Source organism: Telmatobacter bradus, from assembly GCF_048629425.1.
GTDB classification, from domain to species: domain Bacteria; phylum Acidobacteriota; class Terriglobia; order Terriglobales; family Acidobacteriaceae; genus Telmatobacter; species Telmatobacter bradus.
Window position 1 is genome coordinate 4489330 of the sequence record NZ_CP184532.1, and the last position, 115343, is coordinate 4604672.

The 115343-nt window shown below is 58.8% G+C and carries 103 protein-coding genes and 2 tRNA genes (2 of these 105 only partly in view); 46 read left to right on the forward strand and 59 right to left on the reverse strand.

The window, feature by feature from the left end:
* The 10 genes from ACOBR2_RS18620 to rsmD form a co-directional block, all read right to left on the reverse strand.
* Nucleotides 1-283, reverse strand: partial view of a 50S ribosomal protein L23 gene (locus ACOBR2_RS18620; RefSeq protein WP_420237588.1) — the 5' portion only. 11 nt of this gene lie to the left of the window's left edge; only the first 283 of its 294 coding nucleotides appear in the window; the start codon lies at nt 281-283; the stop codon falls past the left edge of the window.
* Nucleotides 283-957 (reverse strand): 50S ribosomal protein L4, encoded by a 675-nt coding sequence (gene rplD, locus ACOBR2_RS18625; protein ID WP_420237589.1) that lies wholly within the window; start codon nt 955-957, stop codon nt 283-285. The genes ACOBR2_RS18620 and rplD overlap by 1 nt, the downstream gene beginning before the upstream one ends.
* 130 nt (nt 958-1087) lie before the next feature.
* A complete protein-coding gene (gene rplC / locus ACOBR2_RS18630; RefSeq protein ID WP_420237590.1) occupies nt 1088-1810 on the reverse strand; it encodes a 50S ribosomal protein L3 in 723 nt (240 codons plus the stop codon).
* Between the two features lie 182 nt (nt 1811-1992).
* Nucleotides 1993-2310, reverse strand: a complete 318-nt coding sequence (gene rpsJ, locus ACOBR2_RS18635; RefSeq protein WP_420237591.1) for a 30S ribosomal protein S10 — start codon at nt 2308-2310, stop codon at nt 1993-1995.
* 201 nt (nt 2311-2511) lie between these two features.
* Nucleotides 2512-3699: an elongation factor Tu gene (gene tuf / locus ACOBR2_RS18640; protein WP_420237592.1), complete on the reverse strand. Its 1188-nt coding sequence runs from the start codon at nt 3697-3699 to the stop codon at nt 2512-2514.
* Nucleotides 3700-3894: 195 nt separating this feature from the next.
* Nucleotides 3895-5976, reverse strand: a complete 2082-nt coding sequence (gene fusA, locus ACOBR2_RS18645) for an elongation factor G (RefSeq protein WP_420237593.1) — start codon at nt 5974-5976, stop codon at nt 3895-3897.
* A gap of 112 nt (nt 5977-6088) precedes the next feature.
* Nucleotides 6089-6562: a 30S ribosomal protein S7 gene (gene rpsG / locus ACOBR2_RS18650; protein ID WP_420237594.1), complete on the reverse strand. Its 474-nt coding sequence runs from the start codon at nt 6560-6562 to the stop codon at nt 6089-6091.
* Nucleotides 6563-6724: 162 nt separating this feature from the next.
* Nucleotides 6725-7126, reverse strand: coding sequence for a 30S ribosomal protein S12 (gene rpsL / locus ACOBR2_RS18655; protein ID WP_420237595.1), 402 nt, complete (start codon nt 7124-7126; stop codon nt 6725-6727).
* A 611-nt stretch (nt 7127-7737) separates the two neighbouring features.
* Nucleotides 7738-8337 carry a hypothetical protein gene (locus tag ACOBR2_RS18660; RefSeq protein WP_420237596.1) on the reverse strand — a complete coding sequence of 200 codons (600 nt, stop codon included), beginning with the start codon at nt 8335-8337 and terminating at the stop codon, nt 7738-7740.
* Between the two features lie 128 nt (nt 8338-8465).
* Nucleotides 8466-9023: a 16S rRNA (guanine(966)-N(2))-methyltransferase RsmD gene (gene rsmD / locus ACOBR2_RS18665; protein ID WP_420237597.1), complete on the reverse strand. Its 558-nt coding sequence runs from the start codon at nt 9021-9023 to the stop codon at nt 8466-8468.
* Between the two features lie 52 nt (nt 9024-9075).
* Between rsmD and ACOBR2_RS18670 the strand changes: the two genes are divergently transcribed.
* The 3 genes from ACOBR2_RS18670 (at nt 9076) to ACOBR2_RS18680 (ending at nt 12191) form a co-directional block, all read left to right on the forward strand.
* Nucleotides 9076-10185, forward strand: a complete 1110-nt coding sequence (locus ACOBR2_RS18670; RefSeq protein ID WP_420237598.1) for a CBS domain-containing protein — start codon at nt 9076-9078, stop codon at nt 10183-10185.
* A gap of 3 nt (nt 10186-10188) precedes the next feature.
* The gene (rsmI, locus tag ACOBR2_RS18675; protein WP_420237599.1) at nt 10189-11070 is read left to right on the forward strand and encodes a 16S rRNA (cytidine(1402)-2'-O)-methyltransferase; all 882 of its coding nucleotides are present in this window, start codon (nt 10189-10191) and stop codon (nt 11068-11070) included.
* A 188-nt stretch (nt 11071-11258) separates the two neighbouring features.
* Nucleotides 11259-12191: an alpha/beta hydrolase gene (locus ACOBR2_RS18680; protein ID WP_420237600.1), complete on the forward strand. Its 933-nt coding sequence runs from the start codon at nt 11259-11261 to the stop codon at nt 12189-12191.
* A 93-nt stretch (nt 12192-12284) separates the two neighbouring features.
* Here ACOBR2_RS18680 and ACOBR2_RS18685 read toward each other — a convergent pair whose 3' ends face one another.
* Both ACOBR2_RS18685 and ACOBR2_RS18690 read right to left on the reverse strand, forming a co-directional pair.
* A complete protein-coding gene (locus ACOBR2_RS18685) occupies nt 12285-13670 on the reverse strand; it encodes a sensor histidine kinase (protein WP_420237601.1) in 1386 nt (461 codons plus the stop codon).
* Between the two features lie 20 nt (nt 13671-13690).
* Complete coding sequence (locus ACOBR2_RS18690; RefSeq protein WP_420237602.1) at nt 13691-14404, reverse strand: response regulator transcription factor; 714 nt, start codon at nt 14402-14404, stop codon at nt 13691-13693.
* Between the two features lie 205 nt (nt 14405-14609).
* Between ACOBR2_RS18690 and ACOBR2_RS18695 the strand changes: the two genes are divergently transcribed.
* Nucleotides 14610-17471, forward strand: a complete 2862-nt coding sequence (locus tag ACOBR2_RS18695; protein WP_420237603.1) for a carboxypeptidase regulatory-like domain-containing protein — start codon at nt 14610-14612, stop codon at nt 17469-17471.
* Between the two features lie 205 nt (nt 17472-17676).
* Nucleotides 17677-18492, forward strand: a complete 816-nt coding sequence (locus ACOBR2_RS18700) for an ATP-binding cassette domain-containing protein (protein ID WP_420237604.1) — start codon at nt 17677-17679, stop codon at nt 18490-18492.
* A 66-nt stretch (nt 18493-18558) separates the two neighbouring features.
* Here ACOBR2_RS18700 and rplI read toward each other — a convergent pair whose 3' ends face one another.
* The 8 genes from rplI to ACOBR2_RS18740 form a co-directional block, all read right to left on the reverse strand.
* Nucleotides 18559-19059 (reverse strand): 50S ribosomal protein L9, encoded by a 501-nt coding sequence (rplI, locus tag ACOBR2_RS18705; RefSeq protein ID WP_420237605.1) that lies wholly within the window; start codon nt 19057-19059, stop codon nt 18559-18561.
* A 155-nt stretch (nt 19060-19214) separates the two neighbouring features.
* Nucleotides 19215-19595 (reverse strand): 30S ribosomal protein S18, encoded by a 381-nt coding sequence (rpsR, locus tag ACOBR2_RS18710; protein WP_420237606.1) that lies wholly within the window; start codon nt 19593-19595, stop codon nt 19215-19217.
* Between the two features lie 112 nt (nt 19596-19707).
* Entirely contained in the window at nt 19708-20202 is a 495-nt protein-coding gene (rpsF, locus tag ACOBR2_RS18715; protein WP_420237607.1) for a 30S ribosomal protein S6, read from the reverse strand.
* A gap of 165 nt (nt 20203-20367) precedes the next feature.
* On the reverse strand, nt 20368-20991 hold the full coding sequence (gene pth, locus ACOBR2_RS18720; RefSeq protein WP_420237608.1) for an aminoacyl-tRNA hydrolase: 624 nt from the start codon (nt 20989-20991) through the stop codon (nt 20368-20370).
* A 6-nt stretch (nt 20992-20997) separates the two neighbouring features.
* Complete coding sequence (locus tag ACOBR2_RS18725) at nt 20998-21660, reverse strand: 50S ribosomal protein L25 (RefSeq protein WP_420237609.1); 663 nt, start codon at nt 21658-21660, stop codon at nt 20998-21000.
* Between the two features lie 286 nt (nt 21661-21946).
* Nucleotides 21947-23050: a ribose-phosphate diphosphokinase gene (locus ACOBR2_RS18730; RefSeq protein WP_420237610.1), complete on the reverse strand. Its 1104-nt coding sequence runs from the start codon at nt 23048-23050 to the stop codon at nt 21947-21949.
* Nucleotides 23051-23129: 79 nt separating this feature from the next.
* Nucleotides 23130-23203 (reverse strand) — tRNA-Gln (locus tag ACOBR2_RS18735).
* A gap of 38 nt (nt 23204-23241) precedes the next feature.
* The gene (locus ACOBR2_RS18740) at nt 23242-24351 is read right to left on the reverse strand and encodes a 4-(cytidine 5'-diphospho)-2-C-methyl-D-erythritol kinase (RefSeq protein WP_420237611.1); all 1110 of its coding nucleotides are present in this window, start codon (nt 24349-24351) and stop codon (nt 23242-23244) included.
* Between the two features lie 166 nt (nt 24352-24517).
* On the opposite strand from ACOBR2_RS18740, the gene panB reads away from it, so the two are divergent.
* From panB to msrB, 4 genes are all read left to right on the forward strand, one after another.
* A complete protein-coding gene (panB, locus tag ACOBR2_RS18745; RefSeq protein ID WP_420237612.1) occupies nt 24518-25426 on the forward strand; it encodes a 3-methyl-2-oxobutanoate hydroxymethyltransferase in 909 nt (302 codons plus the stop codon).
* Entirely contained in the window at nt 25426-26268 is an 843-nt protein-coding gene (gene panC, locus ACOBR2_RS18750) for a pantoate--beta-alanine ligase (protein ID WP_420237613.1), read from the forward strand. The genes panB and panC overlap by 1 nt, the downstream gene beginning before the upstream one ends.
* A 75-nt stretch (nt 26269-26343) precedes the next feature.
* Complete coding sequence (locus ACOBR2_RS18755) at nt 26344-26730, forward strand: RidA family protein (protein WP_420237614.1); 387 nt, start codon at nt 26344-26346, stop codon at nt 26728-26730.
* Between the two features lie 120 nt (nt 26731-26850).
* Entirely contained in the window at nt 26851-27267 is a 417-nt protein-coding gene (gene msrB, locus ACOBR2_RS18760; protein ID WP_420237615.1) for a peptide-methionine (R)-S-oxide reductase MsrB, read from the forward strand.
* A 99-nt stretch (nt 27268-27366) separates the two neighbouring features.
* Here msrB and rpmB read toward each other — a convergent pair whose 3' ends face one another.
* The gene (gene rpmB / locus ACOBR2_RS18765) at nt 27367-27555 is read right to left on the reverse strand and encodes a 50S ribosomal protein L28 (RefSeq protein ID WP_420237616.1); all 189 of its coding nucleotides are present in this window, start codon (nt 27553-27555) and stop codon (nt 27367-27369) included.
* Nucleotides 27556-27861: 306 nt separating this feature from the next.
* On the opposite strand from rpmB, the gene ACOBR2_RS18770 reads away from it, so the two are divergent.
* Both ACOBR2_RS18770 and ACOBR2_RS18775 read left to right on the forward strand, forming a co-directional pair.
* A complete protein-coding gene (locus ACOBR2_RS18770; protein ID WP_420237617.1) occupies nt 27862-28284 on the forward strand; it encodes an Rrf2 family transcriptional regulator in 423 nt (140 codons plus the stop codon).
* Between the two features lie 93 nt (nt 28285-28377).
* Nucleotides 28378-29229: an SDR family oxidoreductase gene (locus ACOBR2_RS18775; protein WP_420237618.1), complete on the forward strand. Its 852-nt coding sequence runs from the start codon at nt 28378-28380 to the stop codon at nt 29227-29229.
* 57 nt (nt 29230-29286) lie between these two features.
* Here the strand turns inward: ACOBR2_RS18775 and ACOBR2_RS18780 are convergent, their stop codons facing one another.
* The 4 genes from ACOBR2_RS18780 to ACOBR2_RS18795 form a co-directional block, all read right to left on the reverse strand.
* Entirely contained in the window at nt 29287-30603 is a 1317-nt protein-coding gene (locus tag ACOBR2_RS18780) for an Hsp70 family protein (RefSeq protein WP_420237619.1), read from the reverse strand.
* A 338-nt stretch (nt 30604-30941) separates the two neighbouring features.
* Entirely contained in the window at nt 30942-34553 is a 3612-nt protein-coding gene (locus ACOBR2_RS18785; RefSeq protein ID WP_420237620.1) for an Ig-like domain repeat protein, read from the reverse strand.
* A gap of 94 nt (nt 34554-34647) precedes the next feature.
* Complete coding sequence (locus ACOBR2_RS18790; RefSeq protein WP_420237621.1) at nt 34648-38451, reverse strand: carboxypeptidase regulatory-like domain-containing protein; 3804 nt, start codon at nt 38449-38451, stop codon at nt 34648-34650.
* Nucleotides 38452-38861: 410 nt separating this feature from the next.
* Nucleotides 38862-40493 (reverse strand): hypothetical protein, encoded by a 1632-nt coding sequence (locus ACOBR2_RS18795; protein WP_420237622.1) that lies wholly within the window; start codon nt 40491-40493, stop codon nt 38862-38864.
* 78 nt (nt 40494-40571) lie between these two features.
* Here ACOBR2_RS18795 and ACOBR2_RS18800 point away from each other — a divergent pair, with 78 nt between their 5' ends.
* Nucleotides 40572-42017, forward strand: a complete 1446-nt coding sequence (locus tag ACOBR2_RS18800) for a hypothetical protein (protein WP_420237623.1) — start codon at nt 40572-40574, stop codon at nt 42015-42017.
* Nucleotides 42018-42085: 68 nt separating this feature from the next.
* On the opposite strand, the gene ACOBR2_RS18805 is transcribed toward ACOBR2_RS18800, so the two are convergent.
* Nucleotides 42086-44833: a TIM-barrel domain-containing protein gene (locus ACOBR2_RS18805; RefSeq protein ID WP_420237624.1), complete on the reverse strand. Its 2748-nt coding sequence runs from the start codon at nt 44831-44833 to the stop codon at nt 42086-42088.
* 354 nt (nt 44834-45187) lie between these two features.
* On the opposite strand from ACOBR2_RS18805, the gene ACOBR2_RS18810 reads away from it, so the two are divergent.
* Complete coding sequence (locus tag ACOBR2_RS18810) at nt 45188-46729, forward strand: malectin domain-containing carbohydrate-binding protein (protein WP_420237625.1); 1542 nt, start codon at nt 45188-45190, stop codon at nt 46727-46729.
* Between the two features lie 269 nt (nt 46730-46998).
* Complete coding sequence (locus ACOBR2_RS18815) at nt 46999-49323, forward strand: Orn/Lys/Arg decarboxylase N-terminal domain-containing protein (protein ID WP_420237626.1); 2325 nt, start codon at nt 46999-47001, stop codon at nt 49321-49323.
* Between the two features lie 76 nt (nt 49324-49399).
* On the opposite strand, the gene ACOBR2_RS18820 is transcribed toward ACOBR2_RS18815, so the two are convergent.
* The 4 genes from ACOBR2_RS18820 to purM all read right to left on the reverse strand — a co-directional run bounded on the left by ACOBR2_RS18820 (nt 49400) and on the right by purM (nt 53037).
* The gene (locus tag ACOBR2_RS18820) at nt 49400-49744 is read right to left on the reverse strand and encodes a gamma-glutamylcyclotransferase (protein ID WP_420237627.1); all 345 of its coding nucleotides are present in this window, start codon (nt 49742-49744) and stop codon (nt 49400-49402) included.
* 252 nt (nt 49745-49996) lie between these two features.
* Nucleotides 49997-50740: a hypothetical protein gene (locus ACOBR2_RS18825; protein WP_420237628.1), complete on the reverse strand. Its 744-nt coding sequence runs from the start codon at nt 50738-50740 to the stop codon at nt 49997-49999.
* Nucleotides 50741-51242: 502 nt separating this feature from the next.
* On the reverse strand, nt 51243-51872 hold the full coding sequence (purN, locus tag ACOBR2_RS18830; protein WP_420237629.1) for a phosphoribosylglycinamide formyltransferase: 630 nt from the start codon (nt 51870-51872) through the stop codon (nt 51243-51245).
* A 118-nt stretch (nt 51873-51990) separates the two neighbouring features.
* Complete coding sequence (gene purM, locus ACOBR2_RS18835) at nt 51991-53037, reverse strand: phosphoribosylformylglycinamidine cyclo-ligase (RefSeq protein WP_420237630.1); 1047 nt, start codon at nt 53035-53037, stop codon at nt 51991-51993.
* Nucleotides 53038-53416: 379 nt separating this feature from the next.
* Here purM and ACOBR2_RS18840 point away from each other — a divergent pair, with 379 nt between their 5' ends.
* The 5 genes from ACOBR2_RS18840 to hemL all read left to right on the forward strand — a co-directional run bounded on the left by ACOBR2_RS18840 (nt 53417) and on the right by hemL (nt 55872).
* Nucleotides 53417-53629, forward strand: a complete 213-nt coding sequence (locus ACOBR2_RS18840) for a helix-turn-helix transcriptional regulator (RefSeq protein ID WP_420237631.1) — start codon at nt 53417-53419, stop codon at nt 53627-53629.
* Nucleotides 53626-53862, forward strand: coding sequence for a hypothetical protein (locus ACOBR2_RS18845; RefSeq protein ID WP_420237632.1), 237 nt, complete (start codon nt 53626-53628; stop codon nt 53860-53862). The genes ACOBR2_RS18840 and ACOBR2_RS18845 overlap by 4 nt, the downstream gene beginning before the upstream one ends.
* 13 nt (nt 53863-53875) lie before the next feature.
* A complete protein-coding gene (locus ACOBR2_RS18850; protein WP_420237633.1) occupies nt 53876-54100 on the forward strand; it encodes a hypothetical protein in 225 nt (74 codons plus the stop codon).
* Between the two features lie 11 nt (nt 54101-54111).
* Nucleotides 54112-54372, forward strand: a complete 261-nt coding sequence (locus tag ACOBR2_RS18855) for a hypothetical protein (protein WP_420237634.1) — start codon at nt 54112-54114, stop codon at nt 54370-54372.
* Nucleotides 54373-54558: 186 nt separating this feature from the next.
* Complete coding sequence (gene hemL / locus ACOBR2_RS18860; RefSeq protein WP_420237635.1) at nt 54559-55872, forward strand: glutamate-1-semialdehyde 2,1-aminomutase; 1314 nt, start codon at nt 54559-54561, stop codon at nt 55870-55872.
* 113 nt (nt 55873-55985) lie between these two features.
* Here the strand turns inward: hemL and ACOBR2_RS18865 are convergent, their stop codons facing one another.
* The 3 genes from ACOBR2_RS18865 to ACOBR2_RS18875 form a co-directional block, all read right to left on the reverse strand.
* On the reverse strand, nt 55986-56726 hold the full coding sequence (locus ACOBR2_RS18865) for a polysaccharide deacetylase family protein (RefSeq protein WP_420237636.1): 741 nt from the start codon (nt 56724-56726) through the stop codon (nt 55986-55988).
* A 108-nt stretch (nt 56727-56834) separates the two neighbouring features.
* Entirely contained in the window at nt 56835-57983 is a 1149-nt protein-coding gene (locus ACOBR2_RS18870; RefSeq protein ID WP_420237637.1) for a glycosyltransferase, read from the reverse strand.
* Between the two features lie 384 nt (nt 57984-58367).
* Nucleotides 58368-59708: an MGH1-like glycoside hydrolase domain-containing protein gene (locus ACOBR2_RS18875; RefSeq protein ID WP_420237638.1), complete on the reverse strand. Its 1341-nt coding sequence runs from the start codon at nt 59706-59708 to the stop codon at nt 58368-58370.
* Between the two features lie 244 nt (nt 59709-59952).
* Between ACOBR2_RS18875 and ACOBR2_RS18880 the strand changes: the two genes are divergently transcribed.
* The 4 genes from ACOBR2_RS18880 to mnmA all read left to right on the forward strand — a co-directional run bounded on the left by ACOBR2_RS18880 (nt 59953) and on the right by mnmA (nt 65195).
* Nucleotides 59953-60846, forward strand: coding sequence for a LysR family transcriptional regulator (locus ACOBR2_RS18880; protein ID WP_420237639.1), 894 nt, complete (start codon nt 59953-59955; stop codon nt 60844-60846).
* Between the two features lie 185 nt (nt 60847-61031).
* The gene (locus ACOBR2_RS18885; protein ID WP_420237640.1) at nt 61032-62630 is read left to right on the forward strand and encodes a subtype B tannase; all 1599 of its coding nucleotides are present in this window, start codon (nt 61032-61034) and stop codon (nt 62628-62630) included.
* 131 nt (nt 62631-62761) lie between these two features.
* Nucleotides 62762-63925 carry a cysteine desulfurase family protein gene (locus ACOBR2_RS18890; RefSeq protein ID WP_420237641.1) on the forward strand — a complete coding sequence of 388 codons (1164 nt, stop codon included), beginning with the start codon at nt 62762-62764 and terminating at the stop codon, nt 63923-63925.
* Nucleotides 63926-64079: 154 nt separating this feature from the next.
* Nucleotides 64080-65195, forward strand: coding sequence for a tRNA 2-thiouridine(34) synthase MnmA (mnmA, locus tag ACOBR2_RS18895; RefSeq protein WP_420237642.1), 1116 nt, complete (start codon nt 64080-64082; stop codon nt 65193-65195).
* 81 nt (nt 65196-65276) lie between these two features.
* On the opposite strand, the gene ACOBR2_RS18900 is transcribed toward mnmA, so the two are convergent.
* From ACOBR2_RS18900 to ACOBR2_RS18910, 3 genes are all read right to left on the reverse strand, one after another.
* Nucleotides 65277-65804, reverse strand: coding sequence for a DUF948 domain-containing protein (locus ACOBR2_RS18900; protein WP_420237643.1), 528 nt, complete (start codon nt 65802-65804; stop codon nt 65277-65279).
* Between the two features lie 140 nt (nt 65805-65944).
* Nucleotides 65945-66340 (reverse strand): YtxH domain-containing protein, encoded by a 396-nt coding sequence (locus tag ACOBR2_RS18905; protein WP_420237644.1) that lies wholly within the window; start codon nt 66338-66340, stop codon nt 65945-65947.
* 198 nt (nt 66341-66538) lie between these two features.
* The gene (locus ACOBR2_RS18910) at nt 66539-67039 is read right to left on the reverse strand and encodes a hypothetical protein (RefSeq protein ID WP_420237645.1); all 501 of its coding nucleotides are present in this window, start codon (nt 67037-67039) and stop codon (nt 66539-66541) included.
* A 120-nt stretch (nt 67040-67159) separates the two neighbouring features.
* Here ACOBR2_RS18910 and ACOBR2_RS18915 point away from each other — a divergent pair, with 120 nt between their 5' ends.
* On the forward strand, nt 67160-67759 hold the full coding sequence (locus tag ACOBR2_RS18915) for a flavodoxin family protein (RefSeq protein ID WP_420237646.1): 600 nt from the start codon (nt 67160-67162) through the stop codon (nt 67757-67759).
* Nucleotides 67760-68009: 250 nt separating this feature from the next.
* Here the strand turns inward: ACOBR2_RS18915 and ribF are convergent, their stop codons facing one another.
* The 7 genes from ribF to ACOBR2_RS18950 all read right to left on the reverse strand — a co-directional run bounded on the left by ribF (nt 68010) and on the right by ACOBR2_RS18950 (nt 74891).
* Entirely contained in the window at nt 68010-68963 is a 954-nt protein-coding gene (gene ribF, locus ACOBR2_RS18920) for a riboflavin biosynthesis protein RibF (RefSeq protein WP_420237647.1), read from the reverse strand.
* A 5-nt stretch (nt 68964-68968) separates the two neighbouring features.
* Nucleotides 68969-69766 carry an MBL fold metallo-hydrolase gene (locus ACOBR2_RS18925; protein ID WP_420237648.1) on the reverse strand — a complete coding sequence of 266 codons (798 nt, stop codon included), beginning with the start codon at nt 69764-69766 and terminating at the stop codon, nt 68969-68971.
* Between the two features lie 81 nt (nt 69767-69847).
* Complete coding sequence (gene lpxB, locus ACOBR2_RS18930; protein WP_420237649.1) at nt 69848-71098, reverse strand: lipid-A-disaccharide synthase; 1251 nt, start codon at nt 71096-71098, stop codon at nt 69848-69850.
* Nucleotides 71099-71243: 145 nt separating this feature from the next.
* Nucleotides 71244-72320, reverse strand: a complete 1077-nt coding sequence (locus tag ACOBR2_RS18935; protein WP_420237650.1) for a 3-deoxy-7-phosphoheptulonate synthase — start codon at nt 72318-72320, stop codon at nt 71244-71246.
* A gap of 288 nt (nt 72321-72608) precedes the next feature.
* Complete coding sequence (locus tag ACOBR2_RS18940; protein ID WP_420237651.1) at nt 72609-73199, reverse strand: DUF1844 domain-containing protein; 591 nt, start codon at nt 73197-73199, stop codon at nt 72609-72611.
* A gap of 83 nt (nt 73200-73282) precedes the next feature.
* On the reverse strand, nt 73283-74500 hold the full coding sequence (locus ACOBR2_RS18945; protein ID WP_420237652.1) for a YgfZ/GcvT domain-containing protein: 1218 nt from the start codon (nt 74498-74500) through the stop codon (nt 73283-73285).
* A 61-nt stretch (nt 74501-74561) separates the two neighbouring features.
* On the reverse strand, nt 74562-74891 hold the full coding sequence (locus ACOBR2_RS18950; RefSeq protein ID WP_420237653.1) for a hypothetical protein: 330 nt from the start codon (nt 74889-74891) through the stop codon (nt 74562-74564).
* A gap of 60 nt (nt 74892-74951) precedes the next feature.
* Here ACOBR2_RS18950 and ACOBR2_RS18955 point away from each other — a divergent pair, with 60 nt between their 5' ends.
* Complete coding sequence (locus ACOBR2_RS18955; protein WP_420237654.1) at nt 74952-76469, forward strand: hypothetical protein; 1518 nt, start codon at nt 74952-74954, stop codon at nt 76467-76469.
* A gap of 105 nt (nt 76470-76574) precedes the next feature.
* Here the strand turns inward: ACOBR2_RS18955 and ACOBR2_RS18960 are convergent, their stop codons facing one another.
* Nucleotides 76575-78197 carry an inorganic phosphate transporter gene (locus tag ACOBR2_RS18960; RefSeq protein WP_420237655.1) on the reverse strand — a complete coding sequence of 541 codons (1623 nt, stop codon included), beginning with the start codon at nt 78195-78197 and terminating at the stop codon, nt 76575-76577.
* A 204-nt stretch (nt 78198-78401) separates the two neighbouring features.
* Nucleotides 78402-80171 carry an inorganic phosphate transporter gene (locus ACOBR2_RS18965; RefSeq protein ID WP_420237656.1) on the reverse strand — a complete coding sequence of 590 codons (1770 nt, stop codon included), beginning with the start codon at nt 80169-80171 and terminating at the stop codon, nt 78402-78404.
* Between the two features lie 966 nt (nt 80172-81137).
* Between ACOBR2_RS18965 and ACOBR2_RS18970 the strand changes: the two genes are divergently transcribed.
* The 3 genes from ACOBR2_RS18970 to ACOBR2_RS18980 are packed head-to-tail and all read left to right on the forward strand — an operon-like array spanning nt 81138 to nt 83115.
* The gene (locus ACOBR2_RS18970) at nt 81138-81548 is read left to right on the forward strand and encodes a hypothetical protein (RefSeq protein ID WP_420237657.1); all 411 of its coding nucleotides are present in this window, start codon (nt 81138-81140) and stop codon (nt 81546-81548) included.
* Nucleotides 81545-82270: a hypothetical protein gene (locus tag ACOBR2_RS18975; protein ID WP_420237658.1), complete on the forward strand. Its 726-nt coding sequence runs from the start codon at nt 81545-81547 to the stop codon at nt 82268-82270. Before ACOBR2_RS18970 ends, ACOBR2_RS18975 begins: the two co-directional genes overlap by 4 nt.
* Complete coding sequence (locus ACOBR2_RS18980) at nt 82267-83115, forward strand: hypothetical protein (protein ID WP_420237659.1); 849 nt, start codon at nt 82267-82269, stop codon at nt 83113-83115. The genes ACOBR2_RS18975 and ACOBR2_RS18980 overlap by 4 nt, the downstream gene beginning before the upstream one ends.
* Before the next feature lie 201 nt (nt 83116-83316).
* On the opposite strand, the gene ACOBR2_RS18985 is transcribed toward ACOBR2_RS18980, so the two are convergent.
* The 4 genes from ACOBR2_RS18985 to ACOBR2_RS19000 form a co-directional block, all read right to left on the reverse strand.
* Complete coding sequence (locus ACOBR2_RS18985) at nt 83317-83916, reverse strand: hypothetical protein (protein WP_420236364.1); 600 nt, start codon at nt 83914-83916, stop codon at nt 83317-83319.
* An 18-nt stretch (nt 83917-83934) separates the two neighbouring features.
* On the reverse strand, nt 83935-87291 hold the full coding sequence (locus ACOBR2_RS18990) for a putative Ig domain-containing protein (RefSeq protein ID WP_420237660.1): 3357 nt from the start codon (nt 87289-87291) through the stop codon (nt 83935-83937).
* Nucleotides 87292-87743: 452 nt separating this feature from the next.
* A complete protein-coding gene (locus ACOBR2_RS18995; protein ID WP_420236362.1) occupies nt 87744-88412 on the reverse strand; it encodes a response regulator transcription factor in 669 nt (222 codons plus the stop codon).
* A 17-nt stretch (nt 88413-88429) separates the two neighbouring features.
* Entirely contained in the window at nt 88430-90142 is a 1713-nt protein-coding gene (locus ACOBR2_RS19000) for an ATP-binding protein (protein ID WP_420236361.1), read from the reverse strand.
* 441 nt (nt 90143-90583) lie between these two features.
* Between ACOBR2_RS19000 and mobF the strand changes: the two genes are divergently transcribed.
* Nucleotides 90584-93316, forward strand: a complete 2733-nt coding sequence (gene mobF / locus ACOBR2_RS19005) for a MobF family relaxase (protein ID WP_420237661.1) — start codon at nt 90584-90586, stop codon at nt 93314-93316.
* 10 nt (nt 93317-93326) lie between these two features.
* Here mobF and ACOBR2_RS19010 read toward each other — a convergent pair whose 3' ends face one another.
* Nucleotides 93327-93641, reverse strand: a complete 315-nt coding sequence (locus ACOBR2_RS19010) for a hypothetical protein (RefSeq protein ID WP_420237662.1) — start codon at nt 93639-93641, stop codon at nt 93327-93329.
* 4 nt (nt 93642-93645) lie between these two features.
* On the reverse strand, nt 93646-94074 hold the full coding sequence (locus ACOBR2_RS19015; RefSeq protein ID WP_420237663.1) for a putative toxin-antitoxin system toxin component, PIN family: 429 nt from the start codon (nt 94072-94074) through the stop codon (nt 93646-93648).
* 206 nt (nt 94075-94280) lie between these two features.
* Between ACOBR2_RS19015 and ACOBR2_RS19020 the strand changes: the two genes are divergently transcribed.
* Both ACOBR2_RS19020 and ACOBR2_RS19025 read left to right on the forward strand, forming a co-directional pair.
* Nucleotides 94281-94559, forward strand: a complete 279-nt coding sequence (locus tag ACOBR2_RS19020) for a helix-turn-helix domain-containing protein (RefSeq protein WP_420237664.1) — start codon at nt 94281-94283, stop codon at nt 94557-94559.
* Nucleotides 94560-94562: 3 nt separating this feature from the next.
* On the forward strand, nt 94563-95747 hold the full coding sequence (locus tag ACOBR2_RS19025) for a tyrosine-type recombinase/integrase (protein ID WP_420237665.1): 1185 nt from the start codon (nt 94563-94565) through the stop codon (nt 95745-95747).
* Nucleotides 95748-96310: 563 nt separating this feature from the next.
* Here ACOBR2_RS19025 and ACOBR2_RS19030 read toward each other — a convergent pair.
* From ACOBR2_RS19030 to ACOBR2_RS19050, 5 genes are all read right to left on the reverse strand, one after another.
* Nucleotides 96311-97234 (reverse strand): IS630 family transposase, encoded by a 924-nt coding sequence (locus ACOBR2_RS19030; protein ID WP_420237666.1) that lies wholly within the window; start codon nt 97232-97234, stop codon nt 96311-96313.
* Nucleotides 97235-97365: 131 nt separating this feature from the next.
* The gene (locus tag ACOBR2_RS19035; protein WP_420240040.1) at nt 97366-97908 is read right to left on the reverse strand and encodes a GNAT family N-acetyltransferase; all 543 of its coding nucleotides are present in this window, start codon (nt 97906-97908) and stop codon (nt 97366-97368) included.
* A gap of 3 nt (nt 97909-97911) precedes the next feature.
* Entirely contained in the window at nt 97912-98235 is a 324-nt protein-coding gene (locus tag ACOBR2_RS19040; RefSeq protein WP_420237667.1) for a DUF1778 domain-containing protein, read from the reverse strand.
* Between the two features lie 464 nt (nt 98236-98699).
* Nucleotides 98700-99062 (reverse strand): hypothetical protein, encoded by a 363-nt coding sequence (locus ACOBR2_RS19045; protein WP_420237668.1) that lies wholly within the window; start codon nt 99060-99062, stop codon nt 98700-98702.
* Complete coding sequence (locus tag ACOBR2_RS19050; protein ID WP_420237669.1) at nt 99049-99345, reverse strand: toxin-antitoxin system TumE family protein; 297 nt, start codon at nt 99343-99345, stop codon at nt 99049-99051. Before ACOBR2_RS19050 ends, ACOBR2_RS19045 begins: the two co-directional genes overlap by 14 nt.
* Before the next feature lie 150 nt (nt 99346-99495).
* Between ACOBR2_RS19050 and ACOBR2_RS19055 the strand changes: the two genes are divergently transcribed.
* Nucleotides 99496-99924, forward strand: coding sequence for a recombinase family protein (locus ACOBR2_RS19055; protein ID WP_420240041.1), 429 nt, complete (start codon nt 99496-99498; stop codon nt 99922-99924).
* 285 nt (nt 99925-100209) lie between these two features.
* Here the strand turns inward: ACOBR2_RS19055 and ACOBR2_RS19060 are convergent, their stop codons facing one another.
* On the reverse strand, nt 100210-100503 hold the full coding sequence (locus ACOBR2_RS19060; protein WP_420237670.1) for a helix-turn-helix domain-containing protein: 294 nt from the start codon (nt 100501-100503) through the stop codon (nt 100210-100212).
* A 474-nt stretch (nt 100504-100977) separates the two neighbouring features.
* On the opposite strand from ACOBR2_RS19060, the gene ACOBR2_RS19065 reads away from it, so the two are divergent.
* The 9 genes from ACOBR2_RS19065 (at nt 100978) to ACOBR2_RS19105 (ending at nt 105892) form a co-directional block, all read left to right on the forward strand.
* Nucleotides 100978-101067: transfer RNA gene (locus ACOBR2_RS19065), tRNA-OTHER, on the forward strand.
* Between the two features lie 64 nt (nt 101068-101131).
* Complete coding sequence (locus ACOBR2_RS19070) at nt 101132-101473, forward strand: hypothetical protein (protein WP_420237671.1); 342 nt, start codon at nt 101132-101134, stop codon at nt 101471-101473.
* 120 nt (nt 101474-101593) lie between these two features.
* Nucleotides 101594-102016: a hypothetical protein gene (locus ACOBR2_RS19075; RefSeq protein ID WP_420237672.1), complete on the forward strand. Its 423-nt coding sequence runs from the start codon at nt 101594-101596 to the stop codon at nt 102014-102016.
* 7 nt (nt 102017-102023) lie between these two features.
* The gene (locus ACOBR2_RS19080; RefSeq protein ID WP_420237673.1) at nt 102024-102785 is read left to right on the forward strand and encodes a metallophosphoesterase family protein; all 762 of its coding nucleotides are present in this window, start codon (nt 102024-102026) and stop codon (nt 102783-102785) included.
* 563 nt (nt 102786-103348) lie between these two features.
* Nucleotides 103349-103984: a DUF433 domain-containing protein gene (locus tag ACOBR2_RS19085; RefSeq protein ID WP_420237674.1), complete on the forward strand. Its 636-nt coding sequence runs from the start codon at nt 103349-103351 to the stop codon at nt 103982-103984.
* Nucleotides 103985-103988: 4 nt separating this feature from the next.
* Nucleotides 103989-104423, forward strand: a complete 435-nt coding sequence (locus ACOBR2_RS19090; protein WP_420237675.1) for a DUF5615 family PIN-like protein — start codon at nt 103989-103991, stop codon at nt 104421-104423.
* A 182-nt stretch (nt 104424-104605) separates the two neighbouring features.
* The gene (locus tag ACOBR2_RS19095) at nt 104606-105106 is read left to right on the forward strand and encodes a hypothetical protein (RefSeq protein WP_420237676.1); all 501 of its coding nucleotides are present in this window, start codon (nt 104606-104608) and stop codon (nt 105104-105106) included.
* Nucleotides 105107-105159: 53 nt separating this feature from the next.
* The gene (locus ACOBR2_RS19100) at nt 105160-105390 is read left to right on the forward strand and encodes a hypothetical protein (RefSeq protein ID WP_420237677.1); all 231 of its coding nucleotides are present in this window, start codon (nt 105160-105162) and stop codon (nt 105388-105390) included.
* A gap of 202 nt (nt 105391-105592) precedes the next feature.
* On the forward strand, nt 105593-105892 hold the full coding sequence (locus ACOBR2_RS19105) for a cyclic-phosphate processing receiver domain-containing protein (protein ID WP_420237678.1): 300 nt from the start codon (nt 105593-105595) through the stop codon (nt 105890-105892).
* A gap of 24 nt (nt 105893-105916) precedes the next feature.
* Here ACOBR2_RS19105 and ACOBR2_RS19110 read toward each other — a convergent pair whose 3' ends face one another.
* A complete protein-coding gene (locus ACOBR2_RS19110) occupies nt 105917-106234 on the reverse strand; it encodes a hypothetical protein (RefSeq protein WP_420237679.1) in 318 nt (105 codons plus the stop codon).
* A gap of 1042 nt (nt 106235-107276) precedes the next feature.
* A complete protein-coding gene (locus tag ACOBR2_RS19115; RefSeq protein WP_420237680.1) occupies nt 107277-109661 on the reverse strand; it encodes a TonB-dependent receptor in 2385 nt (794 codons plus the stop codon).
* 288 nt (nt 109662-109949) lie between these two features.
* On the opposite strand from ACOBR2_RS19115, the gene ACOBR2_RS19120 reads away from it, so the two are divergent.
* From ACOBR2_RS19120 to ACOBR2_RS19140, 5 genes are all read left to right on the forward strand, one after another.
* Nucleotides 109950-111233 (forward strand): ATP-binding protein, encoded by a 1284-nt coding sequence (locus ACOBR2_RS19120; protein ID WP_420237681.1) that lies wholly within the window; start codon nt 109950-109952, stop codon nt 111231-111233.
* A complete protein-coding gene (locus ACOBR2_RS19125; RefSeq protein WP_420237682.1) occupies nt 111211-111765 on the forward strand; it encodes a response regulator transcription factor in 555 nt (184 codons plus the stop codon). The genes ACOBR2_RS19120 and ACOBR2_RS19125 overlap by 23 nt, the downstream gene beginning before the upstream one ends.
* Nucleotides 111766-112029: 264 nt before the next feature.
* Nucleotides 112030-112776 carry a superoxide dismutase gene (locus ACOBR2_RS19130; RefSeq protein WP_420237683.1) on the forward strand — a complete coding sequence of 249 codons (747 nt, stop codon included), beginning with the start codon at nt 112030-112032 and terminating at the stop codon, nt 112774-112776.
* A 76-nt stretch (nt 112777-112852) separates the two neighbouring features.
* Nucleotides 112853-115213 (forward strand): TonB-dependent siderophore receptor, encoded by a 2361-nt coding sequence (locus ACOBR2_RS19135; protein ID WP_420237684.1) that lies wholly within the window; start codon nt 112853-112855, stop codon nt 115211-115213.
* A gap of 4 nt (nt 115214-115217) precedes the next feature.
* On the forward strand, nt 115218-115343 hold the beginning of the coding sequence (locus ACOBR2_RS19140) for a DJ-1/PfpI family protein (RefSeq protein ID WP_420237685.1). Its footprint extends 789 nt past the window's final position; only the first 126 of its 915 coding nucleotides appear in the window; it begins with the start codon at nt 115218-115220; the stop codon falls past the right edge of the window.

Sequence of the window (115343 nt, forward strand, 5' to 3'; positions counted from 1 at the left end):
TGACGTACTCAGGCATCTTCTCGCCAGCTTGCAGCTTGACGTAAGCCTTCTTCCAGTCCGGACGGTAGCCGGCGTACTTGCCGCGGCGACGTTCCTTACCGAGTACGTTGGCCGTCCGCACTGCAACGACCTTCACCTTGAACAGAGCCTCAACCGCCTGCTTGACCTCGGTCTTGGTGGCCTCGGGGGCCACGTCAAACACCAGGGTGCCTTCGGTCTCCTTGATAGCCAGTCCCTTTTCCGTGATCAAAGGACGGCGGATAGTGGTAAAAAGAGTCGGCATTATGCAGCCTCCGTCGCGGCGAGCTTACGCTTCGACACGGTCTTTTCGAGCGATCCAGCCAACTGCTCCAGGGCGGCCTTCGAGAAGATGGCACGCTCATAGCGCAGCAGATCGTACGGATGCACTTCGTTGTTGAGCACCAGCTCGACACCGGCCAGGTTGCGCGCGCCCAGAATCAGCGACTGCGACAACGTCTTGCCGTTTTCGACCAGCAGCGCGGTGCGCTTGGCTTCCAGCTTGTCGAGGGCGGCACGATAGAGCTTGGTCTTAGCGTCCTTCAGCTCCAACGTGTCAACCACAACCAGCTTGCCTTCAGCCAGCTTGGCCGCAATTGCCGAGCGCAGTGCGCCCTGCAGCTTCTTGCGGGGGAACGGGTACTCATAGGAGCGCGGCACCGGACCGTGCACGGTGTGTCCGTGACGCCAGATGGCCGAGCGAACCGAGCCGATACGGGCGCGGCCCGTGCCCTTCTGCTTCCAGAGCTTCTTGCCGGAACCGGCAACTTCAGAGCGGCTCTTGGTCTTGTGCGTACCCTGACGCAGAGAGGCGCGGTAGTGCTTGACCGCCTCCCAGAGCAGGGCCTCGTTGACCTGGTCGGGTCCGAAGACCGCATCCGCCAGCTCAATCGAGCCCACCCGCTCGCCGTTCAGATTGACTACATCCACATTCGCCATTGTCTTCTTCTTCTTCCGCCAGCGCCCTAGGCTGCTGACTTTCGATCTTGTTGCGCCTCACAGGCGCCGACCTAGCATTTCGTCCGAATCAGGCTTGGCGCGCGAAGCGCCCTTGCCTAGACGGCCAGTCTTACTTGCGCTTGCCGCCAGCCTTCTTCGAAGCCTTCAACGGATCGACCGTCGAGCTACCGGCAAAACCACGACGCTCACGCGGTGCCTGGCCAGCCTTCGAGATCAAAACATAGCCATCGCGGGCACCAGGTACCGCACCCTCGACCATCAGCAGGTTCTCTTCGAGATCAATACCGCGAATGCGCAGATTGCGCACCGTGACCTGCGCGTCGCCGAAGTGACCCGGCATACGCTGGCCCGGGAAGACGCGCGACGGGAAGCTGGATGCGCCAATCGAACCCTGAACCTGGAACATGTGGCCGTGCGACTTCGGTCCGCCAGCAAAACCGTGACGGCGAACAACACCGGCAAAACCGCGGCCCTTGGAAGTGCCGATCACATCGACAAACCTGGCCTCGGAGAAAATATCAACCAGAACGCGATCGCCTGCCTTGGCGCCTTCTTCACCCTCGAAGTTCTCAATTCCAACTTCGCGGAGTTCGCGCATCGGCGGTGCTTCGCACTTGTTCAGGTGGCCCAGTTCGGGCTTGGTCAGGTTCTTGGCCTTCACGAATTCAACCAGGCCGATCTGCGCCGCGTCGTATCCGTCCTTGGCAAGGGTCTTCAGCTGTGTAATCACACAGGGACCAGCCTGCAGAACCGTAATCGGATGAATGTCGCCCTTCTCATCGAAGACCTGCGTCATGCCGATTTTTTTACCCAGAATTCCAGTAACTGACATCTTACCTTTACCTCATCATGCGACCTTGAACCTTGTCGCACTGCCGGGAGTTTCCAGAGCTGCTAGCTGCCAGCTTTTAGCCTCTAGCTTTTCGTTCGCTCTGGAGCCTCATCAATTTTTTAACCTGCCATGCTTTAGCTAGAAGCTCAGAGCTGACAGCGAGTAGCCGAGAAGCAGCTAGGCTACTTTTCGAAAGCCTTGATCTCTACATCGACACCGGCGGGCAAATCGAGCTTCATCAGAGCGTCGACCGTCTGCTGGGTCGGCTCGAGAATGTCGATCAGACGCTTGTGCGTACGGATCTCGAAAGCTTCACGCGACTTCTTGTCCACGTGGGGCGAGCGGAGAACGCAATACTTGTTCTTGATCGTCGGCAAGGGAATCGGGCCGGCCACCGAAGCGCCCGTGCGCTTGGCCGTCTCCACGATTTCGCCCGTCGAAGTATCCAGCACGCGATAATCGTATGCCTTCAACCGGATGCGAATCCTCTGTCCTACCATTGTGTCCTATCTTCCTGCCACTTGCCAAATTACTGACGTGTGGCGTACCTGATTTATTGAAAAAGCCAGCAATCAGTACCGCATCGCTCAGGTCGCTGAATTACCGTGGTACTGTTCCCTGGCCTTCCAGAAAAAGGTTCCAGTGGCTAGGTTCCAAGTTCTAGTTTTCACTAGCCCCTAAAACCTAGCATCTAGCACCTATTACTTGATGATCTCCGAGACCGTGCCGGCGCCCACCGTGCGGCCGCCTTCGCGGATCGCAAAGCGCAGACCCTTTTCGAGGGCTACGGGCGTGATCAGCTCGATCGTCAGCGTCACGTTATCGCCAGGCATCACCATCTCCACGCCTTCAGGAAGCTCGGCCACACCCGTCACGTCCGTCGTACGGAAGTAGAACTGGGGACGATAGCCCTTGAAGAACGGAGTGTGACGGCCACCCTCTTCCTTGCTCAGTACGTACACCGAGCCCGTGAAGTTGGTGTGAGGAGTGATCGAACCGGGCTTGGCCAGAACCATGCCGCGTTCGACGTCTTCCTTCGGAATGCCGCGCAGAAGAATGCCGGCGTTGTCGCCTGCCATGCCTTCATCCAGCTGCTTCTTGAACATTTCAACGCCCGTGCAAACCGTCGGACGGGTCTCACGGAAACCAACGATCTCGCAGGCTTCGCCCACCTTGATCTTGCCGCGCTCGATACGACCGGTCACAACCGTGCCACGGCCAGAGATCGAGAAGATATCTTCGATCGGCATCAGGAAGGGCAGATCCACCGCGCGGTCAGGACGCGGAACATACTTGTCCACGTTCTCCATCAGCTCGTCGATCTTGGCTTCCCACTGCGCTTCGCCGTTGAGCGCGCCCAGGGCCGAACCACGGATCACCGGTACGTCGTCGCCGGGGAACTGGTACTTGCTCAGCAGCTCGCGAACTTCCATCTCGACCAGGTCGATCAGCTCGGCATCTTCCACCGCATCGCACTTGTTCAGGAAGACCACGATGTAGGGAACGCCTACCTGGCGGGCCAACAGAACGTGCTCCTTGGTCTGGGGCATCGGACCATCGGTCGCTGCCACCACCAGGATGCCGCCGTCCATCTGGGCTGCGCCGGTGATCATGTTCTTGATGTAATCGGCGTGACCAGGGCAGTCGACGTGCGCGTAGTGACGGTTGGCCGTCTCGTACTCGACGTGCGCCGTGGCGATCGTGATGCCGCGCTCGCGCTCTTCAGGAGCGTTATCAATCGAGTCGAAAGAACGGAAGGAGTTCTTCGGGTTGTGCTTGGCCAACACCTTCGTGATCGCTGCCGTCAGGGTCGTCTTGCCGTGATCGATGTGTCCAATCGTGCCCACGTTTACGTGCGGCTTCGAACGATCAAATTTTTCCTTCGCCATAAATTTCCTGCTTCCTTTTCGTAGCTCGTACAGCCTGTTGCGAACTCAGGGCGCCGGCCATCCGGCTCCAGCCCCAGAAACCAGCTACTAGCTTCTAGCTACTAGCTTCTAGCTCACTACGCCGCTTGAAACCACCGCGGCCTGAGCCTGGCACGAGCTGCTAGCAGCTAAAAGCTAGCGGCTAACAGCTCGTCATTACTTGCCCTGCGAACGACCGATGATTTCATCGGTAATCATGCGGGGAGCTTCCTCGTAGCGGGCGAACTGCATCGAGTACGATGCACGGCCCTGCGTCGAAGAGCGGATGTCGTTGACGTAGCCAAACATTTCCTTCAGCGGAACGATGGCCTTGATGACCTGCGAACCAGAGACGTGCTCCATGCCCTCGATACGGCCACGGCGCGAGTTGATGTCGCCGATGATCGTACCCATGTGCTCTTCGGGAACGGTCACTTCGACGGCCATCACCGGCTCGAGCAGCACGGGACTGGCCTTGCGGGCGGCATCCTTGAAGGCGATCGAACCGGCAAACTTGAATGCCATTTCGTTCGAATCGACATCGTGGTAGCTGCCATCGAACAGGGTCACCTTGACATCCACAATCGGATAGCCGGCGATGACGCCCAGTTCGAGTGCACCCTGCACGCCCTGATCGATAGGCTTGATGTATTCCTTCGGAATCACGCCACCCTTGATCGCGTTAACAAATTCGTAGCCCTTACCCGGCTCATTCGGCTCCAGACGCAGCCAGCAATGACCGTAGTTGCCCGAACCACCGCTCTGACGGATGTAACGACCTTCCGCCTCGGCAGTCTTGCGAATCGTCTCACGGAAGGCAACCTTGGGCTCACCCACGTTGGCTTCGACCTTGTGTTCACGCCTCATGCGGTCCACAAGAATCTCAAGGTGCAACTCGCCCATGCCGCTGATGATCGTCTGACCCGAATCTTCATCGGTGCGAACCTTGAAGGTAGGATCTTCGTCAGCCAGCTTGGACAACGCCATACCCATCTTTTCCTGGTCAGCCTTGGTCTTGGGCTCAATCGCCACCGAGATCACGGTATCCGGGAAGGTGATGGCGCCGAGCGCAATCGGATGCGAAGGATCGCAGAGCGTATCGCCCGTCTTCAGATCCTTCAGACCTACGCAGGCGCAGATATCGCCCGCCAGGACTTCCGTCACATCTTCACGCTTGTTGGCGTGCATCTTAACCAGACGGCCCACGCGCTCGGTCTTGCCGGTGCGCGGATTCATCACGGTATCGCCCGTGCGGATCGTGCCCGAGTAGACGCGAATGAAGCAGAGCTTGCCAAAGGGATCATTGATGATCTTGAAGGCCAGAGCCGAAAGGGGCTCATCGTCTTCCACCTTGCGCGTCAGCGTCACTTCGTGCTGCTGAGGATCAATACCCTCGATCGGAGGCTTGTCGAGCGGGCTCGGCAAGTAATCAACCACAGCGTCAAGCAGGGTCTGGATGCCCTTATTCTTAAAGGCGGTTCCACACATGGCCGGAAAGAATTTCATCTCAATGGTGCCCTTGCGCAGGCCAGCCTTGATCTCTTCCTTGCTCAGTTCCTCGCCCTCGAGGTACTTCTCCATCAGGGTATCGTCACACTCGGCAATCGCTTCGACCATCTGGCTACGGAAAGCTTCAGCCTTCTTCACAAGATCAGCCGGGATCTCTTCGACTGAGTACTCAGCGCCCATGGTCTCGTCGTGCCACAGAATGGCCTTCATCTCGACCAGATCAACCACACCCTTGAAGTTAGCTTCAGCGCCAACCGGAATCTGGATGGCGAGTGGCTTTGCGCCGAGACGCTTGCGGATAGTCTCAAGCACATAGTCAAAGTCCGCGCCGTTCTTGTCCATCTTATTGACGAAGCAAATACGGGGAACCTTATACTTGTCGCCCTGACGCCATACCGTCTCAGACTGGGGCTGAACACCAGAAACCGAGTCAAACACAGCTACCGCACTATCAAGGACGCGCAGCGAACGCTCCACCTCAGCCGTAAAGTCAACGTGGCCAGGAGTATCGATAATGTTGATACGGACATCACGCCATTTGCAGGTGGTTGCGGCCGAGGTGATCGTAATGCCGCGTTCCTGCTCCTGCTCCATGTAATCCATCGTGGCGGTACCTTCATGCACTTCGCCAATACGATGCGTGATGCCGGTATAGAAGAGGATGCGCTCTGTCGCTGTCGTCTTTCCGGCGTCGATGTGCGCCATAATGCCGATGTTCCGGCAACGATTCAGAGATACGGTGCGTGCCACGTCTTCATCATCCTTGCGAGCCCGGGCCCGCGGTTATCCCAAGGCAGAGCCCGAGGAGTGACATCATAAAGCGGGGCCAGCTCTCGGCCAGCCCCGTAGTCAGAAGCAGAAACTACCAGCGATAGTGGGCAAAGGCGCGGTTCGCCTCGGCCATGCGGTGTACATCTTCCTTCTTCTTGATGGAACCGCCGCGACTGTTGGCCGCATCCAGGAGCTCGTTGGAAAGTTTATCCGCCATACCCTTTTCACCACGAGCACGGCTATAGGTCAGAATCCAGCGAATCGCCAGCGAAGTACGACGGTCCGGAGCAACTTCGACCGGGACCTGATAGTTCGCACCGCCCACACGGCGGGTCTTGACCTCGAGCAGGGGCTTGCAGTTCTCCACGGCCTTCTTGAAGAGCTTGATCGCCTCTTCGCCGCCGCCGCGCTCTTCCAGGCTCTTCATCGCCTTATAGAAGACGCCCTGCGCGGTGGACTTCTTGCCGCCCAGCATCATCGAGTTCACGAACTTGGTCGCCAGCGTCGAACCGTAAACCGGATCCGGTGCTACTTCACGCTTGCTTACATGGCCTTTTCTTGGCACTTTTCCTTGACCTTTCAGCGCCCTCACGGCGCCTGCTTCTACTACCCCAGTCCGGGCCCAATGATCCGTCCCGGAACCGCTTTCAGCTTTTAGCTTCCAGCTTCTAACTCCTGACCTCTAGCCGAAAGCTAGACGTCGAAAGCTAAAAGCTGCACTTTCAAGCTACTTCTTACCCTTGGCTGCCGGTGCTCCCGCCTTGCCACGCTTGGTGCCGTACTTGGAACGGCTCTGATTACGACCGGCAACGCCGACCGAATCCAGGGTTCCACGCACAACGTGATAGCGCACGCCAGGCAGATCCTTCACACGACCACCGCGAATGAGCACAATCGAGTGCTCCTGCAGATTGTGGCCGATGCCAGGGATGTAGGTGGTGACCTCAATACCATTGGTCAAACGTACACGGGCGACCTTACGCAGAGCCGAGTTCGGCTTCTTGGGGGTCTGGGTATACACGCGGGTGCACACGCCGCGCCGCTGGGGCGAAGCCTGCAAAGCCGGCGACGCCGTCTTGTACCGCGGGGCCGTACGCCCCTTGCGAACCAGCTGATTGAATGTAGGCAAACCGAAACTCCTTACCTCGAACACTCAGTTCCGCAGCCGCGCGCAGTCGCTCTGGGCTTTTCGCGCCCGCCCGTGGCTTTAAAGCCCACAGGACGCGCCGAAGCCCATTCCTAACTGCTCGCGTCTGCCTTCGTTCCAATCTCAGACGAGAAACGGGACGGTGGCCAGTCGCTTTCTGTTCACACAGAAAGGCCCGCTCCGTATCGCCGTTTCCGGCTCGCATAGCCCTCCAAGGCGGAGAACGCGCGAGCGCCGATGCGATGTTTCCCTGCCCTCGCAAGAAGAGAGCAATTTCCGGGATCGTACCGGACAGATGGGTCGTTCCTGTCCGTTTCTGGGTCCAGTCCCGGCGGCCTTAAGCCTGCCTGAACCTCCCGACCCGCCTCCCTCAAGACACACAGAGAGACGCGTTCTTGCGGAACCTTCTTAAGATACCAAAAATACGCGGGCTGGGTCAATGTACAGAACCCTCGCCCGCATTGATTTTTCTTGGTGTTTTCACCATTTTCAGTGCATAACAGGGACAAATCCAGAGCCGCGACTCAGGGCGGGGTCATACACGACCACCGCCCCTTGCGAATCGAAGTCCCCCTGAACGCTTCGCAGCCGGGCTACAGCAGCCCGGTTCTGCCAGGAACGTACTGGATGGAATCCACCTTCCAGGCACCGCCATCCAGTACAAAGCTGGCCGTTTTCCTGCTACTCAGCTTGTTGCCGGGGGTGTGGACAATCTCCAGCAGTGCGGGAGAAAGTCCTTCCAGGCCAACAACTTCTGTGTACCCAACGGTCTTGTTCGCGCTCCCCGCATCCTGGGCCGGCTGCACATTTCTGGCCTTTGGATGGGTCTGCACAACGCTGGTAATCACGAGCGAAAAATTCTTGTCGTCCAGGCTTTCGGGACGCCATTCGATCACGTCCTTGCCGCTGGCCAGCTTAATCTGCTTCTTCCCGTCGTCCGTCAACGTAAAATCTGCCCAATAACGGTTCGGATACACCTTGGTGCGCGTCCAGAGCTTGCTATTGGCCCCCATCTGCATGCCCTGATCGTTGACCGTAATCTCCACGCCGGCCGCCGACTGGGCGTCCAACTTGGCCTGAATCAGCTTCTGGGCATCAGCCTGCGACAGTTCAGGAGCCGACTTGCAGCCGCTCAACCCCACCAGAGAAGCACTCAACAACACCATCGCTGCGAAAAACTTCCGGTTCAACATAGCCTTTCTCTTCCCTCCGACACGGCGTAAAAATAGCGCGAGCATTCCGTCCAGAATGCTTCGACTCGCCATTTTTCTCCCTTGCTTCCACTGTCGTCAAGTGAATTGAGAAAGACAGTTTTCAGCCCTCAGCTGTCCGCTTTCAGCTCTCTGCCGTAAAAACTCAGTGCCGCATCGCCCTGCTCTAGCAGACGAGTGCGCACGAGCGGCCCAAAGCACTCGGCCAGCTTGTCCTTGCGACGGTGCTCGGCAATCACCAACCCGTCTTCGGCCAAAACCGAGGGCAACAGACCAAGGGTCTGCTCGTACTCGTCGGCCAGATCGTAGGGCGGATCGAGGAAGATCAGATCAAAGCGGGCCGGAGCAGCTTTCTTCAGAAAGGCGGCCACGCTCACGGCCTGCACCCCGACGCCCGCCGCAATTCCCAGCCGGGAAAGGTTTGCGCGCAGCGCCTTCAGCGCCGGCTGAGCGCGTTCCACCAGCTCCACACGGGCTGCGCCACGACTCAGCGCCTCGATTCCCACAGCCCCCGAGCCGGCATAAAGATCAAGAAAACGTGCCCCCATGATTCGGGGGGCAAGGACGTTAAAGAGCGTCTCGCGCAACCGGTCGCTGGTAGGCCGGGTGTTCATTCCGGCGGGTGCGTCCAGGGCGCGAGAACGAAAAATTCCAGCAATCACTCGCATCGCCCTTCAGGATACGCGACCCGGCCCGATCCGACCCCGTACAATTCTCTGTATGCGAGGTTGGTCAATTCCCCTGGGTCAGTGGGCGGGCGTTGAGTTACGCGTTCATATCTTTTTTCCGCTTTTGGCTCTCGTATTTTTCGGCATAGTAGGCGGTCAGGGCTGGCCGCGCGCCACGGCGTTGCTGCTGTTTGTGGCGCTGGCGGTCTTTGTACGTCTTGCCGCGCAATTGCTGGTTGCGGCACGTATGGATCTGCATTTGCGCACCGTGCTACTGCTGCCCATCGGCGGCCTGCTGGCCTATGCCACTCCGGAAGCTCAGGAAATGGCCCACCAGGGCAAGGCCCGCTACCCCATGGCACTGTGCGGACCGCTGGCCAACTTTGCCACCGCGCTGGTGCTCGGCGTGACCGTGCTCGGCATCAGCCCCGATCTGCCCCTGTTCGCTTTTCCGCTGGTCGATCCCGCCCACCTGGTGCGTTCGCTCATCTGGATGCAGGCCGGGCTGGGCGTGCTGCACCTGCTGCCGGCCTATCCGCTGGACTGCGGCCGACTGGTGCGCAACCACTTTGCCCAGGGGCGCGGATTCTTTTCGAACGCCCGCGCTGCGGCCAACGCCGGACAGATGCTGGTCTGGGCGGCCATGCTCTCTGGCATGATCCTGCGCAACCCCTGGCTGACGCTGGCCGGCTTCTTCATTTTGGTTGGAGCGCAGGTCGAGGATCAGGGCGTCTTCTTCCAGTCGGTAGTGGACACCGTGCGTATGCGCGAGGTAATGCTGACTGACTTTGCCACCCTTTCGCCCAGCGACACGCTCAGCAGCGCTCTTTCCCGCTGCGTGCATTCGCTGCAGGATGAGTTCCCGGTGGTGCGCGGCCCTGAACTGGTTGGCATCATCAGTCGCCAGCGCATTCTGGACGCATTGCGTGCCGACGGCGACGGCTACATCCAGTCCGTCATGTCGCGCGTCTTCCAGATCGCCGGCCCCGAAGACACACTGGGCGCGGCCATCCGCCGCCTGACCCAAGGCAAGGGCCTGTCGCTGATTCCGGTCACCGACGCCGGGCGCGTGGTGGGCATTGTGAGTGTGCAGAATCTGATGAGCTCCATGGCCCTGCTCAGCGAACAGCGGCGCATAGAGCGCCAGCAGGACGGAGACTAGCCGATGGCGGAAGAAAACCGGCTTGCTCCCGGACTCTATCTGGTGGCAACTCCGATCGGCAACTTGGGTGACATTACCCTGCGCGCACTAGAAGTGCTGCGCTCGGCCGATCGCATTGCTTGCGAAGACACCCGCCAGACTCAGAAACTTCTGAATCACTTTGAGATCAGCACGCCCACCACCAGTTGCCACCATTTCAATGAGCGGGAAAAATCCGCGCGCCTGGTGGAAGAGCTGCAGCAGGGCGCGCGCATTGCGCTGGTCAGCGACGCCGGAATGCCCGGCATCAGCGACCCTGGCGGCTGGCTGGTTCCGGCGGCCATTGAAGCCGGCGTAACCGTAGTGCCGATTCCTGGAGCCAACGCCGCGCTCAGCGCACTGGTGGCCAGCGGCCTGCCCACCACGGAATTTCACTTCATCGGATTTCTGCCGGAAAAGGCCGGAGCCCGGCGCACACGGCTGGAAGAGTTGGCCGCACAGGCCGGAGCCGAGCCGCGCACGCTCATCTTTTATGAAGCGCCGCACCGCATTCTTGAAACCCTCGCGGATCTGGAGTCGATCTTCGGCCCCAGCCTGCGCGTGGTGCTGGCCCGCGAACTGACCAAGCTGCATGAGGAGTTCCTGCGCAAGCCTGTGGCCGAGGCCCGTCAGGATCTGGCGGCACGCGATCGCATTCGCGGTGAGTTCACCCTGCTGGTGGAAGCTCCCGCCCGCAGCGCACAGCCGGAGAGCCATGAATCGCTGGCAGAGCGGCTCACCCGCCTGCAGAACGAGTTGGGCATCGACGAAAAGGACGCGCTCAAGCGTCTGGCCCGCGAACTGGGCCAATCGAAGAGCGACCTGTACCGCGAGTTACAGCGGCAGCGAGCCAAACGTAGCCGCTGATTTTCTACCCCAAGCCGCCGCTGATCTGTTCCCCCAAGAAGACCTGCGGCCCGGCTTTCATGAAAAGCTGAACAAATATTCCCTTTTTCAGAATCCCTCCCGGAGCTCTTCGCGTCCCACAATAGACCCTCATTTTCTGCGCGGTCCTTTGAGCTGCACTTGTGGCCGACGCTGTGGAGACTTTTTTGTTGAAGAAAAAACTTCTTTGGTCTGCCGGTATTTTTCTCGCCCTGCTTCTCAGCGTTTACATTGCTTTTGGCATCAAGGCCGGCGAAGGCGCGTTGCACCCGCCGCGCCTCCATCTGACGCAAGCAGACATGCTGCAATTCCATCAGATTGCCGCTGCCAACCACGCCACGGCAGGTGATGTCACCATTCAGGCTGCAGACGGCATTCCGCTACGCGCCTGGACGCTGGTTCCCGCACAATCGAATGGCAACGCCATCCTGCTGCTGCACGGCCACCAGCACAACCGCGCCATGCTGCTGGACCGCGCGGAGCTTTTCCTGCGCCACGGCTATGCAGTGCTGCTGCCCGACGCCCGCGACCACGGCGAGAGTGGCGGGCAGATTGCCACCTTTGGCGTGCTGGAATCCAGCGACGTGCGCCGCTGGTACGACTGGATGGCAGCCAATCTGCGCCCGCACTGCATTGACGGCTATGGAACCTCGATGGGCGCGGCTGGGATTCTGGAGGCTATGCGCACCACCCCGGGCTTCTGTGCCGTGGTGGCCGATTCGCCCTTTGACAGCTTCCGCGAAGCCTCCTATGAGCGCATGGGGCAGATGTTTGGCACCGGCGACTGGCTGGGCCGCACCCTGCTGCGCCCGGTCATCGACATTGGCAGTCTGGAGGTTCGCCTGCGCTATGGAATCAACATGGAAGAAGCCTCGCCCGACCGCGCCGTAGCTGAAACCACGATTCCCGTGCTGTTGGTTCACGGCACCAGCGACACGAATCTGCCCATCCGCCATTCACTGATGATCCTGGCCGACAATCAGCAACGCAAGCCCGCGCTGGCCTTCTGGAAGGTTCCCGGCGCAGAACATTGCGAAGCCATCAAGGTAGATCCAGCGGGCTTTGAACAGCGTGTGGTGAGCTGGTTCGACCAGCACCGCTGAAGTTTCTTTCCACCTCACAAGACAAAGGCGCGGATCACTCCGCGCCTTTGCCTTTTTCTGTCTCCGCTCCCGAGCGCCGCCTCTTCCCGAAAGCTATGCCATTTGCTTCGCCGCCGGAAAGCTCATGCGCATGGTGGCTCCGCCCTCGGCACGGTTGTGTGCCGAAAGCTCGCCGCCATGTAGCCGCACAGCTCGGTCGGCAATGGCCAGACCCACACCAAAGCCGCCTGTGCTTGGGCTACGCGCATCGTCTACCCGGTAGAAGGGACGGAAGATCGCCTGCTGTTGATCCTCGGGAATCCCGGGGCCATGGTCGCTTACATTCAGTTCCACGCGGCGCTCACCATGCTCCACCGCAGTACGAAGGCTGACTTCCACCTCGGTTCCGGGGTCGGTATAGCGAATGGCATTGCGCACCACGTTCTCGATGGCGCGATAGAGCAGCTCCTCATTGCCTTCGATGAAGCACTCTTCCGCAGCATGAAAAACAACGCCACACTCTCGCTGCCGCGCCTCGTACTCAGAGTCGGGAATCAGCTTTTCCACCAGCTGATTCAAGTTCAGTCGGCCGAAGTGCTTCTGCCGTTCCAGCGCCTCCATCGACGAAAGCGTGAGCAACTGGCCAATCAACTGATTCAGCCGCACTGTCTCGCGCTCAATGCGGTCCAGATGAGCACCCATCGGCTCGCTGGCGTCTTCGCGAGCCAATTCCAGGGCCACGCTCAGGCGGGCCAGCGGCGAACGCAGCTCGTGCGAAACATCCCGCAGCAGCAACTTCTGTGCGCCCACCAGCTGCTCCAGCCGTTCGGCCATGTGATTGAAGTCGAGGATCAGGCCCGCAACCTCATCGCCCTTGAAGAACGCGCCCTCTGGTCCGGTCAGGCGCACCCGCTCATCCAGCTTGCCACGGGCCAGCGAACGGGCCACCCGCCGCAACTGCATCACGGGCCGCGTAAACAGAAAACCCAGCACAAACGTGGTAAAGCCGCCAATCACAATAGCCACCGGAAGCTGGGGAGTGGAAAAGTGCAGCAGATCCTCCCACAAGCTGGGTCTGTGCGGCAGATGCAAGCGGCAGAGCAGATACACATACGACTTGCCCGAAGCCGAATGCACCGGCACCGTCCAGATGTACTGGCGGTCCACAATGCGTCCTTCAACATGTGGCGGCAACTGGGCAAACTCCTGCGCGGACAGCTGCGCCATGCCCTGCGGAGAACAGAGCGGTTCGCCCGAGGCAGTCGCCAGAGCAATGGTTTGGCTAATGTTAGAGGCGTAGGTGGAAACCGCCGCGCAACCGCCCGTTTCATAGGCATTTGCCGTCAGTTGCGCTTCCCGTTCAATGGTGCTTCGGACTACGTCATAGAGCACATCGGGCCCACCAAAGTGGCGATGCACAATCAGGGCCATGGAAAGAACGAAGATCAGGCTCTGCGCAATCCAGAAGATGATGAAGATCTTGAAGAACAGCCCGCGCATGTGCATTTTCCCTCTCTGATCTATTCGATGGATTCCAGGTTGATGGCCAACTGATAGCCCGCGCCACGAATGGTCTTCACCAGATCCTCGGCCGCGCCCTTGTCGCTGAGTTTGCGACGCAGGCGGCTTACGTGCATATCCAGGCTGCGATCGAAGGGATGAAAGCGGCGACCGAGCACGCTTTCGCTGATCTCCTCCCGCGAAACCACCTTGCCCGGCGTGCTCATCAAGGCTTCCAGCAGGCTGAACTCCACGTCGGTCAACTCCACCTTCTGGCCGTCCAGCGTTACGGTGCGGGCAGCGCGATTCAGTTCCAGGTTTTCGGCCTTGAGCACGGTCTGCTCCACCTTGCCCGCAGCCACACCGGCACGGCGCAGAATGGCGCGCATGCGGGCCAGCAGTTCGCGGGGATTAAAGGGCTTGGGCAGATAATCGTCGGCGCCAATCTCCAAGCCCACGATGCGGTCCACATCGTCGCCACGCGCGGTCAACAGCAACACGTTGACTGACGAAGTGGCACGCAGACGGCGCAACACCTCAAAACCATCCAGCCCGGGCAGCATCACATCCAGCAGCACCATCGCCCAGGGCCGCTCCTGCGCAGCTTTCAGGCCAAGGTCGCCACGATGCACCGCCGTCACCCGGAAGCTGAAGCGGCTCAGGTAGTCGGTGAGCATCGCGCAGAGCTCGGTATCGTCGTCGATCAGCAGAATCTCGTCTACATCCACTTGCATTGCAGATCCCTGTCCATAGCGGCTATACAAAGTTTCTCCAGCCGCTCACGTCCTAAGCGTACCCCCATTCCCACCTCTCTAGAACAGCGAAAATGTAATGAATGGTCACATCCGCAGTGACACTTTGTTACATTGCTTTACCCATTGTGACTGCAGTCGGGGGCAGAAAGCGGGATCCTGAAAGTGTACCAAGCGAGGAACACCCATGAAGGTTTCGATCTTGAATTTCGGCGGACTCCGTAAGAGCGCGGTCGCTCTGGTGGTTCTGCTTTGCGCCTTGCCTGCGCTGGCCCAGATGGGCAGTATCCATGGCACCCTCACCGATCCTTCGGGCGCGGTGATCTCCCAGGCTTCGGTTACAGCAACTGGCCCGGACGGCAATGCACACGCCGCCACCAGCACGACCACCGGCGCTTATTCGCTAGAGCAGCTTGCTCCCGGCCACTACACGCTTTCGATTGCGGCCGCAGGCTTTTCGCCCCTCGACGCCGTCAGCGTGCAGGTCTTCAGCGAGAAATCCTCGATGAAGAATCTTTCCCTTAAGCTGCCCACCGACGTGCAGCAGGTAGCCGTCAGTGCCCAGGATCAGGGTCTGGACGTAAGCGCCGACAATAACGCCGGAGCCATCGTTATCAAGGGCGCGGCGCTCGATGCGCTCAGTGACGATCCTGACGAGCTAAGCGATGAATTGACCGCTCTGGCTGGTCCCTCCGCGGGCCCCAACGGTGGCCAGATCTACATTGACGGCTTTACCGGCGGCCAACTGCCCCCCAAGAGCTCGATCCGCGAGATCCGCATCAATCAGAATCCCTTCTCGGCCCAGTACGACAAGATTGGCTATGGCCGCATCGAGATTCTGACCAAGCCCGGCTCCGACAAATTCCGCGGCATGTTCATGATGAATGGCAACGACTCGGCCATGAACTCGATGACCCCGTTCGTCAAAGACCAGCCAGCCTATTACTCCACCTTCTTCGTCGGCAACGCCAGCGGACCGCTCAACAAGAATGCCAGCTGGTTTGGCAACATCTTTCGCCGTGACAACCACGGCAACTCCATCATTTCTGCAGTCGTTGCTGACGCCAACGGCAACGCCAGCAGCTATTCGGCAGCCGTCTCCAATCCCACCTCGCGCATGAACTTCAGCCCACGCCTCGATCTGCAGTTGGGCGCCAAGAATACGCTCACCGTGCGCTATATGCTGGACCGCGTCAAGGAAACCAACGACGGCGTCAGCGGCACCTCACTGCAGAGCCAGGGCTATGACAAGTCCAGCTATGAAAACACCCTTCAGCTAAGCGACACGCAGGTCTTTACCGACCACGTGGTCAACGACCTGCGCTTCCAGTACATGCGCAGCCGGGCTTCAACCACGCCCTACTCCACCGATCCGACCGTAAGCGTCACTGGTGACTTTACGGATGGCGGCAACAGCTCCGGCAAAAGCCAGACCAAGCAGGATCAGTACGAGTTGCAGAACAACACCATGATCAGCAAGGGAGCCCATGCGCTGAATGTGGGCGGCCGCTTCCGCTTCAACCGTTACTCCAGCGATTCAACCTCGGGCTTCAACGGCAGCTACACCTACGACTCGCTGAGCAGCTACGACAGCCACACCCCGTCGCAGTACACCGTGACGGCCGGCAACGCGGCCGCCGTGGTCGACTACTTTGACCTGGGCGTTTACTACCAGGACGACTGGAAGCTCCGCCCTAACCTGACCTTCAGCTACGGCCTGCGCTGGGAAGTACAGAACGGCATGAGCGACTATAGCGACGTAGCCCCGCGCCTGAGCTTCGCCTGGGCTCCGTGGCAGAAAAAGGGCGCACCGGCCAAGACGGTCATTCGTGGCGGCTATGGATGGTTCTATGACCGTTACGGTGCAAGCAGCGTTCTGCAGACCGTTCTGCAGAATGGCGTGAACCAGAAGTCGTATGTGGTCACCGACCCGAGCTTCTATCAGAACGCGCCTTCGGCCTCCTCGCTGGCCTCTTCCAGCAGCGCCGCACCTACCATTTACACCCAGTCCGCCAACCTGCACGCTCCCATCAGCATGCAGTCCGCCATCGGCCTGGAACACAGCTTTGGCAAGTACGTGACCACCTCGGCCACCTACATCAACTCGCGCGGCGTGCATCAGTTCTATACCGATAACATCAACGCCTACGATCCTTCTACCTACGACTACTCAACCGCCACGGGTACGCGCCCCAACGGCGTCAACGAGAACATCTATCAGTACCAGTCGGGCGGTATCTTCAATCAGAACCAACTGATGGTGAACTATAGCGTCCGCGCCAGCAAAGTTTCGCTCTTTGGCTTCTACATGCTGAACTACGCCAAGGCCGACACCTCGGGCATCAGCTACTTCCCCACCAACGGTTCGAATCCGGGTGCCGACAACGGCCGTGCCACCTACGACACGCGCAATCGCTTCCTGCTGGGCGGCAACTACATGGCTCCGTTCAAGATCTCCATCAGCCCCATGATGGAAGCCGTCTCCGGATCACCGTTCAACATCACCACCGGCACCGATCTGAACGGCGACGGCCAGTATAACGACCGTCCCGCCTGGGCCACGGCTTCCAGCACCAATACAAAAACCACCTCGTACGGCACCTTCGATGTTGACCCGGCCTGGAACGCCAAACGCATTGCCTATGACATGGGCACCGCTCCGGCACAGTTCAGCCTGAACATGCGCGTTTCAAAGTCCATTGGCATTGGCCCCAAGGTGGCCAACGGTCTGGGCGCATCGCAAGGCGGTCCCGGAGGTCCTGGTGGTCCCGGTGGACCGGGCGGAGGCCCTGGCGGCGGTCGTGGACTCGGCGCCAGCGGTCTAAGCCGCAACAACGGCCCTGGCAAGATGGATCAAGACACGCAGCGCCGCTACTCGCTCAACTTCAGCGTGATGAGCCACAACGTCCTGAACAACGTTAACTTCGCGGCTCCCAGTGGTGTACTCAGCTCCGACCTCTTCGGCAAGAGCACCAGCCTGGCGGGTGGATTCTTCAACACCTCCTCAGCCAACCGCACCGTTGAAGCCATGGTTTCGTTCAGCTTCTAGCTAGACGAGGCTCAAACCATATTCGCAGGACCTTCGTTCCCCTTTTCGCAGATGCTTCGTAAGTCACACCGAAGGTCTAGAAAAAAACCGAAGGTCCAATTGAAAAGTAGTTTGCATAGCCCTGATGGGGGCAGCATTGTCCATCCGGCGTACCTCCATTCGCCGGGTGGACTTTTTTTGTTTTCTTCTGGTTTAGGATGAGCGTATGGCCCCCTTGCTCCACATCGACAATCTGCACATCTGCTTTGGCGAGCAGGAGGCGGTGTACGGCCTCTCGCTCCACATCGATGAAGGCGAAGCGCTGGGTCTGGTGGGCGAATCCGGCTCGGGCAAAAGCGCCACTTCTCTGGCTATTCTCGGCCTGCTGCCAGCCAGTGCCACCGCTACAGGCAAAATTCTCTTCGACGGCCAAGACCTGCTTTCGCTCAGCCCGCGAGCACTGCGCCCGCTGCGCGGCAACCAGATTGCCATGATCTTTCAGGAGCCGATGACCGCGCTCAATCCGGTGATGCGCATCGGCAAGCAGATCGCCGAAGCCTACCAGGCACACCATCCCTCGGCCACAGCCCGCGAAGCCAAACAGAAGACCATTGCAGCGCTGGAGTCCGTGGCGATTCCCGATGCAGCCACGCGGTTCGGCGACTTTCCACACCAGTTCTCGGGCGGCCAGCGGCAGCGCATCCTGATCGCCATGGCGCTGGTGAATCAGCCACGCCTGCTGATTGCCGACGAGCCCACCACAGCGCTCGATGTGACGGTGCAGGCGCAGATTCTGGAACTGCTGCGCACCTTGCAGGAGCAGCACAATCTGGCCATGCTCTTCATCTCGCACGATCTGGCTGTGGTCAGCCGCGTAGCCAGTAGGGTTGCCGTGCTCAAGAACGGCGCTCTGGTGGAAGAAGGCCCTTGCAGCCAGATCCTCCGCAAGCCCTCGCACATTTACACAAAAAACCTGCTGGCCGCCGTGCCCACCCTGCGCACCGACCGCAGCCAGCCGCTGGCGCAGGTAGCAGCTCTCTAAATTCCAGCCCAAACAAAACCGCCCTCTGGAAGCCAGAGGGCGGTTCGTATTGCGTATAGAGCGAGCTTACTCGGCAGCAGCTTCGGCAGCCGGAGCAGCGGCCTCGGCGGCAGCTTCTTCGGTGGCCTCGGCCAGAACCTGCACCTTGATCTGAGCCAGCACTTCGCGGTGCAGCTTGATCGAGATGCTAACTTCGCCCACGGTCTTGATGGGCTCGGCGAGAACGATCTTACGACGATCGATCTCAAAGCCCTGGGTGGCCAGATCGGCAGCGATGTCGGCAGCGGTAACCGAGCCGAACAGGTGGCCTTCTTCGCCCGACTTGCGGGTAAAGCTGAGGGCCACGGGAGCCAGCTTGGCGGCCAGTTCCTCGGCCACAATCTTCTCGGCAGCCGAGCGGCGGGCGGCCGAAGCCTTCATCTGCTCGATGACGGCCTTGTTGGAGGCCGTTGCCTGCATGGCCAGCTTCTTGGGCAGCAGGTAGTTGCGGGCGTAGCCGTCAGCAACCTTCACCACTTCGCCGCGGTGACCCAGATTCTCTACGTCTTGCTTCAGAATGATTTCCATCGAAAAATCTCCTCGATTCGACTGTCCCAGATCTCACATGTATCTGAGATCGCGCTAGCCAGCACGGCCAGCGTGGCTGATCGTAAGGATCAGCTTTGGGTTCTGGTTAGCGGCTGGCTCCAAGGCCAGCCGCAATCGTTTAGTCTTCGCGCTTCTTAGTGCTTGGTGGCGAAGGGCAGCAGAGCGATGTTGCGGGCCTGCTTGATGGCGCGCGTCAGACGACGCTGGTGCGTGGTGCAAACACCGGTCAGACGACGGGGCACGATCTTGCCACGCTCGGCCACAAAGCCCTGCAGAAGACGGACGTCGCGATACGGAATGGCGTCGATCTTCTCGGTGCAGAACTTGCAAACCTTCTTGCGACGGAAGAACTTGCCACGGCCGCCGGGGCCGGAAGGACGGCCACCCGCCGGACGGGGTCCACGGGAAGGTGCAGATGCAGGGGCAGATGCAGGGGCGGCGGCAACGGTCTCGCCAGCCTGGGGTGTTGCGCTCGCGCCGGTCTCCGGCGCCTTGGCTTGGGTCTCTTCAGACATAGGGTTCCCTCAACTCTCTTGGCTCTTCGCAGGCACTCATTGGGCGCAGACGAAGGGCTGGATCTGGCCGCCGGGGGCACTCAGGCCCAGGGCGGCAATCAACTCTGGCAAACTAGACAGCGGGCTGGGCAGCAACTTCCTCTGCCGGAGCCACGGGGGCCGCAACGGCAACCGGAGCTTCCGCAACGGGCGCAGCAACCGGAGCGGCGACAGGCGCTGCAACAGGAGCCGCAGCCGGAGCTGCAACAACCGGTACTTCCGCGCTGATCTTCCGCTTGGTTCCACGCAGAGCCTTCATCTTGGCCAGACGCTTCTCTTCTTCGTCAATGCGCACGGTGATGAACTTGATCACCTGCTCGTTGACGCGCAGACGGCGCTCGAGCTCAAGCACCAAATCGCCTTCCGCCTCAACCGTCGCAAGAACGTAGAAGCCGTCGGCACACTTGCGAACCATATAGGCCAGCTTGCGACGGCCCATCTTCTCAACCGACTTCACCACGCCCTTGCCGTTGGTCACGACGGTCGTGAAGCTGGCGATCAGCTTGTCGATTTCCTCTTCGACCACGTCCGGCCGAACAATGAACATCACTTCATACAAACGCGACATCTGCATTCCTTTTCCGCCGAAGCCTCGTCAGCCCCAGCCATTGCCGCTCCCTTGAACGGCCACTCCCGATTCGCGGCTTCTTCAGTTCTTCCGCCCAAGTCCCTAGTCCCTATGGCCCCTAGTCCTTGCTGGCAGCTTCCTGTCTTCAGCCTTTGCAACTCCGCCCTACTCTTTGCGGCGGTTAAACTCATTCATCGCGGCCGCGGCACCCAACTCGATCATCTTCCGCGTTGCCGTCGCTACCTGGTCCAGCACTTCGTCGAGCACCGTTAAATCCGCCTTGCGCAACGGAGAAAGCAGATAATCCTTGCCCCCCGCACGCTTGCCCGCTGCTTTCGCTTCGGGCGGCAGATCCGGCGCCACGCCGATCCGCAACCGGAGCCATTCCTGGCTCCCCAAGGAAGCGATGATGCTGCGGGCTCCATTGTGGCCCGCCGGCGATCCGCGTTCCTTGATCTTGAAGTCGCCCAGCGTCAGATCCAGCTCGTCATAAATCACGAGCAGATCCTTGGCGGGATCGGCCTCAAACTCCTTAACCAGCGCGGCCACGGAAAGGCCACTCAGGTTCATGAAGGTTTCCGGCTTGGCCAGGATTACCTCACGGCCAGCAATTCTGCAGCTGGCAGTCGCAGCCCGGCAACGCCGGTTCTGGACCACCACCCCTTCCTGCTGAGCGATGCGGTCGATGGCCATGAACCCCGCGTTGTGCGGGGTCCACTGATACTCAGGCCCCGGATTGCCGAGCCCCACCACCAGGAAGGGGCTCTTTCCGGTCTGATTCGCTTCCACCAAGGGTTACTTCTTTGCCTCAGGCTTGGCATCGGCGTCCGTCTTGCCCTTCTTGGCAACCTCAGGCTCAGCCGCAGCAGCCACTGCTTCAGCCGCCGGAGCAGCTTCTTCACGGATCGAAACCACATGGGCCACGGTCGCATCAGCAGCGTTCAGGAAGGTAACCTTGTCGGAGTGGGGCAGATCGCTGACGCGCAGCGAAGCATGCAGGGCCAAACCGGTTACGTCCACATCGAGGTGGCTCGGAATGTCGGCTGGGAGGCACTCAACTTCAACCTCACGCAGAACCTGATCCAGAATGCCGCCATCGTTCTTGACGCCCGTGGGAACACCCAGCAGCTTGACGCGAACCTTAACGTGCATCTTCTTGTCGAGAGCAATACGCTTCAGATCGATGTGGATCAGCTGATCCTTGATCGGCTCGAACTGCGTATCCACAACCATGGCCTTGGCGGTCGGCTGACCGGCAATTTCCACGTCGAAGATGGTGTTGTGGCCGGACTCGGAGTAGATGATCTTCAGAATGGCCTTGGGATCCACTTCGAGAGCCTGGGGTTCGCTACCTGCGCCGTAAATGACCGCGGGGATCTTGCCGGCAACACGCACGCGGCGCGCTGCATTCTTGTTGAACTTACCCTCACGGGCCTTGGCGATAACTACTTCGGGCATGGATTCTCTCGTTTCTTCGGGCACGGTGGAACAGCTTCTAAAAGCAGCCTCTAGCTACTAGCTTCCAGCTAAAAACTGCTGTATTCAGCTGTTTCGTCCCGCTCCCTTTGTGAAAAGCAGCTTTCAGCTTTCAGCTCTCTGCTGTCAGCCCTCAGATGCTTCTGTTTCCACCACGTCCGGAATCAACTGCTTTCCGGCTCCATCAATCCCAACAAACTTCATCTTCGTGCTGCCACGCATCCAACCCTGCCACAGCATAGCTGGGAGCTAGCAGCTAGAAGCTGCCTTACGAAAACAGCTTGCTGACGCTGGTTTCCATGTGGATGCTCTCGATGGCCGCGCCCAACAGGCCGGCAATCGACAGCACCTTGATCTTGTCCAGCTTCTGAGCCGCCTCACGCAGGGGAATCGTATCGGTGACGATAACTTCTTCCAGTCGCGAGTTGGCAATCCGTTCCACGGCCGGGCCCGAAAGCACCGCGTGGCTGGCGCAGGCGTGAACCTTGGCCGCACCGTTGGCATACAGGGCATCGACCGTCTTGACCAGCGTGCCGGCCGTGTCGATGATGTCGTCGATGATCAGGCAGGTCTTGCCCTTCACATCGCCAATCACGTGCATCACTTCAGTCACGTTAATGTCGGTACGGCGCTTGTCCACAATGGCCAGCGGAGCGCCGATCTTCTGGGCAAAGAAGCGAGCCCGCTCCACACCACCCGCATCGGGAGAAACCACCGTCAGGTTGGGCAGATTCCGCTCACGGAAGTAGCTGACCAGCACCGGCGATGCAAACAGATGATCGACCGGGATATTGAAAAAGCCCTGAATCTGTGCCGCATGCAGATCGACGAACAAGGCGCGATCCGCTCCCGCCGTCGTCAGCAGGTCAGCAACCAACTTGGAGCTGATGGCCACGCGCGGACGATCCTTGCGGTCCTGGCGCGCATAGCCGTAATAAGGAACAACCACCGTGATGCGGGCTGCCGAGGCGCGCTTCAGCGCATCGATCATGATCAGCAGCTCCATCAGGTGAGAATCCACCGGATAGCAGGTGGGCTGCACCACAAACACATCCACGCCACGAACGTTCTCAAGCAACTGAAAGTACACTTCGCCATCAGCAAAGCGCTGAATCCGCACATCTCCGACCGGAACCCCGATGTGCGCGCCAATCTTTTCAGCCAGCGCCCGGTTAGCCGAACCACTGAAGAGCTTGAACCGCTTGTCATCGCTCAGACTGCGCTTTTTCTTGGGATCCACCAGGCCTTTGACCTCGGGCGTTCCCTTCAGATCCTTGTTCTTCGCTTCAGCAGAAGCCACAACGGGGGTCTGCCCCGCCTTGATCTCTGCCTTCAATTCTTCTGCTGAAACTACCGTCGAAGCTACTTCCATTCCCGATTCCCTCCAAGCTGGTTGGCTTTGGCTGTGTTCGGCTCTGCGCGGCAGGAATGGGCGCGCAGGGAATTAAAACTGGCTGGGCGACCAGGATTCGAACCTGGACAAGTGCCTCCAAAGGGCACTGTCCTACCATTAGACGATCGCCCAACTATGTAATCCGCGATGAGCCTGTGTGGCCCCGCGAACTACGCTGAAATCTCCACCGGCGTCAGCATGTTGCGCCAGTACGTGGCGCGAGGCACAGTGCGGGTCAAAAGGCTCGCCACACCGGCTGCCTCCAGACGTACGCAGGCCGCTAACGCCGCCTCCCTGGTCAGGTACAACCCGAAAAGCGCCGAACCGGAGCCCGACAATGAAGCATGCAGGGCCGCCTCCGGATTTCCAGGAGCCGCCAGAATGCGCTTGATGTCTGCAAGGGATGATTGCTGGCGAAACACAACTTGCTCGAAGTCGTTCTCAATCCAGCTAAGAATCCCGGTGCGGACAAGCGCGGATCCCACGGACCCGGCTCGGTCCCCTCGCTCTGAAGGGACACCGGAGGAACCTGCCTCCAGCCCGGGGATTGCTCCCGCAAAAGCGCTGGCGTAGGCACGGTTCAACTCATTTAGTGTATCCGCACTCGTTTCTGCGGTCAAACCCTGTTGAAAACACAGCGCATCCCAGTCGCGGAAGGCCTGCGGGGTTGAAACCCCCACGGCAGGCAGCGCCATGGTACACCAAACCGGCTCAAAGTCCGGCAAAGGAAAGACTTGCTGGCCGCGATCCGTACCCAGAACCGCACCGCCAATCAAAAACAGCGGCACATCGGAGCCAACTTTGGCCGCAACTTCCAGCCGCTTGGCCTGCCAGCCGCGCAACCGCGCAGGATCGCCTGCCAGCCCGCGAACCTGCTGACCTGCTGCTCCGCCGACTCGCTGGCCGTCCGTCTCCCACACGCCCAGTTCGGTCTCCAGACCCACCAGGGCGGCCACGGCGTTGGCCGAACCGGCACCCATGCCGCCCTGCACCGGCAGCTTCTTCTCAATGTAGATGTGAACCTCGGCCGAAACACCCAGCGCTTCCAGTGCCAGCTCCACCATCTTCCAGGCGGTGTTTTTGCTGTCAGTAGGAACGCGTTCGTCGTTCGAGGTCAGCCGCAGGGCAGTCGTTGCCGCCAGCCGAGCCTCAACCGTGACAATGTCGTGGACTTCCAGCGTCTGATAGACGGTGGAAAGTGCGTGAAAGCCATCGGCGCGGGGTGCGCCAATCGCCAATCCCAGGTTGATCTTTGCGTGCGAGCGGACTGCGGTAGTCATACCGCTCCATTGTAGAACCCGGGCAGTACGCACCCCGCCCGCCCGCCGCTTTCTCCCGTTTTCCTGCCACCCGACCAAGCGTATACTGCTAATGGCTCCCGGCAAGCGCCCCTTGCCCCGACCACGGGCCGCATCCTGCGTCTGCGGAGCGGCACTGGAGAAACCTATGAGTATTCCTTCTCTTTATGGCGGCAATCCGCCCGCTTCTTCCTGCTGTCAACTCCCCAAGGTCACACTGCCCGCGCTGCTTGAAATGAAGCGTCAGGCCAAGCCCATCAGTGCGCTTACGGCCTACGACTATTCCACGGCGCGCCTGGTCGACGAGGCTGGGATTGACGTGATTCTGGTGGGTGACTCGCTGGCCATGGTCGTGCTCGGCCATGAAAACACCCTTTCCGTCACCGTGGACGAGATGCTGCACCACACCCGCGCCGTCCGCCGTGGCACGCGCCGCGCCCTGCTGGTGGCCGACATGCCTTTTGGCAGCTACCACGCCAGCATCGACGAGGGCGTGCGCAACGCCATCCGCTTCATCAAGGAAGCGGGCGCCGAAGCCGTCAAGATCGAGGGCGCCCGCGCCGAACTGATTCGCGCCGTCGCTGACTCTGAAATTCCCGTCATCGGCCATCTTGGCCTCACCCCACAAAGCGTCCATCGCATGGGCGGCTTCCGCGTGCAGGCCCGTAGCGCCAGCGACGCTAACCAACTGCGCCGCGACGCTCACGCCATCGCTAAAGCCGGTGCTGGAGCCATCGTGCTCGAAGGCGTGCCCCGCGAAGTGGCCGAAGCCATCACCGCCGAGCTCGACGTGCCCACCATCGGCATTGGCGCGGGTCCCGGCTGTGACGGCCAGATCCTCGTCTATCACGATCTGGTCAACCTTACTTTTGCGCCGCCCGCCAAGTTCGTCCGCCAGTACGCCGACGCCACCAGCCTGCTGCGCTCCGCCCTCGAACACTACCGCGAAGACGTGGAACAGCGCACCTTTCCGGCAGACAACGAGAGCTATCACCTGCCCGCCGCCGAGCGCTCTGCCTTTATCCGCGAACCTCAGCGTGAAAGGAGCCACTCCTGATGCAGATTCTTCGCACCGTTGCCGACCTGCGCCGCTGGTCCCGCACTGAACACATCGCTGGCCGCACCGTTGGCCTTGTGCCCTCCATGGGCGCGCTGCACGCCGGGCATGCCTCACTGATCCGCGCCGCGGCCAAGGGCTGCGACAGCGTGGCCGTCAGCATCTTCGTCAATCCCACGCAGTTCGGCCCCAACGAGGATTACGACCGCTACCCGCGCAGCTTCGAGGCCGATTGCCAACTGGCCGAAGCCAGTGGCGCACAGGTCGTCTTCGCCCCTGCGGTCAATGAAATCTACCCCGCCGGCGCGGCCACCTTCGTGGAAGTGGAAGGACTTTCGAATCGTCTGGACGGCCAGTCCCGGCCCGGCCACTTTCGCGGCGTTTCTACCGTCGTCACCAAGCTGCTGATAGCCGCCGAGCCTGACCGTGGCTACTTTGGACAGAAGGACGCGGCCCAGGTGGCCGTACTGCGCCGCATGGTGCTTGATCTGCGCCTTGCCACCGAACTCGTCGTCTGCCCCATCGTCCGCGAGGCCGACGGGCTGGCGCTCAGCTCACGCAATGCCTACCTCAGCGCCGAAGAGCGCAAGGCCGCGCTGGTGCTCAGTCGCACCATCCACGCCATCGAAGCGCTTTTTGCGGCAGGCGAACGCAGTAGCGCTGCACTCCTGACCAAGGCCACGCAGTTGCTGGCCGCCGAACCCGCTACCCACCTGGACTACATCACGCTGGTCGACTGGGCCACGCTCAAGCCTGTCCAAAAGGCGCAGCCCGGCAACCTCTTCGCCATAGCCGCCAGCTTCGGCGCAACCCGCCTGATCGACAACAGCATTCTGGGGTAAGGACGAGGGGCTTAAAAACAAGGTGCATAGGTTCTAGGTGCTAGCACCTAGAACCTGCTGTCATACAATCTCCCCATGAGCACTCACGTCATCGCTACGGAAAAGGCCCCTGCGGCCATCGGCCCCTACTCGCAGGCGGTACGCATCGGCAACCTGCTTTACACTGCTGGCCAGATTCCTCTGGACCCGGCCACCATGCAGATCGTGGATGGCGGGATCCAGGAACAGACCACTCGCGTGCTTGAAAACCTGAAGGCCATCGTCGAGGCCGCCGGCTCCAGCCTGGACCGCGTCGTCAAGACGACCGTCTTCCTGCAAAGCCTGGGCGACTTTGCCGCCATGAACGAGGTCTACGCAAAATATCTGGGCGCCAACGGCCCGGCACCGGCCCGCACCACCGTGGAAGTGGCCGCCCTACCCAAGCAGGCGCTGGTAGAGATCGAAGTCGTCGCGGAAGTGTAGAAAAGCTTCTAGCCTCCAGCTCCTAGCTCCTAGCTCCTAGCAACTGGAGGCTAGAAGCTGGGAGCTGCTTTCCGCACCCATCCAGCCGCCCGCACATCTAATCATCAGGAGGCTCTTCCCTTGAGCAACTTCCCTGAGCGGATTGATCTGACCGAAGCAGAATGGCGCGCCCGGCTCACCCCAGAGCAGTACGCCATTCTGCGCGAAAAGGCTACTGAGCGCGCCTTTACCGGCCCACTTGCCTACCACCACGAAACCGGCAGCTACCACTGTGCCGGCTGCGGTGCGCAGCTCTTCACGAGCGAGGCCAAATTCGACTCCGGCTGCGGCTGGCCCAGTTTTTCGATTGCCGCCGATTCCAGCGCCATTACCGAGCACGAAGACCTCAGCTACGGCATGCGCCGCGTTGAGGTGACCTGCGCCCGCTGCGACGGCCACCTGGGCCACGTCTTCCCCGACGGCCCCACGCCCACCGGCCTGCGCTACTGCATCAACTCCGCGTCGCTGACCTTTACCCACCAAGAAGCCAACGAATAGCACCAAAAAACGTGCAAAAAGCAGAAGACCCCATCCACGAGGGATGGGGTCTTCCAAAAACCGCGGGCTTGGCCCTGCGCCGGTAGGCCGGCAGCAAAACTATGCCTTAGTGATCTTGCCGGTCTTGATGCAGCTGGTGCATACGCGCAGACGCTTGGAAGCGCCGTTCACCAGTGCCTTCACCGCCTGCAGGTTGACGTTCCAGCGGCGCTTGGTGATGTTGTGCGCGTGAGAAACGTTGTTACCGAATTGCGGACCCTTGCCGCAGAGATCGCATACCTGTGCCATCGTTCAACTCCAAATTCTTGACTGCTTACGGATTCCGGAATTCTGGCCGGGGTCGCACTTGATTCAAACCACGCTTGGACACAGACGTCCCCGCAAGCCTACCGAAGTCTTAGTTTACTCCGAATTCACTTCCACGCCAAGGCTTGACCCCACAGGTTTTCTCTAACTTGTTTTTACGCAATATTTTATCTTTTTTCCCCTGGCCAAAGGTTGCACTATTTCTGTAGCAATCCTTCCTTCCGCCACACACTCTAAGAAAGGAACCCAGGTTGACGCACCGCACCCATCCCTCTAGAGTCAACAGCAATGAACCTGAGTGCCCGCCTCACCGTTGCCCTGCACGTCCTTGCCCTGCTGGCTTCCATGCCAGACGAGGCGCTGACCAGTGAGTTCATTGCGGGCAGCGTCAACACCAACCCCGTAGTGATTCGCCGCGTCATGGCCCACCTGCGCCGCGTTGGCTATGTGCGTTCGCAGCCCGGCAGCGGCGGCGGTTGGAAGCTCATTGCCGACCCCGCAGCCATCACCCTCGCCGACGTCCGCCGCGCCGTGCAGGAGCCTTCGCCCTTTGCCCTGCATAGCCAACAACCCAACCCGGCCTGCCCAGTGGGCCGCGGCATTCAGCAGGCACTTGCACCGCTCTACGATCACGCCGAACGCGCCATGGAAGATCAGCTGGCCCAAACCACCATTGCCACCCTGCTGCGCTCGGTGCAGAACCCAAAATAAAGGAGAAACCAAAAAATTGATTTTATTTGTAACTTTTTCTGTTACGAATACATCTCAACAAATGCAGAGACACCTTACTAGGAGATTCACACCATGAAGATCGCCGTTACCGGAGCCACCGGTCAGCTCGGAAGCCTCGTCATTAACGCCCTCAAGGCCCGCGTACCTGTTGCAGAGATTGTTGCGCTGGTCCGCACCCCTGCAAAGGCAGCCAATCTGGGCGTTTCGGCCCGCACCTTCGACTATAGCAAGCCAGAAACGCTGCCCGCCGCGCTCGCGGGCATTGACGCACTGCTGCTCATCTCGTCGAACGAGATTGGCCAACGTGGCCCGCAGCACCGCAACGTGATTGAAGCGGCGAAGAAGGCCGGCGTGCCTTGGATCGTCTACACCAGCCTGTTGCATGCCGACACCTCGGCCATCACGGCACTCTCAGGCGAGCATCTCGACACCGAAGCCGCACTCAAGGCCAGCGGCATCGACTACACCCTTCTGCGCAACGGCTGGTACACCGAGAACTACACCGGCTCGGTACCCGGCGCGGTGCAGGGCGGAGCCTTCTTGGGCAGCGCCGGTCAGGGCAGAATCAGTTCTGCGGCCCGCGCCGATTACGCCGAAGCAGCGGCCGTCGTGCTCACCACCCCCGGCCACAAGAACAAGACCTATGAACTTGCGGGCGACACGGCCTACACGCTCACCGATCTGGTCAGCGAGATCAGCCGTCAGACGGGCAAGAACATCCCCTACAAGAACCTGCCCGAGGCCGAATACGCCAAGATTCTGGAAGGTTTTGGCCTGCCTGTCCCACTTGCCACAGCCTTCGCCAGCTTTGACACCGGCGCAGCGCAGGACGCGCTCTACGAAAACGGCGGACAGCTTGCCAAGCTACTGGCCCACCCCACCACAACACTGGCCGACGCGGTAGCCGCCGCCCTCAAGGCATAAATTCAACCTCCAGCCTCCAGCTTCTAGCTTTAAAAGCTGGAGGCTGGGAGCTAGAAGCTAAGGCTCCAACACTTCCCGCGCCCGCAGCGCCAGTCCGTAGGCCACCGAGGTGAACTCGTTGCCACTGCGGATCTTATCCTCGCCAAAGCGAGTGGCGAAGATGCGGCGCACCGAGGGCACAAACGAGCTGCCGCCGGTCAGGAAGACGCGATCCACCTGCCCAGCCTCAATACCCGCCCGCTCCAACACGCCGTCCACGCAGGTTTCCACCGAGCGCAGGTCCTCGGCGATCCACTCTTCGAATTCAGCGCGGGTCACGGGAATGCGCAGGTCGAGCGTGCCGTCATTAAACCGGAACTCGGTTGATTTGTGCGCTGAAAGTTCGCACTTTACCTTCTGCACCGCCTGGTGCAACTGGTAGCCAAGGTCTTCTTCGATCAGCGCGATCAATGCCTCGATCTTCTCCGGTTCCAGCGCCCGCACCCGTGCCCCGCGCAGAATCTCGCGCACGTTGTTGGTGCGCAAAAACGAGAGGTAGTGCCAGCGCTCCAGGTTGGCATAGATCCAGGCTGGAACGGCGGGCAGCAGCTTGCCGAAGGAGCGAACTTCACTCTCCGAGCCGAGCGCAGGCGAAACCAGCTTGCGCACCAGACGCGCATCGAATGCGTCGCCTGCCAACCCCACGCCACTGCTTGCCAGCAGGTCTTCCGGCTGGCGGCCGCGTTTACGCACGGCAGGGCCCACGCGCAGCAGGGAAAAATCGCTGGTGCCGCCGCCAAAGTCGCCAATCAGGATCAGCTCGTCGTGTTCGAGCGTCGATTCGTAGGCGTAAGCTGCGGCAATCGGCTCCAGCTCGAACTCTACCCGCTCATAGCCAGCCTGATGGAAGGCAGCACGCAGCCGGCCCACGGCATACTCATCGTCCTCGTCGCTCTCCGAGCCCACAAAGCGCACCGGACGGCCCACCACCACCGTATGCACCGGCTGCGCCCACTCGGCCTCAACCGAAGTGCGCAAATCGCGCACCATGCGGGCAATCAGCTCTTCCACCGCGTAGTTGCGGCCAAAGATGGCCGTACCGGTCAGCGTGCGACTGGGCAGGTGCGATTTGAGTGACTGAATCAGCCGACCCTTTTCGTCCGCATCCAGATAGCGTTCGATGGCCCGCGGGCCGGTGAGGGCAGAACTCTTGCGTGCGCCCGTGGCCGAACGCGTCTGCTCCAGATAAATCACCGAGCGGAAAGAGTGCGTAGGCGCGCCCAGGAAGGAAAAGTTGGCCAGATGCACCTGATCGGCCGTGGCCAGTGCCACGCTGCTATTGGTTGTGCCAAAATCGATGCCCACCGCTCCGGCGGAGAATGTTGCTTTCTTCACTGTTCTGTCTTCGATCCTTGAGCGCACAGGCTCCAGCAAATTGCAATCCCGGCAAAATCTTTCCGTCCTGCAATGGAACCACACTGGCGGGAACACCGCGGCCACCGCCGGAAGACGAAAGTCTCATTGTGCCGGGTACTCTTTCATCATACTGGCTGGGCTAAAGCAAAAGCAGAGTAGCTGTCCCCAAAAGCAATCCGCTCAAGGCTCTTTTTTCTCAAGAAAATGACCGCTCACACATCCTAAAAATTCTATAAATATTCCGAAGGTTCTCTAAATCCTGGAAGACAAAAAATGGGCGGAGCCGCAGACTCCGCCCAAACAAGACTTGATTTTTCCTACTTCACAGTTACAGCTACCTGAAACTTGGTCTGCGAGCAGGGCGAGATCGACGGATCGGCCAGCCCGGTCGAAGAGTTTGTTCCGCAGGCTTGCGTTGTAGTCAACACCAGAGATCCTGAGCTCACCTCGTACGGATCAGCAGAGGCATAAACCGAAATCGTCGAGGTGCCTGCCGGAGTGTTGTAAATATCGCCACTCGAACAGCCTGTTACACACACGGCCGTAAGGGGCAGCAGCACCGCGGCCAGCAGGACTCCGGCTGAAACCCAGGCATAACGCCGTGCCAAATGCCTGCGCGCCAGCAACAACAGCAAGCCTCCCAACCCACCCAAAGCCCACGGAATTCTGCTGGCCGTAGTGGTTTGCGGCGGCTGATCAATCACCACCGAAAGTTGCACCGTAGGAATGCTGTAGGTAGTGCCTGACGTGCTGGCCAACACCATGGCCTGCCCCGGCGAAAAAACGCAGCGGGAATTCGCCGGCAGGGTGGAAGTGTCGCAGCTAAATCCGGCCAGACCATTCCAGCCGCCGTAACTGGTTGCGGAAAAAGTTACCGTGCCGCTGCTGGTAGCAGTGCTGGTCAGCGCCGTGCTGCTGCTCGTCACCGTTACCGCTGCGGAGGAAACAACGACCACCGTCGTGGCAGCGGAAGAGGACGCAATGTAGTTCGCATCGCCCGAGTAGGTGGCGACTATTGCATCCGTTCCCACCGACAACGCAGTGGTGCTGAGCGTGGCCTCAAAGAGGCCGCCGCTGGCCGGTGCCAATGTGACCGAGCCCAACGATGTTCCGTTCGACGTAAAGGTCACCGTGCCAGAAGGAATGCCCGAGCTGGACGAGCCGACGGCCGCCAACAGCGTGATACTGCTACCCGACGTTGCGCTGAGCGGATTAACATAGGGCGTGGTAACTGCCAGCGCTGTCGCCGTGGGTGCCTTGCTGGCCGTCACCGACAGGATGGAGGAATTGCTGCCGTCAAAGCTGCTGCTGCCCTCGTAGACGGCCTCCAGCGTATGCGTGCCACCAGAGAGTCCGGAATCTAGCTGGAAGGTAGCCACGCCCTTTGCGCTGAGCGTAGCCATGCCGCCCTGTACGCCATCCACAAGCAGTTTGGCCGTACCAGAGGGCGTTCCACTCGATGAAGTTACAGTAGCCGTCAGCGTGATCGCTTCGCCAAAGTAGAGCGATCCGCTTGATGGCGAAGTTACGGCCAGCGCCGTAGCTGTCGATCCACCGGATGCTCCCGTGCCGGTCAGCGTGATCACCGAGCTGCTGGCGTTGGTTGCATTGCTGGCCAGCGTGAGTACATCTGTGCGCGTGCCGCTGGCCGTGGGCGCAAAGGTGGCGTCGATTGTGCAGTAAGAACCTGCCGCCACTGTACCTGATGCCAAACAACCACCGTTCTCGCTGCCAGGAAGAGTGAAGTCTGCAGTGTTTCCACTGGCAGAATAGTAGGGCGACAAAAAATCGAGCGTCAGATTACCCGAGTTCTCCACCGCTGCCGACAACGTGCCGCCACTCTGATTCAACGCCCATGCCCCAAAGCTCAGCGTGGAACTGGTGCGGGTCACCAGATAGGCAGCACCATCCGCGCTGTCGGTCACATACAGATTGCCGGAAGCATCGACGGCCACACCATACGGAGCATTGATGCCGATGCCTGCATCTACCGCATCACTGTTCTCCAGCACCCCGGAAACGCTGGGAATGCGCACCAGCTGGTCGTTGCCGCTGTCGGCCACAAACAAACTGCCCGAAGCGTCAACGGCCAGACCGGAGGGAGTTCCGAATCCATTCGCCACCAGCTCCTGCACACCCGTCGAGAAGGGAGTGACAATTTTGTAGATCTCACCCACGCCGGAGTTGGCCACATACAGATTGCCGGAAGGGTCCACCGCCGTAGCCAACGGGCTGCTGAGCGAAGAAACCAGCACCGTGGCGGCCGTTGTGTTCAGCGACGTTGTATAAGGCACGTAAACGATGCGGCCATTGCCCGAGTCAGCAATGTATAAATTGCCCACCTTATCTACCGTCACACCCGCCGGCGAACTGAGCGCCGCGTTGGCCAGCGTGGTGGGCAGCACCGTCTGCAATGAGTTATCCAATGCACCATTGATGATCGGTACTTCCACAATGCGGCTGTTTCCCGTGTCGGCAATGTAGACGTTGCCTGCGCCATCGACGGCTACACCCTCCGGACTCGAAAGCTTTGATCCGATGGAAACTGCCGTCGTGCTGCCTGAGGCATACTCCAGCACTTCGCTGTTACTGGAGTCGGCAACGAACACATCCCCAGCCGCGTCCAGCGCTACCGACTTCGGCGTTTTGAAGCCATTGCCAATGCTCGCCACCGTGCCAGGATCGATCGTTACACCTGCGCCCTGCCCCGTGCCGTAAAGATACACCGTGGCCAGCGCGCTGCCCGAGCTGCTCGCCACAGAAACTGCGGCCTTGGTTGCACCCGGTGCCGTCGGGGTAAAGGCAATGGTTTCCGTGCAGCTTTTGCCTGCGATGTAAGCCGTACCCGCTGTGCAAGTGCTGGCGCTAGCCGCAAACACTCCGCTGGGAGGAAAGAGCGCAAAGGAAGAAGGCGTCTCCGCCGCGTTGAAGATAAAACCGACCGTTGCCGTGCTCGATGAACCGACGACTACCGAACCAAGATTGGCACTACCCGCCGCCAGTTGATAGAGACTCGCTGTATTATCGCCAAAGAAAAACGACTTGCTATCCTGCGAGATCGTCAGCGGCGCTCCCAGCGGCGCTCCCGCTGCAATCTGATACATGCTGCCATATTGCAACGACGACGAATAGGGGACCTCGTAGATGTTGCCCGTGCCCGAATCGCCCACATACAGATTGCCCGAAGAATCAAATGCCAGACCGAGCGCGGTCGATAGCCCCGTAATCACCACCGTTGGACTCGACGTTCCATAGGAGGCAACTGGAACTTCGTACACCGACCCACTACCCGAAGCCGTGAAGAAAACATCGTCGCTCGCATCGAGGGCAATCGACGTAATCTGCCCAATGCTGCTGGTGCTGGCAAAAACAACTACGCCACTCGTTGAGCTGGTCTGTTCGTAAATCGCGCCCGAACTGCCAAACCCATCCGAAACGACAAAGATGTGCCCCGAGGAATCCACGGCAATATCGCCCGGGTCATACCAGTAGCTATCAATGCTGCCAATCGAGCTATTATTCGCCACTGAAGTTGCCGAGCTTGGTTCGGGCGTACAACTCGACGAGGGAATCTCCATGACCGCGCCATTCCACTTGTCGTCCACATATAGATTATTGCTACTATCAATGGCCAGACCACCCAACAGGCCATCGCCGCTGGCGATGCTGCCATAATTAACCAGATAAACAGCCGTACCACCACCTGCCGGAATCTCCATCAGGTTACCGCTGTTTTCCAGCTCGTAGAGATTGCCGCAGGTATCCTGCACGACTTTGCCAACATTGGTTGTGCCGCTCGTGCTCACGGTCGCCGCCGCAGAAACCACAACGGACGGCACGCTCACGGCCAGGGCGGACGTTGCCGCCGTCGCCAGTGCCAGCAGAAGCCACCCGGCGGTTTTTCCCAGAGTGCCTATAAACCTACGCATTGCAAGCCTCCGAAGAGCGGCTTCCCGCCGCCTGTTCCGTTCGTTACGCATCTTCCGTTCTGCTTTCATCCCGCATCCGCTCCTGTGCACGCCATCAGAAGTTGTACTTGAAACCAAGCTCGACAATGCGCTGGCCCACCTTGTAGCTGGTGTAGCCAAAGCTCGTTCCCGTCGGGGCGGTCATTGACGCGTAGGCCTTGGAAAAGTCCGTGGCCGTACCCTGCTGCGTAAAGATCAGATCCAGTTCGTTCAGATTCTGATCGTTGAACGAGGTCAGGGGATGATTCAGGAAGTTGAAGGCCGAAAACTGGAACTGCATGTTCTGGCCATCGCGCACCTTGAAGTCCTTGTAGAGCGAGAGATCGGCCTTGAAGTACTTGGGCCCGCGCGTATCGGGTAGCGTCCACCAGCCCTGCGAACCCAGCGTGGGCAGAGCCAGGCAACTGCCGTTCACAAACTCGTGCGCCGTCACACCGCTCACCGTGGAGTTGTGCAAATTCAAGCGTGTATCGCAGGTAGCCACCGGTTGCAGCGTATAGTCGGGCGAACCCAGCACCGTCTGGCCATTGGCGGCCGTGGTGTAGGTCGTCGATCCCTCGGTCAGGCTCACTCCCGCGCTCATGTTGTAGTTTGTGCTGCCGTTCAACACCGCCAGGTCGGCTCCGCTCTGCAGCGAGGTAATGCCAGAAATCTCCCAGTCGTTGAGCACATGCCGTAGCAGCTTGGCACCACGGAAGCGTTCGCCCTCTTGCCAGGAAAAGGTCGCGTTGAGCACATGCGGACGATCAAAAGCCAGCAGGCCATAGTCATGATGCGGATTCACCGGATCGGCAATGTAGCCGCTGTCGTAGTTACCGCGCACGCCCATGGCCTTTGACCACGTGTAGTTGACGCCGAAGATGAACGCCCCCTTCTGCCGGTTCAACGAAACCTGCAGGGCGTTGTAGTTGGACCACAACGTATGATTGGCAACCATGATGTCGTCGTAGTTGGGGTAGGGGCGATAATCGTCGATGGTGGGAATGCTATAGGCCGGACTGGTGATGCCATAGCCCGATGCGCCCGCCGCCGGATCAGGACCAAAGACGCCTCCCAGCGGAATTACGTTCTGGTTCTGCAGATTGCCCAGCGTGGACAGATGATTGCTCTGGCTGCCCACATAGGCAACCTCAGCCGTCATGCCCCAGCGCAACTGCTGGTCCATAGTGAAGTTGTAGTTGTAGGTCAGCGGCATTTCGTCATCCTTCCGGTCCATGCCATAAACCTCAAAGGCCGCAACCGATCCGCTGCTGGTCGAATTAAAGGCGCCGCACCTCGTTGCCGCCTGCGTGGTAAATAGTTGCTTGTACGAGCAGCTATAAGTGCCCGTAGTCTTGTAAGTCTGCAGGCCAATAGCGCTGGTCAACGCGCCCGAAGCAACGCTGGTCGAGTCATGCGAGCGATACATGCCCCAGCCGCCGCGGAAGACGTTCCTGCCGTCTCCGAAAACATCCCAGGCCACACCAACACGGGGTGAAATAAAGACCGCCCGCGTGGGCGAACCCGCCACCGGAACTGCGGAATCCTTCTGGTGCCAGGTAAAGCCAGCCCACGTCTTCGGATCACTGGTGACGGTACTCAGGAATTGGTGCTCGGCCAGTCCCTGTCCCTTCGGATCCCACACCGCCATACCCACGCCATGCGCATCGCTCCACGGCGTCAGGTGCGAAAATCGTACGCCGTAGGTCAGCGTGATGCGGGAGTTCACCTTCCACTCGTCGGTCAGGTAGCCTTCCATCGTATAGAAGTACATATCCGAGGCCGGATCGACCGAACCGTTCTTGTTGTAGTCCTGCTGATAGCCGAGCGGGCAGCCGATCAGGAAGTTGCCCACCTCATTGCCCAGGAAGGTAGTGGTCAGGCTGCCCACCGTCGCGTTATCGGTCGGGCAAGTATCCCAGCGCATATAACTCAGAGTTCCATTCGCCTGACTGCCCAGCGCCAACTGGTTGTTTCCGGTCCGCTCCAGATAAGCACCAATCTTGGCCGTATGCGTGCGGTAGGTGTAGGTAAAGTTGTCCGCCACATTCCAGCTCACCTTGCGCAGGTACTGCGAGTTGGCAGGAACGTAGCCCATGGCCAGACTGGGAAGCCCCACGGTTTCATCGTTGACGAAGCGCGGAATCTGCGTCACGCCATTCTTCATGTAGCCGCCAGAGTAGCCGGCGCTGGCCCAGGCCGTGCCTGTATCCTGCACCGCAGAGCGATTGCCGAACTGCTCCGGCTCATTGAAGTACACACCCGAGGCGGTCAGTTCGTTGGTAGCCCGCGCGCTCAGCACCTTGGTCAGGTTCAGCGTCAGATACTGCGCCCCGGTATTCGAGTAATCCGAAGTCGGGAACGGCACCGTGTTGTTCGGATCGTAGTAGATGTTATTCAACGGCGATTCGTCGTTGACCTTTTCCCAGTTATAGGTTCCATACAGCTTCAGCGAGTCAGAAATGTTCTCATCCACGCGGGTGTGAAACTGGAACCCGTTGTGCGTCGAAGAAACGTTCTTTACATAGTTGATGCCGTCGGTCAGATAACCGGCTGTAGGCTTCGGAATGCGGTTGGGTTTTGGGTAAAAACGGGTGATGGCCGAAGCTCCGGAATCGATCGTATTCAGCACGCCACCGTTGACGGTGGCCCCGTTCTGATCGGTGCCGCTGCTCGGCGAGTAGCATAACCCGCCCACGTTGCTCAGGACGCTGGCCACGCTGTAGTCCAGTGCGCAGTCCGTGGCTAGCAGGGTTGGATCTACGTTGAGGGCCTTGGCAATCGAAGCAGAGCTCAGATCGCCGCCCAGCATGTTATGGATGTCGTAGGAAGAGTCCGTTCCGTCGGGAGGGACAAACGCCGTGGAGGTGTGTTCGAATTTGACCTGGCCGTAATATTCGTATCCAGCCCAGAAGACCAGGTGTTTGTTGTGATTGAAACGCGTTCCAGGGAAGAGAACCGGACCTCCTATGCTTGCGCCCGGATAGAAATACCGCGACTGAGCCCGCGCAATTCCGTAATAGTTAGAGATCCAGTCATTGGCGTTCAGGGCTGAGTTGCGAAAGACTGTGTGCAGGTCGCCATGATAGGCGCTGCCGCCGGACTTGCCCACGGCGTTGATCACGATGGGGCCCTTGGCCTGATCGGCACCAAAGGCCGAGGTCTCCACCTTGACCTCCTGTACCTGGCTCATATTCACATTCGAGATCTGGCCGCCCATATCGCCAGGGTCAATCACGTTGGCACCATCGGAGACCACGCTCACCAGCCCCTGCTGCGGAGCCGCGCCATTGGCGCCATACGAGCTCACCCGACTGTTGCCAAAACCCATCGTCTGATAGTCCGCTCCCTGATTCTGAATCTCGGAGCCGGCGTTGATCGTAAAGCCCGGCAGCGTGGAGATCAGCTCAGCCGTATCGCGGCCGGTTGTCGCCAATCGATTGATGTCGCCTGAAGTCAGCAGCGTGCTGTGCGCGCCCGAGGTCAGCTCCACACCAGCCACCTCGGCCGTCACCGTCGCCGACACCACCACCGAGGCCACCGCCAGATTGATCTTTGGAATCGCCAGCGCATCGCCCGGATGCACTTCGATTCCCGTCACCGTCCAGGTTTCAAAACTATCCCGCGAAACCTCCACCTTGTAGGTGCCCGGCTGCACAGCGGCAAACAGAAAGTATCCGGATCCGTTGCTCGACTGACTGCGTGTTGCCTGGCTCGCCTGATTCACCAGCACAACCTTGGCCTTGGGAATCACGGCTCCGGTTGTATCCCGAATAGTGCCCGAAATGGATGCCGTGTTCTGTGCTCCGGCCAACGCCACGCTCAGCAGAACCACCACGCAGCCCAGCAGCTTCAGAGCCTCAAGCCATGACCGCCGCATACGCAGGATCTCCCCGATCAAATTCGACAAAGTACGCCTCCCCCTCCAAGAGCCATTGCTTCCGGTCCGCTTGCTGAGCACTCATCTGGAAACCTTCGAATCTATTTCCACCGTGAGCACTTCCGGATCTCTGCGGACGGCAAAAGACCCCATGCTTTCTGGTTTCTGCCACCGCTCTACCGCCTGCGGAAGCACCGCAAAACGGTCATCCCCGGCAACGGGCCGAAACATATGCCCGGCTGGAAACGAGGTGGAAGGTTAATGTTGTACAGAATTGTTTACTGCCCGATGAGGCGCTACGTACCATGTACATTGCTGAGCCCATTCAAAATAATGTTTCTGTTACATAAGAAATTCTGGCGTTAATTCAAATTCTTGTGCAGCCTGTTTACCCAGGCTGCACTCTGGTTTTACTTCGCAGGTGGAATCAACAGATCGGTGATCGTATAAGCCGGAACCGTAATCGTAAATTTCTCTCCCAAACCATCCACCTCCGCCGGTACAAGTGCCGCGCCACTCTTCAACTGCGCCGCGCCGTAATCAAAACGCTTGCCCTTGGAACCCACCGCCGCACCGCTCAGTTCAATCGTCGCCGTAACCGCGCCCTTGGGATTTTCATTCACCAGCATCAGCCCGATCACACCATCCCGGCGGCGCACGGCATGCACAGCCAACTGCGATGCATTCGACGACGCCTCCACAAACTGATCCCCCGGATTGTGCGCCACGATGTGCAGCATCTCCATGCCCATGAAGGCCGGACCGTAGCTTTTGTTGTCGGCAGAGAGCATGGAGTCGCCATGCAGCTCGTACCAGCTCACGTTCTGCGCTCCGGTTTCGGCCAGCAAAGCGTAGCTGTCAGCCACCCACAGAGCCACCGCCACGGGATGTTCCTGATGCGGCCACGACGCCACGGCGGCAGGCTCAAAGGCGATCCTCGGCATGTGGCCGGCCGGGCAATCGGCCTTGTCTTCGCGGATGGATTCGTTCAGCACTCCGGCAATCGCACTGCGTGTATTCTGCAGCAAACTGGCCTCGTCGAGCGTCTTCCAGTCGGGCGGAAGCAAGGGACTCTGCTGCCAATCCAACGCTACAAAATCGATGGCGGCACAGGCAGTCTTCAGCGTTTTTTCGTTCCAGTCCACCGCCCACATCTTGGCGTTCCAGTCCGCATCCGCGCTGCTGCCCTCCACCACCGCCAAAGAAGCGCCCACCTTGATCGCCGGATCCACCGTCTTCATGGCACGGGTAAACTCCGCCACACGACTACCGTAAGCCGACGGGCTCAGCGCCGGATTCTTTTCGAGCTTGCCGTAGTCGTTCAGCTTGGTCGGCGCAGGCCCATGCAGATCCGCCGTGCCCACATGCTTGCCGCCATAAAAGCCGTTGTTGTACACATGGTCACCCACCTGCCAAAGCTCAATGCCAAAAGGGCGCAGATGCGCGATGCGCAAAAAGTTGAAGCCGTCATCGCTGGCCAGCGGAGCCTGACCGCGGATCGTCGCCCAAAAACCTATGGTGTGCCAATCGTCGCCATTCTTGTCACGCGGAACCGGTTTTGCATCGCTGGGATCGCCGTTGGCATAAGCCACCCACGCCGCCGCCTCACCCAGATCGCCGCCCCCCGTGCCATCCAGACTCGCCCCGTAATTCACCACGATCAGCGCCGAGCCAAAGCGATCCAGATTGCTCGCAAAGCGGCCAAAGTTGCTATCTGGATTGATGTACGGAGCTTCACCACCCACATACTTCGTCAACGTCCCCGTTGACCAGTGATAAAGATCGGGCACACCCAGCGTTCCCGGATAGCGCAGCGTGGTTGCGCCCGCCAGCCGCGTGTACGGCACAGCCGCCGACGAGAAGCTGCCCGCATCGAAAAGGATCGCCGGAAGCCCAAAGGAAACCGGCGTCAGCACGTTCACGCTTTTGTCCAGATGCACACTGACCCGCGCGTTCTGCGCATGGCTCACCATCGCACCAAGCAGAACTATCGCGCATACCCCTGCCAGAAACCACCGCCGCAAACGCCCGAAATAAATCATGGAGGACTCTCCTCGTTTGGTGCTACTGTTAATGCGATTTACGATCCTATTGCGTTGTCCTCGGAGCTACATACAACCATGCAAATTTTTCCGAAATTCTCGCATCTCTCTGCACATCTTTTCCTGCCCGCTAAATTGTTTTCCGCCGCCGTTCTGCTGATCCCCGCAGCCTTGCAGGCACAGCGCAGCGCCACCGTCACCGTGGACCTGCATCAGAGCTTGACCACCATCTCCGACGCCGCGTACGGCGTGGGCACTTCGGTCTACGACAATCACTTCGTCGAGCCTGACTTGCCTGCCAAGCTGAAGGCAGCTCACGTAAGCACACTGCGCTATCCCGGCGGATCGTACTCCGACATTTACCACTGGCGCAACCACTCGGCCACCCCTGGGCAAACAATCTACATCAATCCGAACGACACTTTCGACAACTTTATGAACAAGGATGTGCTTCCCTCGGGAGCGCAGGCCATGATCACCGTGAACTACGGGTCGAATCTGGATGGCACCGGCGGCGGCGATCCGCAGGAAGCTGCGGCCTGGGTGCGCTACGCCAACATCGAAAAGAAGTGGAACATTCGCTACTGGGAGATTGGCAACGAGGTAGGCGGCAACGGCTACTTTGGCAGCAACGGCTGGGAGCTGGACCTGCACTCCACCGAAACCGACAAGAATAAACGCGTGGGTCTTGCGGCGCTCTCGCAGACCGCGTACGGCCACAACGCGCTCGACTACATTGCCGCGATGAAGGCCGTCGATCCCACCATCAAGCTGGGCGTGGGCATTGAGGTGGAGGACGATCAAGGACTGACGCACAACGCACAACTGCTCAAGGTGGTCGGCACCAAGATCGACTTCCTGATCGAGCACTGGTACCCGCACGACAGCGCCTCGAATCTGGCCGTAACCGAGCAGATTCCGGGCCGCGTGCTGGCCCTGCGCGATCAGTTGGAAAAGATCGCCGGACCATCGGCACGCAATCTCCCGCTTGCCATTACCGAAACTAACGGCGGCGCACCTGGAGCGGCCCGCGCACTCTTTGCCACCGACACATTTCTTACCTGGTTTGAAAGTGGAGCCTTCTCCGTCGTCTGGCAGGAGCTGCATCCGGGCTTCTTTTCGGAAGGCGGCGATGCCCAGGTAGACACGCCCACCGAAGCCTACTACGGCCTGCAGTTGGCGGCGCTGGCCGCACGGCCCGGCGATACGCTGGTCAAAACCACATCGAGCGCACCCATGTTTGGAGCGCACGGCGTCCGGCGCAGCGACGGCAGCACCGCCGTTGTGCTCATCAACCGCCATCCCAATCAGAGCTACGCCGTCCACCTGCTTCTCCCCGATGCTCCCGCTCTGGCCTCAACCGCAAAACGCTACGACTTTGGCCGCGCCAACTTCCAGTACAACAGCCCCTGGGCAGCCTCCGGCATTCAGGAAAGCAGCGTAACCGCCGCAACCGATGGCTACACGATCGTCGTTCCCGCACTGAGCGAAACTGCCATCGTGATTCCTGCGGCAAAGCCGTAAAAAACAATCAACGCCTTCCGCGAAGTCCCCGGTCTACCACGCAAAAGGGCAGACCGGGGACTTCATTTCTATTGCAGCTTGACCCGCACCGTCTGTCCTGAATAGCTCACACTGCGCGCTGCGTCCTGCTCCGGCGCAAAGGCCGCTGCATGGCCAGGCGCAACCAGCACCACGCGGAAGGTGCGCTGCTCCAGCATGCCGTCAAAGCTGCCGCTGCGGCTGCCTATCGTCAGCTCACCCGTACGCTCGTTCCAGCGCAGAGGAATCGTTGCAAACGCGCCTTTTTCGTAGCCGTAGTTGGTGCCCTGATCCTCGTAGAGCGTGAACGCGCCATCGGCTCCGGCGTACACATACAGCGTGATGGGATCGGCCGGCTTCTCGCCCACATACTGCACCGATGGGCCGTAAGGTAGAATCGCCCCCGCTGGCACAAAAACCGGAATGCGGTCATAGGGCGCATCGGCCGTAATGTTGCCCACAGCCACCGTTTTTCCGGTCCAGTAGTCGTACCATCTGCGGCCCTCGGGCAGATACACCGGCCGTGAGCGCTGCTTGTAACTGGTTACGGGAGCCACCAATAGCGACGGGCCAAACATGAACTCATCGGCCACGGCACGCGCCACACGGTCGTTGGCAAAATCCATCACCAGCGGACGCAGCATGGTAAAGTCGCCTTGCGTCGTCCAGCCTGCCAGCGAGTAAATGTAGGGCTGCAGCGCATAGCGCAGGCGGTCAAACTTCAACTCGGCATTGTAGGCAGCGGAATCCTCCCCGAGCGTCCACATCTCCCGCGGGCGCAGCTCGCCATGCACACGCAAGAGCGGTGTAAAGGTGGAGAACTCGAACCAGCGCGCATTCAGCTCTCGCCACTCCTCTTCATGCGCTGACTTCTGCGGCTCATAGGCAAACTTCTGCTGCATGGTATAGCCGCCCGTGTCCATCGTCCAGTAGGGCAGACCGGAGATGCTCGCACCCAACCCCGCCGCAATCTGCTTTTCCATCGCCGTCCACGTTGAGGTAACATCGCCTGACCAGATGGCCGTGGAATAACGCTGGCTGCCGGCAAAACCCGAGCGCGTCAGAATGAAAACACGCTGGTCGGGTGCCGTCTGCCGCTGCCCTTCGTAGACGCCACGGCTGTTTTCGAGCGCGTAGCCATTCAGCATGCGTGCGCCCGTCCCTTGATAGACCGGGGTCATGTGGCTGCGCTGCCCGTCGAGCGTGGGCGGCGAAGGCAGCAGATCCGGCTCCGTGCCATCCATCCACCACGCATCGATTCCCTTCGCAAACAACCGCGCATTCACCTGCGACCAGAAGAGCGTGCGCGCCCCAGGGTTGAAGGCGTCATAAAAGGTGTAGGTCTGATGCACCCAGTCCTGCACCTTCTCCTGCAAATCCGGCGTGTACAGGTAACCATGCGCGGCCATTGCCTGACCATTGTCGGTACTTGGATAAAACTTGCCCCACACCGAAAGCATCAGGTGGGAGTGCTCCGCGTGAATCGCCTTCACCCAGCCGTCAGGATCGGGAAAGCGCGTGGCGTCGAACTGATGCGATCCCCAGGCGTCAGGCCGCCAGTAGAGCCAGTCCTGCACGATGTTATCGAAGGGAATCTGCCGCCGCCGAAACTCGCGCACCACGTCCAGCGACTGCTGCGCGGTCTCGTAGCGCTGCCGCGACTGCCACAGTCCGAAGGCCCAGTTGGGCAGCATCGTCGCCTTGCCCGTCAGCTGGCGATAGCCGCCAATCACGCCATCCATGCTGGGGCCATAGACAAAGTAATAGTCGGTACCGTCGCCCACCTCCGACCACAGCGCGGTATTGCCGTCCGGCGCGGGCGTCTTCCACGTGAACTCGAAGATGTTCTGCTGCTCAGGATCGTTCTCCATGCGGATCGGATACGCATGGCCCGCCTCCATGTGCACCCGCACCTGATCCTCCGAGGCCAGCCAGTTCTGCCGCCAGTGGTTCATCACCAACTTCCCGTCAAACCAGACCTGAATGCCGCCATTCGAGTAGGCCCGGAACTGGTAATCGCCGGTGACTGGAGCCACCAGCGAACCACTCCAGCACTGCCGGTGCAAGCGCCAGGATCCGGCCGCCGTCTCGGGATGGTCGGTCTGCGCCTGATTCAGCTGCAGATGCAGCGCCAGCTCGCTGCTCTTCACCGGAGCAGCAGATTCATCCAGCGCGCTCACCGTCAGCCCACCCGGCTCTCCGGCATCGTCCCGCAGGTTGGCTGCGGGAATCGGCGCAAAGGACCGCCGGTCGCCAAAGTGCGTGTACGAGGTGTTGTCCCACAGGATTCCATAGCCCCTGGACGAAACCAGAAACGGCACCGCCACGTTGGTATTGTGCTGCCACAGATCCAGATCGTAACCCTTGAGGTCGAGCACGCCCAGTTGCGTCTGGCCTAGCCCGTAAAGCGACTCGTCGGGCTGCGCCAGCCACTTCTGCCCCACGTGAAAGCTGGCCTCACCCTGCACCGTGGCCGCTTCCAGCAACCGGCTCTGCGGCACCTCGGCCAACAGCTTGCGTCCGTCGCGGGTGGCAAAGCTCACCGCCCCACTGGCCCGGTCCACACGCACCAGCAACTTGTCCGTGGTCAGCTCGAAGCTCTCGGCAAGCGTGCGCACGTTGAAGGGCACAGTTGCCACTGGCTGCTCCACCCGGTCGATGCTCCTCCGCCGGAAGAACTCCGCCGAGCGGGAGAACGCCACCCGCACAACACTGTCGGAAACCGGCTGCAGATAGAGCTGGCCCGCGGGAAACGTCACCGTGACCGAATCAGCCTCGCGGTGCAGAGTCCCGGGCATTGCTCCAGCAAGGCACTGAAAGGTGCCCAGCCCGAAAACCACACTTGCTAAAAACAGATCCCGTCCAAGAGAAAAAAACAACCGATGCAGTTGCTTCATCGTACCTTTCGTCCGCTTTGCCGCCTTTGACGGCCACCTCGCCACCCTAAGCGCAGCCCTGCTTCGGGCAGAAGGTTAATCTTGTACGAACACGTACGCAGACCCGTTTTTTTGTTACTTCTACCTCCCCGCGGCTGGTACGTGATTGATACAAAACCCGTTGCCTCCTCGCAGACACAATCCGCCGCACACCTCTTGTGGTTCCTGTTTCCAGCGGGTATGATTCTGTGCGAACAAGAGGAAGGCTGCGCAGAAATGATGGAAACTGGCGCTGCGCGGACGCCCGTTGAGGCCGAAGCGGAAAAAACGGAGTTCGAAAATGTATTGGAAGCTCTCGTGCGCTCTCCGCGCTTGGAGAAGCTGCTCCGACATGTGGGCGAGAAGTACTTTGCCCACCAGCTCGACGACCTGAACGAGTACAATATCGCCACCGAGGTCTTCGACCGCTCCAAATCCACCTTCAACGCAGGCGAAGACGCCATTGCGCGCGTCGAGGCTCATCGCTTGCGCAAGCGGCTCAAGGAATACTACGAGGGCCCCGGCAAGGATCATCTGCTCCAGATCTCGCTGCCCTCCGGCTCCTATGCGCCCCTGTTCACGCGTCGCAGTGCTGCCTCTGCACCCGTAGCCGTATCTTCTGCGCCACTGGAAAGAATGCCCGCCGCGCTGCCGGAAGCAGAGTTCGAGCGCCCCGCGACGGCCCCTTTGCTGAAGAACTGGTGGCTCCGGTTTGCCGCTCTGGCCGTGGCCGCAGGACTGGTACTTGTAGCGCTCTTTGCTATCCTCCATCCGCGCCACACCGACACTCCCGCCGACGCCAGTCTTGCGGCCCAGAGCTCCAGCACACCCGCAGCAGCGACTGCTGCCCCCCTCCGCATTCTGGCCGGCTACAGCGGCGCACCACAGATCGACAGCTCCGGCTCAACCTGGCTCGCGGACCGCTATTTTTCCGGCGGAGAAACCCGTGGGGGCGCGGCAGGAAACTTCGTCGCCCGCACCAGCGACCAGCTTCTCTTCCAGAACTCGCGCGGTGGTGACTTCAGTTACGCCATTCCCCTGCCCCCCGGCGTCTATGAACTGCATCTCTACTTTGTAACTTCAGAGCCCTCCAGCGAGGACTACGCCACCTTCGGCGTTTATCTGAACGGCAATCCGCTGCTGCAGGGCTTTGACGTGAACACCGACGCCCAGGGCAACAACATTGCCGACGAACGCATCTTCCGCGCTGTTTCTCCCAGCAAAGACGGTCTGCTGCATCTGACCTTTGCCGCCGAGCGCGGCGCGCCCAGCCTGAGCGCCCTGGAAATTCTGCCCGGAATTGCCCACGCCACGCTGCCCGCGCGCCTGATCACCCAGCAAACACCCTTTACCGACCACAGCGGCCAGCTCTGGCGGCCCGACAACTACTACATGAACGGCCGCATGGCCATGCAGCACCATCCCACCACCGGCACTGCCGACCCCGATCTCTTCGCTGGCGAACGCTACGGGCACTTCAGCTACGCCATTCCCGCCGATCCCCGCGACCGCTACACGCTGGTGCTGCACTTTGCCGAGTTTTACTTTGGACCGGCTGGCCGAGGCGGCGTCGGAAGCCGCCAGTTCCGGGTGCTCTGCAACGGCAATACGCTCGTTGATAACCTCGACATCTTCAAGGAAGCCGGCAGCCTGCACGTCCTGACCAAGAGCTTCAATCACCTGCGGCCCACGGCCCAGGGCAAGCTGAATCTGACCTTCGAGCCGGTCCTGAACAACGCCACCGTCTCCGGCATCGAGGTTCTGGACGAGGGACGCTGACGACCTGCGACTTCCGCCACTGTCCGAAACCGCTCCATCCTCTTCCCGTCCGCAGTTTTTCTATGCAGCAAAGGGCCCTGCGACACTCCCGGCAAGGTACCATAATCTAGGGCAAAATCAGAGTTCCCATGAAGAGGGTGGCCCTGTGCCGTATGGCCTTTTCCGCAAGGAAGACCCACCCCAACAAACCGGCTTTCCCGAAAGCCCCTCTGAACTTGCTATCACCTGCACAGTTTCCCCGTGCCAGGTTTTCTGAGGACATACGAACGATGAGTGATAAACGCTGGGTATTGATGATCGCCAGTGAGGTTGGTCGCACGGACTCTGTCTCCGACCGCGCCATGGAACGCCTGGTTGAGGCTATTAGCGATGAAGGCTACGAGGTGGTGCGTACCACTTCGACCGAAGACGGACTCTCGTTGGTCACCTCCGATCCCAGCTACTCCGCCGTGCTGCTCGACTGGGACCTGGAAGGCAACTCACAGTTTGAGGAACGCGCCGCGCTGGATATTATCCGCGGCGTCCGCCACCGCAACAAGAAGGTGCCTATCTTCCTCATCGCCGACCGCACCCTGGTCAGCGAGCTGCCGCTTGAGGTGATCAAGCAGGTCTATGAGTACATTCACCTCTTCGGTGATACGCCGGCCTTTATCGCCTCGCGTCTGGACACCGCCATCGAGCGTTACCACGAGCAGTTGCTACCGCCCTACTTCCGTGAGCTGCTCAAGTACAACGATCAGTCGGTCTACAGTTGGGATGCGCCCGGCCACATGGGCGGCGTTGCCTTCCTGAAGCACCCCGTCGGCCAGGAGTTCCATCGCTTCTTTGGCGAGAACCTGCTGCGCTCCGACCTCGGCATTTCGTCCGCTCCGCTCGGCTCCTGGCTCGATCACATCGGACCTCCGGGAGACAGCGAACGCAACGCCGCCCGCATCTTCGGCGCGGACTGGACCTTCTACGTTCTGGGCGGCTCCAGCACCTCCAACCAGATCATCGGCCACGGCGTCATCGCCCAGGACGACATTGTGCTGGTGGACGCCAACTGTCACAAGTCCATCTGTCACTCGCTGACCGTCACCGGCGCGCGCCCCGTCTACTTCAAGCCGACCCGCAACGGCTACGGCATGATCGGCCTGGTGCCGCTCGACCGCTTCAGCAAAAAGTCGGTGAAAAAGCTGATCGACCGCTCCCGCTTTGCCGCCGGAGCCAACTCCAAAAAGCCGACCTACGCGGTGGTCACCAACTCCACCTACGACGGCCTCTGCTACAACGTGAATCACGTCGTGGAGCAACTGAAGGATTCGGTTGCCCGCATCCACTTTGACGAAGCCTGGTACGCCTACGCCAAGTTCCATCCCATCTACAAGGGCCGCTACGCCATGGGCGTGCCGGAAGACATGGAAGACCGCCCCACGCTCTTCAGCGTGCAGTCCACCCACAAGATGCTGGCTGCCTTCTCCATGGGCTCGATGATTCACGTCAAGCTCTCGGAGCGCGGTTCGCTGGACTTTGACCAGTTCAACGAGTCCTTCATGATGCACGGCACCACCTCGCCCTTCTATCCGCTGATTGCCTCGCTCGACGTGGCCGCGGCGCTGATGGACGAGCCTGCCGGCCCCACCCTGATGGACGAAACCCTGGCCGACGCCATCAGCTTCCGCCAGACCATGGCCTCGGTTGCCCACCGTCTGCGCCGCGAATCGGAAAATGGTAAGGGATGGTTCTTCAGCCTCTACCAGCCCGAGCGCGTCACCGATCCCAAGACCGGCGAACGCGTCCTCTTCGAGGATGCCGACACCGAAATGCTGGCCACCGAACCCAGTTGCTGGACGCTCAAGCACGGCGAAGAGTGGCACGGCTATCAGGACACTGATTCGCCCGACGACTACTGCATGCTCGATCCCACCAAGGTCACCATTCTGACCCCCGGTGTGAGCGCCCATGGCGAAGTCAGCGAGTCCGGCATTCCCGCCGCCGTGCTCAGCGAGTTCCTCTACTCCCGCCGCGTGGAAATCGCCAAGGAAGGCGATTACACCGTGCTGGTGCTCTTCTCGGTTGGCACATCCAAGGGCAAGTGGGGCAGCCTGCTGGAAAACCTCTTCGAGTTCAAGCGCCTGTACGACACCGAAGCGCCGCTCGAAGAAGCCCTGCCCGAACTGGTGCAGAAGCATCCCGCCCGCTATCGCGGCTTGTCGCTCAAGGAACTCTCCGACGAGATGCACAAGACGATGCTCGAACTGAACCTTGCCGGACTGGTGAACGCTGCCTGCGATGAGGACTTTGACGCCGTGCTCACCCCCTGGCAGACCTACCAGAAACTGGTGCGCAACGAAACGGAAAAGATCCCCTTCCGCAAGATGGCTGGTCGCATCGCCGCCGTCATGCTGGTGCCCTACCCGCCGGGTATTCCCATGTCCATGCCGGGTGAGCGGCTGGGCGGGCCCGAATCGCCGGTCATCAAGCTGATCCTCGCCATGGAGCAGTGGGCCAAGCGCTTCCCCGGCTTCGAGCGTGAAGTCCACGGCATCGAAACCGACGAGGAAGGCAACTACTGGATGCGCGCCATCATCGAAAACGACGACGAGAAAAAGTAGAAAGCCACAAAAAACAATCGCAAAGGCTCCTTGCCAACACGGAAGGAGCCTTTGCTGTATCCACCGCAGAACCACTTCACTCTGCCAGCACATAAATAGAAGCGTCGATCAGACCTTCCTCGGTCTGCACCTTAGTCCTCACCCGCCAATAGGAAGAACCTTCGAACGCATCCAGCCGGGCCCAGTGCACGGGCAGATCCGGCGACTCAAAAACCTGCACCGCAACCTCCGGCCCCGCAGCATCCAGAACCAGCGCCAGATAGCCTGCAGCCTCGCCCCACGTAAGCGGAAAGACGCTGCCATGGACCGTGCCCTGCCGCCACACGCCGCGCAGCGCTACCAACTGGTCGTGATTCTCCTGCCCCGGCGCAAGACTTCCGTAAACAGCCAGACGGTTTTCTGCCCATTCTTCGTCGCTCAATGCTTTCCACCCCAACGGCTCTTCCACGCACATCCAGACCGCATCCTCATCATGCCGCACTTCGATCCCATGCGCAAAAAGTAGAGCCCAAACGCAAAAAAGCGGACCGCGCCATTGCTGGAGCGGCCCACAGAGTTCCAGAGCAATACCAGAGTCACCGCAACTCTGGTATCGCTCTACCCCACCGTTTTATTTACCCGATCTATTTCCATGCTTCTGTAATTTATCTATATAACTCCCAGCACCTAGCACCTACCGCACCGGCTGCAGCGGCAATTTCTCATCCATGATCACCTTGTTCCATGCGGCTTTGAAGTCGCCCTGCCGCGAACGCAACAGGCGGTGCATCACGGCCTTTTTCCCCTCCGCCCGCAACTGAGCCAACCGGTCGGAATTCACATCCGCTAGTCTTGCCTGTACGTGCGCCGTGCTCGTACTCTGCAGCAACACATCCACAGCGGCCACGGCAATCGCCACCAGCGGCTCATATTTTGACGTTGCCGAAATTCCCGCCAGCACAGTTTCCACGCCCACCGCCGCCGTATTCAACTCACCCATGCTCGACGACGTGTCCCAGTTGTCCACCACTGCAGTCAGTGACTCAGCGGCCACTTCCAGTTTGGAAGCCGTCGCCGAATCTTCCGTAGTCAGAACTGCGGCAAGATCCGTCAGCGCCGTAGCCAGTGCCTGCGCATCACTCTTCAGTTGGCTCGCCGTCACCGTACAGCTCGTCAACACTCCAGCCGGCAGCAGCAATGCCACCAGCAGCCATGCGCCCAGCTTCACACTCGTCGTACTGCCGCCGCCAGGATCCTTGGCCAGCAGCCCCAGCAGCGCCGTAGCCAGCGCGCCAATCAGTGAAACCACTGTTCCCGTGCCGGCATTGCCCAACGTAATGCCCTGCTGGCTCAGCACGCCGACAACCGTCACCACTGCAATCAGCACTCCGGCCACCGAGGTCTTCGGATGCTCCCAGATATTCGCCCGCACACTCATCCCATGCTCCTTGCCTGTTTTCGTGCGCACGTCTGCACATGCGCACGCACTGCACACTGTTGCTTTCGTATGTTGAAAAAGGAAAGGCCCGCAGATGCAGGACCTCAGACGTCCTCGACCGGCTCACCTTCATCCGGCCGAGGACTCTGGTTGGAGGCAGCCTCAAACCCGCATGTTGCCGTGGTTCCGCTCTGACATGCAGTCGAGCACTGCCTCACACCCCCGCAGCTTTGGTAAGCTGCGCGCAATGCGTATTTCTGCGCCCGGCGTCCTCAACTTGGGGGAGGATGAACTGTTGCGCCGGGCGCTTGCGTTCACCCGTTTCGGATACTTCTAAAGGTACGTCAGGCGCACTCAATCCTCTGCAAATCCATCTTCAACTCTATCTACATACGCCCCAGCACTTTACCGAAGCAACGAAAAATCCCGCACTGGACAGCGAGGAAATCTCTCCGTCCAGTGCAGGCGAATTGCGAAAACAGCTGTCAGCTGAGGACTGTATTTAACGCTGCACGTACCGCCGCCCCACCATCTCATACGCACCGCTGACCACCCGGCCAATCGCTTCGCTGTAGGCCTGATGCTCTTCCGCCAGAATCCGCTCGGCCAGCGAGTGCGCATCGTCCGACTCCAGCACCGGAATCACTCGCTGCAGAATGATCGCGCCGTGATCCAGATGTTCATCCACAAAATGCACCGTGCAACCAGCCACCTTCGCGCCATACTCAAAGGCCTGCGTCTGCGCATCGAGGCCCGGAAAGGCCGGCAGCAGGGACGGATGAATGTTCAGAATCCGGTTGGGGAATGCCGTAATGAACTCCGGCGAAAGCAGCCGCATGTAGCCAGCCAAAATCACCAGATCCACCCCGTGCTCACGCAGGCAGGCCGTCACGTCCGCATCGTGCTCTGCGCGTTTCCTGCCCTTGGAGACGAAGACCTCAGTAGGCAATCCAAGCTTGCGTGCCGCTTCCACTCCGCCAGCATCCGCAACATTCGCAATCACCACGGCGATCTCTATATCCGCCAGTTTGCCCGTACGAATCGACTCGGCAATCGCCAGAAAATTAGAGCCACGGCCCGAGAGCAGAACTCCCAGCCGAACCGGTGTTTTTTGCTGCGTATCCATTGCCATCGAATCCAATCTCTTTCGTAAGTAAATAGTTCTTCCACCAACAAAGCGGCCCGGCTTCAGCCGGGCCCTTTGCTTGAAGTTCATTCTGTGCAGAGAACAGTTCCCTGTTCTCCGGCGACTACGTGTACTGAACGCGCTTCTCGCCCTTGACGATCCGGCCAATCACCGAGAACTTCTCTTCGGAGCGATCCAGAATGCTCTTGGCGCGCTTGAACTTGTCGGCAGGAATGGCGGCGATCAGGCCGATGCCCATGTTGAAGGTGCGCATCATCTCGTCCTGCTCCACCTTGCCGAGCGCCCGCAGGTGCTCGAAGATGGGCAGCACCGGCCAGGAGCCGATCTCGATCTGCGCCTGGGTGTTCTTGGGCAGAATGCGGGGCAGATTCTCGGTGATGCCGCCACCGGTAATGTGCGCCATACCCGTCGTCACGCCTGCGTTCACCAGCTTCTGAATGATCTGCAGGTAGCTGCGGTGGGTCTTCATCAGCGCCGCACCAGCCTTGTCCTTGATGGCCGAAACGTACTGCTTGGGCTTGTAGCCAGCTACTTCAAAAAAGAGCTTGCGGGCCAGCGAATAACCGTTGGTGTGCAGGCCCGTCGAAGGCAGGCCAATCAGCACGTCGCCCGGCTTGATGCCTGCGCCCGTCACCATCTTCTCGCGGTCCACAGCGCCTACGATGAAGCCGGCCAGATCATACTCGCCGTCCGTGTAAAAGCCCGGCATCTGCGCGGTTTCTCCGCCGATCAGCGCGCAACCGTTGGCCTTGCAGGCAATCGACAGGCCTTCGATCACATCCGCCGTCACCGACGGGTCCAGCTTGCCACTGGCAAAGTAATCCAGCATGAACAGAGGCGTTGCACCCTGCACCGCAATGTCGTTCACGCAGTGGTTCACCAGATCCTGGCCCACCGTCGTGTGCTGACCCAGCTCAAAAGCCAGCTTCAGCTTGGTGCCCACGCCATCGGCAGAGCTGACCAGAATCGGTTCCTTCCACTTCTTCAGGTCCATGCGATAGAGCGCGCCAAAGCCGCCGATGCCGCCCAGCACGTTCCGGTTGAAGGTCTTCTGCGCCAGGAACTTGATCTTGTCCTTGGTGCGGTCGCCCTGGCTGATGTCAACGCCGGCATCGGCATAGGTCACGGACTTCTTCTTCTGTACAGGCACGGTCTTTTTCTTTCGGATGGGATGTTTGGCCGGCGAGAAAGGGCCGGAAAGCTAGATTTTAACAGTTTTGCACTGCGCTCATACCCAGGAATCGTAAAACTTCCGTGCGCGTGCCTACAGAAAAGAGTCCGGCGGCAAGCGCCCCGCAGGGGCGGCAAACTTCACCCACCACGGAGACTTTTCCGTCATTTTCCGTCACTGCACTGAAAACAGTGCATCTAATCCCAGGACTGCACAGGAAGCAGTGCAATCCAGAGCAAGTGTGCACAATTTTTGGTGCAACCCACGCCTGCCCACCAAAATCTCCCCTAAAAAAATGGAAAGCTTACTTGACACGTCTCACCTTCCGTCCTACTCTGAGATGGAAAGTTTGCTTTACATGACCCAGACTATCGTCAATCGCGTCAAAGAGCTCCGCACCGAACGCGGATGGACCCAGGAACAGCTGGCCACCTCCGTCGGCGTCTCACGCCAGAGCATCAACTCCATCGAGCGCAACCGCTATGTACCCAGCCTGGAGCTGGCGCTCACCTTTGCCCGCGTCTTCAGCTGCCCCACCGACGCGATCTTCCATCTGGAGACTTCCGCATGAACCGTCTGCTTACCCGCATTCTTCTGCTCGATCACGTGGCCGACGAGCGCCTTCTGGAGCATGGCCGCCGCTCCACCAGCATCTCCGCCGTCGTGGGCACGCTCGTGGCGTTCCTCTTGCTCGAATACCATCTGCTGGTCGAGCACCGCATCCCATGGGATCTGATCTCTCTGATCTACGCCATGGGCGCAACCAAAGTCGCATTTCTGCTCTGGTACCGCTTTAAAAACTAAGCGAGGTGACCCCATGTGCTGCTGCAACATCCGTCAAGCCGACGCCAAAACTCGCCGCATCTGGTCCGTCGGCTACCTCTGCCTGGCAGCCAGCTATGCACTTATCTTCTGCGCCAAGGGCTTTCACAATCGCCATACAGCTCTTTACCATGGCCTGCTTGCTCTGCTGATGGGGCTGGCTATCAACCTCATCTTCTGGTCCCTGCGCCGCATGCATCAGAGCACCTCACGCCCCTGAAAGGAATTCCAATGTTCAACACCTGCGCTCTGAAGACATCTCTGCCGGTGCTCATCCTGCTGCTCATCGTGGCTCAGCTCGATCTGGCATGCTCTTTTGGCTGGCCGCTGCCGCTGCTCACCTTGCTGCACCTGACGCCTGCACCCAACGACACGCTGCGTGGCATGTGCTCTGGACTCGGCTGCTGCATTGATGTTCTGGTTCTCTTCCAGCTTGCCCGTCGCTGGGGCAAACGTGCGCTGGCCAAAAACGATGCACCGCTCCACGGCTAATCATCCAACCAACACAAACCAAAAATCTGCGGGTGCCCCTCGCCGCGTCTTTGTTTTTGTCGCTAGGGTGGGGAAGCACGAAGCCCCCATTTTGTACCGGATCAGTAAGACTGTAAAAGAGATTTACACTTGCCCCGAACGCGCTCTCGCTCCCCTCACCCCACAGCCTTCTATACTTGAGCCAATATGAGCAGCCCATCGCAGCCCCACACTCGTTCCGCTCAACTGCAGGCCCGGGCAGAGAAGTTCTTTCCCGGCGGCGTCAACTCGCCCGTACGCGCCTTTCGCGCTGTTGGCGGAGCGCCGCCCTTCATCGAGTGCGGTGAGGGTGCATACCTGACCGACGCTGACGGCAACCGCTACATCGACTACTTCGGCAGCTGGGGCCCGATGATCCTCGGCCACGCCTTTCCACCGGCGGTTGAGGCCATCGAGCGCGCCGCCCGCAACTCCGCCAGCTTTGGCGCCAGCACGGCAGCCGAAGCCGACCTTGCCGAGCGCGTTCAGGCCTGCTATCCGACTCTCGAAAAGATGCGTTTTGTGAGCAGCGGCACCGAAGCCACCATGAGTGCCATCCGTCTGGCCCGCGCCGCCACCAGCCGCTCCATCCTGATCAAGTTCGAGGGCTGCTATCACGGCCATGCCGACGGTCTGCTGGTGAAGGCTGGCTCGGGCGTTGCCACCTTCGGCATTCCCGGCTCAGCTGGCGTACCCGAAGAAATTGCCAAGCTCACCCTCGCCCTGCCCTACAACGATCCTGCCGCCGTGGAAGCCGCCTTTGCCGCGCATCCTGGCCAGATCGCCGCTGTAATTCTGGAGCCTGTCGTTGGCAACGCTGGCTGCATTCCGCCCGCGCCCGGCTTTTTGGAGGCTCTCCGCACCATCACCGCCACCCACGGCGCTCTGCTCATCGTGGATGAAGTGATGACTGGCTTCCGCGTCTCGCTGGGCGGCGCAACGGCCCTCTACAAGATCGATCCTGACCTGATCACGCTCGGCAAAATCGTTGGCGGCGGACTTCCCGTAGGAGTTTTCGGCGGCAAGCGCAAGTTCATGGATATGCTTGCGCCTTTGGGGCCGGTTTATCAGGCGGGAACGCTGAGCGGCAATCCGCTGGCCATGGCTGCGGGCCTCGCCACAGTCGGCTACTTGCAAGAGCACGCTGCCACCGTCTATCCGCAGATTGAAGCCACCAGCAAGGCGGTCGTCGACGGCATCGCCGCCGAAGCCGCCAAGGCGGGCGTAGCGCTCACCGCCAATCGCGTGGGAGCCATGTTCACCTGGTTCTTTACGCCCGGCCCGGTGCGCAACTACGCAGAGGCGGCCAACTCCGACACCGCAGCCTTTGGCCGCTTCCACAATGCCATGCTCAACCAGGGCGTCTGGCTTCCCCCCTCGCAGTTTGAGGCAGCCTTCCTCGGCACAGCCCACGGCGCAAGGGAAGTAGCCGCGACCATCGCCGCAGCTACCGAAGCCTTCAAAGCTGTGGTGCAGGGTTAAAGCATTTTCGTGCTTTCCCACCCTAGCCACAAAAACAAAGGCGTGGCGAGGGTGGGGCACCCAAGCTGGTATTTATTTGCCGGATCTATAGTCAGAAAACTCCGCAGAAAAAATCAGGCCCAGGCATCGAGCGTGACGAACCGGTGCGTGGGCTTGAATTTTTCCACGAGCCTTCCGGCTGCCGCTACCGATGGCCCACGATCCACGCGCACGTCCAGGTGACCGCCGTCGTGCAGCACCACATTGGCGGCAAAGCCCTTGCGCGTCAGGCCTTCCACCTTGGCCGTCAGCTTTTGCGCAATCAGGTCAGGGTCCCGGTCGCTCCAGTCGCTGGTCATGGCATTCCACAGGGTTGTGGTCAGCCCCAGTTCGCGGGCAATGGTGAAAACTGCTGGCCGCCGCGCTCCGAAGGGAGGACGGAAGAAGCGCACCGGGCTGCCCAGAATCTCTTCGAGCGTCCCCCGATTGCGCACCAGTTCTTCGCGGATGACCTTCTTACTGGAGCGTGACAGATTGGGATGGCTAAACGAATGCAGCCCCACCAGATGACCGGCGGCATGCACCTCGCGCGCCAGAGCCGGTTCCCAGGCCGCATGCTGGCCCATCATGAAGAAGGTCGCCCTCACCTTGTGCTTGGCCAGCGTCTCCAGCAGACGCGGCGTCCACACCGGATTCGGCCCATCATCGAAGGTGAGGGCCAGTTCGCCGGGCGTGCGCGGGGCAATCAGAGCACTGCCAAAGATGCGCGACGCAGGCCACAGCGAAGCGTAGAAAAATCCGCCTACCGCCAGACCGCCCGCAGCCAGTCCACAACCCAGATCAATCGCCAGATGTGTTGCTTCAGAAGAAAACATATCTGCCCCAGTGTAGTTGTTTTTGCGCCAGACGCAACTTGCCCCGGAAGAGCATTTCCTGAAGAAATGACCTTCCGGGGCAAGAGAAAAGGAAGCGTTGAAACGGACTTAGTCGACAGCCAGTTTGGCTGCCACCTGCAACCGCCGCGCCGCGCGCTTTTCCAGTGTCGTGCGAGCCTGACGCCACAGCGTCATTGAGGTCACCCCATAGTTCCACACCGCCGAGAAGAGCAGTCCGGTCATCGCCGCCAGAATCCATGGCACGCCACGCTCAAAGGCTTCGCGCGAAATGGCCACGTTCACCATCACGCCCAGACCGCAGGCCAGGCAGAACAACAGCAAACCGCCCCAGAAGGCCAACCCACGCCGCCGCCGGTCGCGATACGTCACGGCATTGTTCAGGGTATAGTTCAGCACCATCACAATCATGGTGGCAATCGTCTGCCCCAGAGCAAAACTCAGCGACTCCAGCTTCATCAGCTCCCGCAGAATCACCAGATGAACGCCCACGCCCAGCGCGCCCACCATGCAGAACGAGACAAAGCGCACATTCAGCAGGTGCCCCATCTGCTTATCCACCAGCAGTTCGAAGTACTCCAGACCCACCATGAAGTCCAGCTTGCTTTCGCCGTACTCCCGCAGACGGAAGCGGTACGGAACCTCGCCGATCTTCAAATCAGGACCAGCCGACAGCACCATATCCAGCAGGATCTTAAAACCGATGGCCGACAACTTGTGGGCAAAACTCTCGAACTTGCTGAAGCGCACCATGAAGAAGCCGCTCATCGGATCGCTCAGTTCGTGCTCGCAGCCCATGCGGCTCAGTTTTCTACCCATCTGGCTCAGCTTGACGCGCCAGCTTGCGAACTCGCCCATACTGCCACCAGCGCAGTTGCGCGATCCAATCACCAGATCCAGATTCGCGTCCTGAATTTTGCGCAGCATCTCGGGCAGAGCGCTCTCATCATGCTGCATATCCGCATCCATCACTGCCACAAACGGAGCCGAGGCCGCCAGAATGCCCTCGATGCAAGCCGAAGACAAACCGCGCCGCCCAATGCGGTGAATCACACGCACATTGTCCTTGCTCTTGGCCAGCAGGCGCACCACCGCAGCAGTGCCGTCCGGCGAATCGTCATCGACAAAAATCACTTCATAACGGACGCCTGCCAGAGCCTTTTCCAGGCACTCCATCAAAGGACGTACATTTTTGCTTTCATTAAACGTTGGCAGAACTACTGCCAGCTCGTAACCCATCTTCTTGCCTCCGCTGCACTGACACGGGAAGTTTTTTTCACTTGGCCCATCTTCCCGGCGACGACGCTCTCTCAGTGTATCTCTCTTGTTAGACGTACCCAGCTTCCATCACGGCTACAGAAGTAACCATAGCGGCCATTGAATCCGGGCCCAACAAGCACATGCAATTTGTAACGCCTTTCTCCTGCATGTTTTCTGAGGAACCTCTGAGTTAGCCCAACTTTCCGAAGCAGATCCGTAAAAGATTTTCGGAATGCCTATAAGCCGCAGGAATACGTTGCTTGCCAAGCGCTACCTCACAGACCCAAGAAGGGGCCGGAAGGTAGCGCTTCAGCTCAAAAACGCGCAAAGCGGCATGCATGCATACCGCTCTGCGTATTCTTCTTACCGCGCGCTCTGCGGCGAAGGCCTCTGCTCAAGGCGACAGATAAAGTCAAGATAAACAAGCGCGGCCGGCGAATATCCACTGGGATCAACGCGCGTGAACTCACCGGTGAGCGGGTCCATCTGCTGGCGGAACTCGGTTTCACGGCTGATGGCCTTGCACCACTGCAACATCAACTCGCGCTGCTCCTGCTGCTTGCCGTAATAGCTCATCCAGCGGGGCACACGCAGGGCTGTCAGCGCCTGTGAGGCTCCGCCCCAGCTGTTGCGGGGAATCGGACGCACAAAGTGCGGATCATCGAGCGCCACTGAGGTCAGTGGATAAGGAGCCCAAAATGCTTTAGGATTATGAATCTGGCGCGTCCAGACTGCCTCAAAAATAGTGCGATCATGGGCGTTCTCCAACTTGAGCACATGCTCGCCCAGCACGCGGCTGATCACGTCGGAGCGCACCCGCACAAACTGATTGCTCGCATCCAGATCGTAGAAGGCCGCATCCTGCGGATCATAAAGCTTGGCTAGAATCAGCAGGCGAATCTTCTCAGCGTCTTCCTGCCAGCGCATGGCCTCGGCAGTTTTGCCTAGCGCCGTGGCCATGGCCGCCAGCGCCACGCGCGCGCCGTAGACCGAAGCGGAAAGATCCGGGCTCAGCCAAGGCAGGCTCTTGATGCTCTTGTCGTAGAGGTGCGCATCTCCATCCGGGCAACGCTTGGGCATTCCGTCCCAGCGCGGGCTGTTGTCGTGGCCCGTATCGTAGACGCAGAAACCCTCCACCAGACCGCTCTTGCGCGTATCGCGGAACTGCCGCAGCCACGCATCCCAACGGGAGCAGGCAGAGTAGGCCTGGGCCAGAAACGCCTCATCCTGCGTGCTCTGCACCAGTTCCCACGCAGTTGCAGCAATGGGAACCACCATCTGCAGCTGACCATAGCCAAGCCCGCTCATCTTCACTGCGGCAGGAAGCTGTCCATCCGGCTTCTGCAAGGCAAAAAAAGCCTGATGATTGTTGCGTGCAATCTCCAGCGGCGCGGGCCGGCCCTCCACGGAGGGAATAAAGCGTGCTAGCTGGCCATAGACCAGTCCCTCCTGCGGAGCACACTCCTGCCAGACACCGGGATAGACCGAACCTTCCACCAGCACGGGCTTGGCAAAGGCGGGCACCTGACGGATGTTGCCGCCAAGTACATCGAGGGCTGCATCCCAGGTCTTCTGCCAGCGCGGATCCGCATCGGGAAAGCGCGGATAGACCCGCGTGGCCGCAGCAAAAGATCGCATGCGGGACGAAATTCCCACCGCACCAAGCGCGGCGGAAGACTGCAAAAACGAACGACGAGAGATCAAGGCAAATCCTCTTCCTGCAAATACATTCTGCCCGGGCGCTGCCGCGAGCGATTGCCGTCTACCTGTGGGGGCGGCTTTTGCCACCTACTTTATCAGTTGCAGAAGCTACCGGACAGTGATTCCAGAGCTGCATTCCAGTTCGTCGAGGCAAATTCCCCTCCGACCATCCGATTTTTATTGCACGAACACTAAAAGATACCTACATCCAGCTTGCACATTTTCACAGCAGAGCTATGATGGCTGCATGCAACAGCCTGAATGGACGCATTTGGAGACTTTTCTGATTCTTGCCCGCACCCACCGCTTGGCGGCAGCAGGCAAGCGGCTGAACGTGGACCACTCGACGGTGAGCAGGCACATCAGCGCTCTGGAATCGGCTCTGGCGGTCACCCTCTTCGACCGCCGCGAAGACGGCTTTTCCCTGACCGCCGAGGGCGAACGGCTTTTTGCCGCCGCCGAGCAGATGGAAAGCCTGATCGCCGACGCCCACAACGACATTGTGGGACACGATCTGGAGCTGACCGGCACCGTGCGCATTGGCGTACCCGACGGCCTGGGCGTGGACTTTCTGGCCGCGCGACTGGCCCGTTTTGCCGCCGAACATCGCGGCCTGAATATCGAGCTGCTGGCCTTTCCGCGGGTCTTTAATCTGACCCGGCGCGAAGCCGACATTGCCATCAGTCTGTCGCGGCCAGCCAAAGGCCGTCTGGTAGGGCGAAAGATTCTGGACTACACGCTGCAGCTCTATGCCACCAGAGAATATCTGGCCAGCCATCCGCCCATTCGCAAACCCGGCGATCTGACAGAACACCTGATGATCGGCTACATCGAAGAACTGATGTCCATCAGCGAGCTGAGCTACCTGCCCGATATTCACGCCTCGCTAACGCCGGGCTTTGCCAGTTCGACCATGGTGGTGCAGCAGCAGGCGGTGCTTGCCGGGGCCGGGGTGGGAGTGCTGCCACGCTTCATGGCCGTCGATCATTCGGAGCTGGAAATCGTGCTACCCGAGCAGGTAAAGCTGACGCGTTCCCTCTGGCTGGGCGTGCACGCTGACCTGCACCGGCTAACCCGCGTCCGTGTGGTCAGTGACTTTATTACCGAGCAGATGCGGGCAGCAGCAGAGCGTTTTCAATAGACCGTCCGCCGGGCCAAAGAGTACCGTGGCTGCATGCTCGAACCGGTCTTCACCCTCCTTGTTGCAGGAACCGGAAGATCGTTTCCCTCGCTTGCGTCGAGCTCTGGCCAGTGCCTCTGCGTCAGTCAAGCAAGCGATCCATGCGCCAACAGCATTCTGAAATGATCGTCCAAGGAGCATGCAATATGTCTACTGAAAACGACGCTGTACAGGCCCCGCAACGCCTCAGGCGTCTTGTGCTTTACGCCGCTCTGGGAGCAGGCGCACTTTCCTGCGCTCATGCACAGAGCACCGTCCCCGCCAGCAATCCACTGCTGTTTCCCAAGGATCAGTTCAAACTTGAAACCAAAACCATCAAGACGGCCGCTGGTGAAAAGAAGGTGGTCTACAGGCTCTATCAGCACATTCCGTACGTGGCCAAGCCGGTGGACAAGGAGTATGAAAGCCTGGACGTGAAGGTTCCCGTCTCGGTGGATGGCGTCGAGGTACACAGCCAGAATGCGCCGATTCTCTTTGTCGTGGGCGTGGGCGGCTATATGTCGGCCAGCAATTACAAGCAGCATGGTCCGGACGGGCCAGGTGCCCCCGGAGCTCCTGGCGGGAAGATGGAAATGGGCGCTCCCGGTGGACCCGGAGGCCCGGGTGGACCGCCTCCCGGAGCCTTTCAGGGAGCCAATGGCACGGCAGGCGGTCCTGAGGCAACGCAAAATATGGCGCTGGCAGAGGGCTACGTTGTGGTTGCTCCCGGAGCCCGTGGACGCGACAACAAGGCAGCCGATGGAAGCTTCTATGGCAAAGCTCCGGCAGCCATCGTCGATCTGAAGGCGGCCGTGCGCTACATCCGCCACAACAAGGGCATTCTGCCCGGCAACATGGACTGGATCGTCTCGTCGGGTTGCAGCGCCGGCGGCGGACTTTCAGCCTTGCTGGGCGCATCCGGCAACAGCCCGCTCTATGAGCCCTACCTGCAGGAGATTGGCGCGGCAGAGGAAAAGGACAACGTCTTTGCCAGCGGCTGCGGTTCGCCAGTCACCGATCTGGAACACGCAGATATGCCCTACGAATGGGCCTTTGGAGCTTCCAAACTGCGCTCCGGTGCGGTGGACGCCAAGGTCTCGGCGGCGCTCAAAGAGCGCTTCCCCGCCTATGAAGCCTCGCTGCATCTGCAAGGCAAGGAGGGCTTTGGCCAGATCACCGTCGACAATCTGGACCTCTACCTAGTCAAAGAGTATTTTGCCCCGGCTGCAACCCAGTACCTGCTGAAGCTCACCGAGGACAAGCGCAAGGAATATCTGGCCAAGAATCCCTGGCTCAAGTGGGACGGCAAGACGGCGCAGTTCAGCTATCTGGACTATGCCGCCCAGCACATCACGCGCATGAAGTCGGCCCCTGCCTTTGACGGACTGACCCTGCGCTCGCCCGAGTCCAACGAGTTTGGCAACAAGACGACCGATTCCCGCCACTACACGGACTTCAGCCTGCAACAGACCACCGGCAATCCCAACGCCCACGTCGATCCTGTCCTGCAGCAGATCGTCAACCTGATGAATCCCATGTACTTTACTGGAGCCAAAAATCCTGGCGCGGCGGAGCACTGGTGGATTCGTCACGGCGGCATCGAAACCGACTCCGCGCCCACCAACACGGTCAATCTGGCTCTGAGCCTGGAAAACATGGGTCGCGACGTCAACGCCGCCATCTTCTGGGAGGCAGGCCACTGCCAGGATCTGGACCCGCAGGGCTTTATCACCTGGATCAGTACCATCACCGGCTACAAGCAGTAAGCCAGCTTATCAACCCACAAGGCCCCATTCCTGCCCGCAGGAGTGGGGCCTTTGCCTGGCCCACAGGCGGACAAACTCCGCAGTTCATTCCCCGCTTCCACGTACAATCGAAGCAGAGGAAGACGAGCGCAATGCAGCGAATCTACATGGACGCCAACGCCACCACGCCCCTCAGCGAAGAGGTCTTTGCGGCGATGCGTCCCTACTGGATGGAGGCTTTTGCCAACGCCTCGTCGATCCACCAGGACGGCCAGCGGGCCCACCGCGCCGTCACCGAGGCTCGTGAGTCTGTGGCTGCGCTGCTCGGCTGCCGTGAGGCCGAAGTGGTCTTTAACTCCGGCGGCACCGAGGGCGATAATACCGCGCTCTTCGGCCTGCTGCGCTCGGGCGATCATCTGATTACCACTTCCATCGAGCACTCCGCCGTACTCCAGGCCGCCGAGCGCATGCAGCAGAAGGGCGTGGAGGTCAGCTTTGTCGATCCTCTGCCGAGTGGAGTAATTACACCCGAGGCAATTCGCGCGGCGCTACGACCCAACACGCGGCTCATCAGCGTCATGCTCGCCAACAACGAAACCGGTGTGCTGCAGCCGGTGGAAGAGATCGGCAAAGTCGCCGCCGAGGCCGGCGTTTTCTTCCACATCGACGCCGTGCAGGGCGCAGGCAAGGTCGAGCTCAACGTGGAGCGCTTTGGTTGCCATCTGCTCTCCATCAGCGCCCATAAAATGCACGGACCCAAGGGCGTGGGCGCTCTTTTTGTACGACGCGGAACGCCCCTGGAAGCACAGATTCTGGGCGGAAGCCACGAACGCCGCCGCCGCGCCGGAACCGAGAATGTGCCGGGAATCGTGGGTCTGGGCAAAGCCGCCGAGCTGGCCCTGAAGGCCCTCACCGACGGTACGCAGCAACGTGTGGCAGGGCTGCGAGACCGGCTGGAAGCAGGCATGCTGGCGCTCGCAGGCTCTCGTATCAATCCTGCCCAAAGCGAATCGCAACCGGTCGCTCGCGTATCCAATACTACGAACGTATTGTTTGAGGACGTGGAGAGCGAGGCTCTGCTGATCGCCCTCGACCTGAAGGGAATTGCCGCCAGTGGTGGCTCAGCCTGCCACTCCGGCTCAACCAAACCCAGCCATGTTCTGCTGGCCATGGGGCTCAACGAGCAGGCCGCGCGCTCCAGCCTGCGCTTCAGCTTGCTGAAGTCCGCGACCGGAACCGATGTGGACCGCGTGCTGGCCGTACTGCCCGACGCCGTCCGCCAACTGCGGGCACTGGGCGCAGCGGCAAAGGCGTAGCCGCATGTGGTGGAAGTCAGGCTTTGAAAGGGCACGGCTTTAGCCGTGCCAAATAAATGCAATCAAATCAACGGGGCTTTAGCCCCTGAGGGATAGTTGGCCCACGGGCTGGTCAACGACCCTCCCGAGGAAGAATCCTTCCCAAGGAAACAGAATGACGGAACCAAGAACCATTGCGGTAGCCATGTCGGGCGGAGTGGACTCTTCCACCGTGGCAGCCATGCTGTCCAGCGCCGGAGAGCGCGTGGTGGGCCTGACCTTACAGCTCTGGGATCAGTCCCGGCTGGCCGGTCGCCACGGCATTCCCGACGTGCCCAAGGCGGGCCGCTGCTGTTCGCTCGACGATGTCTACGACGCCCGCAAGGTGGCCGAGCAACTGGGCTTTCCCTACTACGTGGTCAATCAGGAGGAGCGCTTCGAGCAGGATGTGGTTGAGCCCTTCGTGCGCGAATACCTGGCCGGACGCACCCCCATCCCCTGCTCGCTCTGCAACAACCACCTGAAGTTCGACCAGCTGCTGAAGACGGCGCGGGGCATCGGCGCGGAGTTCATTGCCACCGGCCACTACGCCTTGAACGAGTGGAGCGAGCCACGCCAGCGCTGGATCCTGAAGCGCCCCGTCGATCAGGCCAAGGACCAGACCTACTTCCTCTTCGGCCTCACCCAGGAGCAGCTGGCGCACACCCTGTTTCCGCTCGGCCATCTGATCAAGCCCGAAGTGCGTGAACTGGCCCGCCAGCAGAAACTGCGGCTGTCCGAAAAGCCCGACTCGCAGGAGATCTGCTTCATTCCCGGCGGCGATTACAAGCAATTCCTCTCCGCCTACATGGAAGAAAAGGGCGAGACGATTCCGGATTCAGCGGGTGAAATGGTCGACTCCAGCGGCAAGGTGCTTGGCCGCCACGAGGGCATTGAAAACTTCACCATCGGGCAGCGCAAGGGCCTGGGGGTTGCCTCGCCCACACCGCTTTACGTGCTGAAGATTGACCCCGCCAGCCATCAGGTGATGGTGGGCCCGGACGACGAACTGGCCACCTCCATGCTGCGCGCCCGGAAGCTGAACTGGATCAGCATCGAGCGCCTTACCCAGCCCATGCGGGTGAAAATCAAGATCCGCCACCGTCACGAACCAGCCTGGGCGCTGCTTGAGCCCGACACAGAAGAGACGGTCAAAGCCACCTTCGACGAACCGCAGAGGGCTGTAACACCGGGCCAGTCGGCCGTCTTTTACGACTGCGATGAGGTGGTCGGCGGCGGCTGGATCTTTTAAAACAAAACAAGAGGCACGGCCAAAGCCGTGCCTCTTGTTTCATACCTTTCCATGCGCAATCCGAGCAAGCGCCACTACTTTTCAGCCAATAAAATCATCGTCCACAGCACTGTCTCTCGCCTCGGGCTGAGCCTCCGCCCCGCGATGGCGCAAGGAATCAATAATGGCGCGAACCGAAGCCAGAATAGCGGAGGCCTGACGAACCGGCTTGGCCACCACTTCGGTCACGAAACCAGTGGCACGATCAATGCCATTCAACGCGGTGGAGATCATCCCGTCCACTCGGGCGATCTGCTTCTGCAACCGTTCCAGCACATCGCGAGCCGAGCTCTGAATGTCGGCGGTCTGGCTGCGCAGGCTACGAGCCATGGCGGCCAGATCAGCAGCGGTGTTCTCCACATGCGGCGCTACGCGGTGGAAGAGTTCGCGGGTGTTGTGCAGAATCGGCGAAATTTCGGCGTGGAGTTCCTCGACCTGCTCGGTAAGCTTGCGGGCGGTCTTGCGAATCACCAGCAGAATGGCGAACAGAAGGATAGCCTGCGCCAGAATGGCCAGCGCAACAATCCCTAGAATGGCAAGCAGAATGGTCTGTGAATCAAAATTTGGCATAAGGGCAGTCTCGTGCTGGGCAGGCTGTCGCTGTCGGCCACTCGCCGGCAGAAAAGAAAAATAGAAACGACGCATGGATTGCCCACGCCGACCCGCGCGCCGGATTACGCATCAAAAAAGAGGCAATTTGCCCCGTAGAACTAGTATTCCTTGATTTCAGGCGGAGTGGCTTTGGCCTGATACGCCTGACGGCCAGCGTCAACGGCGGCAGAAACGCGGCTGGACTGCTCGACGACCGTGTTCTTGCCGCGCTCGATGAAATCTTCCCACTGCGCACGGCCACGGTCGACGGCCTCACGGCCCTTTTCAACGTACTCGGCTACCTGCTGCTTGCTCTTGTCAACGAAGTCGCTCACTTCTTCGGCAGCCAATCGAGTGCGGGCGCGCAGATATTCGCTGCCTTCGCGTGCACTGTTGGCAATGTCTTCGCGCGTCTCACGTCCACTTTTGGGTGCGTAGAGAATGCCTACCAGAGCGCCTACGCCCAACCCTGCCAGAAACCATGCCAACCCGTACGACTTGTTTTCTTCCGCCATGATGAAGACTCTCCTTCCGCTGCTGAAAAGATGCCTGAGCGTAGCAGACTTTTGCGGGTGCCGCAAATGATTGACGCACAGAATCCAGAGCAGTTCGCTGCTCGGCAACATTCTAGAGTCTTGGCGGAACAATCACCACATATTTCGTGCAATCGCTTCGTGAGAAGAGAAAAAACGCGGCGCTGGCAACTGCAAGAGCTAGCGGGCGGGCCAATCCTGAACAACAATTCCCAGATCGTTGAGCTGCTGAATAGCGGCTTCAACGTTGCGGCGAACCTTGGGAAGTGCTTTGGTGTTCACCTGCGGCGCTTCGGCCACGGCCACCACACGGCCATAGCGCCATGCCGAGGGCGGAAGCGATGCCATGGCCCGGGCCAGATCGACCAGCTGAATCTGCTGATCCTGATGGCGGGCAGAAGGCGCGCCTTCACTGGTACGCAGCGTAATCGCATCGGACCCAACACTCAGGAAGGGATTGGTCCAGGCCGAAGCCTCGTGAATGTCTATATAAAGACTCTTGGTGGGCAGCGGAATCTGCTGCAGCTGGGTACGCTGCTGGTCGCGTTCGCCGGCCGTAACCTGCGCCTTGTGCTCGGCGTTAACCGCCGTCTGCGCCACGCCGGCAACAGCCTGCTCTTCCTTGTGGCAGGCAACGATGGAACCAGCCACAAAAAGACCGGCGAGCAGAAACATCTTCATTTGCACAGAAGCAGTCACCTAGTAAGAATAACAGGGCTTTTTTCGAAATCACCAGTGGATGAACCGTCACCTTCATCCTTATGACCGATCAAGTACACTGCCAACTGAGGAAGATGCGGAATGGGTGCACGGATTGTTGCCGTAGTAGGAAGCTATCGCCGGGAAGGCACCGTGGAAGCAGCTGTGGAGGCTGTTCTGGCAGCAGCGCGGGAAAAAGGCGCCATCACCCAGACCATCCATCTGACCGAGGAACTGCTGGAGTTCTGTACCAACTGCCGCGCCTGTACGCAAACGCCCGGCGAGGAGCGGGGCAAATGCCAGAAGCAGGATGGGCTGGAGGCAATCCTCAGCGCCATTGAAGCTGCCGATGCCGTGGTGCTGGCTTCGCCCGTCAATTACTGGAATGTAACCGCCATCTTCCGCAGATTCATGGAGCGGCTGCTCGGCTTTGCCTACTGGCCATGGGGACAGATGAGCCCCAAGCTGCGTGTCCAACGCAAACCGCGCAAGGCCGTACTGATTGCCGCAGCGGGAATGCCTGGGTTTCTGATTCCCGTGGCCACGGGTGCAAGCCGGGCCCTGAAAATAACTGCCGCCATGCTGGGCGCAGCCCCCGTAGGCAGAATGTGGATTGGGCTGGCTGCCGCCACTCCGCACCAGCCTCTGGCCGCAAGCAGCCTGCGACAGGCGCGCAAGCTCGGCTGGAAACTGGCCGCGTAAGCGTCTGCGGAAAACTCGTTTCGGAGGGAGGCGGGGGTTTTAACCCCCGCAAAAACACGGCAAAAAGTCCAAGGGCTTCAGCCCCGGGAAGTTTTTTCACAGACAGGCATCCAGAGTAGGCAGTGGAAGAAAAATCCCGCGCCTAAAGGCGGTCTTCAATGCGCCTATTCTTCAAGGGCCTGAAGACCCTTGCTCCCTCCGCAATACAAATCCATGCCGCTGCGAGTTTTCCGCACTCGGCGCTGCAGCATCAACGCCGTAGCGCGTCCACCCTCTGAAAGTAGCGCTTGGCACGTGCCACATCGCGGAAGATCTGTGCCTTGAGCGCCTCGGGCGAGGGCCAGGTCTTTTCGCCCCGCAGGCAGAAAAGAAACTCCAAATCAAGCGGCGTTTGCGCAGTGATTTCGACGGGCTCAAAGTTGAGGATGTGCGTTTCCACGCTAAAGCCCGCACCCGCAAAGGTGGGACGATTGCCCACGTTGGTCACAGCCTGAAACGCCCGCTCGCCCACGCGAATGTGCGTAACATAAACGCCAAAGGCGGGCAGCAATCCGTCGTAGTCGCTCAGGTTGATGGTAGGAACCAGCAGCTCGGTTCCCACGCCACGATCCCGCTTCTGCGTGGCCAGCACGGCGAAGGGTCGGCCCAGCATCCAGCGGGCGCGGTTCAGGCAGCCCGCCGCAACCTCCGCGCGAATGGCCGAGCTGGAGACCTCCAGCCCACGCACCTGCACCGCCTCATGCACATGTAGCGCAAATCCAAACTCCGCACCAAAGGCACGCAGTTCGTTCACGCCAGCCTCAGCACGGCAGCCAAAGCGGAAGTTTCCTCCCTCGTGCAGCTCAACAAGCTGCAGCACGTCCACCAGGATCTGCGTAACGAATGCCCGCGCGGGCAATGCGGCCAAGGCTGCATCGAAGGGAAGCACCAGAACCGCATCAATACCCGTCGATTCCAGCAGGCGCAGCCGTTCGTCGAGCGGCGTAATCAGCTTGGGAGCGCGCTCGGGAGAAAGAAGCTGCTCGGGATGCGGGTCAAAGGTGATGGCCACGGCGCGGGCCTGCTGCAAGCGTGCTTCTTCCACCACAGCGGCCAGAATCTTGCGGTGACCGCAATGTACGCCGTCAAAGTTGCCGATCGTAGCCACCGTGGGGCCATAGCCCTCCGGTACCTCGGCCAAAGAACGAAAAACAGTCAGACTCATACGTTTCAGGAACCCAAATCAACAGAAATCGTCAGCCCATCATAGGCCAGTTGCACGCCCTCGGGCAGCGAGCGGTTAGTTGCTTCGTGGCCCAGTTCATGGGCAATGTGCGTAAAGTAGGTTTGCCGCGCGCCAATGCGCCGCGACCAGGCTAGCGCCTGCTCAACAGTGGCGTGCGTGGGATGTGGCTTGTGGCGCAGGGCAGAAATCACCAGCGTCTCTACCCCCTCCAGCAGCGCAAAGCTCTCTTCGGGAATCTGGCTGATGTCGGTCAGATACGCCACCTTGCCAAAGCGGAAGCCAGAGATTCTCATCCGCCCGTGCAGCAGCGGCACACGGAGGAATTCCACCTCCTGCACACGCACGCCGGGCTTGAGCGGATGCAGCTCGACCTTAGCGCGGTTCGGGTAGGTGGCATTGGGAGAAAAGGTGTAATCGTAAATCTTTTCGAGCGCAGCCCGCGTCTCACTGCCAGCGTAAAGCGGGATCGGACCGCTCTCCGCAAAAAACAGGAAGCTGAGCGGACGCAGATCGTCCAGTCCGAGAATATGGTCCGCGTGGCCGTGGGTATAAAACACCGCGTCAAGGCGGCGGATCTTCGCACGCAGTGCCTGCTCGCGGAAGTCTGGTCCTGTATCAATGACGACCGAGCGTTCCCGCTCCTCCGCCTGCCAGCGCAGCAGCACGGAAGGACGCAAACGGCTGTCGTGCGGATCGCTCGACGTGCACACCGCACAGCCGCACCCCAGTGTGGGCACGCCCATGGAGGTTCCAGTACCAAGAAATGTCAGATGACCCTGCATCTTTTCCCCTGCATCTATTTTCGCTCGGCGAAACGGCGGGGAATCAATGTGCTGTGGCATTCAGGCAGATATTTTGTGCTTTCAGACGGTGGGGGGCGACTCGTTGACTGCAGATTGCACGCCCAGTTCTTCCAGTGCAATACAGGCCACGCGCTCAATAGCGCTGCTGCCCGAGCCTTCACGCTCCTCCGACTTCTTGGCGGTACGCAGCACCCGGCCCATCTCGGCCAGCTCCTCCAGCATGGACTGGCGATCCGGTCCATCCGGCAGCAGTCTTTCCATCTCCTGTACGATCTTCTCCGCGGAAAAATCCTGTTGAATCAGCTCGGGGACCATGCGATGGCCGGCAATCAGGTTGGCCATCGCCACATGCTCCACCGTCACCAGCCGCTTGGCAATGGCAAAGGTAAGCGGCGAAACGCGGTAGACCACTACAAAAGGATTGCCGATTAGCGCCGCTTCCACCGTGGCGGTTCCGCTGGCCACTACCGAGGCCCGCGCATGAAAAAGCGCCGCCCGCGCATCGTCCACCAACCGCACCGGCAACGCACCTGCCAGCTTTTCGGTCAGCATGAGCACCGCCTCCTGCTGCTGCACGGTCAGCGTGGGAGCAAGTGGAATCATGAACTCGAATGCCTCCGTGGGGGAGTCGGTCAGGTTTTCCTTCGGCTGCGCCAGACGCCATGCCGCTTCAATCAGCTCGGGCAGATGGTCGCGAATCTCATGCGGACGACTGCCGGGCAAGAGCGCCACCCAGGTACGCCCAGGATGGAGGCCGTTTTCCGCAGCGAACTGCTCCCGGCTGATCGTGGGCAGGGGCAAATCCGCCAGAGGATGGCCCACAAAATCAGCCTTCACTCCATGCTCGCGATAAAACTGTTCTTCAAAGGGAAAAATAACCGCCATGCGCCGCACAAACTGCTGCACCTGCTTGATGCGATGCTTCTTCCACGCCCAGAGCTGCGGACTGACAAAGTACAGCACAGGAATGCCCAGACGATGGAACTCCCGCGCCAAGCGCAGATGAATGTCGGGAAGGTCGATAAGAATGGCCAGGCTCGGACGGCGTTCGCGGATAGAGCGTTTGAGCTTGCGAAACTCGCCATAAATGCGGGGCAGGTGACGCACCACCTCAGTCAGCCCCATCACGGCCACGTCTTCCGCACGCACCACGCGCTCCAGACCGGCCGCCGCCATGCGCTCGCCCCCCATGCCAAAAAACCTGGGTTCCTGACCGGCAGCACGCAGTTTGCGGTCCAGCTCGGCAGTGAGCAACGCTCCGTAATGCTCGCCGCTGGCCTCACCGGCGGAAATGAAGATCGTGGGGGACATAGCTCACCTCTGCGACCTCCCTGGGTCGATTCCATCATACCGGCTCCGACGAAAAATCGGCTTGAAATTAGGACGGACAAAATACAGACAAAATGCCGAAGGCCTGTCGCATCTGCGGCAGGCCTTCCGAAAGAAACAGCCGGTTTTACTTCGAAGAACGGCGAGCACGGACAGACGCAGCCAGATCCGCAAGCAGCGTCTTCGTCTCAGTCCAGTCGATACAGGCATCGGTGATGGACTGGCCATAAAGCAACGGCTGGCCCGGCACGATGGACTGTGCGCCGGCCACCAAATTCGACTCGATCATCACACCCTGAATGCGCTTATCGCCCGGCTTACCATCCTGCCCGGCAAGCTGGCTGCAAACATCGTGGCAGACCTGCGCCTGACGGCGATAATCCTTGCAGCTATTGGCGTGGCTGAAGTCGATCATGATGCGCTCATGCAGACCGGCCTTGGCCAGAGCGGCGCAGGCAGCCTCCACACTGGCGGCGTCAAAGTTGATAAGCTTCTTGCCCCCGCGCAGAATGATGTGACAGTCCGGATTGCCAGTGGTCACCAAAATCGCCGACTGACCATGCTTGGTCAGGCCCAGAAAGGTGTGCGAGTGCGCCGACGACTGAATGGCGTCAATGGCCACCTGCACGTCACCCGAGGTGGCGTTCTTGAAGCCCACCGGGCAGCTAACGCCCGAGGCCAACTGACGGTGCACCTGGCTTTCCGTGGTGCGGGCTCCGATGGCGCCCCAGCTGACCAGGCCGGCAATGTACTGCGGCGAGATCATGTCCAGGAACTCGGTGCCGGTGGGCACGCCCATCTCCGCCAGATCCAGCAGCAGATGGCGCGCCAAACGCAGGCCGTCGTTAATCTTGTAGGACTGATCGAGGTACGGATCATTGACCAGCCCCTTCCAGCCGATGGTGGTGCGAGGCTTCTCAAAATAGACACGCATGACGATGCGCAGATCGGCCTTGTGCTCCTCGATGGCTTCCTTGAGCAACTGACCGTACTCGCGGGCCGCCTTGGTGTCGTGAATCGAGCAGGGACCTACCAGAACCAGCAGGCGATCGTCCTTGCCGTTAAGAATATCGACGATCTCGGTACGAGCGTCGAAGATCGTGGTCGAGGCCGCGTCGCTGACCGGGCGCTCTTCTTCCAGAAAGACAGGGGGCAAAACAACCTTGGTCCACTGGATATGAATATCTTCGGTAGTGTGGAACATTTCTTTTTCCCGGGCGCAGGAGGCGCTCTGTTTTCAGGTGGTTGGGTGGCCGCAAGGACTGCGGACCGTCTCTTAATGCTAACAGCGCAGAAGCGGGAGCGCGAAAAACAGGGAAATTGCACTGATCTTGGTGCAGAAACAGGGGGGAAAAGAGGTTCTAGGTGCTAGGTGCTGGAGGCTGGAGGCTGGAGGCTGGGACCGGGAAGCAAACCTCTGCTCCCCGGTCAGGTTGTGGAAGTTGGGAGCAGCGTTCCATCCTTGCTCCCGCCTACCTTTGGTTCCTTATCCCTACTTCAGGTCCGACGGTGGCGGCGGGGCCTGCATGTTGATCATGCTGGTCAGCTCCAGAAAGGCCATGCGGACGTCAAACAGTACGGTCTGCAACATGCGGTCTTCATTGGCGCTAAGGTTGCCCTTGGTCTTTTCGGCCAACAGGTCCAGCAGGTCGATGGTGCCGCGTGCGCCCACAATATCGATGCGCGGACGCTGCCCCTCCTGGGTGCCTGCTCCCATCTGCAACATAGCCGAAAGGTAGAACTGCTGCACAAGGTTCTCAAAGCCCACCGGGGGCTGCTGTTCAGCGGCAGGATTCTGGGCGCGGATCAGATCTTCCAGGCGCTGGGCTGCTGCGTCATAGGCCATCTTCTGCTGGCGGCTTTCAGCTTCGCTCGGCGCCGGGGGCAGCGTCGGATCTTCGGGCTGTTCCGTGGCCTCTTCCGTCGGCTCATCCACACGACGGCCTTCGTTCACTACCAGGCGCGGCCCAGCTCCTGGTTCTGGCTCGCTGACAGCAGCCTTCGGTTCCTGATGCTGTTCCTGCTCTTCGGCCGCCTTCATCTTGCGACGGTCAATGACTTCAAACTTCGGGGGTTCACTCATAATTTTTCCGTTCTTTTCCATAGTAAGTCTGGATTAAGTCTGGCGGAAGCCGCGTGGGGCAGCTTCCGGACGGGCATCTCTTTTCAGAGCGTGGGCGGCGTGGCCAGAATGCGGGCCGAACCTTCGTCTTCGCCCACCTTGTAGTGCAGCACGCGGTCGCCGGTTTCAGCCTCGGCACTCAGCACAGCCAGGGCGAACTTACGCAGGCCGGAGGCAAGCGGCAGCTCAGCCACGCTGGTGATGCGGCCAGCCTCGGCTCCGCCATCCAGCGTAAGCGAGGTTCCAGCCGTGGGCACGGCACCACTCAGCTCAATGGAACGCAGGTGGCGGCGGACCTGGCCGCGCGCGTGAATGCGCTCGACGATCTCCTGCCCCTGGTAGCAGCCCTTGTTAAAGTGCAGGGCACGGGTCTGCGAAGTTTCCTGGGGCAGATCGCGCTCCTGAATATCAATGCCATAGGCGGGAATGCCTTCTGCAATGCGGAAACGCTCGATGGCGGCGCTGCCCACCGGAGTTGCACCCGCCGTGGTCAGGTACTGCCAAAACTTGTGCAAACTGCTGGCCGGAACCCAGAACTCGTAGTGAGCGGTAAGCACGCCATGGGTGCGGACGATGCGCAGCTCAATGCCATTCCACTCCACCCGTACACCCTTCATGGGATGGGCAAAACTGGGCAGGCCCAGACGCTCCAGCACATCAGAGGCGTGGGGCCCGGTCAGGCCAAGTACGGTTTCCGGAGCACTCTTGCCGTTGGCCTCTTCGCTGAGCGGGGCCAGTTCCACATCATCCATGATGATGAAGTGATTCAAGTGGTCGAGCAACTTCTGGGACTGCTGAGCGTCGATCACCAGCTCCAGGCCGGACTCGCCAGCGAAGGGCGTGCCCAGAACAGGATTCTCACCTTCGCAGCAGATCTTCTGGCCGGAGTGGGGATTGCGTTCGTGGGCCGACTGTTCTTCCTCGCCGCGCCAGACGGTCACATCGCCAAGGATGTGTCCCTGGGCGTTCAGCACAAAGTTCCATGCCCCGGTGTTGGGGAACAGGTCGTTTACCGTATTGGTGACCATGCCCGAAAGCCAGCGGAAGCGGTCTTCACCGCGTACGGCAATGCGCCGCTTCCAGCCTAGATCGTAGAGCGCCGCGCCATGCGCCAGCGCCTCAATTTCAGTTTCAAGGGGGTTCAGGCTGCGCGGGGTAAGAACGCCGCGATATTCAACGAGTTCCGGTTGATTGCGCGCCTGGGCAAGCAGCCCCGCCAGCGGGGTTGCCAAAATCGGAGTGGAGAGATCGCTCTGTGTCATGGGGAGCCTTCTGCAATCTTCGCGAGCCGGCAGACCCCGAGGGCCGCCAACCGCTTCATGATTATAGCCGTGCTTTGAAGGCCGAAGCAGCCCTTCCCGCACTCCTGTAGTTACCCCACAGGAAACCTTCTCCCATGTGGGGAAGATGGATAGCACAGTCTGAAAAGACCCGCACCGCCAGGAAAAGTTCCGCAAAGTTAAGCCAGGAGACGGAAAATAGCAAAGATGCAGGTTTTTTCTGCCCGTACGGGCAGCAAACGCGCACTTCCGTACGAACTTCCCTGGCGTGCTGCGTCCAAAAAGAAGAGCGGGCAATCCCGCCGCCGCATATCCCGGCAGAGATGGAGAACGGATGATTACGTTGCAAAAAAGAAGTTTGAGGACCACTCAACGGCCCGGACTCATTTTCCGGTTCTCTGTCACCGTACTGGCGTTTGTACTGGCTGGAACAATGGCCTGGGCGCAAGACTCCTTGGCCAATTCCACGCCCAAGCAGTCCAACCAGAAACCCTCCGGCCAACAAAAAAAAATAACGCCCCAGCAGGCCAAACAACTCTTTGCACTGGTCGATGAGCTGATCGGATTCTCGTCGAAAGAGACGGGGCTGGAGATAAAAAGCCCGGTAAAGCGGCGGCTGATCACGCGCAATGAGGTGGAAAGCTACCTGAAGCAGAAGTTCGACGAGGACCAGAGCGCCCAGCGCATGCAGCACGATGAAATTCTGCTCAAGAAGTTCGGCCTGCTGGATCGCGACTTCCAGCTCAAGCCGTTTCTTCTGGCGCTGCTGAAGGAGCAGATCGAAGCCTTTTACGACACCTCCACCAAAACAGTGAACCTGCTGGACTGGGTGGATATGGACGAGCAGAAGCCCGTGATGGCGCACGAACTGACCCATGCGCTGCAGGACCAGCACGTGGATCTGGAAAAGTGGAGCGACCAGACGCCGGACGATGTTTCCACCTCCGCGCTGGCTGACCTGGACCACCTGAGCCGCGACGAAATGGATACGGCGCGCGAGGCCGTCACCGAGGGCCAAGCCACCGCCGTCATGACCGATTACATGCTCAAGCCGATGGGCAAAAATCTTGTGGACGACCCGGAAGTCGTGGAACTGTTGCAAACGCAGATGGGTTCCGATGAGGATTCGCCGGTGATGGCGCGGGCTCCGCTATTGCTCAGCGAGTCCATGCTCTTCCCCTATCGCGAGGGCCTGAGCTTTGAGCAGGACGTATGGATGGAGAAGGGCCAGAAAGCCGCCTTTGCCGGCATGCTCGACCATCCGCCTTCGTCCAGCTGGGAGATTCTGAATCCTCACGAATTCGAGCAGCGCCATGCGCCCGCCATGCCGATGCTGCCCGACATTCATCCGCTGCTGGACAAGACCTATGCGCCCTACGACATTGGCCAGATGGGCCAGCTCGATGTGCATATTCTGACCAAGCTGCTGGGCGGCGACAAAGCCACGCAGAAGCTGACGCCAGCCTGGAATGGCGGACTCTACTGGGCAGGCCAACTGCGCAGCGCAAAGACCCCGGCCGAGCAGGCCTCCACGGCGTCGCTCGCCTTCTTTTATCTGGCCAATTGGCGCAACGAGGCGACGGCCCAGGCCTTTGCCCAGCTCTACGCCGACAATCTGACGCGCAAGTATTCCTCGGTCAAAGAACAGCCCGTGGACGCGCAGGCCGATCCGAACGGCGAGCAGATGCTGTTTTCAACGAATGAGGGCCCCGTGCTGATTGTGACGCGCGGAACCCATGTCTTCATTGCGGAAAGCTTCTCGCTGGAGTTGGGACGCAAGCTGGCAGAGTTGCTCATCGAGGCTCAGGCAACGGGAGAAATCCGCATGGCGCAGAGCGCTCCGCAGGAAGAAAAATCGCTGACGACCGACCTTGTCCATCTATTTGCCAACTGCGGCATGCTCAAAGCCGTAGCCGATGCTGAGCAGAAAACAAAAAACAGCCTCTATTGATTTGGCCCTTTGATTTTGTAGCAAATCGGGTACCCCACCCTAGCCATGTCTTTGTTTTAACGGCTAGGGTGGGGAAGCACGAATGTACTTTTATGTGCGGAATCCTCAGTGTGCGAACTGGCGCATCATCCAGAACAGGCTACCCGAAAGCAGTGCCGCTGCCGGAAGCGTAAAGACCCATGCCGCGGCAATGTTGCGGATGGTGGCAAACTGCAAACCGCTCTTGTTGGCCGCCATGGTGCCGGCCACGCCCGAGCTGAGTACATGGGTAGTTGAAACCGGCAGGCCGAAGTTGTCGGCCGCCGAAATCGTCACCATGGCCACCAGCTCAGCACATGCGCCCTGGGCGTAGGTCAGATGCTCTTTGCCAATCTTTTCGCCCACCGTCACCACAATGCGCTTCCAGCCCACCATGGTTCCCAGGCCCAGCGCCAGCGCCACGGCCACTTTGACCCAGGCCGGAATGAATTTGGTAGCCCGGTCGACCTTGCCCTTGTAGTTGGCCAGAGCGGCGTTTTCTTCCGCCGTAAAAGCCGGTTGCTTGTTCTTCTGCATGATGCGGATAGCCTCGCTGGCCACGTACATATCGTTGCGTACGTTGGTCTGCTGGTTGGCAGGCACCGCCTTGAATTCCTTGTAGAGAGCCACTTCGTGATTCAGGTTGGTCACCAGCTCACGCAGCGCCAGCACCGTGGCTGGCTTGATTTCCTTGGTACGAATGTAGTCCGTGACCTCCGCCCGCGGATCCGAGCCCAGCACGCCACTCGGGTCCACATGACGATCCAGAATCCGTCCCGCCTGCTCGCTGGCGGCGATAAAGTCCTGCACATCCTTGGCTGAAACCGCGTGGTTCAGCGCGTAGGCTGTGGGAACCGTGCCTATCAGAATCAGCATGATCAGGCCCATGCCCTTCTGGCCGTCATTGGAACCATGCGAGTAGCTGACGCCCGTGCAGGTAAGCACCAGCAGCAGACGAATCGGCCATGGCGGAGGCGTATTGCCCTTGGGCGCTTCAAACAGTGCCGGGTACTTGATAAGCGACTTGGAAAGCAGCATCAACAGAGCCGCGCAGCAGAAGCCCACCACCGGCGAAATCAGCAGCACACGGAAGACCTTGGTGGCCTGCTCCCAGTCCACACCCGAGGTGCCACCGTGCACATTCATCAGCTGGTTGGCAATGCCCACGCCAATGATGGAACCCACCATGGTGTGCGAACTGGAGGCCGGCAAGCCAAACCACCATGTGCTCAGATTCCAGACAATGGCGGCAATCAGCAGGGCAAAAACCATGGCAAAGCCCGCACCAGAGCTCACCTGCAAAATCAGTTCCACTGGCAGCAGGGTGATGATGCTGAAGGCCACCGTGCCGGTGCTGACCAGCACTCCCGCCAGATTGCACAATCCCGACCAGACCACGGCAATGTTGGGATCGAGCGAATGCGTATAAATAACTGTAGCTACTGCATTTGCCGTGTCGTGAAAGCCGTTGACAAACTCAAAGCCAAGAGCGATAAAAAGGGCCAACCCCAACAGCAGGAAGGGCCAGATGCTGCCCACCGTCGTTGAGCCCAGATCCTCGGCAATGTGAAATCCAATGTAGCCCAGGCTGCCCAGCAGCGCTGTTCCCATCACTACACCGCTGATCCACGCCGGTGACTTCTTCATCTTTTGGTCAAGGAACGACCCAGTATCAACTGGGCTCTCCACTACTGTTGCCAGATCGGCCATATACGACTCCCGTTCCCGTGCAAAATATGTCCGGAGCGCCCCCGGATGTATCTTTTCCAGACACTGCAAGGGATAGTCCCTGACGATGAACGGCAGGTGGAAAGAATGCGAATAGAGGATGAATTGTTCATATTTTGAAGGTGAAAACAAAAAGCCCACCCCGCTAGAGGGTGGGCTTTCTAAGGCTTTGATTGCTGCCGCGCTTTATGACAGCGAATGGAAGAGCCAGTAAAGCAGGCCGCTGAGCAGTGCCGCTGCCGGCAACGTCAGCACCCAGCCAGTGACGATGTTACGCACCGTGCTGAAGCGGATGCCACTACCATCGGCGGCCATCGTTCCGGCCACGCCCGAGCTGAGCACATGCGTGGTAGAAACCGGCAGGCCGAAGCGGTCCGCCGCCAGAATGGTAGACATGGCCACCAGGCCAGCGCTCACACCCTGCGCATAGGTCAGGTTCTCCTTGCCGATCTTCTCGCCCACCGTCACCACAATGCGCTTCCAGCCCACCATCGTACCCAGACCCAGCGCCAAAGCCACAGCCACCTTCACCCAGTCGGGAATGAACTTGGTGGACTTGTCGAGCTTGGCACCGTAGTCCTTCAGCACCCCGGTCTCAACCGGAGTAAAGGCCGGATTGTGGCTCTTTTCCATCAGGCGCAACGCTTCAGAGGCCACATACATATCGTTGCGTACGTTGGTCTGATCCTGCGCCGGAACCCGCTTGTAGGCACCGTAGAGAGAAACCTCGTGGTCCACGTCCCGCACCAGCTCGCGCAAAGCCAGAATCGTATCCGGCTGCAACTGCTTGGTGCGAATGTAGTCGGTCACCTCGGAGCGCGGATCGGAGCCCAGAACACCCTTCGCATCCACATGCCGGTCAAGAATCTGTCCGACCTGTTCGCTGGCCACCAGAAAACTCTGCACATCGCTGGCCGTCACCGCATGGTTCAGCGCGTAGGCCGTGGGAACCGTGCCGATCAGAATCAGCATGATCAGGCCCATACCCTTCTGGCCGTCATTGGAACCGTGCGCATAGCTCACGCCGCCACAGGTCAAAATCATCAGCAGGCGGATGGGCAACGGCGGCGGCTCCTGGCCACGCGGCGCCTGGAAGATGGCCGGATAGTTGGCAAGCCACAGACCCACAAGCCAAGTAGCGCCAAAAGCCAGAACGGCCACTACGGCAATCACAAACGAACTCGCCGAAAGCGACCAAGCCAACGTGCCCGAACCCAATGCCAGTGCCAGGCAAGCCGTCAGACGACGCCAACCGGAGTGCACCGAAGCTTTGGAGAAGAGCAGCAGCAGGGCCGCAAAGCAGAAGCCAACAACAGGAGAAACCACTAGTGCTTTCAGAACTTTGGCTCCCTGCTCCCAGTCCACGCCGCTAGTGCCTGTGCGTCCGTTCAGCAGCTGGTTGGCCAGGCCCACACCCATAATGGATCCCACCATGGTGTGCGAGCTGGAAGCCGGCAACCCCATGTACCAGGTGGCCAGATTCCACAAAATGGCGGCAATCAGCAGCGCGAACACCATCGAAAAGCCCGCCCCGGAACTGACCTGCAAGATCAGCTCAACGGGCAGCAACGTGATGATGGCATAGGCCACCGTACCCGTGGAAAGCAGAACGCCCAGCAGGTTGAACAGGCCGGAAAAGACCACCGCAATGTGCGGCTCCAGCGAGTGGGTATAGATCACGGTTGCCACGGCGTTGGCCGTGTCGTGAAACCCGTTCACAAACTCGAAACCGAGGGCAATCAGAAGCGCCAGAGCCAGCAGAAGATACGGCCAGATGCTGGGCAGGGCGGTATGGTCCAAATCCTTGGCCACATGAAAACAGATATAGCCAATACCACCCAGCACCGCCGCCATAAATGCGACCATGCCCGTGCGGCTGGTAGAGGAATTCACCCTGCTATCGAGGAGGGATTTGCCGGCAGGCAGAACATCGACTGCCGTTGCGAGATCAGCCATCAGAAATTACCAACGCGACCGGAGAAATTCCGGATACGCCTGGTCCTCCAGCGTTGCAACTCAACAACGGGATTGCTTTGATTTGGAAAATAGGAGAGGGTTCGATCAGAAATGATCTGTGAAGAGCCGGTTAAGAAGGCGTCCATAAAACCCCTGCAAACGCATTTAAGCAGCGATTGCGTGTAGGAGCCACACAAAATCTGCGACTCGGATACAACTAATTTTACATCGGAAGCGATGGAAGATCGAGCAGGAAGGCCGCGTGGATGCACCATTTCAAGGGCTATTAACCATCTTTTCACATAACAGAAATAACGTTCTGATAAAGGATTCCAGCCATCCCCGGCCGGAAATATCCCTACCTTTCGACTCTAAACCTCACATTAGGAATGAATTCGTTCCCTCCCGCAGCCTGCCTTGGCCTGCGATTCCGCATTCTGGCCAGTCCATCGTTCAAGCGACTCTCCAGTTGCGGCAGAGAAACCACCCGCAGACTCTCACCGAATCGCAGCCGATTCATACAGCTCTCATCAATTAGGTAGAGGTAGGTAAAGGAAGAAGGGCGTTGCAAGAAAAAGGTGGCAAAAAACAAAACGGGCACCGAAGGCGCCCTTACGTTTCATCTATGTTTTCCAAATCGGCCAGTGGCCTTTGGTTGCGGGGGTAGGATTTGAACCTACGACCTTTGGGTTATGATCGACTCAAAATTTTGGTAAGTTACGGAAAACAGGGAACGAGTGGTAACCCTGAGATACCCCTGGGAACGGCTGGAACAGCTTATTGGGGACCGTATGGGGACTTGTTTGGCGGATTGCCGACGAGTGCCCAACGATCTGCCAATCGGACCCCATTGCCATTGGGAACCGATTGGGAACACGTCTGACGACGGCCCCAACGAGCACCCAACGACGTGTCGCTCTGCCGTCAGCCGAGCGCGACCGCTGCTGTCGCCTCAGAGGATCAGTCATGATTCTTCAACAACCCTCCACCCATCTGGAAGGCAATCAGCCCCTCGCCGATTTTGCCAATTTGCCTCCCAAACCATACCGCTCGAAGCTGGAACCACATCGCGATCTGATCCGCGAACTGCGGCGGGGCGGGCGAACCTATCGCGAAGTAGCCCAACTGTTTCAAGAACGGCTCGGCCTATACGTTGCGCCGAGCACTCTCCATTCCTTTGTCAAGGTTCGGGCCAAGCATCGCAAGCGAACACAATTTGAATTGCCGCCGCTGGAACTCGCAGTGGCAGAGTCACCGGCGCTCGACCGCGTTGCCGCCCTCAAGGCAAAGCCGACGGTACGGAATCCAAAGCCTACCCGCTTCGTCTTCCGAGAGAACGAACCTCTGACACTGAGAGTTAACGGAGGTGAGCAATGACGGCATTTTCAAAGCGTGTTGTCTTTACCATGGGTGGCAAAGGAGGCGTCGGCAAAACTGGCGTCATAGTCTCCTTGGCCGAGTGGTTCGCATTGAACGAGATTCCTGTTACGCTGCTCGATCTCGATACTGAGAATAAGGCGCGGGGCTCTCTCAAACACTTCTTCAATGGCACTGTGACCAAGGTCAACATTCACACGCCTGCGGGTCTCGATGCCTTCGTCGATCATCTCGACGCGGGTACACCCATCATTCTTGCTGATATGGGGGCCGGTGCCGGACAGGTGGCTGCCGATTGGTTCGAGTCGATGTACGAAGATGTCGCTGCAACTGGCGTCCGCTTTACGGCAGTCGGTGTGGTCACGCCGGACCCGGCGAGCGTTGAAAGCGTCCTTGCCTGGGCAAGCCGCCTTCAGGATCGGGTGGAATATGTCATCGTCGAAAACGCTACAAGCGCCTTGGCAGACTTCACATACTGGAGGTCCACTGAACAGGCAAATCGCTTCCGCGAAGCATTCACTCCGGAAATCTTGCAGATGGAGTTTCGGCTTGCGGAACTTGAAAACCCTGTCCGGCAACATGGAATCCAATTGGGACAAGTTGCAGACCGCAAGGCCGACGTAGATGAGTTGAAGAGGGCCTCTCTCGTTATGCGCGCCCAGAGCTATAGACGGCGGCTCTTCTCTGAATTCGACCGTGCAAGGCAGGTGTTCTTGCCATGAGCGCAGCTCCCATTCCATCCAAGCTCGCAGTTGTTCCGGAGGGAGAGCCGACGCTGTTCGACTCTCTCGCCCGCCTTGCCCCTGAAGAATTGCAGACCGCATATTATCGCGTGCTCGCGCATACCCGGACGCTCAGCCCTGACGATGAAATGCTGCGCATTCTCGAAGCGATGGGAATTCTGGCGCTGCTCACACGCCACACGCCAAAGGATATTGCCGACGAGCGCGAACGCTTTCAGGAGTTGCTCGAACTTCATCGACAATTCTCAGATGAGGCGCAACAGAAGATGCTTGGCTATGTCCGCGAACTGGAGGCGCGGATTTCTGATCTTCCCAGAGGAATCAAGGCCAGCCTTGATCCTGAGCAGATTGCAAAAATGCTCGGCGAAAGCCTACGCCAACACTTTATTCAATCGGGCATATCCGAGACCGTGAAGGGCCTGCAGGCCACCAGCGCTGTCATAACAAGTTCACAAAAGGAACTCACGACGGCGTTGCACAATCTGTCGAATTCGCATGGTGGTGTTGTCGCTCAGGTGGAGAATGCCAACAATCGACTAGAGTATTCCCTGGAGAGCCGGGCGAAGACGATAGATGCCCTCTTGCATGAATGGAAATGCGATCTTCTCCGCATCTGGATTCCGCTGGTTGCCGGAGCGGCGATATTAGTCGGGCTGTTTGGAGGAAGCGAGATACAGGGCTGCCGGGATGCGGTTCCCGTGTCGACCGGTATACCGACGCCTGGACAAACCGTCCCGGCTCCAGCACCACAACAAGATGCCGTGCCGGTCAGCGGTCCAAAGAGTCCGCACCACTTACAGATGGATGCAAGAAACCGGCACTGAGAGCCTGGGGGCTATCGATTGCGGTAAGCATTTCCAAGCTATCAGCGATAGGCCCTCAGTTTTCCCTCGCATATTTCAAAATGTCCTTCATGCGTTGACAGTCTATGAAGTGACAGTCTCACCTTGATACAAGCAAAATGAGGTATCCAAGCCACGTCAGGCATAACCATTCAACCTGAGCATCTACGAATGCAAGACGCATCAGTAGAAGCGCAGAACAAGACCTGCGTCCAGGTGCAGGTTGTTCTGTACGCAAGTAGTCGAGTTAGGGAGCTGTGTCCGTAGCCAATCGGCCTCAAATACACGCACGGCCAATCGGCGTGAGAGTGCGTAATTCACACCGCCTCCAACTTTTTGCGTCAGGCTGCTGGCGCTCGAAGTTGCTCCGCTGGCATTGGGAAAGACGCTGTTGAAGCCATTTGCCTGCCCAACCAGTGCTTGCCCGTAAAGCTCAGAATGGCGATGACGTGCGTGCTGCCAGGTATAGCGCGGGCCGAAAGTCATCGTTACCATATCCAGCCCCACGCCGGAGCCATGCATATTGCCGGTGTGCTCTCCGGCCAGATCGGCCACCACGCCAAACCCATGCGAAAAATATCCTTCCACTTGCATACCGCCTCCCTGCAACCAGAAGCCATTGCCCGCAGTCTCATTTCCGTGCAGAGCATCGTATGTGATCGCGACCTCCAGATAATTTGTAGGCGCAGTTGTGTCTTTCTTCTCACGCGGTGCATTTTGCGCCGCCGATGCGGTTGCTGTCATCACTCCGAAGAGGAGCACCCCACTGATAAATCTGTGCATTGAATCTCTCCTTCTCGTTTACTGCACGTTGAGCGTAACGGTGAAGCTGTGCTGCAGGCCGCCTCCGGTCGCGGTCACTGTCACCGTGTAATCCTTGGCCGAATGCGCAAAGTAACTGCCGCCGCATCCGGTCAACGCGGCTGAAGCCGCGATGCCGCCCAGCAAAATCACGAAGCAGAGCCAGTAGCGTCCCTGTCGCCGCATCTTCTTTGCGCCAAGCAGCGGGAACAACAACAGCGCCAAGACCAGCGGAGCCAGCTTGCGTCCAGACTCGGTCAATTGCGCCGTCGCCGCTGCCGTCTGAATGGTCATGGTCACCGTCTGCGCGCCAGCAGTGGCCGAAATCGTCGCAGGCGAGAAGGCCACCGTCGCGCCCGTGGGCAGTCCGCTGGCCGTGAAGGTTACCGTGCCCGCATAGCTGCCGCTATTGGGAGAGATAGAAAAGCTGTAACTGACCGCGCTGCCCGGAACCACCGTCTGCGTGGTCGTGGTCGGAGTTGTAAGCGTGAAGTCCTGCGCGGTCGAGGCGTCATTCACCGTAACGCTGACCGTCCCGGTGACAGTGCTGTAATCGGTCGTATCGGTCGGCGTGAAGGTCACGCTTTGCGAGGCCGTTCCCACTGCGGGCGCAGTGGTTGGCGTGGTGAAAGCGAAGCTGCCAGCGACGGAAGCCGTTCCGCCGCTCAGCGTGGAAGAAGCTAGCGTCTGGCCGTAGGTGATGGCGCTTGCCATCGGCCATGCGGAAACTGTCGGCGTGGCCTGCGCGACTGTAACGCTGACCGACCCGGCGACTGTGCTGTAATTCGTCGTTTCGGTCGGCGTGAAGGTCACACTTTGCGAGGCCGTTCCCAGGGCGGGCGCTGTTGTTGGCGTGGTCCATGCGAAGCTACCCGCGACGGAAGCCGTGCCGCCGCTCAGCGTGGAAGAAACTAGCGTCTGGCCGTAGGTGATTGCACTTGCCATCGGCCATGCGGAAATGGTCGGCGAATCCAGGACCACCAGCTTGTAACTCCAGCTTCCGTAGTAACTGTTGCTATCGGTCGCGGTAATCGCAAAGCTATTCGTTCCTGCCGTGGTGGGCCTGCCACTCAGCACTCCCGCGGAGCTCAGGCTGAGCCCGGCCGGCAGAGTGGAGGTGGTGGAATATGTGTATGGCGACGTTCCGCCGGAAGCGGAGAAGGTCACGCTATAAGCGCTGCCGACCGTACCGTTCGTCAGACTCGTCGGACTCGAGGTACTCGTCGGCGAAAGCGTGATCTCCACCGCCGAGCCACTCAGGCTGATGGTCTGCGTGGTCGCGCTGACGTTGAGCGCGTCGTCGGTCATCACCAGCGAGCCGGAGACCGTGCCCGACTGTGTGCTTGTCGGGGTGAACTCGACGTCATAGGTGCAGCTCGCACCCTCGGCCAGCGTGACAGCACTGCCTGATGTGCTCACCTGCGGGCAGGTGCTTGTGCTCGCCAGCGTGTAGCCCGTGGAGAGGCTGGCATTCGTGCCCGTCGAAGGTACCGGGAAGGTCAGGTCCGCGTTGCCGTCGTTGGCCACGGTAACGGTCTGCGGACTGTCGCTGCTGGTCGCGCCGGAGGAAGTGGTGGCAAAGCTCAGGCTGGGCGGATCGGCCAGATCGATCTTTTTCGCCGTATTTGTAGCGGCACTATCACTGACGACATCAACAACAAATACGTTGCCGCTGCCGTCTACCGCCACGCCTGTGGGAGAGCTAAATCCGCTGCCCACGGCATTGATCGTTGAAGCGCTAGAGACCACGCCCTTGACCGCTACGATCTCCTTCACCAAAACATTTCCCAGATCTGTGACGAAGAGATTGCCGCCGGCGTCCACCGCCACGCCATAGGGAAAAACGAATCCGCTGCCCACGGTGGTCACCGTCGAGGAGCTGGTAACCGCGCCATTGACCGCTGCGATCTCATACACCGCCTTACCACCCTTATCAGCGACGAAGACGTTGCCGCTGCCGTCCACCGCCACGCCATAGGGGAGGTTGAAACTACTGGCTAGCGTGCTGATCGTCGAGCTGCTGGTGCTGGGGAAGACAACCTGCGGTCCTGACCCAATGCCCCTGAGATGCGTGCTGGCGATGACGCCGCCGCTTGAATCGAGCAGTTGTACCACACCCATGCGCAGGCCGGGGTGAAGCGGGTTGAAGTGCACCGCGATCACGCAGGAATCCCCCGAAGAGTAGGTGGTCGAGGTCGAGCAGGTAGTGCTGGCACTCACTGCCGTGAAGTCTTTGCCGCTGGCACCCTGGGTCAGGACATTCCACCCGCTGGGCATTCCTGAAGATGTGAAGGTAAATGGAATCTGCGCCGTGGCGCTCGCGCTTCCCACACTCACCGCGCCAAAATTCATCGTCCCTAGCAGAAACTCCTCCACTACACCACCGCCGGTGTCCGCAGCGAAGACATTTCCGTTGGCATCTACTGCCACGCCTCTCGGAGAGGTGAACCCGCTGGCCACGGTTTTGACCGAGGAATCGGCCGCAACAATCTCGTATAACTTTGCATTGCTGTAGTCCATGACAAAGACATTGCCGCCGGCATCCACCGCCACGCCTGCTGGAACTGAGAACCCACTGCCCACCGTGATGACCGAGGAAGAGGGCGAAACCAAACCGCTGATCGCCACGATTTTTCGCACCAAACCGCTCGAGTTATCCGCAACGAAGACATTGCCGCTCGTGTCCACAGCCACGCCTGTCGGATAGCCGAACACGAATGTCGTGCTCAGAACGTTGACTGTCGAACTGGACGAGACCGCGCCGCTGGTCGCCACAATCTCTTCCACATGATCATTGCCGTTATCGGCGACAAAGACATTGCCGCTGGCGTCCACCGCGACGCCTCTCGGAGAGTAGAATGCGAACTGAGTGCTCAGGGTGATGACTGTCGAACTGGACGAGACCGCGCCGTTGGTCGCGACGATCTCCTTCACCGCATTGTTGCCGGTGTCCGCGACAAAGACATTGCCGCTGGCGTCCACCGCAACGCCTCCCGGAGAGGCGAATCCACTGCCGACGGTGATGACCGTGGAAGAAGACGAGACCACACCGTTGGTCGCGACGATCTCCTTCACCACACTGTTGCCGGTGTCCGCGACAAAGACATTGCCGCTAGCGTCCACCGCAGCGCCTCCCGGAAAATAAAATCCGCTGCCCAGGAGGAGCATCCCATTGCTCGCCGTCTGCGCCTGCGCGCCAAGCGCGGTCAGCAGAGAGAGGACAGCCAGCATTCCCAATACGGCAACCCGCCGCGCCGGAAGCCTCAGCCAGCCGAAACCGGGGCATAAATGAGCGAGAATCCTGCGGATTATGGTGCGAAACGGCGTCAAATGTAGCAGCCAGCGGCGGTCGATCATAGTCATCCTTCTTTCGATTTCTTGCGGCACAACACAGGGCATACATGCGGTTCTCTCGCACCGGTCGGAGCATCTCCGGTTGCATCGCCGCCCGAAATCCCTCTGGAGCAGGCCCGTTCAGGGGCAAGCCATTGCGGGCACAGCGATAGCCATGTCCGGAGATCATCGAGAGTCGTGCTGGAGAGCCCGATCATGGCCCTAAAATAACCCATTATTTATCTATAAGTTAGATAAAAAGCAGCACAAAAGTCCTATACTTTGGTCTAGTCTTCGAAAATAAATATGCAGCTATTGATCCGGCCCTTAAATAGTGCTACTGGGATCCCACCCTTTCGCTAACTGAACAAGAAGCAGATCCTTCGACTCGCTTCGCTCGCTCAGGATGACAGAAAGGATGGGGCACACAATGCACTGGGGTGAACACAGTATTTACGGACCGGATCTATAGGAGTTCAGTCCAGGAGGGAATCGGGAGCCACGTGCAGCTTGCTGGCGTAAGCGATCGCCTGGGCACGATTTTCCAAGTGGAGAAGGTCGGCGATCTCGCCCATGTGGTACTTGATGGTGGCCTCAGCCAGTCCCAAATCGAAGGCGACCTCTTTATACGGGCGGCCCTGGGCGACCATATGAAGAATCTGCATCTGCCGCTCGCTCAAAGCAGGAACTTTAGGCGCGGCCTTGCGCTGGCGGGCTTTGCGCTGCTGCTCACGGTGGGCAAACTCGGCCAGGATTTTGGCTGCCAGCCCGGGCGAAAAAGGCGATTCGCCCCGCGCCATGCCCGCCAGCGCCTCCACAAAATCCTTCTGCGGCATACTTTTGAGCAGATAGCCGCTGGCTCCGGCGGCTATAGCCTCGAAGAGATGCGTTTCATTCTGCGAAACGGTCATCATGACGATCTTCATGCCGGGCAACTTGCTCTTGATGGCCCGTGTTGCCGCAATACCGCTTTTGCCCGGCATCTGAATGTCCATCAGCACGACATCGGGCGTCAGAAAGATGGCCTGGGCGACCGCCTCCTGCGCATTGTTCGCCGTGCCCAGAACAACAATGCCGTTGTCCTCCAGCAGGTCCTGCAGCCCTTCGAGAAAGAGAGCGTTGTCATCGGCCAACAACACCTTCATGGTCGGAGTCCTCTCCTTTAGGATAGTGCCTCTCCTCGGAATGGCGCACATATTGAGAGGGGCAGCTTCACGGTGACTCTGGTCCCACCCTGAGAACGGGAATCGCACTGAAGCCGCGCACCGATCTCCGCCGCCCGCTCCCGCATGATCTGGAAGCCATGATGCCCGGTTTGCTGACCCAATTGCCCCGGGTCAAATCCGCATCCATCGTCTTCTACCAGGATCTTGAGTTCGTCCCCTTCCCTCTCGATCACCACCTGCACATGGTTGGCGTGAGCCGATTTCCTCACATTGACCAGAGCCTCCTGCAGAATGCACAGCAATTGCACTTCGACGCCGGGTGAAAGCATTTCCGCTTGCCACTCGTAACGTACCACCAACTCAGCCTCAAGATCGCAATGTTCGCGATACCAGCGAAGCTGTTCTTCCAGCGCAGGCAACAGTCCTTGCTCACGGGATATGCCCGTCTGTAGCCCGGTGATGGATTCGCGCAGACCAACGTGCATCTCCTGGACCACTTCGATCAGTCGATCCAGGCGCTGCATCGCTTGCGGCCTATCGTCTTTGACGACAGAGTTGCGAGCGGCTTGCATCTGCATGAAGAGATAACTCCAGAGCTGGCCCGGCCCATCGTGCAGTTCTCGGCCCAATCGCGTGCGCTCTTCCTGCGTCGAGAGCGCCTTCTCCTGTTCAACGATGTGCGCGTGTTGCTGCTTTTCGTGTGTAATATCTTTGAAGACCAGCACCCGGCCCAGCACATGGCCCGCTGGAGTCCGCAACGGGGTTTGCGTTACCAGGTAGAAGAGAACCGCGTCGCCTTGTCGGCGTTGAGCCTCCCAGATAGAAGCGGAGTCATCACGACAAGCCATCTCCGGCCATGCCTGCTGGGCATCCACGATGGTCTTGCCTACGGATACAGTCGTGCCGGCAAAGATGATTCTGGTCGGAGCATTCAATGCGACGATGTATCCCTCGTCGTCGATGACCAACAGGCCATCTACCATTCCCTCAACCACAACTTCCCTGGCCAGAGGGAGAATGCTATAAAGCCGCCAGCGATGAAAGGCCCAGAGGGTAATCAAGCCGGAGAGACAAAAACCTATTGCGCACGGGGCGATACTGTCGAGACCTCGCAATCGAGAAACAAGCTGCCCGGACCAGGTAAAGATGCTGGGAACCAGAAACATCCAGGCCTGACGCCGCCTGAGTCCCGCATTGCGCAGAGCCCAGCGGGTGTTGATCCAAAGGGTAAAGACATTCAGCGCATAGATAGGCAGGCTAATACTATTGCCAAGCAAGGAACGGGGCGAATGAAAGATCCCGTCCGTTATGCGCAGAGAGTTCCAAAGCCATCCACGCCATGCGCAAACGACGATCAGCAGAAAAAGAATTCCTGCACCGCACTGTATCGTGCGCCACCTCAACGCCGATATTCTTCGGTCATAGCCGCTGAGATTGGCTATAAAACGAAACCATAGATAGCAAACAGAAAAGGATAGTGCCGTGCCGATCTGAAGGCAAAGAATCTTCTCCTCAATCAATGCACTGCGACTGCCCAGAACCAGAACGAGCAACCAGAGACCTTTACTCGCCTGCAACCACACCTGCCAAAGCGCACCCTGCTCCTTGCGATACTGCCAGGTATGAATGGAGAGTCCTTCGAGAATGGCGACGACCCCCAACGAAAGCCAGAGGGAAATCGCACTGGGAGAGATCGGATAGGATGGCATGGGCACTTGCGACTATTCTATATTTCGCGCCTTGCTTATGCCCTGCCGCTCGCAACCAGAAACAGACATAAAAGACCATAATTCCTTGGCAATGTTTTCAGTCCTCCTCACGAAGTACTCGAACACACTTCGAACGATCGTCGAGTTTTCTCGAACGCGGTTCGGCATTATCCGAATTCCGTTCGATATTGATGGAATTCAGCAGAATTTCTAAGCCGTGAGGCTTAGGGATGATGTCTATCTTCAAAACGAGTACAGCGAGAACGCTCTTCGCCGGACTCAGCCAAAATGACGCTTGCAGATTCAGGGCGCATGGATTGCAATACGGGCAGACCGGGTGCGGAACTGGCTTCTGTTGGCTACTGCACTGACGCGACAATCAGGACGGCAAAAACGCAAAAGCTGTTGCATTGCAAATTCGAACAGCGTTAGCGTCAGTTTATGCTGACGATACGGGCCATGTCGGGCGGTGCCGGGTATGCCCAGCGGCATCTCGAACAAAGCGATTACTACGATGAGCATCGCCGGGTTCAAGGCGCGTGGTATGGTCGTGGCGCCGAATTGCTTGGATTGCGCGGCGAAGTGACTCAGGAGCATTTCGAAGCAATTCGGGAGGGTCTGAATCCGGAAACCGGCGAGTTCCTCCGCCCGCGGCACAGTGCAGACCGCGCGAAAGAAGACGGCAGCGAGCAAAGCAAGGGGAGGTCACTGTACGATCTGACCTTTTCCGCGCCGAAGTCGGTTTCTATTCAGGCCCTAGTCGGCAGGGATGAGCGTCTGATTGCGGCCCATGACAAGGCTGTCCGAGAAGCACTTGCGGAGACTGAGGGCCATGCTGCCACACGCGTTCGCTTGAACGGCGCAAACGAAAATCGAACGACGGCAAATTTGGTAGTTGCGTCGTACCGCCACGACACCAGCCGCAAACTTGATCCGCAACTGCATACCCACGCTGTAGCCGCCAACCTCACCTATGACGGCGCAGAAGGCCGCTGGAAGGCGCTCCAGGCATCGAGTTTGTATGGGCGCCGGGCGTACCTCACCGAGGTCTACCGAAATGCGCTGGCGTGTGAGGTGCGCGGCCTGGGATACGAAATCGAACCGCACCGCGATTCCAAAGGCAGAGACTATGGATTCGAGATTCGCGGTGTTTCGAACGAATTACTCGTAAAATACAGCGTGCGGAGCGCGCAGCGAGACGCCGCTATCGAGCAGTTCACAACAGCGCGTGGCCGCAAGCCAACAGATAACGAAGTTGCCGTGCTGGTGCGTGAAACCCGTGCGGAAAAATTGACGGAAATCGCAACCGAAAAGGTCAGAGAGCAGCAGCAATCGCGCCTTGCTCCAGAGGAAAGACAGACGCTGCGACATCTCCATGCGAGTTCTCTGGAGCAGAATCCGCGCATTCATCACGAATTCTCACAGGCATCGGAATCTCTTCAATATGCCAAAGAGCATCTCTTTGAACGCAACTCCGTTGTACGTGACCACGAATTGATGACTGAGGCTCTGCGCCATGGGCGTGGGCTGATTGGCCCTGGTCAATTACGCGGCGCGCTGGAACTGGAGCAGTCGCAGGGTACACTTATCCGCGCCGGGAACAATCTCGCCACACGCGAAAGCCTTGAACGAGAACAGCGCATGATTACGACAGTAGATGGTGGCGTCGGGCGCTTTGATCGCCTGGGCGGACAGCACGAACTTCACCCTTCCGAGCGTCTTCGCGAAGAACAGCAACGAGCTGTTTATCAGGTTCTCGATTCATGTGACTTGGCCATCAATCTGCGCGGCGCGGCGGGAACCGGCAAGACTGCCACGTTAGGTGAAATCGACCGTGGCTTGCGCGATGCAGGTAGAGAGGTGGTGGTTGTCGCTCCTACTCGCAGCGCGGTAGAAGAGTTGCGGAAGGTCGGCTTCCACGATGCCATGACGATTTCGCGCCTACTGGAGGACAGCACGACGCAATCCTCGCTGCGAGGCAAAGTGCTGATCGTCGATGAGGCAGGCATGGTCTCAGGTCGCCAGATGGAAGGTGTGCTCAAGCCGGCAGAGCGCGAACAAGCGCGGATTCTGTTTTCTGGGGATACACGGCAAATTCAGAGTGTAGAGGCGTCGGACGCTCTCCGCATTCTGGAGCGGGAATCGCAGATGAAGAGTATTTCGTTGACTGGCGTACAACGGCAGACACAGCCAGAGTATAGGGATGCAATCCAGACGTTGAGGCAATCGCCAGAGCAGTGGTTTGAAAAGCTGGAGAAACTCGGTGCCGTTCGCGAGGTTCCATATCTGGAACGAGCACAGGCCGTGGCATCGGCTTACCGGGAACTTGCGACTGATTCAAACCGCAAGGTGCTCGTTGTTGCCGGTACTCATGAAGAGATTGGCAGAATCACGCACGCAATCCGCGAGGATAGGAAACAGCACGGCGAACTGGAACGCGGCACGGCTTTTGAACGCTATTCACCGCTGCAATGGACCGAAGCGCAAAAGAAAGACCTGTCGAACTATCAGGAAGGGCAGGTCCTGTTGTTTCATCGCTCTTCGCATGGGGTTGCCCGGCATGAAACGCTCACAGTTGAGTATGCGGACAAGTCGCACATCGTTGCCAGAGACCTGCAAGGCGTGGAACGCATGGTGAGTCCAACACAGGCGCGTTCCTTCTCTGTGCACGAGTGCAGCCAGATTGAAATTGCTTCCGGCGACAAACTATTGCTGACAGGCAATCGCCGCGAGGCGGATTTCCGCGCCACAAACGGCGAACTAGTGAAGGTGCGCAGTGTTGACGGTGGCCGCATTCAACTTGAAGATGGCCGGATGCTTCCCGCAAACTATCGTGAATTCGACCACGGCTATACGATTACCGCACATCGCAGCCAAGGCAAGACCGTCGATGCGGTGATTCTCTCCGGCGATACGATGAAGCAGGAACAGTTCTACGTCGCCGCGTCACGTGGCCGCGATGAAATTACGATCATCACTTCTGATGTAGATGGATTACGCGAATCGCTCGGCATCTCTGCGGCGCGGCCGTCTGCGACTGAACTGGCAAGAGAGCAAGCTCAAGTTCATCCCGCGCCGGAACACGGCCTCGCTCAATTGCCTATACAGAGCATCGAACCACCAACACCGCTCCATGAAATCAGTATCGGCCACGAGTTAGGCATAAGCTTGTGACTTTCCACAATTATCGCCCGCTTGCGGCTTTGCGGCGAACGGAGACATCTCCCTTCGGAAGTTTGTCCGTTTCCTCTGGCGCATGGCGCGTTGGCCGGTCAAGAATCTCCAGCGCTTTTGCAATCAATGCTGGCGTTGCTTTGGGACGGCGTGCCAGCCAATCCTCATGCTGAAGATGAGCGAGTTTTTCCGCCACGGCGACATTGATGAACTGGTTGAGCGAGACACCTTCCTTCAGCGAAAAATCTTCCGCAACCCTACGCACAGAGGGCATGAGCCGGAGCGGAAATTTGTTCACGACAACTTTCTTTTGGCTTGCGGGCATACACTTATCTCCTCTTCCTGAATTCATTCAGCAGTTCTGCCGGAGTCAGCACTTCCAGGTGAAAACGCTTTGCTGGTTCCCGAAAATGCTTTGTGTTGTTGGTCACGATGGCATCCGCACCGCCATTGATGGCAACCTCCAACACCATGTCATCGTTTGCATCCTGTGAAAGCGGTGTGTGCCGGACAGCAACCAGAACCGGTTCGGCAAGCGCTTCCAACATGTCCAGAAGCAATGTGGTTTCTTCTTGCGTCTTCCCGGACACACTCAGGTGTTCCGCCCGAAACGCAACATCCCGATACTCACAGGCCAGCTTGTAGTCCATGAGAATGGTCAGCTTTTTGAGCAGGACAAGCCGCAGATTCTCTGCTGCTGCTCCGGTGCTCGAACGGAGAGCAGCAATGAGAACCGATGTGTCGAGAACAATCCTCACGAGCTGATGGTATCACGGGTGGCGCCACGGGGTCGGTTGTCTGGGGAGATATTTTCTGTCACATTCCCCGGATAGATGGAATTATGTGCCGAGGCGACAGAGGTCCGTGTCAAGGCTCTTGACCGCGCAGCGGCGGGCTTTGCCCGGCCTTGACACGGACCGCGCCTCGGCTACACTCTGTCCATCCGGGGAATGTCATCCGGGGTTTGTCTAGTGGAAAATCGAGCAAAAAGAAAATCCATGTATTCGAACCTCTACTAAACAGTGAGCAGGCTGCGGCCATTGTGAAAGTCCACCCGAAAACCCTCCAGCGGTATGCGCGTAACGGTATCGTCGGGGGACTACGGGTTGGTAAACTCTGGCGTTTCCGGCTCTCGGATCTTCACGGCCAGTTGCTTGGTGCTGAGCAAGCTGCAGTCGACTCTGAAGCAGAACAGGGGTACCCTGTTCTTAACCACTCGTGCCCGCAACCAAGCAGGAGGTAAACCTTGTTTGTTCGGACGCGGTATCAGTATGGAAGTCTTCGGCTGAGGAAGCGCGAACGCGGTCCCGACGTGTGGGAGTTTCGATATTACGAAACGGACGCCCAAGGGCAACGGAAACGTCAGAGTGTGATCCTCGGGGATCGCAATCTGTATGCGACTGAAACCCAGGCACGGAAGGCCACGCAAGCTCTTCTTCTTCGACTCAACGGTGAGTCTCCACGTGCGGAAGTAGAGGCGGTGTCTTTCGGAACCTTGCTCGACCGCTATATCGAGCAGGAACTTTCGGAGCGCTACTCAACCCGGAAATCGCATTTGTCGAATATCCGGGTTCACATTCGGCCGCGTTGGGGTGAGTACCCCGTAGATAAGCTGAAGCCGATGGCGATGGCGATGGAACAGTGGCTGCGCGATCTGTCACTGGCTCCAAAGTCAAAGACTCATATACGGGGAATCATGCACCTGGTCTTCAAGTGTGCGGAGCGGTGGGGCATTATCGAACTTGGAAAGAACCCCGTCTCTCTGGTGCGCGTGAAGAACGGAAGCAAGCGCCTGAAGCGACCACGGGTTCTCACCGTGGACGAGTTCTTTCAACTGCTCAAGCATCTGGGCGAACCATACCGCACGATGGTTTTGGTCGCAAAATGTTTGGGCCTTCGGGTCAGCGAGATTCTGGGCCTGCAATGGGGCGACTTCAATTTTGAGAATCGCTCGGTGCTGGTTCAGAGAAGCGTGGTAGGCGGCAGAGTGGACGACGTGAAGACGGAATATTCAAGAGACGATGTTCCGCTTGATCCTCGTCTGGCGGAGGTGCTGGTGCAATGGCGCTCTGCCTCAATCTTCCCGAGAGACGAGGATTGGCTTTTTGCCAATCCGGTCACCGGGAAGCCGTACTACCAGGAGAGCTTGCAGAAGTCGCAGATCAAACGGGCTGCGAAGCTCGCCGAGTTGGGAGAGGAGATCGGGTGGCATACATTCCGCCATACCTATCGCTCCTGGCTCGATGAGACGGGTGCTCCGATGAAGGTACAACAGGAATTGATGCGTCACGCCTCGATCCAGACGACGATGAACGTCTACGGGCGGGCCATGACGGAAACCAAACGCCGCGCAAATAGTCAGGTCGTAGGACTGGTGTTCGGCCCCAACCCGCAGGATTTACCCGCCGAAGTGGTGGCTGCGGTTGCATAGTAAATAGCAGTCTGTTCCTAATGGGGGATAATGGGGACTTACCGAAAGTGACTAAATTATCTAAGTTATTGATTATTTGGTTGCGGGGGTAGGATTTGAACCTACGACCTTTGGGTTATGAGTTCTTAAATGCAGCAATATCATAGAGTTAGCAGGCATGGTTGGTTGACCTAAATAGTTTTGCGGAATCAGCAGAAATCTGGAGGAGTTTGGCGGATGGGTTGAACTCCAAACACCAGAAATACCGTAAATTCATCCCAAGCTTCAGTCCTCGCTCAAACCGTCAAACCGGGGTCACCCGAGGTTCGCGAACGCGACGACGAGTGACCCACTCGCATCTGCTTCGTTCACCCGCTTCTAATTGCTAGCCGATCAGCGGCCCTAAACCGAAATGAGGCGGTACCAGCCTGGAGCAACCCGGTTCCGCGAGTATCGATCACAAAAGACAAACTACATTATCGTGGACCATAGGCACAGAACTTGGAAGTTGCCATGTGCGCTGATCCGGTTGACACTTGCCGACAAGCATTTAAAAGTCCCGCGAGTCAATTGGCAAAGTTCATTTATCCGCGAAGCCAGTACGGCAACTTGCCAGAGGCATAGCCGGTGCGACCGGGGGCAGTGGTGCAGTTTGAAGTTCCAAACTGCACCACTACCCGACCTGGTGAATATCCGCAGTGTTTGAACCATGCCTTTGCATTATCCCGCGTGATGGTTTTGATGGCTGCGGCTACGGCCTGGTCGAGCGCTTCTGCGGTGCGAGCCTTGGCCGAACGTAAGAACTGTTTGAATTTCGACCATGCTTTCTCGATCGGATTGAAGTCTGGCGAATAGGGCGGCAAGTAAAGCAACTCTGCATGCGCACCTTCGATCAGTTCGCGCATGCGCTCGATCTTGTGCACGCTCAGGTTGTCCATCACTACTACGTCGCCCGGTTTCAGTTTTGGGCAAAGCGCCTGTTCGAGAAAGGCCTCGAAAATATCTCCGTCGGTAGCCGCTCCAACCGTCATCGACGCCACCATGCCTGCTAGGCTCACCGCGCCCAACGTGGTCAGCACTTTCCAGTGGCTCTCTGGCGTGCCTCCACGGATGCGCAGGCCATCGAAGCCACGCGCATAGAGCCGCGTCAGCGAAGTGGTCACCCCGCTCTCGTCCAAGAAAATCAAGCGTTCCGGAGCTATCGAGCTGATCTTGGCGAGGAACTCGCCGCGCCGCTTTTGGTTGGCTTCCGTGTCGCGCTCAGCGGCGTGGAGCGACTTTTTTACGCCGCGCGCCCATCTGAAAAAGCAGTTGTCCAACGCGGCTCTTCGAGACCGCCACGCCGCTCGCGGCCAGACGATGACGCAGGCCAGACGATGACGCAATTCTTCATCTGTCAAGTCGGGCTGCTCACGCCGCCACGCGCACAACAACTCGCGCTGTTCGGCGCCGACGCGACTGGCAAAGCCGTGCCGCTGCCCAAGATCTCCGGGAGATGCGCGATCCATCGGCACAGCAAGCCCTATGGCCAAGAAGAAGAGGCATTCGCAAGCGGCCGAAGCGCTAAATCCGGCAAGCGCACAATCAAGGACCCTAAAGGGTGAGGAGATCCCCCGGCTCTCCTGCCGGAGGATACTTACTATTGTTTTTGTTCCATCTCAGGATAGAGCCATTCGACAGTCACCATCGGCAGGAACAGCCGCTTTCGGGATTCGGGGAAAGGAATGAACCCGAAATCCTGATAGAACTTGTGGGCCTTTTCGTCTTTAGCGTCGACTACGACCGCCGCGGATGCGATCTGCCGGCTCATTGCGAGAGACCGTTTCAGCGCATCGACCAGGAGCAGCTCCCCAACGCCTTTTCCCTTGTAGGTGAGATCACGTGCAAGCCTTCCAAGGAGCGAAGCGCCTATTCGTTCGTACCGAGGCAGATTCAATTGCTTAATCAACTCCGGAGGGAGATCTTCGGACGCAATGTTGTCTTGGGTGAGCGTGTAGAAGCCCGCCAACTTGCCACCCTCGGACACGAGCAGATAAACAACGCAGGCCCGCCGTTCAATATCCTGAGAGGCCTGCTGCTTCAGGTATCGGTCTAGTTCCGGTGAACCGCATGAAAAGGCCGCTCGGAGCTTTTTGTGTTTATCTCCGAACGGCTCGATGTCTTTGAATTTCAGTGTAGAGATGGCTTACCTCCCAAACACCTGCGCATGGCGTGCTGCAGCTTTCCGCAGTCTTTCGTTTGGAGCTGGGGGATTTAGCAGAGCTTCAACGAATGCGATCCTATCGAGGCGAGTCAGACTTGAAAGCTCACTTTCACGCAGAATCCGATGAGCGGCTTCTGAGGCGCTGCTGACTACAAACTCTGTAACCTTTCTTCCCTGAACCGCAGCCGCTCGCTCCCAGAGCGTCTTAGTCTCGCGGGGAACTCTAGCTTCCAGGCGCGCGTCCCGGATGGACTTTTTCTTGATTGCAACGGCCGGCATGACGGCTCCCTCCTTAGGGTGCGACATCTAGGTGTGGCACCTTTCAAAGTGTACGGCAATTTGCCGCCAAAACTCAACACTGATTATTTGGATTATTCGAAGTGATTGAACCCGTGCTGTTTATCCGTGCCCGAGCGCGCCGCATCCCCTCAGAACCAGCCGAACCATGCAAAAAGCGCGGGAAAGCTGTCGCGGCTATACAGATCCACTGGTTCAAAACCCGGATTTTCGGGAATTATTCCGTAGGATCGAGATGCCCGTCGAGGTGTACCCAACTGCACATCGGGACGTCTGGCACAGCGCACAGCTGTCGGTAGATAAAAAAGATTCATCTCCGATAATGAAGTCTCATCGTGGATAAAAGAGTTTCATCCTCAGCTCTCAAGCAATGTGTCTTCGGGTCTAGGTGGAACAAGACGGTCTGGCCCGTCCATTTAAGCGGGCGCTGACCGCAGGTAGACGATAGGTATGACAACCATCGCATCGCACTTTTACGCCGCGAAGCGAATGACCGACGATACTTCGTCGAGACTAGTGGAGACGGCCCGAGTCTCCGGATTACGATCGATGAGCCCAAGCTCCTGGAGAGCGGCAACATCCTGGTGAACGCGTTTCACATCCCGGCCGAGGCTACGGGCCGAGGCTCGGATACCAGGTTCCGGTTGTCGCCGCAAATGCCGAATCAATTCATACCGCTTGGGCGTTAGGACAGCGCATAACGCCGCCCAATCGACAAAGCACAGACGACTCGACGGTTCGGCCGAATGGCCGGCTTCCGCCGCTTTCCAGGCCATTCCCACCTCAGCCAGCACACCGCGTAGGCTCTTCCCGACTTCGATTTCAGTCTTGGCCATGTTCTGCCCTCCATTGTTCGACCGCCACAGCGAAATCCTCCATCAGACGATCAATTCCCTGAAATTCATATTTGGAGATGCGCTCGCCATCATGGCGATGATCACCGCGCCCGCGTTCATTATCAAACCCAATCACCCGCAGGCCACCGACGATGTAGTCCAACCGGTACTTGAAGCCCTGTGTTGTCGGTGGTACCGGCTCGGCCACTTTCCAGATCACCGCTTCCGCGAAGTCTCGGTCTCGAAAAACGATGCGGCGCTCGATGACCAGAGTCGCTTTCATGTTGGGATATTATGTCAACAGTGCTGTTGGCTTCAAGAGCCAACAAGATCGCGAACAAGATGAAACTCAATTATCGGGAGGTTTTGCATTTCTGCGTTCGCGTGGCTTGCCAGGAAGATTTCATTTTCCGCCCTTTGCGCCGCCGAGCAAATTTCAAAGGCATTAACCGCGGCGAAGGATGAAGCTTTATTATTCGTGAACAGCAGCATGGACCGGCTCGCGCGTAGCCTGGTCGACCTCCGGCAGCTCGTTAGCGAGCTCACCGGTCGCGGTGTTGCCATCGAATTCGCGAAAGAGAACCTGAGGTTTGTTGGAGAGGATGCGCCGATCGCGATCCTCCTGCTCTCTCTACTCGGGGCAGTGCCCGAATTTGAGCTATCCTTGATCCTTGAGCACCAACGCGAGGGCATCGCGATCGCCAAAGCGGCAGGGAAGTATAAAGGCCGGTGCCGCGCCCTCAGTGTGGCCCAACAGGACGAGCTGCGCCGCCGGGTTGCCTTGGGAGAACCAAAGACAGATCTGGACAAGCAATTTGGCATCAGCAGGGAAACCGTGTACTGCTACTTGCACGCCTCCTAAGCGAAGCATCTGCGCATAAGCGTGTTCCAGCTCACGCAAACGAGACCGCCCCACCTGCCGATGATGTAGTCAAATGCTGGATATCATTGCTATCTCTCAGATGCGCTCCCTGATTGGCTCCACTTCCGTCAAGCAATTGGGGAACGCGCCGGGACGGTGAGCGCATTTCTCTGGGCCGGGCTAACTCCCCAAGCAATGAGATCAGACATCAGCGCCGCTCAAAGCCAATTAAGCAGTTTCGAGGGGTTGGGCAAAATTAGCCTATTTGCTCGGGCGCGACAAAGCCTACCGCAAAGACCTCTTCATGAGTCTTCGGGGCGAGAGCCGTTCTTCGGCAGCCTTGAAAATCTCTGAAAGACTTGTATCAAATGCCGTCGCGAAGCTAATGAGCGTTGTCAGAGAAGGGCTCTTTTCAGCCCTTTCGATTTGTCCGACGTAGTTAACGTCGTATCCAAGGCGCTCCGCCAGAGCCTGCTGGGACCAGCCTGCCTTGGTCCTGCGATCCGTCAATTCCGCCCCGAGTGCGCCGGGAAGGCTTGTCGTCGACCGTCTGCGGTCTGCTCCGATTTTCTTGGCCACATGTCAGGGTTCACCATGAGGCCTCGATTCATTTAACTACTATAGTTATATAATAATGGAGATGGGAAACTTCTGCCCCAGTCGCGCGCTCGCTATTCGACCATGCAAGCCGGTACCCATCATGTCTACATGTTCAGTAGTGATTGGAGAACAAAGGGAAAGCCATGAAGAGATCTCCATTGGATAGACACGAGCCCATTCAAGCTGCGGTGACAACCCCGACCCCTCTCATGTGGACATTGCCGGAGCCAAGCAACCGACTCGAGAAACCTAGCCGCGACCCTATCAACATGCTCGTTCCCCGGCCCGTGGCCGACGTGTTTAAACATTTTTGCAAGATTGAACGGTATCGGTACCATGAGGCACTCGAAGAGATCATGAAACGCGCAGGGCTACTACCTAACGATTTTAGTGGGTCGGCTTAAGAGCAGAGAAAGACTGATGCAGGGGTAGGGAGCAGGACATTGAAGTTTGGGCCGCATGGGGCAACGCGACGTGAAACTCGCGCACGGGAAGCCCCCCGGCAAGATGGCGGGGCTGAGAGTTCAAATCTCTCTGCGGCCCAACCCAATCGTGGGACCGACGCGACTAGGGACTGCAGATGACCTAGGTGGAAGGACAATGCAAAATGGCTACTCGTAAGAGTCGGGAACTCAAAACAGGGCCACTGGCCAAGCAAAGGAAATCGAGAGTCACGGACGAATATGCGTTTCCCAGCCAGCAAGAACGGCTTCCTCCCTATATTCCGGGGGGCTGTAACGTAGCCATGGGCTCGGGCGAGGAGATCGTGGCATGGCTGCGAGTAGTTCCCGGGAATACGCCAGCCATCTTAATCTCTTTTTCGAATGAGGCCAGTTTCAGAATATACGGTCCGATCTTCTGGCATGTGGTACGTGAGCTGCCAGAGATCGTCGCGCGTATTCGGCGCCGCAGATTCGAACAGCTCGTTGATGCTTTGACGCTGTCATAACTGGCGCTGCCAGGAGCCATATCCGCGACGGCTTTGGGCGTCAGAGTATCGGTCGATACCGCAATCGCAAAACGTGAGGATCATCAACGACGCAGTGTGAATCGGTCCAGAAGAGGGAATATGCCACGTATCCATAGTGACAGAGTAGTTTTGCTCGAGGGCGATGCGGACGAGATCGTTCCCAACGCCAAATTAGCGGCCAATATGCATGGGTTCGTCATCGTGGTTCCGCCCGGCGAAGGAGGGGAGCGGCTGCTCGATATGCTGTGGCGAATTACGATGGCCTACGCTGGGTTGCCCCGTTTGCTCACCAGCAGACCGACCGTGCGCAAGATGGTCGAGGCGGTATGGAGCAAAGAGAGTCGAGAGCCCAAGCCAGCGAGCCGTCCAGCGCGCGCGGCGGGATTAGCCAATAGCACACAGCGCGATCAGAAGGCGTCTATCCTCAAGGGCTCCGCTCCGGCCCCAAATGCAAAATTGCGCAGGGCAATCGCATCGCTGCCGCCTCCCAGAGGTGGAAGAAAAGCCAAAGCACAAAAGTGAAGCTGACATGCGCGCCCTCGTCATCTCCGACATCCATTCCAATTTGCCGGCTCTCGAAGCGGTGCTTGCGGCAGCGCCACCATATGACACGGTCTGGAACCTCGGCGACGTTGTCGGCTATGGCGCAAACCCGAATGAAGTGGTTGAACTGGCGAGGAAACTTGGCGGCATTGTGGTGCGCGGCAATCACGACAGGGCGTGCAGCGATCCGGCCACATTCAGCCTGCATCATCGACTGAGCTCGACTGCGGCAACTGCCGCAATCTGGACAGAGACGGTCTTGACTAGCGGAAACAGGGAGTGGCTGCAAAGCTTGCCGCCCGGACCGGTGAAGCCGCTCAGACGAAGCTTGATCTGTGTTCACGGATCATCGCGGGACGAGGACGCATACATTTCAAGCGAGTATGCAGCGGAAGCAGCACTGAGCGCGAGCAGGGCCAGGATCACTCTGTTTGGGCATTCGCACGAGCAGGTCGCTTGGATCGCGACCCGGCGAGCGTTGTACCCCCTTGAGGCAGACTCTAGGTCTCGTTCCGGTGCCGTTCAGTTTGAGCTGCCATTGCGCCGCAATAATCGGTATCTCCTGAACCCGGGATCCATCGGTCAACCTCGCGACGGAGACTGGCGAGCGGCATTCGCAATCTTCGATGATGCTGAGTTGAGCTGGACCTGGTGCCGGGCACCATACGACTTCCGCGCAGCGCAAAGAAGAATCCGGAGGGCCGGCCTTCCAGAAGCACTCGCGACTCGGCTACGGGACGGCAGTTAGCATAGGTGGTTCTGCAGAACCTCAAAGATAGAAAGGAACTCGGATGAGCGCACGATGCACGATCAAGGATGACCGGGACGAGTCCACCGGTCAGGGATTCCATTTGTACGAGGATCTGGCCGACGAGAGTGATTGCGTCATGCTCGACCTCGAGGGCTTCACGTTTGAAGCTTCGGTCGCCTTCGCGCCCTCGGGAAGGCCTGAGATGTGTTCGCGAATAATAAAGTGCCATCCCGAACTGATCTAACCTCTTTGGATCGAGGTAGCAAATACTCGACCCCAAAAAAAAGAATCATCCTGGTTGTTGGTTCATGACAGCCGGTGTCCTGATGTTGCATGACTTTTCGGCAGAAAATCACACCTTGTTCCAGGATGAATCTTCCTTCTTAGCGAACAATAGGCCCGGTTGCGTGGCCACGCTGGCCCATTACGAATTTGCTTAAGCCGATGTCTGTATCTTTCTGAAAGAGCGCAACTTGCCAACTTTTTTCGCCGCTCTGGCCGAATAGTGATAAATGTTCTCCTCGAGGAGATGGATTATGATAGTGAAGTGGAGGTGCCCAATGGAGGCCGCTATCGAAAACCTGACAACCAGTGAGGCAGCCATCGCGGCAGGCGTCACCGTTGCCAAGATCAACCGGATGATCGACAAACGGATTCTGCCAAAGATGCTCTACAAAGCATCGCAGAATCGAACCGTTCGCAAAGACGCCTGCCTCTGGATCGCCTTCTACTTCGAAACGGAAGACGTGTTGACTTCAGGAGCGCGCGTCAAAGCGATGCGGAACGCGCTGGCACACAACCACTCCTGGAATGAGCTTCGTCAATGCAAGTTCGAAGAGTCCCGGACCGTACAGGTGCTGCTGTCTTCGATCTGGGACGACGTGGAACGCCGCTTGAGCCAGTTAAGGGAGGCACAAAATCTAGTCATCGAAGACCCGGAGATACTGCGCGGCACCCCGGTAATCCGGGGAACGCGCATCCCGGTGTACGACGTTGCCAGTCTGGTCGATGCTGGAACGCCGCTTGAGGAATTGCAGGAGATTTACCCGAAGCTCACACCATCGCAGATCGAACTGGCTTCGGTGTACGCGAAAGCAACTCCACAACGGGGCCGCCCGCGGCGGCGGCATCTGCCCAAAAGCCTGTCGGTCTCCATCTCCAAAAGGCGACTTCGTAGCTCCTCAATAGGGGGCTAGAAGTTTGCAGAAAATCCTGATCGACGAAAACCTGAGCCCTTCATTGGCGTCCGATGCCCAGCAAAAGGGCTTTCTCTGCTCGCACGTCAATCATCTCGGGAAGACTGGTACCAAAGACTGGGAACTCAAGCGCGTCATCCTTGAAGGAGACTGGACGTTTGTTACCAACAACAGCACAGACTTTCGCGGATCGGCGAATGAACCAGGCTCTTCCGGAGAATACGCAGACGTACGCTTGCACGCCGGTTTGGTCTGCATCGACGCGCCCTTTGGCTTGAACCTCAGCCTCCAGAGGCAGATCTTCGGATTGATCCTGGACGAGTTCGCGAAGAATGGCGACCTCACCAACCAGGTACTACAGGTTGATGTCAGGAAAGACGGTCGAGTACACCTCGAGCGCTTTGCTCTTCCCGCGGAAGAAACTGATGTTTGTAAATAATTAAGTGTCATCCAAAGCAGATCTACCCTCCTTGAATTGAGGTAAGTAGATACTCCACCCGAAAAAGATCATCTTGGTTATTGGTTCATGACGGTCGGAACCATGATGTTGCTGGACTTTTCGGCGGAGGATGGCCGTGCCCGAATGGCAAACAGAGCAAGCCGAGAGTTAGGAGTGATCCGATGATGAAAGAGATGAAGGGAGTCTGCGTGCTCTTCAGTGAAACCGGCACGGAAGGTGGCTGGTGGGCGATGCAGCAAGATGGGTTTGTCACTGAAGATGGACACTGGCGCTACGAGGGCCTGGAGTACCTTGAAGAAGGGGATGACTTCACGGTGTTTGGCGACGACGGAAGCGTTCTCTGGCATGGCATTATTCACCAAGACACCAAAACCGGAACAATTCCTCATCGGGTCATTCGTAAAGGCAAAGTCGTTATCGACAAATCGTGGAAACAACAGTTTGTCGGCGGCATGTGGGTACATTGGATTCAAAAAGGAATGGACCCCGAGGCCTGGGGAGAGTTGTTCTGCGGTGAAATGCGGTGCCTAGTTAGGCGGAAAGAAACTGCCGCCAACGACGCGCTGCTTGAGAGGCAGCGGCGACAGCCGGCATTGAATGCTGCCCGTGGGACAAGGAAGAGCTCTACAAAAGGCAGCAAAAGGGCGGGGAGAAGTGGTTAAGCAGGCGAAAGTGTGCAAAAGAGCAAACGAGATACCAACAGGAGATCGTGAGCATGTGTCTGGCATATTCGAATATGCGGGATCTGAATGAAAAGCCCTACTCTCGAGAGGAAGCAGAGGCTGCGAAATACCTCGATGAGTTAGCCGGTGTTGGTGGTGGCGACGATCCGGTCGGGTTCTTGATCGTGAGTCATCGCGAACTGATTCGACAACGGACAGTCCTCAAAGAGAAGTATCCAGAGATTTTCAACGAGATTACGCGCGATACGACAGACGAGGCGTAACCGGGGAGTTCCGCAGAGCAAAGTCGTTACCGACGATTCGTGGAAACAGCAGGCTGTCGGCGACATGTGGGTCCATTGGTTACAGAAGAGTACAGACCCCGACGCGTGATGCGAGTTGTTCGCCGGAGAGAAGCGATGCCTTCTCAAACGTGAAGAGAAAAGCTGAAAAACGTTGCCGAGATCTTGAGTGAGGAAATGATCCATGGCCACATTGCTCATTGACGACCAGCGAAATCTCCCAGCTGACCGGGTTGCCCGCACCTATCAGGAGGGCATAGATGCTCTTGCCGAGCAGCACTGGGATCTCGTTTATCTCGATCATGATCTCGGTGATTTTTCAGGAGTCGGAGGGCAGGAAATGACGGGATACGACATTGCTTGCTGGCTGGAACAGCACCCGCAGCACCTTCCAGATCGAATCGAGATCGTCTCCAGCAATCCTGTAGGCCGTCGGAGAATAGAAGCGGCTTTGCAGAAATGCCGCCGAAGAAGCCAGTCCTGAAGCGTCACATCAATTTCCACCCTCTCAAAGCGGTTCTTGCTGCTGCGCCGCGTTAGGAGCAGTACCAGCCAGCGAAGGCATGCTCGGCCAGTTCGCGGGCTTCATCCGTTGAGAAGCTGATCTTCTTTCATGCAATGCTCGTCTGAACCTGTCGCAACGTTCTTCGTCCATTGCCTTCGCCAGCACCGCATAAGCCGCCTCGAAGGGATTGATGCGGTCAATCAGATCACTGTCGAGTTCGCGCACGTCCATCACGTACCCGCGAATACCATCGATCAGCGCCGTGTTGGCTCTGGCCTCGCCCTCACCATTCCCATTACCGTGCTGCTCTGTGCCGAGCACACGGAGGATTCCTTTGAGAGTTTAGACGACAACGAAGTGTCGGGACGATGCCGGCGACTCCCTAAATCCAGTGGATTGGTGCGCCTTGGTTATGGATGTAAGGCGACGAGTGATGGTCCCGACCGTACGAGTTGACGCGAGTGACGATGCGTAAAGACATACAAGTTCGGGCGTTGAAGGGAGCGACGGAAGATTGTACGCGCAACACCAGGATTCGAAATCCCGCCAGTCATTCCGGTATGCCTTGACGGTCGCGGGGGCTTTGGCGCGAGAGATCATGCTCTTTGCCGTCTGAATTATGACGTCTAAATCAGGGGCCTGAGCGGGTGAGGGATATATATAAGGATGCACCGTGAGCTCCTTTCAACGGAAGCGGGTGTGTGCTGGAGGCGAAGAAGAGGCAGGATCGCAGTCAGGGGTGCCGCGCCACAGGGCTCACCTGTCCATATAGACAGGTGAGAGCGCGGACCTGACGCCATTCGGCTGTCCATATGGACAGGCTGGCATACGGTGTCCATACCTGCTGGGCGCTGATCACCGGGAAGAACGAAGTGCTGAGGTATGGACAGGCTAAGGACATTTCGAGAAAATTGTGTTCATTTTTCGAGAACTGTCCACTGTGGACAGGCAACGCTATTCAGGGAGATTCGCCGAGCGGAATGTTGTGGTCCCACCTTTGAAACCAAGAGGTTATGAAGAACCGCGATGAGCCAGGGATCCATACTGGGGGCCACATCCGAGTCCGCAACAAAATCGACCCGCGAACGGTAATGGCCTGCGCCGGGCATGCGGATCTCGAAACGACCCTACGCTACCTCCGCCCCGCCGCCACCCAGGAGCGGATCGCGGAGGTTAGCGAGATCAAATGGTATTGAACACGGCTCACTTCAGATTCTGCTCGTCAGAAACCCTCTCAATCCAATCAGTGGCCGCATCCCTAGTTAAATATTGGCGGGTCCGCAACAGTCCGCCATTGGATGAGTGATCATTTAAGTCCCGGTCAGGCCGAGGGCGAGCCCGACCGGAGATTATCGAACTCGAGTTAAAAAGCCGCAGTGAGGTTTACCGATGCTGAGCGCCCGCGTCCTGTAACCGGAATCATCATGCCCGTAGCGCTGTAGTTGTCTATGTTGTTGCCGCCGAGCGGCAGTTCGTAGAGCCGGTTGGCGAGGTTGTCCACGCGGAAACCGCCCTGCACATACTTGGTCTTGTAGGCCGCGTGCACATTGAAGAGCGCATATCCCGGGGTGCGCAGTTCGATTCGATTAGGATCGAGGCGCGACTTGCTGTCCACCATCTCTGCGCCGAAGCCTCCGCTGAACCCTTTAGCTTCCTCGTCGAAAGCGAGGCGCAGGTTGAGCGGCATCATCTGGTAGAGCGGCGTATTGCTGTCGGTGCGTGTGCCATGCAGCCACGCGCCGACAGCGCTTAGTCTGCCAGAGCCGGCGGAGTCGTTGCTCCACAGCGTAGCGAAGCCCGAGAGATCGCCGCCACCGATGCGAGCATCATAGTTTGCGAAACGCAGCAGTTGCGTTCCCATCCCCATCATCGACATTGAGGCCACATCCACGTCGACGTAGTCCTGAATGAAATTGACGTGAGGCGTTAGTTTTACCTCCCAGGGCTTTTGCGCCTGGCTGTGCAGCAGCAGAGTGCCGCTGACCACGTTGCCGGTCTCGGGCTTCAAAGCGATGTTGCCGTAATACATGTTGCCGTCGCCAAACCAACCGATCATGCTGGCCGCCATCATATTCGTTGACCACGTGTATCGTTCGTAGAGATTTGGAGAGCGGTTCTTGCGCGCGTAGCCGAACTCAAAGGCAGCGTGCTGGCTGGCGTCGTAGCGGGCCAGTGCCGTCAGATCAAAATTGACGTCGGTGCGAGAGTGGTTTTCGGCATTGAAGGCTGCGGCGTCAGCGGCATACATGCTGGAGTAGCCTTGGACATCTCCGGCGTTAGACCACACCGTATCGTTGCGCGCGCCGAGCAGCGTGGACCAGCGCGCATTCCAGTGGCTGAAGAACTCAGCGTAGGTTCCAAGCCGTGTTCGGCGGCCATTGTTGATATTGATAAAAGTGTTCGGCCCCATCATGGGCGCCATTCCAGGGACCGGCGGCCACCAGTCATCGAGGCGAAAACGGTGCAGCTCATTGCCGGCGCGAAACGTGTGGCGCGCCGAGAGCGCAACTTCATAGCGCACCAGGTAGCCCAGGTCGCGGCCGTGAGTATTCATTGGCATGTCCGCACCCATGCCATCCACGGCAACTTTGTCCGAAAGGAAATTCATCTCGTGGAGGGTGTTCTGCCAGTAGAAATGAGCATCGAGCGAGCCTGCGTTGAACGTCCGGCGGTAGCGCAAATTCAGTGACGTGGCATTGTTGTGCGTGAGGTCCATGAAGGCATTCACAAAGCCCTCAAATGGAACGTGGTGAAAGCTCCCGGTTGCGGCAAAGAAATTGCGCCCATACTGTGCCGCCAGGGTGAGTGCATGGTCGGTGCTCTGCGCGTAGGTTGATGTAATTTTGCGGCCGGCACCGTCGGTGTAATCGCCGGTGGTGGTGAATGCGCCCACATAACCAAGGCTCAAGTGTTCGGTGGCAATCGCCTCGCTAAGCGATCCGCCCCAGTTTGTGCCGTTGGAGCGGTAGAAGCCGGTGAAGACGCCACTCTCGCGCAGGCCACTTCCCGGCTCGGCAAAAGCCGGCGCGGGAATCTCGACCGAAATGGTGCCGCCCAGGCTGTCTCCGCCAAGGCTCACCGGTGTGATGCCGGCCAGTACGGTCACTTGCGCGGCCTGGGCAGGGGCAACATAGCTGAGAGAAGGATTCATGTGGTTTGGGCAGGCGCTTGAGACGGTCATGCCATCCACCACGATCTCGGTACGCTCATCGCCTAGGCCGTGCAGGAAAGGAATAGTGGCCAATTCACCATTGCCATGCAGGCTGACACCGGGTATGTCGGCAAGCATGTCGGCGCTGTTATGACTTTGCGAAGCGTCAGAGGCTTGCACCTTGAGACTCGAAGCGGCGATAGAACTGGCGTCCTGCCCTTCGACCTCAACGGTGGCGGCCTCTACGGCAATTTTGAGCGGGAGGTCTTCAGTAAGCTCCGCACCTGCTGCCACGGTAAGCGGACCGAGAACCTGACCGGCGAATCCTGAAGCAATGACGGTGAGTTCATACTCGCCCGCCGGGACAGAGATAAAGGAAAAATGGCCGAAACGATCGGAAGCTCTGTTTTCGTGAAAGTTCCCAGTAGTGGAATGCAACTCCACATGCGCATCCGCAATAACGGCGCCTGTCGGGTCTTTAATGACGCCAACTATGCTGCCTGTGGCGATAGAAGTTGATTGTTGCGCAGATGCGTATTGTTTAGGCGCGATTATACAGGCCGCCACCAAAAGCGCCGTCCAAAGCTTGCAATGCATTTTGTCCTCTTGGTTTCCTTGCACGAAGACCAACTGAAAGCGTCGAGCTTGTTCCGGATAAAGCCCTGCTTCAAGCAGCGCATTCGCACATCGTTCGCACACCTGTCAGACTTCGGGGCTATTAAAGTTCTATCGCAGCAACCGCGCCTTCCGGTTGCGACATTTTGTCGCACGTCGACGATGCATCATTCCTTAAAATGAGAGTTGATTCTGCGTCGATACATTCCTGGGTATTCGACGCGACTCCAGCGAACGATGAGAGTTTCCGTAACGAATCGGCAGCCCTTTATGGAGCGCGATCTGCGCCCGACCAGTGAGCTTGCGCCTGCGCTCGTTTTGCCCTGGCTTCAGAAACTGCGCTACGGAATTCTCGCCGGCGAATGCATCCTGATTGCGATTGCGTTTGTATTTACCCGGGCTGAGCTGCGTCTCGTCTTCGTCGGCATACCACTCGCCTGTGCTCTGGTCTCGAATCTCTTCCTTGGCTCTCTCGCGACGGTGATCGGAGCCAGGCGCGCTCTCGGAAGCGTGCTCGTTCTCGATGTGATTTTGCTCACAGCGCTGCTGGCCTTTTCCGGAGGGCCGGCGAATCCCTTCAGCTTGCTTTATCTCGTGCAGATCACGCTTTCCGCCGTTGTGCTGAGCCGAATGTGGACCTGGTCTCTCGGGGTTCTCTCGATCCTGGGATTCGGATTTCTCTTCTTCTACCACCTGCCGCTATTAATTTTTGAAGGTCATCACGCAGGTGGCAACTTTTCAGCTCACCTCATTGGAATGTGGGTCGCTTTTGTTACCGGAGCGGTATTGATCTCCATTCTGATCAGCAAAGTTTCGCAAACGCTGCGCAGCCACGAGCAGGAACTGCTTCGCTTGCAGAGTCTGGTCGCCAGGCAGGAACGGGTCTCTTCGCTGGCAGCATTGGCCGCCAAAGCGGCCCATGAGATGGGAACGCCCCTTGGAACGATCGCAATTGTTGCGAAGGAACTGGAACGATACGCACGAGACGTTGAGATCAATGAGCATGTCAGCGCAGAAGCGAAGCTAATCCGTTCTGAGGTTGACCGATGCGGTCAGATATTGCGTGAGATGAGTTCACAGGGAGCAGAGCTAGCCGGTGAGACTGCCACGCTCATCGCAATCGACGCTTTTCTTCAGAAGCTTCGGGAAAGCTTTCCGGAACCGCAGAGGAATGCCATCCTAGTCGATGCTCCTCCTGAATTATCCGCATCACTTCCCATCGAGACCACGCGCCAGGTGCTCTCGGCGCTGGTCAAGAATGCGTTCGAGGCTAGTTCAACTGGCCAGACTGTCTACGTTGCTGGGGAGGCAGAGTCAGGAGTTCTTCGCTTTATCGTAAAGGACTCCGGGATTGGAATGGCCCCTGAGGTGCTCGATCGCATTGCTGAGCCGTTCTACTCGACAAAGCGTCCCGAACGAGGAATGGGTCTCGGGACGTTTCTTGTACGAGTGTTCGCTGAGGATATGGGCGGTACGCTGATTTTTGATTCTGTCGTGAACCAAGGGACCACCGCCATCCTGGAGTTGCCATTTGCGTCAAAAACCGGAGCCTGAAGCACTATCGGCGTTGGTAGCCGACGATGACGATCTATTTCGTGGTCAGCTAGGCCGCGCCCTGGAATCGCGCGGATGGGAGGTGTTCCTTGCGGCAAATATTGCCGAGGCAGTGAATGCGGCTCAGGAACACGCACCGGATCTTGCGATCGTGGATCTGCGCTTAGGCACCGAAAATGGCCTGGACATGGTGCGCAAGCTGCGCGCACTTGATTCGACAATGTTCATTCTTATGCTCACGGGGTGGGGCAGCATCGCCACGGCTCTCGAGGCAGTGCGTGGCGGTGCTGACCACTACCTGAGCAAGCCGGTTGATGCCGATCAGATCATTGCTGTTTTCAATGCCTCACCCGCGACCGGCGCTGATCAAAACCCGCCGTCGAGTGTTCCAAGCCTCGCGCGCGTGGAATGGGAACACATACAGCGGGTGATTGCCGACTGTGGAGGAAACATCTCCCAGGCCGCACGCGCGCTCGGCATTCATCGCCGTTCCCTGCAAAGGAAAATCTCCAAGTATCCACCGGCACGGTAGTTCATCAGAATTGCGTCCAATTCCAATAGAGCACCTTCCCTTTAGTGCGAGCCGCGGAGAGCAAACATCCATCTCTACAGCAGATCACGCTTGCGACAATTTGCCGCACCAGTGGCCCAGCGTGGAGGAAATATATTTGCCATTACGGAAGGATGATGCGCCACTTCGCGGCTAATTCGCGTGAGTGAGTACGTTCGCTGCATACAACTTCTCGACAAATTCCCCAATTTGACGCGTGGCCCGAAACGGTCATGGGAGGTCCCAATGAATCGCCGATCGTTTTTGCATGGAGTTGGATATACAGCTGGAGTCTCTTTATCGACCGCGATCCTCGACCGGGCTGGATTCTCCCAGTCTTCAACGCCCGCTGCCGCGCTCCCCGGAGGGCCATTCAAGTTGCCGCCTCTTCCGTACGCGTACGATGCGCTCGAACCGTACATTGACGCCGAGACGATGCACCTGCACCACGACAAGCATCATGCGAGCTATGTGGATCATCTGAATGCGGCCGTGGCAGGCCATCCCGATCTTGCAAGTCGCACAGTCGAAGATCTTGTTACACATCTCGACTCCGTTCCTGAGGATGTTCGCACCGCCGTTCGCAATCAGGGCGGAGGCGATGCCAATCACTCCTTCTGGTGGACGATCTTGTCGAAGAGCGGCGGTGACGCGCCGAGCGGCGAACTATCAAAAGACATCGATGCGCAGCTTGGCAGTTTCAGCAAATTCCAGGAGCAGTTTTCGAAAGCAGCTGCTGGAGTATTCGGCAGCGGATGGGCATGGCTGACTCTTGGGCCGGACGGGAAGCTGCAAGTCGAGACTTCGCCAAATCAGGACAGTCCTCTTACCGGTGGCCGGACCCCGGTTCTCGGCATCGACGTGTGGGAACACGCCTACTACCTCAAATATCAAAATCGTCGCCCTGAATATGTAACTGCCTTCTTCCACATCGTGAACTGGGACTTTGTTAGTGGCCAATATGCCTCTGCCAGGAAAGCGTTGCGTACGTAGGAACAATAGCTGGATCAGCAGTCACTCTTCGGCTGCATTTGGCGCTGAAAGGCCCACGTCTAAAGGAATGTCAAAAATGAACATCATCTATCTGCGCAAGGCATTCGTACTGTTGCTCTGGTGCATTCTCTCCGCGTTACCGCTCTCTGGCCAGGCGCACGGATCGATTTCGGGCACGGTGCTGGATCCCACAGGTGCTGCCATTGCCGGAGTTACTGTTTCCGTCACTGAGCGGGCGACTGGGCACGTAAGCGCCGTCCAAACGAATAGCGCAGGACGCTACGTGTTTTCGTCACTGCCGGCGGGTGTGTATGACCTGAAAATCTCCGCGTCGGGTTTCCGGAGTTTTGAAGAGACCGGCGCGCGACTTGCCAGCGGTCAGTCGCTCCAGGTGGATGCAAAGCTGCTGATTGGCCTGGCGACTTCCACAGTGCAAGTATCAGCTACCGCAAGCGCTCCATACACGGTGCTCAATGACAGCTCCGGAACGCGCACGGCGACACCGCTGATTGATGTGCCGCAGTCGGTCGAGGTGATAGGTCGCGCCTTGATTCAGGATCAGGACCGCCGGACACTGGCGGATGCGCTTGTCAACGTGTCGGGAGTCGCTCCAACAAAACCCGAGGAGATTTTGTTCACCCAGCCAATCGTCCGTGGTTTCCCAGCAGAGATTTATACCGACGGTCTCTCTATGTTCGGCAACACGACCACTGCAAATGATCCGACAAGTCTAGTGGGAGTAGAGCGAGTTGAAGTGGTCAAAGGGCCGGACTCCACCATGTACGGTGGCGGCCTGGGTTCTCCTCTGGGAGGCCTGATCAATGTGGTCTCGGTGCATCCAGAGCCATTATTGGATGGCTACGTTGGCTTTCGGGGCGGAGACTTCGGAACGGTGGACCCTTACGGCGATTTGAATATACCGTTCAATGCGAAAATCGTCGCGCGTCTCTCTGGCGAGTATCAGAGAAATGACAGTTGGGTCGATGTTGTCAGCGGTGATCGTTGGTCTGTGCAGCCAGCCATGTCATTCCAGTTAGGAGGAAAGACAGACCTCTTTCTCCAGGGACGATTCAACCATCGCGATCAATTGGAATATTCGGGTATTCCAGCAGATGAGGCATTGGCTGGACTGATCGATCGTAACGCGTTTGCCGGTGCGCCTGTGGGGCAGCCGCACACACGGCTGGACAACCGTATGGCGACCGTGGAGTTGAATCACTCGTTCTCTGACACGCTGCATTGGAACACGAGCGCACGCTACTACTTCAGCCAGGCGAACGAGCACGGCAGCTTTGTCCTTCCAGGGCTCAATCCGCCCGACCCAGCTCCACCTGTGTATCAGATCTTCACACTCGATATGCCTTCGAATCCGGTTAGAGAGGGCACTTTCGATTCCAATTTGACGGAGAACCTACGCGGTCTGGGTAGGAGACACGTGTTGCTAGCGGGAGTGAGCTATGACCACACCAACTTCTACTCAGGGATGGGATTCTCGGGAATCCCCGTAGGCGATGAAAATTTAGCGGACCCAACCTACAACTTGTCGTTTGGACCTGGGACCCCTGTCAATTTGACGCAAACAGACCGCTATCAGACGACCGCCGTCTACGGTCAGGACCAGGCTACCTACGGCCGGCTTAGCCTCACTGGCTCAGTGCGGTACACCAAGCTTGATTTCCGCGAGCGGGAGCAAGGAACCAATTCAACCTACAACCACGCATCGGGTCGTGCTGGCGGCAATTTCAAAGTGGCTAACGGTGTAGCCCTCTACGCGGCTTATGCCACGGCCTTTCGTGGCGCTTTTGGACTCGTCGTGCAGCAGGCGCCGAGGCCCGAGACCTCACAGAATGTGGAAGGTGGTTTGAAGCTGGCGCTGAACAGAGCGCATCTTGCCGGCACGGTTGCGATCTTCAATCAGACCCGCGATAACGTGGCGACTCCCGACCCGGCGAACTTTTTGTATTCGATCCAAACGGGACAGCAGCGCGCCCGCGGTGCGGAAATCGACCTGACGTGGGAGCCGATCCGCGCATTCTCTCTGCTTGCAAACTACGCGTACACGCAAGCCACCGTCACGAAGGACAATGCAATTCCTGTAGGGAGTTTCCTCCCGCGCGTTCCCCGTAACAGCGGGCGCGTTGCTGGACGCTACCGCATTCAGAACGGTCCTGCAAGGGGGCTGGCTTTCGGCGCTGGAGTGTACGCATTCACGAAACGCGAAATCACTTTGCCGGATACGCTCACTGTTCCCGGCTACGCAGCTGTGGATGCGCAAGCGGAATACGAATTCGGCAGGTGCACTCTGCAGGGATCGGCAGCCAACCTAACGGCGCGTAAGACTTACGATGCATACGAATATTTCGGATTCCCGGTCGTGATGCCAAACCAGCCGATTTCGGCATACGTCACGCTCAAAATCCACTTGAACAAGGAGTAACGACATGTCAATGAACCGCAGAGAACTCCTTCAGCGTTCAGCAGCCCTCAGCTTAGCCGCCGTTGGCACGTTGGCATTACCTGGGGCAGCTGCTGAAACATTCGATGCCGCCAAAGTAAGCTTGCGACCC

What these genes read in the sequence shown, in the direction of transcription:
- rplD (WP_420237589.1), bottom strand. Translation starts at nt 957, where the DNA reads ATGGCGAATGTGGATGTAGTCAATCTGAACGGCGAGCGGGTGGGCTCG.
- rplC (WP_420237590.1), bottom strand. Translation starts at nt 1,810, where the DNA reads ATGTCAGTTACTGGAATTCTGGGTAAAAAAATCGGCATGACGCAGGTC.
- rpsJ (WP_420237591.1), bottom strand. Translation starts at nt 2,310, where the DNA reads ATGGTAGGACAGAGGATTCGCATCCGGTTGAAGGCATACGATTATCGC.
- tuf (WP_420237592.1), bottom strand. Translation starts at nt 3,699, where the DNA reads ATGGCGAAGGAAAAATTTGATCGTTCGAAGCCGCACGTAAACGTGGGC.
- ACOBR2_RS18660 (WP_420237596.1), bottom strand. Translation starts at nt 8,337, where the DNA reads ATGTTGAACCGGAAGTTTTTCGCAGCGATGGTGTTGTTGAGTGCTTCT.
- rsmD (WP_420237597.1), bottom strand. Translation starts at nt 9,023, where the DNA reads ATGCGAGTGATTGCTGGAATTTTTCGTTCTCGCGCCCTGGACGCACCC.
- ACOBR2_RS18670 (WP_420237598.1), top strand. Translation starts at nt 9,076, where the DNA reads ATGCGAGGTTGGTCAATTCCCCTGGGTCAGTGGGCGGGCGTTGAGTTA.
- rsmI (WP_420237599.1), top strand. Translation starts at nt 10,189, where the DNA reads ATGGCGGAAGAAAACCGGCTTGCTCCCGGACTCTATCTGGTGGCAACT.
- ACOBR2_RS18685 (WP_420237601.1), bottom strand. Translation starts at nt 13,670, where the DNA reads ATGCGCGGGCTGTTCTTCAAGATCTTCATCATCTTCTGGATTGCGCAG.
- ACOBR2_RS18690 (WP_420237602.1), bottom strand. Translation starts at nt 14,404, where the DNA reads ATGCAAGTGGATGTAGACGAGATTCTGCTGATCGACGACGATACCGAG.
- ACOBR2_RS18695 (WP_420237603.1), top strand. Translation starts at nt 14,610, where the DNA reads ATGAAGGTTTCGATCTTGAATTTCGGCGGACTCCGTAAGAGCGCGGTC.
- ACOBR2_RS18700 (WP_420237604.1), top strand. Translation starts at nt 17,677, where the DNA reads ATGGCCCCCTTGCTCCACATCGACAATCTGCACATCTGCTTTGGCGAG.
- rplI (WP_420237605.1), bottom strand. Translation starts at nt 19,059, where the DNA reads ATGGAAATCATTCTGAAGCAAGACGTAGAGAATCTGGGTCACCGCGGC.
- rpsR (WP_420237606.1), bottom strand. Translation starts at nt 19,595, where the DNA reads ATGTCTGAAGAGACCCAAGCCAAGGCGCCGGAGACCGGCGCGAGCGCA.
- rpsF (WP_420237607.1), bottom strand. Translation starts at nt 20,202, where the DNA reads ATGTCGCGTTTGTATGAAGTGATGTTCATTGTTCGGCCGGACGTGGTC.
- ACOBR2_RS18725 (WP_420237609.1), bottom strand. Translation starts at nt 21,660, where the DNA reads ATGCCCGAAGTAGTTATCGCCAAGGCCCGTGAGGGTAAGTTCAACAAG.
- ACOBR2_RS18730 (WP_420237610.1), bottom strand. Translation starts at nt 23,050, where the DNA reads ATGGAAGTAGCTTCGACGGTAGTTTCAGCAGAAGAATTGAAGGCAGAG.
- ACOBR2_RS18740 (WP_420237611.1), bottom strand. Translation starts at nt 24,351, where the DNA reads ATGACTACCGCAGTCCGCTCGCACGCAAAGATCAACCTGGGATTGGCG.
- panB (WP_420237612.1), top strand. Translation starts at nt 24,518, where the DNA reads ATGAGTATTCCTTCTCTTTATGGCGGCAATCCGCCCGCTTCTTCCTGC.
- panC (WP_420237613.1), top strand. Translation starts at nt 25,426, where the DNA reads ATGCAGATTCTTCGCACCGTTGCCGACCTGCGCCGCTGGTCCCGCACT.
- ACOBR2_RS18755 (WP_420237614.1), top strand. Translation starts at nt 26,344, where the DNA reads ATGAGCACTCACGTCATCGCTACGGAAAAGGCCCCTGCGGCCATCGGC.
- rpmB (WP_420237616.1), bottom strand. Translation starts at nt 27,555, where the DNA reads ATGGCACAGGTATGCGATCTCTGCGGCAAGGGTCCGCAATTCGGTAAC.
- ACOBR2_RS18770 (WP_420237617.1), top strand. Translation starts at nt 27,862, where the DNA reads ATGAACCTGAGTGCCCGCCTCACCGTTGCCCTGCACGTCCTTGCCCTG.
- ACOBR2_RS18775 (WP_420237618.1), top strand. Translation starts at nt 28,378, where the DNA reads ATGAAGATCGCCGTTACCGGAGCCACCGGTCAGCTCGGAAGCCTCGTC.
- ACOBR2_RS18785 (WP_420237620.1), bottom strand. Translation starts at nt 34,553, where the DNA reads ATGCGTAGGTTTATAGGCACTCTGGGAAAAACCGCCGGGTGGCTTCTG.
- ACOBR2_RS18790 (WP_420237621.1), bottom strand. Translation starts at nt 38,451, where the DNA reads ATGCGGCGGTCATGGCTTGAGGCTCTGAAGCTGCTGGGCTGCGTGGTG.
- ACOBR2_RS18795 (WP_420237622.1), bottom strand. Translation starts at nt 40,493, where the DNA reads ATGATTTATTTCGGGCGTTTGCGGCGGTGGTTTCTGGCAGGGGTATGC.
- ACOBR2_RS18800 (WP_420237623.1), top strand. Translation starts at nt 40,572, where the DNA reads ATGCAAATTTTTCCGAAATTCTCGCATCTCTCTGCACATCTTTTCCTG.
- ACOBR2_RS18805 (WP_420237624.1), bottom strand. Translation starts at nt 44,833, where the DNA reads ATGCCCGGGACTCTGCACCGCGAGGCTGATTCGGTCACGGTGACGTTT.
- ACOBR2_RS18810 (WP_420237625.1), top strand. Translation starts at nt 45,188, where the DNA reads ATGATGGAAACTGGCGCTGCGCGGACGCCCGTTGAGGCCGAAGCGGAA.
- ACOBR2_RS18815 (WP_420237626.1), top strand. Translation starts at nt 46,999, where the DNA reads ATGAGTGATAAACGCTGGGTATTGATGATCGCCAGTGAGGTTGGTCGC.
- ACOBR2_RS18825 (WP_420237628.1), bottom strand. Translation starts at nt 50,740, where the DNA reads ATGAGTGTGCGGGCGAATATCTGGGAGCATCCGAAGACCTCGGTGGCC.
- purN (WP_420237629.1), bottom strand. Translation starts at nt 51,872, where the DNA reads ATGGCAATGGATACGCAGCAAAAAACACCGGTTCGGCTGGGAGTTCTG.
- ACOBR2_RS18840 (WP_420237631.1), top strand. Translation starts at nt 53,417, where the DNA reads ATGACCCAGACTATCGTCAATCGCGTCAAAGAGCTCCGCACCGAACGC.
- ACOBR2_RS18845 (WP_420237632.1), top strand. Translation starts at nt 53,626, where the DNA reads ATGAACCGTCTGCTTACCCGCATTCTTCTGCTCGATCACGTGGCCGAC.
- ACOBR2_RS18850 (WP_420237633.1), top strand. Translation starts at nt 53,876, where the DNA reads ATGTGCTGCTGCAACATCCGTCAAGCCGACGCCAAAACTCGCCGCATC.
- ACOBR2_RS18855 (WP_420237634.1), top strand. Translation starts at nt 54,112, where the DNA reads ATGTTCAACACCTGCGCTCTGAAGACATCTCTGCCGGTGCTCATCCTG.
- hemL (WP_420237635.1), top strand. Translation starts at nt 54,559, where the DNA reads ATGAGCAGCCCATCGCAGCCCCACACTCGTTCCGCTCAACTGCAGGCC.
- ACOBR2_RS18865 (WP_420237636.1), bottom strand. Translation starts at nt 56,726, where the DNA reads ATGTTTTCTTCTGAAGCAACACATCTGGCGATTGATCTGGGTTGTGGA.
- ACOBR2_RS18870 (WP_420237637.1), bottom strand. Translation starts at nt 57,983, where the DNA reads ATGGGTTACGAGCTGGCAGTAGTTCTGCCAACGTTTAATGAAAGCAAA.
- ACOBR2_RS18880 (WP_420237639.1), top strand. Translation starts at nt 59,953, where the DNA reads ATGCAACAGCCTGAATGGACGCATTTGGAGACTTTTCTGATTCTTGCC.
- ACOBR2_RS18885 (WP_420237640.1), top strand. Translation starts at nt 61,032, where the DNA reads ATGTCTACTGAAAACGACGCTGTACAGGCCCCGCAACGCCTCAGGCGT.
- ACOBR2_RS18890 (WP_420237641.1), top strand. Translation starts at nt 62,762, where the DNA reads ATGCAGCGAATCTACATGGACGCCAACGCCACCACGCCCCTCAGCGAA.
- mnmA (WP_420237642.1), top strand. Translation starts at nt 64,080, where the DNA reads ATGACGGAACCAAGAACCATTGCGGTAGCCATGTCGGGCGGAGTGGAC.
- ACOBR2_RS18900 (WP_420237643.1), bottom strand. Translation starts at nt 65,804, where the DNA reads ATGCCAAATTTTGATTCACAGACCATTCTGCTTGCCATTCTAGGGATT.
- ACOBR2_RS18905 (WP_420237644.1), bottom strand. Translation starts at nt 66,340, where the DNA reads ATGGCGGAAGAAAACAAGTCGTACGGGTTGGCATGGTTTCTGGCAGGG.
- ACOBR2_RS18910 (WP_420237645.1), bottom strand. Translation starts at nt 67,039, where the DNA reads ATGAAGATGTTTCTGCTCGCCGGTCTTTTTGTGGCTGGTTCCATCGTT.
- ACOBR2_RS18915 (WP_420237646.1), top strand. Translation starts at nt 67,160, where the DNA reads ATGGGTGCACGGATTGTTGCCGTAGTAGGAAGCTATCGCCGGGAAGGC.
- ribF (WP_420237647.1), bottom strand. Translation starts at nt 68,963, where the DNA reads ATGAGTCTGACTGTTTTTCGTTCTTTGGCCGAGGTACCGGAGGGCTAT.
- ACOBR2_RS18925 (WP_420237648.1), bottom strand. Translation starts at nt 69,766, where the DNA reads ATGCAGGGTCATCTGACATTTCTTGGTACTGGAACCTCCATGGGCGTG.
- lpxB (WP_420237649.1), bottom strand. Translation starts at nt 71,098, where the DNA reads ATGTCCCCCACGATCTTCATTTCCGCCGGTGAGGCCAGCGGCGAGCAT.
- ACOBR2_RS18935 (WP_420237650.1), bottom strand. Translation starts at nt 72,320, where the DNA reads ATGTTCCACACTACCGAAGATATTCATATCCAGTGGACCAAGGTTGTT.
- ACOBR2_RS18940 (WP_420237651.1), bottom strand. Translation starts at nt 73,199, where the DNA reads ATGAGTGAACCCCCGAAGTTTGAAGTCATTGACCGTCGCAAGATGAAG.
- ACOBR2_RS18945 (WP_420237652.1), bottom strand. Translation starts at nt 74,500, where the DNA reads ATGACACAGAGCGATCTCTCCACTCCGATTTTGGCAACCCCGCTGGCG.
- ACOBR2_RS18955 (WP_420237654.1), top strand. Translation starts at nt 74,952, where the DNA reads ATGGCCTGGGCGCAAGACTCCTTGGCCAATTCCACGCCCAAGCAGTCC.
- ACOBR2_RS18960 (WP_420237655.1), bottom strand. Translation starts at nt 78,197, where the DNA reads ATGGCCGATCTGGCAACAGTAGTGGAGAGCCCAGTTGATACTGGGTCG.
- ACOBR2_RS18965 (WP_420237656.1), bottom strand. Translation starts at nt 80,171, where the DNA reads ATGGCTGATCTCGCAACGGCAGTCGATGTTCTGCCTGCCGGCAAATCC.
- ACOBR2_RS18970 (WP_420237657.1), top strand. Translation starts at nt 81,138, where the DNA reads ATGATTCTTCAACAACCCTCCACCCATCTGGAAGGCAATCAGCCCCTC.
- ACOBR2_RS18975 (WP_420237658.1), top strand. Translation starts at nt 81,545, where the DNA reads ATGACGGCATTTTCAAAGCGTGTTGTCTTTACCATGGGTGGCAAAGGA.
- ACOBR2_RS18980 (WP_420237659.1), top strand. Translation starts at nt 82,267, where the DNA reads ATGAGCGCAGCTCCCATTCCATCCAAGCTCGCAGTTGTTCCGGAGGGA.
- ACOBR2_RS18985 (WP_420236364.1), bottom strand. Translation starts at nt 83,916, where the DNA reads ATGCACAGATTTATCAGTGGGGTGCTCCTCTTCGGAGTGATGACAGCA.
- ACOBR2_RS18990 (WP_420237660.1), bottom strand. Translation starts at nt 87,291, where the DNA reads ATGATCGACCGCCGCTGGCTGCTACATTTGACGCCGTTTCGCACCATA.
- ACOBR2_RS18995 (WP_420236362.1), bottom strand. Translation starts at nt 88,412, where the DNA reads ATGAAGGTGTTGTTGGCCGATGACAACGCTCTCTTTCTCGAAGGGCTG.
- ACOBR2_RS19000 (WP_420236361.1), bottom strand. Translation starts at nt 90,142, where the DNA reads ATGCCATCCTATCCGATCTCTCCCAGTGCGATTTCCCTCTGGCTTTCG.
- mobF (WP_420237661.1), top strand. Translation starts at nt 90,584, where the DNA reads ATGCTGACGATACGGGCCATGTCGGGCGGTGCCGGGTATGCCCAGCGG.
- ACOBR2_RS19010 (WP_420237662.1), bottom strand. Translation starts at nt 93,641, where the DNA reads ATGCCCGCAAGCCAAAAGAAAGTTGTCGTGAACAAATTTCCGCTCCGG.
- ACOBR2_RS19030 (WP_420237666.1), bottom strand. Translation starts at nt 97,234, where the DNA reads ATGGATCGCGCATCTCCCGGAGATCTTGGGCAGCGGCACGGCTTTGCC.
- ACOBR2_RS19040 (WP_420237667.1), bottom strand. Translation starts at nt 98,235, where the DNA reads ATGTCGCACCCTAAGGAGGGAGCCGTCATGCCGGCCGTTGCAATCAAG.
- ACOBR2_RS19045 (WP_420237668.1), bottom strand. Translation starts at nt 99,062, where the DNA reads ATGGCCAAGACTGAAATCGAAGTCGGGAAGAGCCTACGCGGTGTGCTG.
- ACOBR2_RS19050 (WP_420237669.1), bottom strand. Translation starts at nt 99,345, where the DNA reads ATGAAAGCGACTCTGGTCATCGAGCGCCGCATCGTTTTTCGAGACCGA.
- ACOBR2_RS19070 (WP_420237671.1), top strand. Translation starts at nt 101,132, where the DNA reads ATGGCTACTCGTAAGAGTCGGGAACTCAAAACAGGGCCACTGGCCAAG.
- ACOBR2_RS19075 (WP_420237672.1), top strand. Translation starts at nt 101,594, where the DNA reads ATGCCACGTATCCATAGTGACAGAGTAGTTTTGCTCGAGGGCGATGCG.
- ACOBR2_RS19080 (WP_420237673.1), top strand. Translation starts at nt 102,024, where the DNA reads ATGCGCGCCCTCGTCATCTCCGACATCCATTCCAATTTGCCGGCTCTC.
- ACOBR2_RS19085 (WP_420237674.1), top strand. Translation starts at nt 103,349, where the DNA reads ATGGAGGCCGCTATCGAAAACCTGACAACCAGTGAGGCAGCCATCGCG.
- ACOBR2_RS19095 (WP_420237676.1), top strand. Translation starts at nt 104,606, where the DNA reads ATGATGAAAGAGATGAAGGGAGTCTGCGTGCTCTTCAGTGAAACCGGC.
- ACOBR2_RS19100 (WP_420237677.1), top strand. Translation starts at nt 105,160, where the DNA reads ATGTGTCTGGCATATTCGAATATGCGGGATCTGAATGAAAAGCCCTAC.
- ACOBR2_RS19105 (WP_420237678.1), top strand. Translation starts at nt 105,593, where the DNA reads ATGGCCACATTGCTCATTGACGACCAGCGAAATCTCCCAGCTGACCGG.
- ACOBR2_RS19115 (WP_420237680.1), bottom strand. Translation starts at nt 109,661, where the DNA reads ATGCATTGCAAGCTTTGGACGGCGCTTTTGGTGGCGGCCTGTATAATC.
- ACOBR2_RS19120 (WP_420237681.1), top strand. Translation starts at nt 109,950, where the DNA reads ATGGAGCGCGATCTGCGCCCGACCAGTGAGCTTGCGCCTGCGCTCGTT.
- ACOBR2_RS19130 (WP_420237683.1), top strand. Translation starts at nt 112,030, where the DNA reads ATGAATCGCCGATCGTTTTTGCATGGAGTTGGATATACAGCTGGAGTC.
- ACOBR2_RS19135 (WP_420237684.1), top strand. Translation starts at nt 112,853, where the DNA reads ATGAACATCATCTATCTGCGCAAGGCATTCGTACTGTTGCTCTGGTGC.